The sequence below is a fragment of the Chryseobacterium caseinilyticum genome (genome assembly GCF_014837145.1).
GTDB lineage: Bacteria > Bacteroidota > Bacteroidia > Flavobacteriales > Weeksellaceae > Chryseobacterium > Chryseobacterium caseinilyticum.
In genome coordinates, this window is record NZ_JACYFS010000001.1 from 519,045 (window position 1) to 634,387 (window position 115,343).

The 115,343-nt window shown below is 35.7% G+C and carries 116 protein-coding genes, 1 tRNA gene and 1 pseudogene (1 of these 118 only partly in view); 50 read left to right on the top strand and 68 right to left on the bottom strand.

The features are described from left to right. Nucleotides 1-50 precede the first annotated feature (50 nt). The gene (locus tag IC610_RS02450) at nt 51-881 is read left to right on the top strand and encodes a GLPGLI family protein (RefSeq protein WP_191735077.1); all 831 of its coding nucleotides are present in this window, start codon (nt 51-53) and stop codon (nt 879-881) included. A gap of 428 nt (nt 882-1,309) precedes the next feature. Then, a complete protein-coding gene (locus IC610_RS02455; protein ID WP_191735078.1) occupies nt 1,310-2,182 on the top strand; it encodes an aldo/keto reductase in 873 nt (290 codons plus the stop codon). 64 nt (nt 2,183-2,246) lie between these two features. Here the strand turns inward: IC610_RS02455 and IC610_RS02460 are convergent, their stop codons facing one another. Then, nucleotides 2,247-3,410 carry a thioredoxin family protein gene (locus IC610_RS02460; protein WP_191735079.1) on the bottom strand — a complete coding sequence of 388 codons (1,164 nt, stop codon included), beginning with the start codon at nt 3,408-3,410 and terminating at the stop codon, nt 2,247-2,249. A gap of 104 nt (nt 3,411-3,514) precedes the next feature. Between IC610_RS02460 and IC610_RS02465 the strand changes: the two genes are divergently transcribed. The 8 genes from IC610_RS02465 to IC610_RS02500 all read left to right on the top strand — a co-directional run bounded on the left by IC610_RS02465 (nt 3,515) and on the right by IC610_RS02500 (nt 9,584). Then, nucleotides 3,515-4,003 (top strand): DNA-deoxyinosine glycosylase, encoded by a 489-nt coding sequence (locus IC610_RS02465; RefSeq protein WP_191735080.1) that lies wholly within the window; start codon nt 3,515-3,517, stop codon nt 4,001-4,003. Then, on the top strand, nt 4,000-4,362 hold the full coding sequence (locus tag IC610_RS02470) for a hypothetical protein (RefSeq protein ID WP_191735081.1): 363 nt from the start codon (nt 4,000-4,002) through the stop codon (nt 4,360-4,362). Before IC610_RS02465 ends, IC610_RS02470 begins: the two co-directional genes overlap by 4 nt. 44 nt (nt 4,363-4,406) lie before the next feature. Continuing rightward, the gene (locus IC610_RS02475; RefSeq protein ID WP_191735082.1) at nt 4,407-4,655 is read left to right on the top strand and encodes a hypothetical protein; all 249 of its coding nucleotides are present in this window, start codon (nt 4,407-4,409) and stop codon (nt 4,653-4,655) included. A gap of 196 nt (nt 4,656-4,851) precedes the next feature. Beyond that, complete coding sequence (gene queA / locus IC610_RS02480) at nt 4,852-5,901, top strand: tRNA preQ1(34) S-adenosylmethionine ribosyltransferase-isomerase QueA (RefSeq protein ID WP_056079084.1); 1,050 nt, start codon at nt 4,852-4,854, stop codon at nt 5,899-5,901. A 30-nt stretch (nt 5,902-5,931) separates the two neighbouring features. Beyond that, nucleotides 5,932-6,279 (top strand): four helix bundle protein, encoded by a 348-nt coding sequence (locus IC610_RS02485; protein WP_191735083.1) that lies wholly within the window; start codon nt 5,932-5,934, stop codon nt 6,277-6,279. 85 nt (nt 6,280-6,364) lie between these two features. After that, complete coding sequence (gene rlmN, locus IC610_RS02490; RefSeq protein ID WP_191735084.1) at nt 6,365-7,399, top strand: 23S rRNA (adenine(2503)-C(2))-methyltransferase RlmN; 1,035 nt, start codon at nt 6,365-6,367, stop codon at nt 7,397-7,399. Between the two features lie 228 nt (nt 7,400-7,627). After that, nucleotides 7,628-8,506: a hypothetical protein gene (locus IC610_RS02495; protein WP_191735085.1), complete on the top strand. Its 879-nt coding sequence runs from the start codon at nt 7,628-7,630 to the stop codon at nt 8,504-8,506. Nucleotides 8,507-8,606: 100 nt separating this feature from the next. Continuing rightward, nucleotides 8,607-9,584 (top strand): polyprenyl synthetase family protein, encoded by a 978-nt coding sequence (locus IC610_RS02500; RefSeq protein ID WP_191735086.1) that lies wholly within the window; start codon nt 8,607-8,609, stop codon nt 9,582-9,584. On the opposite strand, the gene IC610_RS02505 is transcribed toward IC610_RS02500, so the two are convergent. Beyond that, nucleotides 9,544-11,310 carry a helix-turn-helix domain-containing protein gene (locus tag IC610_RS02505; RefSeq protein WP_191735087.1) on the bottom strand — a complete coding sequence of 589 codons (1,767 nt, stop codon included), beginning with the start codon at nt 11,308-11,310 and terminating at the stop codon, nt 9,544-9,546. The two genes, IC610_RS02500 and IC610_RS02505, sit on opposite strands and share 41 nt — an antisense overlap. 272 nt (nt 11,311-11,582) lie before the next feature. Here IC610_RS02505 and IC610_RS02510 point away from each other — a divergent pair, with 272 nt between their 5' ends. Together IC610_RS02510 and IC610_RS02515 are read left to right on the top strand one after the other, a co-directional pair. Next, entirely contained in the window at nt 11,583-11,777 is a 195-nt protein-coding gene (locus IC610_RS02510; RefSeq protein ID WP_191735088.1) for a hypothetical protein, read from the top strand. A gap of 257 nt (nt 11,778-12,034) precedes the next feature. Further along, nucleotides 12,035-14,467 carry an alpha-ketoacid dehydrogenase subunit alpha/beta gene (locus tag IC610_RS02515; RefSeq protein WP_191735089.1) on the top strand — a complete coding sequence of 811 codons (2,433 nt, stop codon included), beginning with the start codon at nt 12,035-12,037 and terminating at the stop codon, nt 14,465-14,467. Between the two features lie 48 nt (nt 14,468-14,515). On the opposite strand, the gene IC610_RS02520 is transcribed toward IC610_RS02515, so the two are convergent. Genes IC610_RS02520 through IC610_RS02535 form a run of 4 tightly spaced genes read right to left on the bottom strand, consistent with a single transcriptional unit; the run spans nt 14,516 to nt 17,522 of the window. Further along, the gene (locus IC610_RS02520; protein WP_191735090.1) at nt 14,516-14,860 is read right to left on the bottom strand and encodes a DUF4377 domain-containing protein; all 345 of its coding nucleotides are present in this window, start codon (nt 14,858-14,860) and stop codon (nt 14,516-14,518) included. 8 nt (nt 14,861-14,868) lie between these two features. Continuing rightward, nucleotides 14,869-15,231, bottom strand: a complete 363-nt coding sequence (locus tag IC610_RS02525) for a DUF962 domain-containing protein (protein ID WP_191735091.1) — start codon at nt 15,229-15,231, stop codon at nt 14,869-14,871. A gap of 4 nt (nt 15,232-15,235) precedes the next feature. Beyond that, nucleotides 15,236-15,841 carry a hypothetical protein gene (locus IC610_RS02530; protein ID WP_191735092.1) on the bottom strand — a complete coding sequence of 202 codons (606 nt, stop codon included), beginning with the start codon at nt 15,839-15,841 and terminating at the stop codon, nt 15,236-15,238. Between the two features lie 4 nt (nt 15,842-15,845). Beyond that, nucleotides 15,846-17,522, bottom strand: a complete 1,677-nt coding sequence (locus IC610_RS02535) for an APC family permease (RefSeq protein WP_191735093.1) — start codon at nt 17,520-17,522, stop codon at nt 15,846-15,848. Between the two features lie 252 nt (nt 17,523-17,774). Between IC610_RS02535 and IC610_RS02540 the strand changes: the two genes are divergently transcribed. The 3 genes from IC610_RS02540 (at nt 17,775) to IC610_RS02550 (ending at nt 22,745) form a co-directional block, all read left to right on the top strand. After that, the gene (locus IC610_RS02540) at nt 17,775-20,738 is read left to right on the top strand and encodes a tetratricopeptide repeat protein (protein ID WP_191735094.1); all 2,964 of its coding nucleotides are present in this window, start codon (nt 17,775-17,777) and stop codon (nt 20,736-20,738) included. Between the two features lie 78 nt (nt 20,739-20,816). Next, nucleotides 20,817-22,598: a TonB-dependent receptor gene (locus IC610_RS02545; RefSeq protein ID WP_191735095.1), complete on the top strand. Its 1,782-nt coding sequence runs from the start codon at nt 20,817-20,819 to the stop codon at nt 22,596-22,598. Between the two features lie 73 nt (nt 22,599-22,671). Then, nucleotides 22,672-22,745 (top strand) — tRNA-Arg (locus IC610_RS02550). Between the two features lie 119 nt (nt 22,746-22,864). On the opposite strand, the gene IC610_RS02555 is transcribed toward IC610_RS02550, so the two are convergent. The 8 genes from IC610_RS02555 to IC610_RS02590 all read right to left on the bottom strand — a co-directional run bounded on the left by IC610_RS02555 (nt 22,865) and on the right by IC610_RS02590 (nt 29,347). Further along, nucleotides 22,865-23,065 (bottom strand): hypervirulence associated TUDOR domain-containing protein, encoded by a 201-nt coding sequence (locus IC610_RS02555; protein ID WP_056079123.1) that lies wholly within the window; start codon nt 23,063-23,065, stop codon nt 22,865-22,867. Between the two features lie 127 nt (nt 23,066-23,192). Next, on the bottom strand, nt 23,193-24,167 hold the full coding sequence (locus tag IC610_RS02560; protein WP_191735096.1) for a hypothetical protein: 975 nt from the start codon (nt 24,165-24,167) through the stop codon (nt 23,193-23,195). Nucleotides 24,168-24,336: 169 nt separating this feature from the next. After that, nucleotides 24,337-25,149 carry a helix-turn-helix domain-containing protein gene (locus tag IC610_RS02565; protein ID WP_191735097.1) on the bottom strand — a complete coding sequence of 271 codons (813 nt, stop codon included), beginning with the start codon at nt 25,147-25,149 and terminating at the stop codon, nt 24,337-24,339. Next, the gene (locus tag IC610_RS02570; protein WP_191735098.1) at nt 25,150-26,121 is read right to left on the bottom strand and encodes an aldo/keto reductase; all 972 of its coding nucleotides are present in this window, start codon (nt 26,119-26,121) and stop codon (nt 25,150-25,152) included. 420 nt (nt 26,122-26,541) lie between these two features. Further along, nucleotides 26,542-26,784, bottom strand: a complete 243-nt coding sequence (locus tag IC610_RS02575; RefSeq protein WP_191735099.1) for a hypothetical protein — start codon at nt 26,782-26,784, stop codon at nt 26,542-26,544. Beyond that, nucleotides 26,747-26,926: a hypothetical protein gene (locus IC610_RS02580; protein WP_191735100.1), complete on the bottom strand. Its 180-nt coding sequence runs from the start codon at nt 26,924-26,926 to the stop codon at nt 26,747-26,749. The genes IC610_RS02575 and IC610_RS02580 overlap by 38 nt, the downstream gene beginning before the upstream one ends. Nucleotides 26,927-27,495: 569 nt before the next feature. Beyond that, nucleotides 27,496-27,960, bottom strand: coding sequence for a hypothetical protein (locus IC610_RS02585; protein WP_191735101.1), 465 nt, complete (start codon nt 27,958-27,960; stop codon nt 27,496-27,498). 76 nt (nt 27,961-28,036) lie between these two features. Next, entirely contained in the window at nt 28,037-29,347 is a 1,311-nt protein-coding gene (locus IC610_RS02590) for a hypothetical protein (RefSeq protein WP_191735102.1), read from the bottom strand. A gap of 348 nt (nt 29,348-29,695) precedes the next feature. Here IC610_RS02590 and IC610_RS02595 point away from each other — a divergent pair, with 348 nt between their 5' ends. Continuing rightward, nucleotides 29,696-30,001: a hypothetical protein gene (locus tag IC610_RS02595; protein WP_191735103.1), complete on the top strand. Its 306-nt coding sequence runs from the start codon at nt 29,696-29,698 to the stop codon at nt 29,999-30,001. A 29-nt stretch (nt 30,002-30,030) separates the two neighbouring features. Here the strand turns inward: IC610_RS02595 and IC610_RS02600 are convergent, their stop codons facing one another. Beyond that, a complete protein-coding gene (locus IC610_RS02600; RefSeq protein WP_194698879.1) occupies nt 30,031-30,759 on the bottom strand; it encodes a hypothetical protein in 729 nt (242 codons plus the stop codon). 426 nt (nt 30,760-31,185) lie between these two features. Here IC610_RS02600 and IC610_RS02605 point away from each other — a divergent pair, with 426 nt between their 5' ends. The 6 genes from IC610_RS02605 to IC610_RS02630 all read left to right on the top strand — a co-directional run bounded on the left by IC610_RS02605 (nt 31,186) and on the right by IC610_RS02630 (nt 38,230). Then, entirely contained in the window at nt 31,186-31,362 is a 177-nt protein-coding gene (locus tag IC610_RS02605) for a histone H1 (RefSeq protein ID WP_034684091.1), read from the top strand. 307 nt (nt 31,363-31,669) lie between these two features. Continuing rightward, the gene (locus IC610_RS02610) at nt 31,670-33,178 is read left to right on the top strand and encodes an alpha/beta hydrolase (protein WP_191735104.1); all 1,509 of its coding nucleotides are present in this window, start codon (nt 31,670-31,672) and stop codon (nt 33,176-33,178) included. 3 nt (nt 33,179-33,181) lie between these two features. Continuing rightward, nucleotides 33,182-34,210, top strand: coding sequence for a caspase family protein (locus tag IC610_RS02615; protein WP_191735105.1), 1,029 nt, complete (start codon nt 33,182-33,184; stop codon nt 34,208-34,210). Further along, complete coding sequence (locus tag IC610_RS02620; RefSeq protein ID WP_191735106.1) at nt 34,200-35,657, top strand: hypothetical protein; 1,458 nt, start codon at nt 34,200-34,202, stop codon at nt 35,655-35,657. Before IC610_RS02615 ends, IC610_RS02620 begins: the two co-directional genes overlap by 11 nt. A gap of 209 nt (nt 35,658-35,866) precedes the next feature. Further along, nucleotides 35,867-37,012: a hypothetical protein gene (locus IC610_RS02625; RefSeq protein WP_191735107.1), complete on the top strand. Its 1,146-nt coding sequence runs from the start codon at nt 35,867-35,869 to the stop codon at nt 37,010-37,012. Nucleotides 37,013-37,087: 75 nt separating this feature from the next. Further along, nucleotides 37,088-38,230 (top strand): hypothetical protein, encoded by a 1,143-nt coding sequence (locus IC610_RS02630; protein WP_191735108.1) that lies wholly within the window; start codon nt 37,088-37,090, stop codon nt 38,228-38,230. A 190-nt stretch (nt 38,231-38,420) separates the two neighbouring features. Here the strand turns inward: IC610_RS02630 and IC610_RS02635 are convergent, their stop codons facing one another. From IC610_RS02635 to IC610_RS02645, 3 genes are all read right to left on the bottom strand, one after another. After that, entirely contained in the window at nt 38,421-39,482 is a 1,062-nt protein-coding gene (locus IC610_RS02635; protein ID WP_191735109.1) for a 3-oxoacyl-ACP synthase III family protein, read from the bottom strand. A 438-nt stretch (nt 39,483-39,920) separates the two neighbouring features. After that, nucleotides 39,921-40,475 (bottom strand): RDD family protein, encoded by a 555-nt coding sequence (locus IC610_RS02640; RefSeq protein WP_191735110.1) that lies wholly within the window; start codon nt 40,473-40,475, stop codon nt 39,921-39,923. Between the two features lie 8 nt (nt 40,476-40,483). After that, nucleotides 40,484-42,607: a Tex family protein gene (locus IC610_RS02645; protein ID WP_191735111.1), complete on the bottom strand. Its 2,124-nt coding sequence runs from the start codon at nt 42,605-42,607 to the stop codon at nt 40,484-40,486. Between the two features lie 234 nt (nt 42,608-42,841). On the opposite strand from IC610_RS02645, the gene IC610_RS02650 reads away from it, so the two are divergent. After that, nucleotides 42,842-43,519, top strand: a complete 678-nt coding sequence (locus IC610_RS02650; protein WP_056079175.1) for a YceI family protein — start codon at nt 42,842-42,844, stop codon at nt 43,517-43,519. A gap of 75 nt (nt 43,520-43,594) precedes the next feature. Here IC610_RS02650 and IC610_RS02655 read toward each other — a convergent pair whose 3' ends face one another. Next, on the bottom strand, nt 43,595-44,041 hold the full coding sequence (locus IC610_RS02655; RefSeq protein WP_056079178.1) for a phosphohydrolase: 447 nt from the start codon (nt 44,039-44,041) through the stop codon (nt 43,595-43,597). Nucleotides 44,042-44,172: 131 nt separating this feature from the next. Beyond that, nucleotides 44,173-44,472, bottom strand: coding sequence for a hypothetical protein (locus IC610_RS02660; RefSeq protein WP_191735112.1), 300 nt, complete (start codon nt 44,470-44,472; stop codon nt 44,173-44,175). A gap of 97 nt (nt 44,473-44,569) precedes the next feature. Here IC610_RS02660 and IC610_RS02665 point away from each other — a divergent pair, with 97 nt between their 5' ends. The 7 genes from IC610_RS02665 (at nt 44,570) to IC610_RS02695 (ending at nt 51,195) form a co-directional block, all read left to right on the top strand. Continuing rightward, complete coding sequence (locus IC610_RS02665) at nt 44,570-44,929, top strand: helix-turn-helix domain-containing protein (RefSeq protein WP_191735113.1); 360 nt, start codon at nt 44,570-44,572, stop codon at nt 44,927-44,929. 70 nt (nt 44,930-44,999) lie between these two features. Beyond that, a complete protein-coding gene (locus IC610_RS02670; RefSeq protein ID WP_191735114.1) occupies nt 45,000-45,755 on the top strand; it encodes an SDR family oxidoreductase in 756 nt (251 codons plus the stop codon). Between the two features lie 333 nt (nt 45,756-46,088). Then, on the top strand, nt 46,089-46,850 hold the full coding sequence (locus tag IC610_RS02675; protein WP_191735115.1) for a DUF3575 domain-containing protein: 762 nt from the start codon (nt 46,089-46,091) through the stop codon (nt 46,848-46,850). Between the two features lie 306 nt (nt 46,851-47,156). Then, the gene (locus tag IC610_RS02680; RefSeq protein ID WP_191735116.1) at nt 47,157-47,654 is read left to right on the top strand and encodes a DUF1772 domain-containing protein; all 498 of its coding nucleotides are present in this window, start codon (nt 47,157-47,159) and stop codon (nt 47,652-47,654) included. Nucleotides 47,655-47,759: 105 nt separating this feature from the next. After that, the gene (locus tag IC610_RS02685) at nt 47,760-49,373 is read left to right on the top strand and encodes a Na+/H+ antiporter (protein WP_191735117.1); all 1,614 of its coding nucleotides are present in this window, start codon (nt 47,760-47,762) and stop codon (nt 49,371-49,373) included. Nucleotides 49,374-49,700: 327 nt separating this feature from the next. Further along, nucleotides 49,701-50,702 carry a bestrophin family protein gene (locus IC610_RS02690; RefSeq protein ID WP_191735118.1) on the top strand — a complete coding sequence of 334 codons (1,002 nt, stop codon included), beginning with the start codon at nt 49,701-49,703 and terminating at the stop codon, nt 50,700-50,702. 94 nt (nt 50,703-50,796) lie between these two features. Next, complete coding sequence (locus IC610_RS02695; RefSeq protein WP_191735119.1) at nt 50,797-51,195, top strand: DUF805 domain-containing protein; 399 nt, start codon at nt 50,797-50,799, stop codon at nt 51,193-51,195. 221 nt (nt 51,196-51,416) lie between these two features. Here IC610_RS02695 and IC610_RS02700 read toward each other — a convergent pair whose 3' ends face one another. The 10 genes and pseudogenes from IC610_RS02700 to IC610_RS02745 all read right to left on the bottom strand — a co-directional run bounded on the left by IC610_RS02700 (nt 51,417) and on the right by IC610_RS02745 (nt 61,705). Then, a complete protein-coding gene (locus IC610_RS02700; protein ID WP_191735120.1) occupies nt 51,417-53,207 on the bottom strand; it encodes an acyl-CoA dehydrogenase family protein in 1,791 nt (596 codons plus the stop codon). 27 nt (nt 53,208-53,234) lie between these two features. Next, nucleotides 53,235-53,780 carry a hypothetical protein gene (locus IC610_RS02705; protein ID WP_191735121.1) on the bottom strand — a complete coding sequence of 182 codons (546 nt, stop codon included), beginning with the start codon at nt 53,778-53,780 and terminating at the stop codon, nt 53,235-53,237. Between the two features lie 2 nt (nt 53,781-53,782). Further along, nucleotides 53,783-54,961 (bottom strand): thiolase family protein, encoded by a 1,179-nt coding sequence (locus IC610_RS02710; protein WP_191735122.1) that lies wholly within the window; start codon nt 54,959-54,961, stop codon nt 53,783-53,785. Between the two features lie 48 nt (nt 54,962-55,009). After that, nucleotides 55,010-55,363: pseudogene (locus IC610_RS02715) on the bottom strand (four helix bundle protein). A 43-nt stretch (nt 55,364-55,406) separates the two neighbouring features. Next, nucleotides 55,407-57,800 (bottom strand): 3-hydroxyacyl-CoA dehydrogenase/enoyl-CoA hydratase family protein, encoded by a 2,394-nt coding sequence (locus IC610_RS02720; RefSeq protein WP_191735123.1) that lies wholly within the window; start codon nt 57,798-57,800, stop codon nt 55,407-55,409. A 345-nt stretch (nt 57,801-58,145) separates the two neighbouring features. After that, nucleotides 58,146-58,598 (bottom strand): MarR family winged helix-turn-helix transcriptional regulator, encoded by a 453-nt coding sequence (locus tag IC610_RS02725; protein WP_056079213.1) that lies wholly within the window; start codon nt 58,596-58,598, stop codon nt 58,146-58,148. A gap of 166 nt (nt 58,599-58,764) precedes the next feature. After that, nucleotides 58,765-59,688 carry an ABC transporter ATP-binding protein gene (locus tag IC610_RS02730; RefSeq protein ID WP_191735124.1) on the bottom strand — a complete coding sequence of 308 codons (924 nt, stop codon included), beginning with the start codon at nt 59,686-59,688 and terminating at the stop codon, nt 58,765-58,767. A gap of 2 nt (nt 59,689-59,690) precedes the next feature. Continuing rightward, nucleotides 59,691-59,978, bottom strand: coding sequence for a hypothetical protein (locus tag IC610_RS02735; RefSeq protein ID WP_056079219.1), 288 nt, complete (start codon nt 59,976-59,978; stop codon nt 59,691-59,693). A gap of 178 nt (nt 59,979-60,156) precedes the next feature. Then, entirely contained in the window at nt 60,157-61,128 is a 972-nt protein-coding gene (locus IC610_RS02740; protein ID WP_191735125.1) for a FecCD family ABC transporter permease, read from the bottom strand. A 22-nt stretch (nt 61,129-61,150) separates the two neighbouring features. Further along, nucleotides 61,151-61,705 carry a TlpA family protein disulfide reductase gene (locus IC610_RS02745; RefSeq protein ID WP_191735126.1) on the bottom strand — a complete coding sequence of 185 codons (555 nt, stop codon included), beginning with the start codon at nt 61,703-61,705 and terminating at the stop codon, nt 61,151-61,153. 29 nt (nt 61,706-61,734) lie between these two features. Here IC610_RS02745 and IC610_RS02750 point away from each other — a divergent pair, with 29 nt between their 5' ends. Both IC610_RS02750 and IC610_RS02755 read left to right on the top strand, forming a co-directional pair. After that, on the top strand, nt 61,735-62,859 hold the full coding sequence (locus tag IC610_RS02750) for a 2Fe-2S iron-sulfur cluster-binding protein (protein ID WP_191735127.1): 1,125 nt from the start codon (nt 61,735-61,737) through the stop codon (nt 62,857-62,859). Further along, the gene (locus IC610_RS02755; RefSeq protein WP_191735128.1) at nt 62,856-63,473 is read left to right on the top strand and encodes a SanA/YdcF family protein; all 618 of its coding nucleotides are present in this window, start codon (nt 62,856-62,858) and stop codon (nt 63,471-63,473) included. The genes IC610_RS02750 and IC610_RS02755 overlap by 4 nt, the downstream gene beginning before the upstream one ends. A gap of 2 nt (nt 63,474-63,475) precedes the next feature. Here IC610_RS02755 and tamL read toward each other — a convergent pair whose 3' ends face one another. Beyond that, the gene (gene tamL, locus IC610_RS02760; protein WP_191735129.1) at nt 63,476-66,073 is read right to left on the bottom strand and encodes a translocation and assembly module lipoprotein TamL; all 2,598 of its coding nucleotides are present in this window, start codon (nt 66,071-66,073) and stop codon (nt 63,476-63,478) included. Between tamL and IC610_RS02765 the strand changes: the two genes are divergently transcribed. Next, nucleotides 66,059-66,790, top strand: coding sequence for a TrmH family RNA methyltransferase (locus tag IC610_RS02765; RefSeq protein WP_191735130.1), 732 nt, complete (start codon nt 66,059-66,061; stop codon nt 66,788-66,790). The two genes, tamL and IC610_RS02765, sit on opposite strands and share 15 nt — an antisense overlap. Before the next feature lie 151 nt (nt 66,791-66,941). On the opposite strand, the gene IC610_RS02770 is transcribed toward IC610_RS02765, so the two are convergent. From IC610_RS02770 to porQ, 5 genes are all read right to left on the bottom strand, one after another. Further along, nucleotides 66,942-67,439 carry a phosphoribosyl-ATP pyrophosphatase gene (locus tag IC610_RS02770; protein ID WP_191735131.1) on the bottom strand — a complete coding sequence of 166 codons (498 nt, stop codon included), beginning with the start codon at nt 67,437-67,439 and terminating at the stop codon, nt 66,942-66,944. Nucleotides 67,440-67,443: 4 nt separating this feature from the next. Beyond that, nucleotides 67,444-67,752, bottom strand: coding sequence for a phage holin family protein (locus IC610_RS02775; RefSeq protein WP_191735132.1), 309 nt, complete (start codon nt 67,750-67,752; stop codon nt 67,444-67,446). 75 nt (nt 67,753-67,827) lie between these two features. Then, complete coding sequence (locus tag IC610_RS02780) at nt 67,828-68,172, bottom strand: YtxH domain-containing protein (RefSeq protein WP_056079244.1); 345 nt, start codon at nt 68,170-68,172, stop codon at nt 67,828-67,830. Between the two features lie 93 nt (nt 68,173-68,265). After that, nucleotides 68,266-68,940 carry a (d)CMP kinase gene (gene cmk, locus IC610_RS02785; protein WP_191735133.1) on the bottom strand — a complete coding sequence of 225 codons (675 nt, stop codon included), beginning with the start codon at nt 68,938-68,940 and terminating at the stop codon, nt 68,266-68,268. A gap of 83 nt (nt 68,941-69,023) precedes the next feature. Next, complete coding sequence (gene porQ / locus IC610_RS02790; protein WP_191735134.1) at nt 69,024-70,016, bottom strand: type IX secretion system protein PorQ; 993 nt, start codon at nt 70,014-70,016, stop codon at nt 69,024-69,026. Nucleotides 70,017-70,325: 309 nt separating this feature from the next. On the opposite strand from porQ, the gene pyrH reads away from it, so the two are divergent. Both pyrH and frr read left to right on the top strand, forming a co-directional pair. Beyond that, entirely contained in the window at nt 70,326-71,033 is a 708-nt protein-coding gene (pyrH, locus tag IC610_RS02795; RefSeq protein ID WP_056079254.1) for a UMP kinase, read from the top strand. Between the two features lie 117 nt (nt 71,034-71,150). Beyond that, nucleotides 71,151-71,705 (top strand): ribosome recycling factor, encoded by a 555-nt coding sequence (frr, locus tag IC610_RS02800; protein WP_191735135.1) that lies wholly within the window; start codon nt 71,151-71,153, stop codon nt 71,703-71,705. A gap of 61 nt (nt 71,706-71,766) precedes the next feature. On the opposite strand, the gene IC610_RS02805 is transcribed toward frr, so the two are convergent. Beyond that, nucleotides 71,767-72,411, bottom strand: a complete 645-nt coding sequence (locus IC610_RS02805; protein ID WP_191735136.1) for a hypothetical protein — start codon at nt 72,409-72,411, stop codon at nt 71,767-71,769. A gap of 115 nt (nt 72,412-72,526) precedes the next feature. On the opposite strand from IC610_RS02805, the gene IC610_RS02810 reads away from it, so the two are divergent. Then, nucleotides 72,527-74,029 (top strand): carbon-nitrogen hydrolase family protein, encoded by a 1,503-nt coding sequence (locus tag IC610_RS02810; RefSeq protein WP_191735137.1) that lies wholly within the window; start codon nt 72,527-72,529, stop codon nt 74,027-74,029. A 147-nt stretch (nt 74,030-74,176) separates the two neighbouring features. Next, nucleotides 74,177-74,848: a hypothetical protein gene (locus IC610_RS02815; protein WP_191735138.1), complete on the top strand. Its 672-nt coding sequence runs from the start codon at nt 74,177-74,179 to the stop codon at nt 74,846-74,848. A gap of 6 nt (nt 74,849-74,854) precedes the next feature. On the opposite strand, the gene IC610_RS02820 is transcribed toward IC610_RS02815, so the two are convergent. Both IC610_RS02820 and IC610_RS02825 read right to left on the bottom strand, forming a co-directional pair. Further along, entirely contained in the window at nt 74,855-75,499 is a 645-nt protein-coding gene (locus IC610_RS02820) for a hypothetical protein (protein WP_191735139.1), read from the bottom strand. Between the two features lie 5 nt (nt 75,500-75,504). Next, the gene (locus IC610_RS02825) at nt 75,505-75,945 is read right to left on the bottom strand and encodes a hypothetical protein (RefSeq protein ID WP_191735140.1); all 441 of its coding nucleotides are present in this window, start codon (nt 75,943-75,945) and stop codon (nt 75,505-75,507) included. A 138-nt stretch (nt 75,946-76,083) separates the two neighbouring features. Here IC610_RS02825 and IC610_RS02830 point away from each other — a divergent pair, with 138 nt between their 5' ends. Together IC610_RS02830 and IC610_RS02835 are read left to right on the top strand one after the other, a co-directional pair. Next, nucleotides 76,084-77,691, top strand: a complete 1,608-nt coding sequence (locus IC610_RS02830) for an ABC1 kinase family protein (RefSeq protein WP_228462843.1) — start codon at nt 76,084-76,086, stop codon at nt 77,689-77,691. A 225-nt stretch (nt 77,692-77,916) separates the two neighbouring features. Next, nucleotides 77,917-79,269: a DEAD/DEAH box helicase gene (locus IC610_RS02835; RefSeq protein ID WP_191735142.1), complete on the top strand. Its 1,353-nt coding sequence runs from the start codon at nt 77,917-77,919 to the stop codon at nt 79,267-79,269. A 37-nt stretch (nt 79,270-79,306) separates the two neighbouring features. On the opposite strand, the gene IC610_RS02840 is transcribed toward IC610_RS02835, so the two are convergent. The 5 genes from IC610_RS02840 to IC610_RS02860 form a co-directional block, all read right to left on the bottom strand. Further along, nucleotides 79,307-79,750 carry a lipocalin family protein gene (locus IC610_RS02840; RefSeq protein WP_191735143.1) on the bottom strand — a complete coding sequence of 148 codons (444 nt, stop codon included), beginning with the start codon at nt 79,748-79,750 and terminating at the stop codon, nt 79,307-79,309. 87 nt (nt 79,751-79,837) lie between these two features. Continuing rightward, on the bottom strand, nt 79,838-80,308 hold the full coding sequence (locus IC610_RS02845) for a hypothetical protein (protein ID WP_228462844.1): 471 nt from the start codon (nt 80,306-80,308) through the stop codon (nt 79,838-79,840). Between the two features lies 1 nt (nt 80,309). Next, nucleotides 80,310-80,966: a GDSL-type esterase/lipase family protein gene (locus IC610_RS02850; RefSeq protein WP_191735144.1), complete on the bottom strand. Its 657-nt coding sequence runs from the start codon at nt 80,964-80,966 to the stop codon at nt 80,310-80,312. 62 nt (nt 80,967-81,028) lie between these two features. Continuing rightward, nucleotides 81,029-81,490 carry a lipocalin family protein gene (locus IC610_RS02855; RefSeq protein WP_191735145.1) on the bottom strand — a complete coding sequence of 154 codons (462 nt, stop codon included), beginning with the start codon at nt 81,488-81,490 and terminating at the stop codon, nt 81,029-81,031. A gap of 122 nt (nt 81,491-81,612) precedes the next feature. Further along, the gene (locus tag IC610_RS02860) at nt 81,613-82,212 is read right to left on the bottom strand and encodes a hypothetical protein (RefSeq protein ID WP_191735146.1); all 600 of its coding nucleotides are present in this window, start codon (nt 82,210-82,212) and stop codon (nt 81,613-81,615) included. A gap of 144 nt (nt 82,213-82,356) precedes the next feature. On the opposite strand from IC610_RS02860, the gene IC610_RS02865 reads away from it, so the two are divergent. Then, complete coding sequence (locus IC610_RS02865) at nt 82,357-84,891, top strand: phosphoenolpyruvate carboxylase (protein ID WP_191735147.1); 2,535 nt, start codon at nt 82,357-82,359, stop codon at nt 84,889-84,891. Between the two features lie 81 nt (nt 84,892-84,972). On the opposite strand, the gene IC610_RS02870 is transcribed toward IC610_RS02865, so the two are convergent. Together IC610_RS02870 and IC610_RS02875 are read right to left on the bottom strand one after the other, a co-directional pair. Continuing rightward, complete coding sequence (locus IC610_RS02870; protein ID WP_191735148.1) at nt 84,973-85,317, bottom strand: hypothetical protein; 345 nt, start codon at nt 85,315-85,317, stop codon at nt 84,973-84,975. Between the two features lie 32 nt (nt 85,318-85,349). Beyond that, on the bottom strand, nt 85,350-85,856 hold the full coding sequence (locus tag IC610_RS02875) for a pyridoxamine 5'-phosphate oxidase family protein (protein WP_191735149.1): 507 nt from the start codon (nt 85,854-85,856) through the stop codon (nt 85,350-85,352). A gap of 227 nt (nt 85,857-86,083) precedes the next feature. Between IC610_RS02875 and IC610_RS02880 the strand changes: the two genes are divergently transcribed. Together IC610_RS02880 and IC610_RS02885 are read left to right on the top strand one after the other, a co-directional pair. Beyond that, the gene (locus tag IC610_RS02880) at nt 86,084-86,293 is read left to right on the top strand and encodes a hypothetical protein (protein WP_056079308.1); all 210 of its coding nucleotides are present in this window, start codon (nt 86,084-86,086) and stop codon (nt 86,291-86,293) included. 147 nt (nt 86,294-86,440) lie between these two features. After that, nucleotides 86,441-87,037 carry a Crp/Fnr family transcriptional regulator gene (locus tag IC610_RS02885; protein WP_191735150.1) on the top strand — a complete coding sequence of 199 codons (597 nt, stop codon included), beginning with the start codon at nt 86,441-86,443 and terminating at the stop codon, nt 87,035-87,037. Nucleotide 87,038: 1 nt separating this feature from the next. Here the strand turns inward: IC610_RS02885 and IC610_RS02890 are convergent, their stop codons facing one another. Further along, entirely contained in the window at nt 87,039-87,632 is a 594-nt protein-coding gene (locus IC610_RS02890) for a Crp/Fnr family transcriptional regulator (protein WP_191735151.1), read from the bottom strand. Nucleotides 87,633-87,923: 291 nt separating this feature from the next. Between IC610_RS02890 and IC610_RS02895 the strand changes: the two genes are divergently transcribed. Beyond that, nucleotides 87,924-88,262: a helix-turn-helix transcriptional regulator gene (locus IC610_RS02895; protein WP_191735152.1), complete on the top strand. Its 339-nt coding sequence runs from the start codon at nt 87,924-87,926 to the stop codon at nt 88,260-88,262. 3 nt (nt 88,263-88,265) lie between these two features. On the opposite strand, the gene pdeM is transcribed toward IC610_RS02895, so the two are convergent. From pdeM to IC610_RS02990, 19 genes are all read right to left on the bottom strand, one after another. Then, entirely contained in the window at nt 88,266-88,910 is a 645-nt protein-coding gene (pdeM, locus tag IC610_RS02900; RefSeq protein ID WP_191735153.1) for a ligase-associated DNA damage response endonuclease PdeM, read from the bottom strand. A gap of 108 nt (nt 88,911-89,018) precedes the next feature. Then, the gene (locus IC610_RS02905; RefSeq protein WP_191735154.1) at nt 89,019-90,371 is read right to left on the bottom strand and encodes a T9SS type A sorting domain-containing protein; all 1,353 of its coding nucleotides are present in this window, start codon (nt 90,369-90,371) and stop codon (nt 89,019-89,021) included. Nucleotides 90,372-90,707: 336 nt separating this feature from the next. Next, complete coding sequence (locus IC610_RS02910) at nt 90,708-92,144, bottom strand: tetratricopeptide repeat protein (protein ID WP_191735155.1); 1,437 nt, start codon at nt 92,142-92,144, stop codon at nt 90,708-90,710. A 120-nt stretch (nt 92,145-92,264) separates the two neighbouring features. Beyond that, nucleotides 92,265-94,664, bottom strand: a complete 2,400-nt coding sequence (locus tag IC610_RS02915; RefSeq protein ID WP_191736187.1) for a ligase-associated DNA damage response DEXH box helicase — start codon at nt 94,662-94,664, stop codon at nt 92,265-92,267. Nucleotides 94,665-94,731: 67 nt separating this feature from the next. Then, nucleotides 94,732-95,661 (bottom strand): HNH endonuclease, encoded by a 930-nt coding sequence (locus tag IC610_RS02920; RefSeq protein ID WP_191735156.1) that lies wholly within the window; start codon nt 95,659-95,661, stop codon nt 94,732-94,734. Beyond that, nucleotides 95,661-97,055 carry a hypothetical protein gene (locus IC610_RS02925; protein ID WP_228462845.1) on the bottom strand — a complete coding sequence of 465 codons (1,395 nt, stop codon included), beginning with the start codon at nt 97,053-97,055 and terminating at the stop codon, nt 95,661-95,663. The genes IC610_RS02920 and IC610_RS02925 overlap by 1 nt, the downstream gene beginning before the upstream one ends. A 704-nt stretch (nt 97,056-97,759) precedes the next feature. After that, entirely contained in the window at nt 97,760-99,340 is a 1,581-nt protein-coding gene (locus IC610_RS02930) for an ATP-dependent DNA ligase (protein WP_191735157.1), read from the bottom strand. A gap of 327 nt (nt 99,341-99,667) precedes the next feature. Beyond that, the gene (locus IC610_RS02935; RefSeq protein ID WP_034979735.1) at nt 99,668-100,690 is read right to left on the bottom strand and encodes a ligase-associated DNA damage response exonuclease; all 1,023 of its coding nucleotides are present in this window, start codon (nt 100,688-100,690) and stop codon (nt 99,668-99,670) included. A gap of 47 nt (nt 100,691-100,737) precedes the next feature. After that, nucleotides 100,738-101,097 carry a rhodanese-like domain-containing protein gene (locus IC610_RS02940; protein WP_191735158.1) on the bottom strand — a complete coding sequence of 120 codons (360 nt, stop codon included), beginning with the start codon at nt 101,095-101,097 and terminating at the stop codon, nt 100,738-100,740. Further along, entirely contained in the window at nt 101,094-101,396 is a 303-nt protein-coding gene (locus IC610_RS02945; RefSeq protein WP_191735159.1) for a DUF3817 domain-containing protein, read from the bottom strand. Before IC610_RS02945 ends, IC610_RS02940 begins: the two co-directional genes overlap by 4 nt. Nucleotides 101,397-101,398: 2 nt before the next feature. Then, complete coding sequence (locus IC610_RS02950; RefSeq protein WP_191735160.1) at nt 101,399-101,857, bottom strand: hypothetical protein; 459 nt, start codon at nt 101,855-101,857, stop codon at nt 101,399-101,401. Between the two features lie 68 nt (nt 101,858-101,925). Continuing rightward, entirely contained in the window at nt 101,926-102,516 is a 591-nt protein-coding gene (locus IC610_RS02955; protein WP_191735161.1) for a TetR/AcrR family transcriptional regulator, read from the bottom strand. Nucleotides 102,517-102,602: 86 nt separating this feature from the next. Continuing rightward, nucleotides 102,603-103,679: an SDR family oxidoreductase gene (locus IC610_RS02960; protein ID WP_191735162.1), complete on the bottom strand. Its 1,077-nt coding sequence runs from the start codon at nt 103,677-103,679 to the stop codon at nt 102,603-102,605. Between the two features lie 138 nt (nt 103,680-103,817). Beyond that, nucleotides 103,818-104,402, bottom strand: coding sequence for a Crp/Fnr family transcriptional regulator (locus IC610_RS02965; protein ID WP_191735163.1), 585 nt, complete (start codon nt 104,400-104,402; stop codon nt 103,818-103,820). A 21-nt stretch (nt 104,403-104,423) separates the two neighbouring features. Beyond that, nucleotides 104,424-104,894: a PPC domain-containing DNA-binding protein gene (locus IC610_RS02970; RefSeq protein WP_191735164.1), complete on the bottom strand. Its 471-nt coding sequence runs from the start codon at nt 104,892-104,894 to the stop codon at nt 104,424-104,426. A 4-nt stretch (nt 104,895-104,898) separates the two neighbouring features. After that, complete coding sequence (locus IC610_RS02975; RefSeq protein WP_191735165.1) at nt 104,899-105,294, bottom strand: MauE/DoxX family redox-associated membrane protein; 396 nt, start codon at nt 105,292-105,294, stop codon at nt 104,899-104,901. Between the two features lie 76 nt (nt 105,295-105,370). Further along, nucleotides 105,371-106,231 carry an NAD(P)-dependent oxidoreductase gene (locus tag IC610_RS02980; RefSeq protein ID WP_191735166.1) on the bottom strand — a complete coding sequence of 287 codons (861 nt, stop codon included), beginning with the start codon at nt 106,229-106,231 and terminating at the stop codon, nt 105,371-105,373. 15 nt (nt 106,232-106,246) lie between these two features. Next, a complete protein-coding gene (locus tag IC610_RS02985; protein WP_191735167.1) occupies nt 106,247-106,537 on the bottom strand; it encodes a DUF3861 domain-containing protein in 291 nt (96 codons plus the stop codon). Between the two features lie 2 nt (nt 106,538-106,539). Further along, a complete protein-coding gene (locus tag IC610_RS02990; protein ID WP_191735168.1) occupies nt 106,540-107,661 on the bottom strand; it encodes an aldo/keto reductase in 1,122 nt (373 codons plus the stop codon). A gap of 325 nt (nt 107,662-107,986) precedes the next feature. Here IC610_RS02990 and IC610_RS02995 point away from each other — a divergent pair, with 325 nt between their 5' ends. Further along, nucleotides 107,987-108,613: a chloramphenicol acetyltransferase gene (locus IC610_RS02995; RefSeq protein WP_191735169.1), complete on the top strand. Its 627-nt coding sequence runs from the start codon at nt 107,987-107,989 to the stop codon at nt 108,611-108,613. 156 nt (nt 108,614-108,769) lie between these two features. Here IC610_RS02995 and IC610_RS03000 read toward each other — a convergent pair whose 3' ends face one another. Continuing rightward, nucleotides 108,770-109,483 (bottom strand): hypothetical protein, encoded by a 714-nt coding sequence (locus tag IC610_RS03000; protein WP_191735170.1) that lies wholly within the window; start codon nt 109,481-109,483, stop codon nt 108,770-108,772. 168 nt (nt 109,484-109,651) lie between these two features. Here IC610_RS03000 and IC610_RS03005 point away from each other — a divergent pair, with 168 nt between their 5' ends. The 3 genes from IC610_RS03005 to IC610_RS03015 all read left to right on the top strand — a co-directional run bounded on the left by IC610_RS03005 (nt 109,652) and on the right by IC610_RS03015 (nt 111,847). Next, a complete protein-coding gene (locus IC610_RS03005; protein ID WP_191735171.1) occupies nt 109,652-110,488 on the top strand; it encodes an SDR family NAD(P)-dependent oxidoreductase in 837 nt (278 codons plus the stop codon). A 67-nt stretch (nt 110,489-110,555) separates the two neighbouring features. Further along, complete coding sequence (locus IC610_RS03010; protein ID WP_191735172.1) at nt 110,556-111,476, top strand: helix-turn-helix domain-containing protein; 921 nt, start codon at nt 110,556-110,558, stop codon at nt 111,474-111,476. Nucleotides 111,477-111,487: 11 nt separating this feature from the next. Continuing rightward, nucleotides 111,488-111,847 (top strand): bleomycin resistance protein, encoded by a 360-nt coding sequence (locus tag IC610_RS03015; protein ID WP_191735173.1) that lies wholly within the window; start codon nt 111,488-111,490, stop codon nt 111,845-111,847. 106 nt (nt 111,848-111,953) lie between these two features. Here IC610_RS03015 and IC610_RS03020 read toward each other — a convergent pair whose 3' ends face one another. Then, nucleotides 111,954-113,549, bottom strand: coding sequence for a S8/S53 family peptidase (locus IC610_RS03020; protein WP_191735174.1), 1,596 nt, complete (start codon nt 113,547-113,549; stop codon nt 111,954-111,956). 170 nt (nt 113,550-113,719) lie between these two features. Between IC610_RS03020 and IC610_RS03025 the strand changes: the two genes are divergently transcribed. The 3 genes in view from IC610_RS03025 to galE are tightly spaced (at most 38 nt apart) and all read left to right on the top strand, a layout consistent with a single transcriptional unit that may run on beyond the window. Then, nucleotides 113,720-114,844 carry a DegT/DnrJ/EryC1/StrS family aminotransferase gene (locus IC610_RS03025; protein ID WP_191735175.1) on the top strand — a complete coding sequence of 375 codons (1,125 nt, stop codon included), beginning with the start codon at nt 113,720-113,722 and terminating at the stop codon, nt 114,842-114,844. 1 nt (nt 114,845) lies between these two features. Beyond that, complete coding sequence (locus IC610_RS03030; RefSeq protein ID WP_191735176.1) at nt 114,846-115,286, top strand: hypothetical protein; 441 nt, start codon at nt 114,846-114,848, stop codon at nt 115,284-115,286. A gap of 38 nt (nt 115,287-115,324) precedes the next feature. Further along, nucleotides 115,325-115,343 carry the start of a UDP-glucose 4-epimerase GalE gene (gene galE / locus IC610_RS03035; RefSeq protein ID WP_191735177.1) on the top strand. Its footprint extends 1,004 nt past the window's final position, so the window shows 19 of its 1,023 coding nt (coding positions 1-19); it begins with the start codon at nt 115,325-115,327; the stop codon falls past the right edge of the window.

Below are 115,343 nucleotides of genomic sequence, written 5' to 3' on the forward strand. Positions count from 1 at the left end.
TTAAAATTCATTTATTTGAGACTTAATCAATGCTTAAACTGAGATTTTTTATGAAGTATTTCTTAGCCATTTTTCTTTTAGCTTTCACTTTGCATTCAGCACAGACCAAGAGGTTTTTTTATGATTTAAAATACAAATCAGATTCTACTCAGGAAGATTACCGAAAAAAAATAATGGTTTTAGATATCAATCCCAACGAAACCAAATACTATGACTATTCATTTTTAGAAAAAGATTCTCTCAATAAAGCAACCAATCAGACGAATACATCATGGACAGATCAAATACCTGTAATTCGTAAGAAAAATTCCGGTCAGAATATTAATTTTCAGCGGGTAGAATTTCAGATATATTCGTTTCCAACAACAGACAAAGTCAATTGGAAACTTTCACAAGAAACCAAAAAATACGCAGAATACACTATTCAAAAAGCCACTACCAATTTTGGAGGCAGAGAATGGACGGCTTGGTTCACAAAAGAAATTCCTCTTTCAGAAGGACCGTACAAATTTACCGGGTTGCCAGGTTTAGTTGTTTTGCTTAAAGACAGCAATGATCAGTTTGACTTTTCATTAGTTAAAAGCATCAATTTGCCGGAAACTTACGATACTTCAAATATTCTCGAAGTAAGATACGGAAACAGTCCTTTATCGATTACAGAAAAGAAATTTACAGCAAAAAAAATAGAATACTTTAATGATCCTTTTCATGAAATGCGGGAGAAATTAAGAGATGGAACTACAAAAAGTTTTGACAATAACGGCGTGAGATATACCAGCTCCACTGATTTGATACCTAAAATAAAAGAAGAGCAGGAATATATTTTGAGACACAATAATCCAATCGAACTTAATAAAGCAATAAAATATTCTGTTAAATAATTGAAGTTCGCGTTTTTTGAATTGACTTTAAAATTTATAGAAATACATTGCAATCAAGGTTAAATTAAGAACAATCAAAAAACAAAATATAGCCTTGAAGATTTTGTTATCTCCTTTCAAAAGATTGAAAAGTATAATGGAGCAAAACAAAATAAAAGTTACAGAATTTTTTGTGTCATTGACATTAAATTTGTGATAAGAGAAAAGATTGATGTTATAAAGAAGATTGTTGGTTAATTCAGAAAAAAACAATCTCAAAATGATAATAAAAATTATTGTAAAAAAATGGATTAGCTTGTAGTATTTCATTTGTGTTGTACGATCAATGTTTTCACAAAAATAGAAATTTGAAATCTACTTTTAAAAGAATTTTAACATCCAAAACGAGAATTTTACCCGACCTTTGTTTTAATCAAAACAAAAAAAATATGCAGAAAAATTATGCAGGGCAGCCTGTAATTACTTTAAACAACGGCGTCGCCATTCCGGCTCTAGGCTTTGGCGTTTGGCAGATGGAAAATCTCCAGCAATGTGAAGATGCCGTCATTAAAGCCATTGAAGTCGGATACAGAATGATTGATACAGCCTCAATTTATCAGAACGAAACAGCGGTGGGAACGGCAATTCAAAAATGCGGTGTGAGCAGAGATGAACTTTTCATCACCTCAAAACTCTGGGTACAGTCTCATGGTTATGAAGAAACAAAAGCGGCATTCCAGAGAACTTTAGACAGATTACAACTCGATTATCTCGATATGTATCTTATTCATTGGCCTTTCGGAGATTTTTTAGGAGCATGGAAAGCTTTGGAAGAACTTTACAAAGAAGGAAAAATAAAAGCCATCGGTGTCTGCAATTTTACAATTGAAAAATTGGAAGAGTTAGAAGCAAATGCAACGGTTTTGCCAGTCATTAATCAAATTGAGTTGCATCCTTTATTTCAGCAGAAAGAACTTCAGGTGTACAACAGAGAAAACAACATTGTAACTCAGCCATGGAGCCCGCTCGGAAACGGAAATGCAGGTCTTTTGGAAAATGAAAGTTTGAAGATAATTGCTGAAAGATATAATAAAACTGTTGCTCAGGTTATTTTAAGATGGCATCTCCAGGAAGGTTTCTGCGTTATTCCAAAATCAGTGACGCCTTCAAGAATCGATGAAAATTTTAATGTCTTTAGTTTTGAACTTACAGAAGACGAGATGAATATTGTCAGAAGTTTAGACACAGGAAAGAGACTTTTCTTTGACCCAAAAGATCCTGAGTGGGAACAGAAAATGCTCAATTCTAAAGCAGATATTTAAAGAGAAAAACAAAGTCCGGCCAAATTGAGCCGGACTTCTATTAACCAATAAAACCAGGATGGCTTTATAAACTTTTCAGTAATTTTTCTGTTTCAGCAACATCTTCTCCCTCAGCTTTTCCTAAATCAACAGATTTTTGCGCCCAGATTTTAGCATTTTTCTTATCACCTACTTTATTGTAGAGATTAGCCAAAGTGTCTGTGTTGGCATAGCTTTCTTCCTTCTTTACAGATTCCTGAGCCCATTTTACAGCTGTCTGAAGACCTGGTTTAGAATCTACATTTTCAAAGAAATTCCATGCGATTTCGTTGAGTTCTCCAGACGAAAGAGTTTGGTAATCTTTATAAACTTCCAAAGCAAGCTTTTCATAAGTTTTAAAATCTTTTGCTCTTGCCGCTCTGCCCATTTTTGCTCTTTGCAAAGTTTTCTCAGCTTCTTCTTTAGATAAGAATTTTTGAGCTTCAGTTAAAAAATACTGGTCATCCCACGTTTTTTTCTCCGCATTATAAGATTTTTTGAATAGAGCAGATACTTTTACATTTTTATCAAACGCATTGTAATTGGCTTCAGGAAAAACTTTAATAATATCAGCTTTTCTTTCTTTGAACATTGTGTACATCGGGCTGTCAGGATTTTGTGCAGCCATCAAAAGCATCTGTACATCTTCCTGTGTAAGCGTTTTCACCTGTGGAAAGTATTTTTCTAAAACTCTTGTTGCAAACTGAGGATCATTATAAATGGTTAATCCCGCAAGATTCTTTAACAATTCAGGACTTGTGTCACCTTTTTCAAATTTTTGCTTTAAAGTGCTCAGTCTTTTGTTAGGATCGTTTGCGTCTTTTGCGATTACAATAAAGTCTTTGGCTTCCGGAGTATACCCTAAAGAACGGTGAACCTCTTCTCCGTCACCGTTGATAAAAAGATAGGTTGGATAAGATTTTACGCCATATTTTTTGGCAATTTCCAGACCTTCACCTTTTTCCATGTCAATTTTTGCATTCACGAAACTGGCATTGAAATATTCACCAACTTCCTGCTGAGGGAAAATGTTTTTGGCCATCAGTTTACATGGTCCACACCACGTAGTATAAGCGTCTAAAAAGACAAGTTTGTTTTCTTTTTTCGCTTTTTCCAAAAGATTTTTGAATGGGGTTTCTTCAAATTTAATTCCCTGTGCAAAAGCAACAGCGCTAAGGACAATTGAAGAAAGGATAGCAAGTTTTTTCATTTAAACTAAATATTATTTAATACAAATTTAATTATATTTCTATTTGATTATGAATAATCTTTTTAGTTTAACATTCTTTAGGTTTTCAAACATTATATTTGAATATGCAAAACAGAATCTCATCATTTCCGCCCATTGTCGATCAGGAATCTAAAATTTTGATTTTGGGCACAGTTCCCGGAGTGAAATCTCTCGAAAAGCAGGAATATTACGGCCATCCACAAAACAAATTCTGGAAAATTATCTTTAATCTATTTCGTGAAGAATTTACTGAAAATTATGTGGAAAAAATTGCAGTTCTTAAGAAAAACAAAATTGCTTTATGGGATGTCATCGACACCTGCGAACGAAAAGGCAGCCTTGATTCTGAAATCAGAAATGAGGAAGCTAATGACATTAAAGATCTGCTGGAAAAACATCCAAATATTGGTGTAATATTTTGCAATGGCGGAAAGTCTTTTAAGAACTTAAAGAAAATTCTAGATAAAAATTCTGAAATTCCTATATATTTATTGCCGTCAACCAGTCCGCTTTACACGGTTTCTTTTGAAAGAAAACTTGAGGATTGGAAGATTTTAACGACGTACTTATGAAAATATTTTTATCTGCATTTTTCTGTTCTATTTCATTGTTTCTGTTTTCTCAAAAAACCTATCATTTTGATTATTATCTAGGATATTCTTCAGAGATAAAATGTAGTAAAGACAGATCTTCTTATGAGTTTTACAGTCTTGTAAATTCTAAAGACCAGAGTTACAAAGCCAATATTATTAAAGGAAGGAAAACGAGATCCGGAGTGATGATTGCAGATTATCCCAATGATATTCTGTATTATTTTGATCTCAAAAATGAAAATTTTCCGATAAAAAATGAAGATTTTATTTACGTAAAATTAGAGAAACTGAAAAATGTAAAAAAGCAATTCGAAGATGAGTTTAAAACAGATTCATAATCGCCGTTCCTTTGAAGAATGACGGAATTATTTTCAATTATGAAATGAAAGAATCTAAAAAAGCTGATTCTAAGAATTACAGTACGAAAGCTCTGGTTAAGTTTAACAAATATAAGGATGATCTCGCATTTGTAGGTTTAGAAAACCTGCTTGACTTTTATGGTGTAAAAATGAAAATTTCGCTCCCGGAAAATATGATCGTAACTTCAGCAACCAGTGAATTTGATGGTGCTACAAAAAGCTTGGAGTTAAAGGTGATTGAACCGGTAGAAATCGTTTTGACCGTAGAATAAAAATTCATTAAGTAATTTTAACAACCCAAATTTTCAAATTTCTTTCTCTAACGAATTACTCTCATAATAAAATAAATAATTATCGTGATTTTTTATTTCCTCCCAAACACTTGACAAAGGAGTATTGAATGTTGTATATTTGCACCTCGCAAATTACTTACTGTAATTGATAATTTTTAAACCGTAATTTAAAAAAATGAAAACATCAGATTTTAATTTTGATCTTCCTGAAGAACTTTTAGCAGAACACCCGTCGGAGCACAGAGACGAAGCCAGACTGATGGTTTTAGACAGAAAAACTCAGACAATAGAGCATAAACTTTTTAAAGATGTTGTAGATTATTTTGACGAGAAAGATCTCTTCATCTTCAATAATACTAAAGTTTTCCCTGCACGTCTTTACGGAAACAAAGAAAAAACCGGAGCTAAAATTGAGGTTTTCTTATTGAGAGAACTTGATAAAGAAACCCGTGTTTGGGACGTTTTGGTAGATCCTGCAAGAAAAATCAGAATCGGAAATAAATTATTCTTCACTGAAGACGAATCTTTGGTTGCAGAGGTGATTGACAATACTACTTCAAGAGGTAGAACTTTAAGATTTTTGTACGACGGACCTTACGAAGAATTCAGAGCTAAATTGAAAGAATTAGGAGAAACTCCACTTCCAAAATACATCAAAAGAGAGGTTGAGCCTGAAGATGCTGAAAGATATCAGACAATTTATGCTAAAGTAGAGGGAGCTGTAGCGGCGCCTACTGCAGGTCTGCACTTTTCAAGACATTTGATGAAGAGATTGGAAATTAAAGGGATCGACTTTGCTGAAGTTACGCTTCACGTGGGTTTGGGAACTTTCAATCCAATTGAAGTTGAAGATTTATCTAAACATAAGATGGAATCTGAAGAGATTTTCATCGACGAAAAAAATGCCGAAATCATCAACAAAGCTGTGGAAGAAAACAGAAGAGTTTGTGCTGTAGGAACTACAACGATGAGAACTCTGGAAACTTCAGTTTCTTCAAACAAAAAAATCTCCGCTTTCCACGGTTGGACAAATAAATTTATTTTCCCGCCACACGATTTCGGAGTGGCAAACTGCATGATTACCAATTTCCACACGCCAAAATCAACATTAATGATGATGATTGCAGCATTTGCAGGAAAAGATTTTGTAATGCACGCCTACGAAGAAGCTGTAAAAGAAAAATATAAATTTTACTCTTACGGAGATGCAATGTTGATTTTATAAGTAAAAAGAGCCAGGTTAAAGGTTAAAAGTATGAAAACCAATGATTTGCTTGAAAGGACTTTTATTTTTGGAGTAGGTTGTCTTAAATTCCTGAGAAAACTGCCTAATGATCCTGAAAGTAAGTTGATAAGATTTCAATTAGGAAAATCCGCTACTTCCCTGGGGGCAAATTACGAAGAATCTCAGGCAGGTTCATCTAAAGCAGACTTTAAAAATAAAGTGAAGATTGCTTTGAGAGAAGCACGTGAAAGTAATTATTGGCTTCGTATCTTAGAAAGTTTAGATGAATACGATTCTGAAGAATTCAAGCATTTACTTCAGGAAAGCAAAGAACTGAAAAACATTCTTGCAGCGATAGTTAACAACACAAAACTTTAAATCTGGCTCTAACTTTTTACCATGCTCTTAAACTCACTCAGCAACAACTTGGCTCTTATAACTTTTTACCTGGCTCTTTAATAAAATGAAAGACATCCGTACTTTATCTCTCGATCAACTCAAAGACTATTTCGGCACTATTGGCGAAAAGCCATTCCGTGCCAAGCAGGTCTACGACTGGATCTGGAGTAAAAATCTTCATTCATTTGAAGAGATGACCAATCTTTCAAAGGATTTGAGAGAAAATCTGATCCGTGATTTTGTGATGAATCCTGCAGCGGTAGATCAGTTTCAAAAATCTAGTGACGGAACCATTAAAAACGGAGTCAAACTGCACGACGGGTTGATGGTGGAATCAGTATTAATTCCTACAGAAACCAGAACTACAGCATGTGTATCTTCACAGGTAGGCTGTTCCCTGAATTGTGAATTTTGCGCTACGGCAAAGCTCAAGAGAATGAGAAATCTTGAGGTGGCAGAGATTGTAGACCAGGTAGCACTTATTGACAGACAGAGTAGGGAATATCACAACCGACCGTTGACGAATATTGTTTTTATGGGAATGGGCGAGCCGATGATGAACTACAAAAATGTGGTTGAAGCAATCAAAAAAATTACCCAGCCGGAAGGTCTGGGAATGTCGCCAAGAAGAATTACCGTTTCTACATCGGGGATTCCAAAGATGATTAAAATGTTGGCAGATGACGAACTGAGAGTGAAACTTGCTTTATCACTTCATTCAGCAGTTGAGTCGACCAGAAATGAAATCATGCCTTTTTCAGATAAATTTCCACTGACGGATATTATGGAAGCTTTGCAGTACTGGTATAAAAAAACAGGTTCTGTCATCACCTTCGAATATTGTGTCTGGAAAGGAATTAATGATAAAGATGAAGACATTAAAGCTTTAATTAAATATTGCCGACAGGTTCCTTCAAAGGTTAATTTAATTCAGTACAACCCAATTGGTGAAGGAAAATTTGATCACAGAAGTATTGCCGCTGAAGAAAAATATGTGCGTGAACTTGAAAAAGCGGGCGTAACTGTTATGGTAAGAAAAAGTCGTGGTGGCGATATTGATGCGGCCTGCGGACAGTTGGCAAACAAAACTGCGGAATAATTTACTATCTATCATAGTCTGTATGACAATTCTTGTCTGAACTTACAAATTATCAATCTGATTTTTTTAGGAGAACTACGAAGTGGCTCAATCTCAGTAGCCATGGGTGAAACCCGTGGTAAAATATAGATGACAGACAACAACCGAGAAATGTTTGAACAATAATACACGTAGTTTGAAATCAACATCGTGCCTTTCGATTGACATTAAAAATCTTACTTTTGTGTTATGAATAAAGTTTTTCTAATCATTTCAATCATTTTTTCGATTTTAAATTCTGCACAACAGTCCGAAATTTTCAAACTTAAAAATTACAGGGTTTCTGTTTTAAATGATTCTATTCAGGAAACTTCCGGACTCAGTTTTTTCGATGGAAAACTGTACACTTTCAACGACAGCGGAAATCCTGCAGAACTTTATCAGATCGATAAACAGTCAGGGAAAATTCTTAATGTTTTAAAAGTCAATACTCAAAATAAAGATTGGGAAGCATTGGCCAACGATGGAAGAAACTTCTACATAGGCGATTTTGGAAATAACGCAGGCACAAGGCAAGATTTAAAAATTTTTAAAATTCCTTTTGAAAATAATCAGCTTCAGAATGATTCATTAAAAACTATTTCATTTTTCTATGCGGAACAGAAAGATTTTACGCCAAAAAACATCTCCACAGACTTTGATTTGGAATCAATGATTTATCTTAATGGAAAACTGCATATTTTCACGAAAGAATGGGCCTCAAAATCAACAACGCATTATACTTTAGATCCAAATAATCCTGTAAGACAGGCTGCCGGAAAAGTAGAATCTTTCAAAACAGGCTTCATGATTTCTGATGCATATTATTTCGATAAAAAGCTCTACGCTGTGGGCTACACCAAAAAGACAGAAGTCTTTCTGATGGTTTTTAATGAAACCGAATCCGGAATTTTCTTCAAGGCAAATCCACAGAAATTGTATTTGGGAAGTGCTTTAACAGTTGGACAAATTGAGGGGATTGCGGTTGATGAAAAAGGGATTTATATTTCAGGGGAAAAATTTCATTCACCACTAGGGACTACAAAACCTTATTTCTATTTTATACCAAAAGAAAAACTGAAATTCTGAGGCAGTTAGAATTCATATAAAATTTAATTTTCCGTTAAAATTGGACTAAAAATTTTATCTTTGTGATAATTAAATATCAACTACCCATCATTCAAAGATAGTGGCGAATACCGTAGAAGAAATCAAGCGACCCATCAACGAAGAAATGAAACTTTTTGAACAGAAGTTTTATGAATCGATGCAGACGAAAGTATCTTTATTAGATAAAGTCACCCGTTTTATTGTTACCACAAAAGGGAAACAGATGCGCCCGATGTTCGTATTTCTCTGTGCAAAACTTGTGGGTGAAGTCAATGAAAAAACCTACCGTGGAGCGTCGATGATTGAGCTGATTCACACCGCAACTTTGGTGCATGATGATGTGGTGGATGAGAGTTTTAAACGCCGGAATTTCTTCTCAATCAATGCTTTGTGGAAAAATAAAATTGCCGTTCTCGTTGGCGATTTTCTTTTGTCTAAAGCGGTTTTACTTTCTACGGATCATAAAGATTACGATTTACTGGCAGTAATCTCCCGGACAATCAGAGAAATGTCTGAAGGGGAACTTCTTCAGCTTGAAAAAGCCAGAAAATTGGATATCACAGAGGATGTTTATTATGAAATTATACGTCAGAAAACAGCGACATTGATTGCTGCCTGCTGTGAAATTGGTGCACTATCAAACGGTGCTGATGAAAAATTAGCCAAAAAAATGATGGAGTTTGGAACTTACACCGGTATGGCTTTCCAGATCAAAGACGATCTTTTCGATTATCTGAGTTCCAATGTTATTGGTAAACCGGTTGGAATTGATATCAAGGAGCAAAAGATGACGTTACCACTGATTCATACGCTGAAAACTGCAAGTGAGGCTGATAAGAAGTATTATTTCAATACCATCAAAAGATACAACAACGATCAGAAAAGGGTGAAAGAACTCATCAATTTTGTTAAATCTTCAGGTGGTCTGGAATATGCGGTCACTGTTATGAAAGATTTTCAGCAGAAAGCAAAAGATATATTACAGGAATTTCCGGACTCTGAACCCAAAACTTCTCTTAATCTGATGTTGGATTATGTGATTGAGAGGAATTTCTAGATTTTTCCTTCATCATCTTGATAAAATAAGATGGTTTAATCTCAAATTTCCTGTAAAAATTGTCTGAAAAACTTTCAGAATTTGAAAAACCACAGATGTTTGCAAGTTCTTTTACATCATATTGCAGATAAGTGGCATCAGTTCGCAAAAGATCAATAATATAATTTAAACGGAGATTATTTATATATACATTAAAATTTGAACCTTTGTACGTATTGATAATTTTCGAAAGATAAGTAGAGTTTGTTCCCAATTCTTCAACAAGAGATTTCTGCGTAAGCTGGCTGTCCAGATATCTTTCTTCGTCCTCAAAAGCATCCAGTTGAGTCAATATACTTTTTATGACAAGTGGATTAAGACCCTGTATTTTTGAATAGTATTCGTCTTGATTTTCAGGACTATCCAAATTGAGCTCTTTGACATCTTTGTCTGAAATTGATGCCGGCTTTAAAGCTTCAGGCTGAGTGTTTTCCTGCACTTCTCTTGGATTATGATGCTTTTTATGCTCTACCTCAGAATTAATAATAATATTTTCAAATCTCTGCTTGTAAAGTTTTTTAATTTTATAGTATCTGATACTGAAGAAAAGGATAATGCCTGAACTGATGATGAGGATAATAATAAAAATATTGCTTCTTAAAATCAGGAGATTTTCAACCTTTGTCTTTTCTGAGATTAATTTTTTAGTATCATATTCCTTATTAATTTTAGGATACAGATATTTAAAGTTTTTCTCGTAAGATTTATCCAGAATCATCAGTTTATCAATGTATTCCAGCTGTTTATCTCTATTTTTAATTGAATCATTATACTTTATGAGAATTTCGTAGGCTGATCTGAATTGTGGATCCAGTTTATTGGAAGTGTTGTATTGATTATCAATCACCTCCATGAATTTTACAGCTATGCTTCTTTTGCCGATCTTCCAGTTGTTCAGGCCTAAGTAATAAATTTCAGTAATGTGTGGATACTGGTCATTATACATTTCAAGTGCCTGTGTGAGTTTGACAATCGATGTTTTATAATCTCTCTGGTAATAAGCATCGGTACCTTGAGATGAAATGAAATAGGGGATGTATTGTTTTAAATCATTGCTTTTCAAGTATTTAATACTTTCGTCGATCAGTTTTTTATTCTCAGAAGATTTGCCCATTTTTGTGTTGTTATCAATATAACTGAGCATCGAATAGATATAATAGGTTTGGTAATCCTGACCTAATTTTGAGTCTGTTGCATGGTTTTTAAAAAAATCGATGCAGATTAGTAGCTCTTTTGCCGCATCTTCATATAAACCTAAATAGATTTTATTCTGAGCAATAAGGTAGATACTCTTGTAAACAACATATTGATCGTTCACAGTACTGGCGTATTTGTTAGAAATTAAAACATCATCCAAAGATTTCTGATAAAATGCTTCCTGAATATAGATCGCACCCCGATTGAAATAGGCTGTTGCGAGCAATCTTTCATCCTTTGAATTTTTTGCAGTATTTAAAGCCAGATTGGCATAATCTAAATTTTGAGGGTAGACAGAAAAATTGCTCGCGTATCTGTAAGCATAAACAAGAGCTTCATTATTGCCGGCATCTTTTGCAGTTTTTATATAATGTTGTATTAGAGTCCATGCTTTTTTCTGATCGTTATGAAAACTATCAATTTTTGTCTCGATTTCCTGATAATCCAGCTTTTTTTTAGAATTCTCCTGCGCATTTATATTAAAAGACAACAGGGTAATTATAAATACAGATAGAAATGATCTTTTAATCAAGTGGTTACATAGAAAATTATAAAATTTGGGTAACACGTTGGGCTTTTTATAAATTTAAAAGTCTACAATATTAACATAATTAATTTGAATAAAAAATCGAAAATTTAAAAATTGCCGGACATTTTTTACGTATTTCCTATCCTAAAATTTGATTTAAAATTGTTTTCCGCTGTATGTTTGCAACAGAAAATTAAGCGAACTAAAAATTAACCTTTATAAATTAAACTCATATGAAAAAGTTAGTATTATTTTTTTCAGCAGCATTGTTAACTACAGTAATTTCTTGTCGTCAGGACGATGATAATTTCAGCACTGAAGATTACCAAAATCTTGAGCTTATAAATAAAGCTTCACAAAAAATTGCGGATTCTGCTAATTCTACAACTGTAGTTGAAGGAGATCCGATTGCACCACCTAAAAAGTAAACCAAACCACATTCACATATTTAACAATTTTTTTTTTTTTTTTTTCATCATTTGTGTTTTTAGATTCCTTGCGTGTTTCACGCGAGGAACTTTTTTTTGTAGGTAATCCTTTTTAAAATGATTCATTATTAAACAAAGATTTAGCAATCTTTAAAATTTATCAAATTTTTAAAATAATTCTAAAAAAATATGAATTCTGTAAAATTGTTTTATCGCAAACAGTAAAAATTATTTATATTTGTAAAAATCATATTGTAATGCAGACAACTTATATAGAAACGCAGCAGATTTCTTTTCAGGATTTTAAAAATCAGATACTTAGCGATTACAAATTAGGAAGAATTTCCCGCGAGATGTCTTATCTTGGCAGGAGAGAGGTACTTACCGGAAAAGCAAAATTTGGTATTTTCGGGGATGGTAAGGAACTTCCACAGCTTGCAATGGCTAAAGTTTTTAAAAATGGTGATTTCCGCTCCGGTTATTATAGAGATCAAACTTTTGCATTGGCAGCAGATGCACTTACTGTTGAAAGTTTCTTCGCTCAGTTGTATGCAGATACAAGTGTAGAGCGTGAGCCTGCGTCTGCAGGTAGACAGATGAACGGTCACTACGCTACAAGAAGTTTGAATGAAGATGGAAGCTGGAAAGATTTAACAGCACAAAAAAATATTTCTTCTGATATTTCTCCTACTGCAGGGCAAATGCCAAGATTATTAGGTCTTGCACAAGCCTCCAAAATATATAAATCAGTAAAATTTGAGGGTTCTGAAAAATTTTCTCAGGATGGTAATGAAGTTGCGTTTGGGACGATTGGTGATGCTTCTACTGCGGAAGGTCATTTTTGGGAAACTTTAAACGCTGCATGTGCATTACAGGTTCCAATGATTGTTTCAATCTGGGATGATGGCTACGGGATCTCGGTTCCTACAATGAAGCAAAGAGCTAAAGCAGATATTGCTGAGATGTTAAGCGGATTCCAGAGAAAAGAAGGTGAATTTCAGGGTTGTGAAATTATTCAGGTGAAAGCCTGGGATTACGCTTCGCTGTTGGATGCCTATGCAAGAGCTGAGCATTTTGCAAGAACAGAATCTGTTCCCGTGGTGGTTCATGTCATCGAAGTGACGCAGCCTCAGGGGCACTCAACTTCAGGATCTCACGAAAGATATAAAAATGAAGAAAGACTTGCATGGGAAGCTGATTTTGATGGTTTGGTAAAATTCAGAGAATGGATTTTAAACTACTCAATCGAAATTGAAGGTAAGGAAGAAGTTCTGGCAACTGCAGAAGAGCTGGACGCGATCGATGAAGAAGCAAAGAAACATGTAAAAAGCGGACAGAAAACTGCATGGGAAAACTATCAGAAGACAATTACTGACCTTACAAAATCAGTTTTACCTTTGGTTGAAAATTTAAAGGGACAAAATTCTGAAATTGAAAATCACATCAATAATTTCAATAAATTGGTTTCAAAAGCTAAAAAGGATGTTTTCCACTTAGTGAGAAAATCTTTACTGGCAACAAGAGGAAGCAGTTCGTCAGAAAGAAATCAGCTGATGCAGAAGTACAATGAGATTTTTGAGGTTGAAAAAGACAATTATTCTTCTCACTTATATTCACAGTCTGAATGGAAGGCTGAAAATGTAAAAGAAATAAAACCTGTTTATTCAGATTCTTCTGAAGATGTGGATGGCAGAGTCGTAATCAGAAATAATTTCGATAAAATTTTCGATAAATATCCTGAAACTTTGGTCTTTGGTGAAGATGCCGGAAACATCGGTGACGTGAACCAGGGTCTTGAAGGAATGCAGGAAAAGTATGGCGAACTTCGTGTTGCCGATACAGGAATTCGTGAAGCTACGATTCTCGGACAGGGAATTGGGATGGCAATGAGAGGTTTAAGACCTATTGCTGAAATACAGTATTTAGATTACATCTTATACTGTCTGCAGGGAATGAGCGATGATCTTGCAACGGTTCAGTACAGAACGAAAGGTGGCCAAAAAGCGCCTGTAATCATCAGAACAAGAGGTCACAGACTTGAAGGTGTCTGGCATTCAGGTTCTCCAATGGCAGGGATCTTAAATCTTTCCAAAGGTATTTTGGTTTTGGTTCCACGAAACTTAACGAAGGCTGCAGGATTCTATAATACGATGCTTCAGAGCGACGAGCCGGCTGTCATTGTTGAATGCCTGAACGGATACAGATTAAAAGAAAAACAACCCGACAACATCGGTGAATTCACTGTTCCTGTCGGGAAAATTGAAGTGACTAAAGAAGGAAAGGATGTAACTTTGGTAACGTACGGTTCAACCTGGAGAATTGTTACCGAAGCAGCAAATGAATTGGAGAAATTGGGAATTTCGGCTGAAGTGATTGACGTACAGTCGTTAATTCCATTCGATTTGTCTCATGAAATCGCTGAATCGGTGAAGAAAACCAACAGGTTGGTGGTTATCGACGAAGATGTGGAGGGTGGAACTTCAGCGTTTATTCTTCAGCAGATTTTAGAAAAGCAAAAAGCATTCAGATATTTGGATTCTGATCCGTTAACAATTGCTGCCAACGATCACAGACCTGCTTATGCGAGTGACGGAGATTATTTCTCGAAGCCATCTGCCGATGATATGGTTGAAAGAATTTATGCTATGTTTAATGAAACAAATCCTGAGAAATATCCAGCAATATTTTAATTGGAATATTAAATAAATTTGAAACCGCTTTTTTAAAAAGCGGTTTTTTTATTTCTTAACTTTCGAAACCTGTTTTACCAATATATATTTTATTGAAGATCCATCCATCGGTGGATTAGCGATTTTCTCAGTTTTCACTTTCAGCTCATATTCAAATCCTGGTTCATAGGTAAATCCTTCGATATTCGAATAGAAATTTCCCCAACTGTCAGACGAATTTTCTTTTACCTGAAGACATTTCATTGGCATTACACCGGTACAGTCTTTAGTTTCTGAGCCTACAAACAGTGTTTTTTCTGCTGAGTTTGCCGTCTGAGAATTCGCAGTACAGTTTAAAAGAATAAACGCTGAAAATGAGATGAAAAACAGCCTGATAAATGATTTTGTTTTCATATTGAAAATTATTTTAAATTTAGATTTTCCGAAACGTCTTCCTTGTCAACTTCCACTTTAGGTTTCGAGAATTTCTGTTTTCCGGTCAAAAGATCAAAAAATAGTTTAAAATCCGAAACGAGTGACCAAAAAGGATATTTGAAGGTCGCAGGAGCGTTTCTTTCAATCACAGCATGACTGAACCATGCAAAGCCGTAGCCAAAAAGCGGAACATACCATAGAAACCTTTCCTTACCTGAATAAATAACGTAACCAATGACAAAAAATACCAGCAGGGTGCCGGTGAAATGTAAAATTCGTGTTCCTGTTTTGCTGTGTTCAGTGAGATAAAACTGATAGAATTCACTGAATGTTTTTATTCTTTCAGACATAACTTTAATATTTTAAAGTTCCGATCATGTAGGTTTTTGAAGCGTTCAAAGCTTTTGAGCTATCGGTTTTTTCTTTTACTACTCCTTTATTCTGAATGTAATTGGAGTGGATAAAATAAGTGTCCCTGTTCTCCCGTGTGATAAATCCTGTATGAAAATCTAGTCCGACAATGTATACTGTATTTTGCGGTTTGGATAAAATGTAGTTCTCTAAATCTTCTCTTTTACTGAAATATTTAATTTCGGTACAAAGTTTTATAATCATCACAGAAGAAGGCTGTTGTGCTAAGTAAACGCGTTCAATTTTAATACCAAAATCACTTAAAATGTTGGTTACAAAGTATCCGCAGGAAATAGTTACCGATTGAGGATTACGTGTTGTACCTCCAAAAGACCATGGTGTGCCTTGCCAGTATTCCGGCATGTCATAATTGATGTATCTGAAAAAATACTTTCTCTTTTCAGCCTCAGTTTTTGATTTAATCTGATTTAAAAATTCCTTGTACGAAACTCTTTCTACACTATTTTCAACATAAGAAGAACCAATTTTTTCGGTCTTTTCAACGCATCCAAAGGTCATCAGGACGAGTATAAAAAGTATTTTCTTCAAAGCTTTAAGCCTGTTTCAGTTTGCTGTTTCTGTAGCCGTAAAAGAAATAGATTACAAGTCCGATCGCAAACCAAAGTCCGAACCAGAACCAGTTGTCGTGACTCATTCCCGTTAGAAGATAAAGACACGAACTTAAACCAATCAATGGAATTAAAGAGAAATTTTTAATAAAGGTAAAAACACAGAGAATCAGATTAATGATGATAAAGAAGAATATCGAAGCTCTGAATTCTCCTTCTTTAGGATCGTTCCAATCCATTAAATTTTCAAAAAAAGCAGGCTGAAAATAGTAAAATCCAACTACGGTTCCAATAAAAATAACAGGAAAAATAATCTTTCCGTTGATGTACGGAAGGTGAAATCTGCCTTTAATTTTCTGCTTTGCAGGCAACATCAAAACTCCGGCGCATACCAATACGAAAGCGAAAATGGTTCCAATACTTGTGAAATCAAGAATGAAACTTTTATCAGTAAAAAGAATAGGAATACCTACTACAACGCCTGTTACGATGGTTGCAAAAGATGGTGTTTTGTATTTCGGGTGAACATCCTGAAATTTTTTAGGCATCAGTCCGTCACGGCTCATTGCGTACCAGATTCTTGGCTGCCCCATCTGGAATACCAAAAGTACTGTTGTAATCGCAATAATGGCAATGAAAGAAACGGTAAGTTCCATCCACGCGACATTGGCATTGGTTCTCTCGAAAATAAAAGAAAGCGGATCTCCAACGCCGTCAAACTTTCTGTAATCTACCATTCCGGTCAAAACTAAAGTCAGAGCGATATAAATTACGGTACATAGTGCCAGGGAAATGATCATTCCCTTAGGTAAAGTTTTCTGCGGATCTTTAGTTTCTTCTGAAAGTACACTCAGCGCATCAAACCCAATGTAGGCAAAAAACACACCCGAGACAGCACTCATTACTCCTGCAAACCCGTTTGGCATAAAGGAAGTTACCTGTGTTTCAGGATTCAGAGGAGTCCAGTTTCCGGTATTGATAAATTTAAATCCGACCAAAATTACAAGTACAATTACGGCAAGTTTTAAAATAACCAAAACATTATTGAAATTCTTACTTTCTTTAACTCCGACAAAGCACAGCCATGTGATTAAGCCATTGATAACCAAAGCCGGAATGTCAAGAATTATTTTTAAACCTCCGATTACCGGAGCATTTTTCCAGGCATTTAAAAGTTCGTTATTGGTAGACTGTGGCGTGCTGAAGAAGGCTTTTTTGGCCTCAGTGTAACTGCAGCTGAAATACTCAGGAATATGTACATCAAGTCTTCCGAGGAAACTTGTGAAATAATCTGACCATGAGAATGCAACGTAAATATTACCAAAAGAATATTCCATAATCAGAGCCCAACCAATGATCCACGCAATCAATTCGCCGAAACTTGCGTATGCATAAGTATATGCTGATCCAGCTGTAGGAATCCGGCTCGCAAACTCAGCGTAGCAAAGAGCAGTAAAACCGCATGCAAAACCACAGATGAGATACAGTAAAATCACTCCTGGACCTCCGCGGAAAATGGCCTCACCGAGGCTGCTGAAGCTTCCCGCGCCGATGATGGCGGCAATTCCAAAAAAAACAATGTCCCAAACCCCTAAAACACGGAGCAATGAAGTGGAAGTATCGGTTTCTGAATAGATCTTTCTTCTGAAAAGTTGATTCATTAATAGTTTATTTGAATTGAAAAAAACAAATGTAATTAAATCTTTCAGAATATTACGTTTTTCTTAACATTTCTTAAGGGAAAGTTAATTAACTTTAAAAAATAATCCACATACTAACAATATGTTAAAAGCCTTGTTTAAACAATATCTTTTTGATATTTTCGTTGGTAAATTGTGGATAAATATTATCATTAATTTTAAAGACTTAAACACTTAATATTCAACACAGATCATTCAAAAATTTTGTAATTAATGAGATCAAAAAAAATACTTTTAGCCGCTGCTGTCATCTATTTCGGGATTTCCGACGCACAGCAGTCACAATATTTCAGCCAAAAAGAAAACTACAGATTCGGTCTTGCCGAAAATCTGTATCAAACCAAAATATACAACGCTTCCCAGTACGAATACGCAAGACAGTACTTTTACAATCAGAATCTTTCAAGATCCAAAAAGGAAGCTGCTCAGTTTTTTGATAACGTCATCGGTGTGATTCTTCAGAAAAATCATGCGGAAGAAGGTTTGACAGCTTTTATCAAAGAATATCCTAAATCTGCTTATTTCGCACAGGCGAATCTTCCGCTGGCTGATTATTATTTAGCCAAAAAAGATTTCAAAAAAGCGCTTGAGACTTTAAAAAAAGTTAATCAGTATCAACTGACAAAAGAGGAGAACACACAGTACATCATGAAACTGGGTTATGCCAAGTTTATGCTCGGTGATGCCAAAGGTGCTATCGATGCACTGGAAGAAGCGTATAAAACTTCGGACGGAACGCAAAAAGGCGATATCGCCTACATGCTTGGACATTTAAATTATGCCGGCAGAAATAATGACAAAGCTTTTCAGTATTTTGATTCCATTAAAAATGAAGAGAAGTATTCGAAACTCGTGAGACCTTACTATGTGCAGATGTATTTTAATGAAAAGGATTACGATAAGGCAATTACAGAAGGAAACGCACTTTTAAACGAAGATATTTCTGAATCTTACAAAGCGGAAGTTCACAAAATCATCGGGGAAAGTTATTTCATGAAAAATGACTACACTTCTGCTTACCCTCATCTGAAAGATTATCTCGCTGTACAGCTCAATCCTTCAGAAAATGATCTGTACGAAATGGGATTTGTAGCCGCGAAACTGAAAAAGCATGACGAGGCTGTTTCTTACTACAATCAACTGGTCAATTCCAATTCGGCTTTGGCTCAGAATGCTTATTATCAGTTAGGAAATGCTTATCTGGAAGTTGGCAAAAAACAGGAAGCACTTTCGGCATTCAGATCTTCTTATCAGATGAATTATGATAAAGGTGTGAAAAAGCTTGCTCAGGAGCAATATGCAAAATTGAGTTACGACATCGGAAATCCTTTTGAAAATGCTTCTCAGGTTATTCAGAATTACATGACTGAGAACAAAGCGGAAGCAGACAACACCGAAATGAAATCACTTTTGGTGAAATCTTATCTGTATTCGGGGAACTACCGTGAAACTTTAAATGCGATTGACAGACTTCAGAATTCCACACCGGAAATCGATAAAATTGATCAGGAAGTTTCTTATCTTTTGGGAACGGAAGAATTTAACAAAGGTAATTTTGATGAAGCTGAACGTTTTCTTTTGAGAAGTTTAGAATTTAATATCAATAGAGAATTCAACAGCCGTGCGCTGTACTGGCTCGGACAAACGTATTATCAGAAAGGAAATTATCCTTCAGCAATCGTGCGTTACGAAAAGCTTTTAACCGAAACTTTCCCTGAAAAACAGCAGTTACCTTATGATTTGGGTTATGCTTATTTTAAATCGAAAAAGTTTGATCAGGCTCAAAAATACTTTAAACAGTACTTAAATAATCCTAAAACGGAATATAAAAGCGATGCCCAGCTTCGTTTAGCGGATATCGATTATGCCAACAACGATCTGGATGCAGCGATTGCCGTGTACGACCAAAATCAGGATGCGACAGATTATACTCTGTTTCAGAAGGCGATGGCTTTAGGATTTAAAGGCGATAACAATGCTAAAATTACCAACCTTAAATCTTTAATTTCGAAATATCCGGATTCAGAATATACAGACGATGCTCAGTACGAAATTGGTGTTGCCTACGCAAGTCAGGATGATTTTTCAAACTCTTCAGATTTCTTTTCGAAAGTAATTAAATCTTCTTCAGACCGTGATTTGGTGGCGAACGCTTCTATTTACAAAGCTCAGAATTTGATTGACCAGAACCAGAACGATAAGGCACTTTCGGAACTGACTTCTCTGGGTCAGCAATATAAAAATACGCAGTACGCAGATAAAATTGTGCAGGCTGCCAAACCGATTTTCACGAAAAACGGAGATGTTTCAGGGTATGAAACTTTTGCCAGAAATCTTGGAGTAAATGTCGATGCTTCCGAAATCGACGAAATTAATCTTTCTACCGGCAAGCAGTTCTTTGCTAAAAAGGATTACAAAAATGCCATTTCTTATTACGAGAAATATTTAACTCAAAATCCAAGCGGAGAAGGTCTTTATCAGGCGAAATACGAGTTGGGAGAAAGTTATTATCAGACCAAAAATTCCACTAAAGCTTTACTGGTTCTTCAGGAAGTAGGAAATGTAGCCAACGACTATCAGGATGATGCGCAGACAAGACTGGCGCAGATTTACATCGCTCAGGGAAATTCTTCTGAAGCGAAAAAATATCTTGAAAGTCTTGTGAATTCTTCAGATATCAACATCAGAAACTACGCAAATGTGGAAATGATGAAAATTTATGCCGAAGAAAAGAATTTCTCTCAGGCCGAAAAATTAGCTGACGCAGTAATTTCAAATAATAAAAACTCAGCTGCAGTTATTGAAACGGCGAAAGTCATCAAGGCAAGAAGTCTGATGAATGCAGGTAAAGATAAAGACGCGCAGTCAGCGTTTGCTGCTCTTGAAAAATCTTCCAATACTGAAGTTGCTGCAGAATCTCTGTATGCAAAAGCTTTTTATCAGAATAAGGCGAAGTCATTTAAAACTTCCAATGAAACCATTTTCAAGCTGGCCAACAATTATGCATCAGAAGAATATTGGGGTGCAAAAGCATTGGTTTTAATGGCTAAAAATTATGTGGGATTAAAAGATAATTATCAGGCGAGTTATACCTGCGACCAGATTATCTCGAACTATGCAGACTTCCCGGAAATTGTAGCGGAAGCAAAAGAGGTTAAAAAAACGATTAAAAAGTAAGATGTACGATGTACAGAGTAAAATGTACAAAGCAGAAAACATAATACATCACATTATACATTAATACAATTTTTAAAAATGAACAAGCAAATTCAAATACTATCTATATTATTTCTGGGAATTTCGTCAGTTGCCTTCTCACAGATCAAAGAGGAAAAACTGATACTTAATAAAAAAAGAGAACCGGAAGTAAAAAAAATTGAGAAGAAAAAAACTTCTGTGGAAACGGTGAAAAACTATCCGCCTGAAGAAAAATCTGCCAATCCGGTAAAATATACCATCACTGATGTTCCTGTGGTAAGCGATTTTAAGACATCAACTATTCAGGGGGAAGACGTAGCTCCGAAATTTGATGAAACGGCTCAGGACAACTACATCCAGTTTGGAATGGGGAATTACGGTAAAATCTTAGGTGATGCCCACATTTCCAAAGTTCTCGAAAACAAACTTGAAGTTGGTGCAGATGCGCACTGGCTTTCTACACAGGGGCTGAAAAAAGATTACGCCTGGGATTCCAAACAGAGTGCTGCAACGATCGGTGCTTTCATGAATTCATACGGTGAAAAAGGGAAATTTAATCTGAATGCAGAATATGGTTTGGATCATTTCAACTATTATGGAATCTATGCGCTACAGCCTGATGCGGGTGTTAATTTAGACCAAAAGGTCAATCAATTTAAAGTAAACGGTTACTACGATTTTTATTCTAATGAAATTCTGAATGATGTAAGAGTAAAATCTTCATTTCTGACCGACCATTTTGATGCAAAGGAAAATCAGGTTTCTGCTTTGGCAAATCTTTCCAAACACGCTGTAGAACTTGGGGATTCCGGCTTTACTCTCAACGCTGATTTAGGTTTAGGTTTGGATGCCGTGAAAACAGAATTCACCATCAGAGATGCCAATAAATCCAATTTTGTAAACGCTCATTTAACTCCGAAAGTGAGTTTCAGAAAAGGTGATTCCTATTTAACCGTTGGTTCATCATTCGCTTTTTTAAATTCTAAAAATGATAATTTAATTTTAGCAGAACAGTTAAAGTCTAATAAAACTTACTGGTTTCCACAAGCTGAATTCCAATACGCTGCTGCCAATGAATTTAAATTTTACGGTGGAGTAGACGGTGGTTTAAAACTGAATACTTACAGCGAACTGTTGCAGGACAATCCGTTTTTGGTTTCTGACCAATATCTGAGACCAACCGAAACGAAATACCACTTTTACGCAGGTTTAAGAGGAGATATCGACGAGACTTTCAAGTATGATGTCTCTGCAGGTTTCGGAAAAATGAATAACATTATGTTTTTCAGAGCCAACTCACTTTTTGATAATGCATTTACGCTCAACCGTTCTGCCTACAACTTTGCAAATACTTTCTCAACTGTTTACGATGACGGAAATGTGAGTGATATCAAAGGTAGTTTACAGTATTTCCCGCTTGAAAATCTTGTACTTGACGGTGAATTGCGATTCCAGAAGTATGATTTGAACAATTATAAAAATATTTATAACGTTCCTTTGCTTACTGCATCTTTCGGAGCAAAATACACGATGCTGGAGAAAAAACTTCTTTTGGGCTTCAAAGGAATCTTCGCAAGTGACAGAACCACAAATTCTTACACGCTGACACCGGTTCCTGATCCGTTGGTGACAGGTTCTACTGTATATCAGTCTGCAGAAGATACTGATGATAAAGTTGGTGGTTATGCAGATTTAAACTTATCCGCAGAGTACAGATTTCACAAAAATTTTAGTATTTTCGCAGTCGGAAACAATCTTCTCCGTGCCAAATACCAAACTTTTCAAGGCTACAAAGTCTTAGGAGCACAGGTTTTGGGAGGCGTGAAGATTACATTCTAAAATATAAGCAATGAGTAATCGGTAATGAGCAATTTGCATTACTTATCACCAATTACTCATTACTCATAAAAATGGCTTCGTAGTTCAACTGGATAGAATATCGGATTTCGGCTCCGAGGGTTGGGGGTTCGAACCCCTCCGAAGTCACAGTAAGCAAACTCTTTATATATAGGAGTTTGCTTATTTTTTTGTTTTAGAGTATTATAAAACCAAGTAACAAATCCGGTAACAGTTTTCAGGTAAAATTTATATTTATCAAAGAATTTCTAAATCTTCTTTAAAGCCGATGCTTTATGCACAGCAGATTTACCCGTTTTTTCGCTCATCACTTCATATTGAGGTTCATCTTCCGACGCTCTTCGCTGGCGTTCCATAAAAACAAAGTCTTTTGTGTGAATCTTCGTTACAACTCCATGGGTTTCGCCATTCTGAAACTTCCATTTTACGTGGTCTCCTTTTTTAAGCATTGTATTTTGATTTAAGATTGCTGGTGTATGAATTTGAAAACTTCGATAGAAATTTTACAACTCAAAGTAATCTTCAAATATTATGCTGTCATTTGATTTGAAAAAATAATGGATTTTCAAAAATGTATCATGGTGTTAAAACTTCTATGGTTTCTTCTTTTGCAATAGCAATTTGTTTTGAGATTTTATTAAAAGCTATTTTGGGAAAATTATTAGTTTTGAAAATAATTGAAGAACGCTGCGATCCCGAATTAATCTTAGGAAATTCTCCGACAACTTTTCCCGTATTTAAGTCAATAAGTTTTGGGTAATTGTATAAATCCCAGCAAAAGTCTTCATTGACAGCAAATACATTTCGGCATTCCACATCAGGTTTTACTGTCTTTTCGATTTCATTTGTCTTAAAATTCCAAATGGCAAGATGATCAGGAAACATCCCGTCATTATCATCATCAAAAGGTTCTTCTTCGGAAGTGCAAAATAAAATTCTGTCATTATCGATGAACGATGCCGAGCAAATCTCAACAGATAGATTTGAAATGCTCTTTTCTGAATCTAATATTGCTGGATTATTAAAGCATTCTGCAACATCATACAGTTTAATCACATCTATAGGATGCCAAACCCAGCCTTTGCTTAAGAGAAATCGGTTATCAGAACTCACTTCAAGTCTCGAATGGAAAATGTCCCGCGGATTTCTTTCCACTTTATCCGTCACAATCTCTCCCGTTTCTACATCTTCAAAATCCAGCTGGCAGTACGAATTCGGACAGTGTATCAGGTAGGTCTTTTCTTTGTAAAAAATGAATGCAGCAGGGTATTCGTATACTTCTGACTGGTAATAACTGCGGTTGATTTCCCGTAATATTTCTCCGTTTTTCAAAAGAAGTCCTTTGGTTCCTAATTTTTTGTAGATAAAAACATAATTACCGCATTGGGAAGTAATGGAAGAGTCGCATTCAAACCCGAAATGATATTTTTGAATTTGCTTTTTAGTTCCATCCAGAGCGTAACACATTCCTGCAGAATTCCAGTCTACAACTTCGTTTTTGAACCAATCTATAGTCCTGAGATAATCTGTTTTTAAAGTGTGTTGTTGCATGGAGAAGTTTTAGTTATTCGTTGATATAAAAAATCCTGTAAATTTCGTTGGTAAATATATTAATTGTTACAAATATAAAAACCAGTATTATTAAATCAATATAGAATTTTGTCCGAAACAAAAAAACCGCTGATAAAAAATCAACGGTTTTAAACTATTTTAAAAAAACTTATTCTGCCACCACTGATGGCGAATTTCCAAATTTCTTCTTGTAGGAATCTGAAAAATGGGAAAGACTTTCAAAACCTAAATCAAGATAAATCGCAGAAGGCTTTTTGTTTTTATGTTCAATCAGATGGCGGGCTTCAGTCAGTCTTTTATCCTTCAGCCATTGTCTTGGCGGCATTCCGAAAACTTTCTGAAAATCTCTTTTGAAACTTGCCAGACTTCTTCCTGTTAACTGTGCAAATTTTTCAGTCGGAACATTGAAATGAAAATTGCTGACCATAAATTTTTCAAGATCAATCTTGTGGGGTTCAGAAAAATCGAAAAGAAAATTCCTTAGGTCGGGCACAGCGAGAAGCAACAATTTGATGCCTTCCTTTACCTTTAAAATTCCCAGTTCATCAGTCATCGATGCCCCCGAACTTCGGGCATACGGAATAATAGACTGGAAATAACCTTTCAGAAATTCATTTGAAGGAATCAGAATATTGGGAAGACCGATATACTTTCTGTCAGATTCAAGCTTTTCTTCTAAAGCTATCGTACTTAAAAGGTCATCCTGAAGCGAGATGACAATTGTTTCATAATTTCCTCCCAATAAAGGCGTCTTGGTAAGTGTTCCCAGTTGATTTCTGTGGATCAGCAAAACTTCGCCTGCTGCAATTGAAACTGTTTGCTCAGAGGTTTCCAAAACCAACTGCCCGGAAACCTGCAGGACTACGGTATGATGATTCCAAAAACACACTTTTTCTTTCCGCTCCGCAGAGAGGTAAGAGTAAAATATGACGCCGGGAAGAATTTCTGCTGGACTTTCCATTTATCGCTGTAAATAAGTGCCACCCTGTATAGCACCTATTGCAAATGTAGTGTTTAAAGTATTCATTTCCTCAGGGGTAAATACAATTTCCATTGCTGCTATATTTTCAGGTAATCTCGATCTTCGGCTCATACTTACCAATGGCATAATGTAGTCGCCCTGTTCTTTCACCCAGGCAATGGCGAGTTGAGTAGGAGTGAAGCCTTTGTCGTTTGCCAGTTGTTTCAGAACTTCCACTTTTTCAAGGTTTTTAATTAAATTATCTTTCTGAAAACGTGAAAAATGATTTCTGTGGTCATTCTCTGCAAGCGGAGCTGTCAAATCTCCTGTCAGAAGGCCTTCTGCGGTATTGGCAAACGCCACAACGCTGATTCCCAGTTCTTCTGCGGCAGGTAGTAAATCATTTTCAATCTGACGGTCTGCAAGAGAGTAGCCCAGTTCCAAAGCACTGATAGGATAAACGCTGTTGGCAGTTCTGAGCTGTTCAGCTGTAATCTCCGAAATACCAATGTGACGTACTTTTCCTTCTGTTACAAGGTCTGCAACAGTTCCGATAATATCCTCTACCGGAACACTGCCATCCATCCGGCTCGGCTGATAAAGATCAATGGTTTCGATTCCTAAACGGGTAAGGGAATAGTTGATGAAATTTTTGATGGCAACAGGTCGGAGATCCATACCAATCCACTGACCATTATGAAAAATCGCACCGAATTTCACACTGATAAAAGCATCATCACGTCTGTCTTTTACCGCTTTTCCAATCAACATTTCGTTGTGACCGGCACCGTAAAAATCTCCTGTGTTCAAAAAATTAATACCACTGTCGAGAGCCTGATGAATGGTTGCGATACTTTCTGCTTCGTCAGGCGTTGAGCCACCCCATATGGATGACATTCTCATACAACCTAAACCAAGATTAGAAACCAGAGGACCGTCTTTGCCCAAAGTTATTTTTTTAATTGCTGACATTTTATTTTGTTTAAAATTACAGTACAAAGGTCATCTATAAAACAAACTTTTCACTTTCGTGTACGGCTCAAATTACTTTCGTGTATGGCTCAGCTTAAAAATATTCGATAGAAAAACTGTTTTAGGAGTGGTGTGGTTCTTATTTATGAAGTGTGTAATTAGTAATAACTTAGTTTTAACGGTTGTTTGTCATTGACTACGTCGAATATTCGATTTCCGTAAGAATCCAAACTACTTATTTTCAGTGTGTTGAGATTCGTCCGAAATGACAAAATTAGTGCTTATTTTAGCATTATGATTATTAACGGATATTCATATTCTACTGAAATTGTTTTCTGTTTTAAATTTAAATCACAACTATTAAGATAACCTCAAACAAAAACCTCCCAAAAAATTGAGAGGTCTTGTACTACCTGAAGTTTATAAGGGCGTTGGAGGAGGATCCTGAGGCAAACCGTCCGGTGTGTTGTAGATAATATAGTCATTGTATTTGGCTTCATCCGTTTCATAGAAAACATCCTGCCCAATGCCTGCATATTTTGTCACTAATCTGTAGAGACGGTTCAGTGCTTCGATACGGTCTTCTGTAGCGAGATCTCTGTCGGATACACTTTTTGCCTGAGCATCAATGGCAATTTTCCACGGCGTTGCGTGCTTCCTCAAATTCCGTCTTCTTTGCGGCATTGTAGCCACGGTCTGTGAATTCTGCCAGATCTCTGTCTATCAGAGCGATGAGTTCATCTGCTTTTTGCTTCAATACAGAATCTGCAATAACAAAATCTCTTTGTACCTGATCTTTTTTCATAATGATTTTTTTGTTTGTGTTATAAAATGATATTTAAAAATTGCTTGAAATTAGAATTGTTTCATGAACTATATCTTTTTAAATGTGCTTGTAAAGTGCTGAAATGTAATAAATTGTACTTGATTGCCTCAACTAAGTGCTTGATTGCTTCAACTAAGTGCTTGATCGCCTTAACTAAATGGCTGAAGCTGTCAACTAAACGGTTGAATGCTATGACAAAGTGGTTGGGAACCTAAACTAAACAGTTAAAGACCTGTTCTAAACACTTATCTGCTGTAACTAAGCTCTTTTTCTGCTTTACGAACTGAAGATTGGATTTAAATAAGAAATTGTAGCGCCGGCAAAGAATCTTGCGCAGGCGGAAGGATAATTTATTGTATTCATCATTTTGTATTTTGTGTTGTTGAAACAAATATAAAATTTATCCTGAAAAAATAAAACAGGGAGTGAAATATTTTTTTTTTTTTTTGATGGAATGAGAAACCCTCGCTGTGGGCGAGGGTTATTGTTTATGAATTTTTTGAATTATTTTTTCACTTTTATATTACCTCAAAAGTAGTAAGAGGGTTCTAAGGCGTTAGCCAAATTACGCTGCCCGGAGTGATCTTAAAATTTCCTGACTCAGATTTTGTTTTAATTGTATTTTTTGTTAATGCGTCAGCATCTACCCAACCATCATTATTCACTTTTTGCCATTCGGCGCCCCATGAATTATGTAATTTAAAAACATCCTTACAATTAGTATTTTTATCTGATTCACATACCTTTTTATAGCCGGAAATAACTAATGAATGTCCTTCGTTACATTTATCACCCGTATTTCCGGAAATACATAAGTAAGGAAAAAGCACAGGACGCCCTTGCTTGAGGCCTTTAATAACTTGCTCTTTAACATTTGCAGGATTTATATTGGGTTGATCAAGCGGAAACGCTACCGCACTAAATCCAGAAGGAAAATTTTCCATCGAACAACCATCAAAAAATAAAGAGTATAAAAATTTGTCATAAGAATCTTTACTTAGAGCTTTCTTCAAATTAATTAAATTTACATTAAGACCTGCGTTTTTGTTAATTTCGGCAATACATTCTGGACAGTCTGCAATATTTGCTTCAGTCTGACTTTTTTTTAGATAAATAAATATCTTTTAAATATTGAAAAAATTTATCTCTTTTTTCATGTCCGCCTTTAACTGATGCGGAGAAATTATTAACTAAACTGTCAAAAGGTTTACAAGATTCCAATATTAAGCGATTCCCACTCTTCGAAAGATCCTCAATAATGCTGTACATACTTCTCATTTTTTCTTGATTTGGCATAAAAGTACCGGACTGGTCGATGCTTTGATTAGTGTAAGCCAACATTCCAAAATAGGAAATTGCACTATCTGCAGGAGGATTCTTACAATCAGGAATGTCACTCTTCCATTTTTGGCAGGTGTAATGTTGCAATAGCGCAGCTAAACTAAAAGCTCTGCATTCTCCAAGTCCATTTTGCGTTTTATAGGCCGGCATATTTTCAATTTCTATTTTCGTGCCTGCAATTTCTTCATAGATAATTGTAGGTTTTACGGTGGCGTGGGTTAGATCATCGCCTTTGCAATAGATGGGTACAAAAGGGTTGGTGTAATCAAAAGGTAATGCTTTTTCGTTCACGGGTTTTTGTCGGTTCGTGGTGGTGAGTATTTTAGCAGGGTTTGCTTTTTCATAAGCTTCTTTTTCTCTGGTTAAAATGCTTTGTTCCCAATCGTTTTTTAAACTTAAAAACTGGTAAAAACCGTCTTTGTGTATTTCGAAATCGTAACCGAATTGGTGGGCGAGGGCGCCTTGCTGTACTTCTTTTAATTGCTGTTCGTACAATGCGGTCATCTCATCGGGGTAAATGTGCATCACCCGGTGGTTGATCCATTGCCCATTTTCCAGATGCAAGCGCATTAAGTGAAATGTTTCTACATTGTAATGGTATAGAGTAGGACTTCCCAAATATTCTTTGCCCCAAAAAGCAAAGTAGCCCTGGTTTTCGTGGATAAAGACTTTGGTTTCTTCGCACAAACCGTTTTCGCAAAGTTTTACAATGAAACCGTTGTGCTTTTTGTCCTGATACAGTTCGGGGATGAAAATGAGATGTTCTTTTTTGTCGGTTTGCAAAAGGGCAGGCGTACAAATGCCATTGGTGTTTTCGGAAATAAAGAATTTTCTGTGGAGATTAACTATAACATTAGACTTATTGATGCTCAGTTCTGTTTCAAAAAACTTTGTTCCTGATTCGGAAATTTTAAATCTTTTGAGATTGGGTTTTGCTGAAAATTTATTTGAAATATCAGGATTAAATTTAAAACTTTTGTCGGAAGCCCAGATCGAATTGGGAAGCAAAAAAGTTCCGGTGGCCATCATGCTGTTTTTAATAAATTCTTTTCTGTTCATGGTTTTTAGTGTTTAATTATTTAAAAAAAAATTACGATTGCCCGTTTTTGATCATAATCCAAAATCAGCAGTCATTTTTGTCATTCCGAAGGAATATCAACATACTGAAGTAAAAAAGTTTAGATTCCTACGGAATGACACACAACCTTTCAAAAACTATGTTGTTACTGATTACAAACATTTATTAAAAAAATTAATCTTAACAGAGTAAATTTATTAAAAATTTGAATGTGAAAATATATTTGTATTGGTTCCGGCAAAACAGTAAATATAATCCGGATTTTCCTGAATGCTAAATTCATTCCCGTAACAATTTGTTAACACTAAATAAAAATGTTGCCTCTATAAATGATGTACTTTTACCTCATGGGAAAGAAGAAAAAAAAGGTAACGAAAGAGCAGCTGGACGAACTGAAAGGTTTAAGAAAACAGCTTTCGCCGCAGTTATCTCTTGACAATAAAATCAATACTTTGATTCAGGTAAGTCAGGTTTTGAGAACAATCAGCGATACGAGCACCTTTTCCAGCAATATTTCGACAGAGTTCACAGGACTTGAAGTTTTTGGGGAACGTTACAATAATTTCCCAAGAATCACTTCGGTAATTGATGAGGCCATCAGCTTTTATGATGAGCAGTTGAGCCTGACGAACTAGGCCATGGTAATGAAAGTTTTAGATTTAAACTAAAACTGCAATTCATCAAAATCTTTTATTTCTGATAATTTTTTAAGCTGGTGAACTTTTACGGTTTCCCAGGTGTCTTTGAATTTTACATCTTCATCGTCTTTAAAATTATCTCTGTTGATATTTTCACGTGTAAGTTTCTTTTTCGTCAGAAAATTAATGCTGGTTTCCTCTAGTGGCATCGGTCCCTGATTATAACTTGCATCGTAGCCGATCAGTTCAAATTCTCCGTTTTTGTTTCTAAAAGTATAATTCCAATATCCATATCTTCCATGGGCATAATTGATTTTTAGATTTCCCTTTTCGACAGAAAGCCAAAGTTCCGGAGCGTAATAAACACCGCCTTCCTCATTTTCAGATAAAAAACAATCGTAGTTTTTTGTTGCCAATTCGTACCCATCACCTCTGTTGAACAAAATAATAATGCCACGGCGGTTTCTGTCTAATTTGCCACGGGTTTCGTGGTCAAAAAATTTACGCTGATCAGTTCCTTTTATCAGAAGAACAACGTCCTGAAGGCCGTCTTTATTAAGATCACCTTTTATATCTTCCATTCCTTCTTCCTTATAGAGAGCATATCCGGCAGGTATAAAGTCTACAACGTTTTTTTTCTGTTGATCTGTTAAGGGTTTTGATGTTGTATTTAAAGTATCAGCAGAAGATTCTTTCTGATCTGAAGTCTGACTCTTTTTTTCTTCTGTTTTTGAATTGCACGCCGTAAGGAGCAAAATCGTGAGAAGTAGTGAAATGTTTTTTTTTCATATTTAGGTTTTAATCTGTGTTAAAGTTGGTTGCAGCGTCTGCCGGTAAGGATTTACATTGGATTTCTATTGTTTTTTTTAAATTAAAAATACTGTGATGATTAAAATTAATCCAAATATTCCAAAGAAAGAAATTACAGATAATTATTTTGTCTTTGCTTTGTGATATTTTGATTAAAGAGAAGAAATTTTTCTGCTGATATGAAGATAAAAACTAAATATGATTTCTAATTTTACCTACTTTTTTCAGAGAATTTTTGACTTTTAAAATCTCAAAAACAGCAAAAACCAACCTCAATGCCCATAAAATGTACATTTTTGTGTTAAATTTTGGTAATGATGTTATGCTTATATTGTCTGAAACCATATATTTGCAACCTAAATTTATTAGACATGAAAGAACTTATTGAAAAAATTAACGCAGAATTTGAAGCGTTTACAACAGAAGCAAACCAACAAGCTGAGAAAGGTAACAAAGCAGCAGGAACAAGAGCCCGTAAATCAGCTTTGGAATTGAGCAAACTTTTCAAAGACTTCAGAAAAGTTTCTGTAGAAGAATCTAAAAAATAATCAGAATTTTTTGACCGGTTTTCTTAACCGGTTTTTTTTTGCCTTTTTATAAGATTACAAAGACAATGAATGAGTGAATTAATGCATTATTTTCATTAAAGTGTAGATTCTGGAAATGTTTACAAGCTTCAAAGGCATCTTTAAGTTTACGGCTTTTTGAGCTAAAGAGACAGTTAGCGTATTAAAAACTTAGTGTACTCTGTGTTCAAATCCAAATTTCATCACTGTTTCTAATGATTTTTAAAATTTGTTTAAAATCTAAGCTTAAAAATTTTTATCTTAGAGTATATAAAAACAAAACTAAATCATGGGAATTCAAGACACTGCGCTAAGCCGCAACAACTACGTAAATGTGGGAAAAGACGGAACTTTTCTTGCAGGAAATGATCCTTTATTCAACAGCACTCCACAGGAGATTGACCAGCTTTTCAAAGAGCTGAAAGATAAAAATCAGACAAAAATTGTTTTCTACTTCCATGGAGGTCTCGTTCCTGCCAATGACGGTATGGATACCGCCAAACGCATTGTGAGGTATGTTAATAAAGATACCGACGCACATCCAATTTGCTTTATCTGGGAGACAGGTCTGTCTAAAACGGTAGCTCACAATCTTGATATTGCAGGGAAGTCTGAGTTTTTCAAAAAATTAATGGTGAAAGTCATTAAAGTGGCCGGAAAAAAACTTGGAATTGAAGCGGTTGACAATATAGGAAACTCCAAAGGTGTGGAAACCATGAAGGAATCTGAGATTAATTCTGAATTAAACAAAGAAGAGCCTTTTGGAAATTATCAGGTTAATGTTCAGTCTAAATCTGCTTCTATAATCGATGCCGAAACCGTCAGCTCTGATGCAGAACTGAAAGCCAGAATTCTGCCTGAGATAGAAGCTGAACTGGAAGAGGAAATTGAAAGTGATGATGAATTCAAAAATATTGCTGCCAAAGAAAAATCTGAGGAAGAATCTAAATTGATGAATCCTGAGTATGTGGGAGCAGAAGTAGCAGAAGGAAAAGGTATTATCAGTGCAACGAAATTAATTACGGCATCCGTCAAAATTACATACAATGTCATCAAAAGACACATCCAGAAAACCGATCACGATTTTTACCCAACGGTCATTGAAGAAATTCTGCGTGAAATTTACGTTTCCAACATCGGAAACTGGCTGTGGGGAAGCATGAAAAAGAAAGCTGCCGCGATGTGGAAACCTTCAGATTTTACCGGAGCTTATCAGAACTGGCATGTTGGATCTTATGTGATAAAAAAGTTGGAAGAATACCACAGAGAAACCGGAAAGCCTTTAACCATAGATCTCGTAGGGCATTCAGCAGGATCGATTGTGATTTGTGAACTGTTTAAAAAACTTAAAGCTGACAAAAGCGATCTGAAATTCAGAAATATTATGTTTTTTGCTCCGGCTTGCAGATGCGATCTTTTTGATGAAGCTGTTCTCAGTTCGCCTGAACGTTTTTCATCATTCAGAATCTTTACAATGAAAGATGAGCTCGAAAAGCAGGATCAATTGGTCAAACATCTTTACCCAAGATCATTGCTGTATCTTATTTCAGGAATATTGGAGGAAGAAAGAGATGCCCATATTTTAGGCCTGCAGCGACACATCACGGGAAACAAACCGTACATTGGTGATATGTTTACCAGAATTAAAACTTTTTTGGCTGATGAAGGAAAGATTGTCTACTCGAAATCTGATGATACTGCTTTGGGTGGTTTCAAAACCGGTTCACTTTCCCACGGCGGTTTCGATGATGACAAAGAAACGACTTTGGACAGCATGGTCCACATTATCAACCAATAATTTATGCCTGAAAATAATAACGATTTTGCCGTTGTAATCGGTGTGAGTCACTACAAAGGGCTTACGAAACTGCAGGGTCCTGACGATGATGCACAAAAGTTTTACAATTGGCTGACTAATGAATCTGAAGGAGGTTTGCCATCAGAAAACTGTCATTTAATTTTATCCAAAGAAGATCCTTTAACGCCCATTCAGGATGGAATTGATACTGCCTTTGCCGAAATCTTAGAAGGTTTCAGATCCGGAGGAAAAGAGGGCAGGAGACTTTACTTTTATTTTTCCGGTCACGGCTTGGGAATCGACTGGAACGAAACGGCTCTGGTTTTACCGCCATGGACGGATATACTGCGAAACTATGCGCTTTCGTCTTCAGGATATTTAAAAACACTTATTCAGTGCGGCTATTTTAAAGAAGTATTTTTCTTTTTAGACTGTTGCAGAAACAGAATGGTAGGCGTGAATGGTGCTCAGCCACTTTTTGCCAACATCAAACCCGCTGCAGGAACTGCGGAATGTGTTTCTTATGTTTTTTCTGCAACTGAATTTGACAATAAAGCTTTCGAAGCTGTTATCCAGCCCGGAAACGGAAGTCTCCTGGATAACAACAGAACTCAGGGTCTCTTTACCACTTCTCTGATGAACGGATTGAAAGGTGCTGCCGCAGAGAACGGAAAAGTGACAACATCCTCACTGACCAATTATCTCAAACTTCATTTACCGGAGCTCGCAAGATCGGTGCAGAAAATTCAGATTCCGAGGTTTCATTCGGAGAGTGGCGGAAATGAAGTGACCATTATTGATGGTTTTAAACCTCAGGAAATTGCTTTGAAGATTTCTTTTAAAGGAAATAACAGAACTGTGATTTTAGAGGATTCAGATTTAAATATTATTAAAGAAGACAAGACTGAAAACGGCAGCTGGACAGTTGCTGTGAAGAAAAGTTCGTATGCCATTTATAATAAAGGCGAAGCTGATCTTGCCCGCTCGATAAGAATAGACGGAACTCAAAACGAAGTGCATTATGAATTCTAAGGAAACGCCCATATACCAGTTCAGCTTCACGGCAGAGGGTCCGCTGAGTGAGTTTGTATTTCTCGAGCTCTTCGATGGCGACGGGAAACTTGTTGCAGGAAACTACAGCAATATCTCAGAACAGCTTGCAAGAGGTCTTTACCAGCTGAATATTTATTCCAACGAAAAGCTGGAGACTGAAACCATCCGTTTGGACAAAGACTATTCCGGAAATTATACCAACCAGGGTTCATACTCATCTATTTCAGGATATTTCCTCGCGAGTTCACACGAATATTACACAGAAACCTCGAAATACTGGAGCGACCATTTTACTTCGGATGAAAAAAAATATGAAGAGGGATCATCGGTTTTTATTTTTTTCAGATATCCGGACAGAGATATTCGTGATCAGCAGAAAAATGTAGCAGACTCGATGGGATGGAGGTTTTCAATTTTAGATAAAGAAAGAAATCTTCTTTTCAGGCTGAATGAAAATAATATAAAGGAAGATAAAGATTTTGGCTGGCTGGCTTTTCATGCACCGCTTGCCTCGGGAATTTATTATCTGGTTTACAATGGCCCTATGAAAAGAGAAATTCCGCTGTATGTTTTTGAAGACTGGCAGACGCAGTTTTTTTTGACTTTCAAAAGAACACCTATATTTCCTACAGCAAGAATTTTATTCAGAAAACCCAATTCGGCTTTCGGGACTTTTGAAAAAGACAATATGGAAGTAGACAAACTGCTGAGAAATATGCAGAATGCCATTTACCATGTTCCTGAACAGCTTTTAAACAGGATGGCTTCAGATGACTGGCAGAATCCGATGCTTGCGATTGTGGTTTGCTATGTTTATCTGATGAGCTCTGATGTAGAATCTAATAATTCAATTAAAAAAGTACTGGAAAATCTAAAACGCAGAATTTCAAATGCTTCCGACTGTCCGGATATCAAGGCGATTGAACTTCTTGCAGCCGTCCGTTTTGAAAAGAAAATCCCTGAAATGATTCTTGATGAACCCTGTATGCTGAAAGTAGGTTTTAAAACATTCCTCGAGCAGGCAGCACGAAATCCTGATAAAATTCAGATTACTGAACTCAGTGAAATCATAACAAGTCTGCACGGCGACATGGTATGGAGCTCTTACAAACCTGTTGAGAAGAAGAAAGTACAAAGAGCAGTCGGAAATGAAATTGGTTTGGAAATGAGTTTCACTGAACCTGTGGAAGAGCCTAGAGATTGGCTGAGCCAGACGATGATAAATCAGCTTTCGTCAGAAAATTCAGGTCAGAATTCCGTGGCCGATCTGGCAATTCAGTTTCAGGTGAGCCCGAATATGGTGAAAGGATGTCTTCAGAATTTAGATTCCTATCTATCAAACACCGGAGCTGGTGCTTTTGAAAGTTTTAATGCAGATCAGGCAATTTTAAAATCAAACATTCAGAAATTGATAAACACACAATAATTGGAAATTATCTTAAATAATTGATTAAAGCCGGACTTCTGTCTGGCTTTTTTGTTCAGTTCAGAAAGATTTAAAACTCAACTCAACAGATATCTGGCAAAAAAAAAAATCTTCATCTTTATTAAATAATTAATCATCTTATGTGGAATTGTAACCTTTTTGAATTTATATTTGTCTAAACGTAATAACTGCTGATAAAAATCTAATTTATGAGATATATTTCTTTGTTTGTGCTGCTTTCCGCAATGTTTCAGGCTCAAAAATTACAGGTTGTAGATGCTGAAAATGGCAAACCCCTTTCCAATGCGAGAATCATAGCAAATAATCAGATTCTGTACACTAACGACGACGGTTTTGCCCCTCTTGAAAGTACTGCCACCAATTTTGAAGTTTCCGCAGCAGGTTATACCGGTGAGAAGTTGCCTTCATTCAGAAATCTGGTAAGACTCAAACCTTCTGTAAGAGAGATTGATGAGGTAAAAATTGTAAGCGTGGATATCAGAAAACTGTTGGAGGATGTTTTTGATCATTACCATAAACGATACTTTGATAAACCGTCTCTGTATGATGTTGTTATGAAAAGTAAATATTTTGATAATAATAAACTTCATTTTATGGCGATTACCGAAGCTAAACTTTGGAGCAGATCTAATCAGTACGACTACAGGCAAGGTTACAAGAAAAACTATGATCACATCTTGCAGTTGCAGGTAAATAACGTGAAATACTTGAAGAAAAGCAGTTCTGACAGTATTTTCAGGGCAGAGACTGACGAATTCAGACATGAGAAAATAGGAAGTTACTTCTTCAATTATGAGCTTCAACGCACCTTGACTAACATCAGATCAAGGCATTCTAAATCGTCAGGGAAACTGCTGTCTGAAAAAGATGGCGAACAGGACATCAGCTTTACAGTAAAAACTGAGAGAGGAACTCATATTAAAGGAAAAATCAAGTATCATACGGCAGACAAAGTAATTACTTTCTTTGAGGCAGATTATTCAATGGATGATTTACCGGTTAAAAAAATGATATCTACAGACGGCAGAGAATTCGGTTATAAATACGGAAACGCCATAATCACATACGATTTTTACAAAAAAGACGGTGTTTATGTTCCTGCGCTGATGAGACGTGAAAGTGATAATTATGTGATGACCTACAACAACGAATCTCATGTGAAAAGAGGGTTGCAGGAAATTATCTACAACACATTTTCAAAATCTGATAAAGACGGAATTGAACCAAGGGCTGATTTCAACAAAAGCATCTGGGAAAATGTTCCAACTAAAGATGATAAAGAATCAACCATTTTGCTTTCTAAAGAAGAGCAGACGTTCGTAAATAATCTTTAATATTAAAAAACTCAAAGTTTTTAGAGTTAAATAATATTTGCGGTTATATTTGCTCTGATCAAACAAAATTATTTTATGAAATTTATTTTTCTTCTTCTTTTTTGCCCGTGTGCTTTGTTTTTCGGACAGACGGTTAAAGTTTTAGACGCTGAAAATGGAAAACCCATTTCCAGTGCAAGAATCATCATGAAAGATCAGATCGTATATACCAATGATGATGGATTGGCATCTTTAAATCCTGAAGAAAAAGATTACGAAATTTCTGCTTTCGGTTATAAAAAAGAAAAATTTAAAAATTTCAGCAGCATTATCAGACTGAAAAGGCATTATAATGAAATCAAAGAAGTAAAGATAATTCCGGTAGATTTTAAAAGCATATTTAAAGATGTTCTGAAAAATTATGAAAAACGCTATTACAGCAAGCCTTCACTTTACGATGTAGTTATCAAACAGAAAAATTTTGACAATAATAAACTTCATCTGATGGTGGTTTCTGAAGCTAAACTTTGGTCTAAAAATAATGCTCACGACCTTTCTGAGCGCATGTACATCAATTCTGAACTTCAAATGCAGCTCAACAAAATAAAGTATCTGAAAAAAAATGTGTCTGACAGTATTTTTCTGGGCAATACCAATGACTTTATGCATCCCTTCACCAACGATATTTTTCTGAATTCTGAACTGAGCCGTGTTCTCACACATCTGGATAAAAAGAAAGCAAAATTTTCAGCAAAGATCTTGAATGACGAGGATGGCGAAAGAACGATTAGTTTTAAAATAAAGTCTTTTGCAGGAAATATTATTGAAGGAAAATTCCGATATGATGCAGCGAAAAAAGTGATTACTTATTACCAGTCTGTTTATCTGATGGAGAATCTGCCATTAAAGCAGAAAATTTCCAAAGACCGGGTTATCTTCATGCAGAAATATGGTCTGGCGGTGATAACTTATGATTTTTACAGCAGAAATGGAGTGTACATACCTTCATTTGCGAGGTATGAGATTGATGATTATAAAATGTATCATCAAAGCCGCGAGCACACGAAGAGAGCCATTCGCGAAATTGTTTTCAGCCGTTTTGAAGAATCTGATAAAAAAGGACTGAATCCCAAAGTAGACTTCCGGAAAAATATCTGGGAAAATGTTGAGGTTAAATCAGACAGTCAAAGCAATGTTTTGCTGTCAGAGGAAGAGCAGGATTTTATAAATAAAAATTAGCTTAACACATACATTCCGCAGTAGATTCCGATCTTTCAACACACCGTGTAAAAAAAATTTGTGTAGAATTAAGATAAAACTTTATTAAAAATAATAAGATAAAATAAAAACTGTGAAAATCAGTTTTGAAGATTTAAAAAAAATAATTTAAATCAATCTGTTACCTGAATTTTCACAGTTTCTTATATTTTTAAAACTGATAAACAATCGCATTGATATTCATTCCTGCTCCAACAGAAGCGAAAAGAACAACGTTGCCTTTTTCAATTTTGTGAGATTCCAGTTCATCCTGCATAATCATGGTAAGCAACGAAGGAATTGTGGCTACACTGCTGTTTCCAAGCTTGCTGATGACCATCGGCATAATATCCGGTGGAGTAGGAACGCCGTACAGTTCGTAGAAACGGTTGACGATGGCTTCATCCATTTTTTCGTTGGCTTGATGAATGATGATTTTGTTGAGCTGATCTATGGTAAAACCACTGTCATCCAGACATTTTTTCATTGCTACGGGAACGTTCAGAAGGGCAAATTCGTAGATTTTTCTGCCATCCATCTTGATGTATTTCGTATCCTGACAGCTGTCATTGTTATACGATTTTCCAAAATAAAGAAAATCTTTTTCATTTAAAGTGTAGGATGCAGACAGGTGAGATTTAATTCCGGAATCATCGCTGTCATTGGCTTCAATGATCACTGCACCTGCGCCGTCAGCGTAGATCATGCTGTCTCTGTCGTGAATGTCAACCACTCTGGATAGAGTTTCTGCACCGATAACGAGACATCTTTTTGCAATACCTGATTTCACAAAAGCATTTGCCTGAATCACTCCTTCAATCCAACCCGGGCAGCCAAACAGAACATCGTAGGCAACACAGAAATTATTTTCGATCTTGAGTAAATGCTTTACTCTTGAAGCCAGACTGGGAACCATATCCGACTGAATTGTGTTGTGACGCACGTCGCCAAAATTGTGGGCAAATATGATGTAATCTAAAGTTTCAGGATCTATCCCGGAATTTTCAATAGCTTTCTGCGCTGCGATCAAACCTAAATCTGAGGTTACCTGATCACTCGTGGCGTATCTTCTTTCTTCAATACCTGTAATTTTTTTCAGCTTACTGGTAATGATGGCGTTGTCTTCTTTTAAGGTGATACCATGCTCGTTCAAAAAAACATGTTTGTCAAAAAATAAATTGGTTATGGTTTCTGAAGGGATGTAGTTGCCCACCCCAATAATTTTCCCGGTCATTCTAAATTCAGATTTCTAATTGTATAAAATATATAGCGCTGATTCTTATTTTTTCAAAAACGAAACCCCTTGCTGTTTACAAGAGGTAAAATAAGTAGATCAGTTCTAATTTAATTGCTCGATTAATAATGTATCAGACATGATTATAATGGTTGATATATTTTCATTAAAATCCCCTTTGACGGGGAAAATAGAAATATAAAGTATAATGATAATAAATAAATATGTGTTTTTTGTGTTTTTTATAATTCGTATTTCTAAGGATAAAGGTAAACGAATAAAACTGAAATACACTATAAATCATCAATTATTTTCAATGTATTAACAAATCTTTAAATTGCTTACAAAGCTATTTATTGCATATAGATTTTATTGCTGAATATTTAAATAAACTTCCGGTTTTATCTGAATTTGATTTTATTTATTTTATGTCTGCGTTCACAGCAAACTTTGTTTCAGAAGCATTTTAATTTCTTTCACTTGGTATTCTTTCACGATATAGGTTTTACACAAAATATTATTCATGTGCATTGTGAAGTTGGTCTCTCTGTGTTTTATTCCAAGTATTTCGTTCAAAGGTGGAATATAATCTGCAAAAAGCATATAAAATACCACTAAACATAGTGTGTTTCTTAAGAACGATTTAAATATTGCCGGATTATTTGCGGAATCATCTATCACCTTTATTTTAAATACCTTTTTTCCTAATGTCGTTCCAAAAACAGTTTCAGTAACACTTCCAAATAGGATTACTGACGGAATAAGAAGTAACGCTGACAGAATCGGAGATAAACCAAATATAAAATAGAATGTAAGAAAAAACGGAATCGAATCAATCAGTTTTGCGAAAATTCTCTCACGCTCGTTGCCATCATAGTTGGTTTTAACAGGTAAATTATATTCAAAAACATCATAAATACGGTTTCCAGCCAGATCAAAATTTTGAGTAGGCCTGTGAATCAGTTTCTTTTCCTTTAACTCTGAAACATTCATTTTGATTTTTATAAAATCATGCTCAGCTGAATTCTTTTTCTCGCTTCATCTACCTCTGTTACGCGTACCTGAACGTGCTGATGTAATTTCACCACCTCATTTACATCAGATACAAAGCCGTCTTTCAGTTGGGAAATATGCACAAGTCCGCTTTCTTTAATTCCGAGATCCACAAAACAACCGAAGGCCGTGATGTTATTGACGATGCCCGGAAGAATCATTCCGGTTTTCAGGTCTGTCATTTTTTTGACGTTAGGATCAAACTCAAAAACTTTTGCTGACTTCCGTGGATCTAAACCTGGTTTTTCAAGTTCCTTCAGAATGTCTTTAATTCCTAAAATTCCGATGTTTTCGGTAATGTACTGTTCAGGCTGAATTAAACTGATTTTTTCTTTATTGGCGATGAGGTCATTGGTTTTTAAGCCCAAATCTTTCGCCATTTTTTCTACAATTCCATATGCTTCCGGATGTACTGCGGAATTGTCTAAAGGATTTTCGGCATTGGCAATCCGGATAAATGCCGCCGCCTGCTGGTAAGCTTTTTCACCTAATCGTGGAACTTTTTTCAGTTGTTTTCTGTTTTCAAAAGCTCCGTTTTCAGCACGGAAATTTACAATATTCTCAGCCATTTTTTCGCCGATGCCTGAGACATAGCTCAACAGAGATTTACTTGCAGTATTCAAATTGATTCCGACAGAATTCACACATTTCATCACAGTAGAATCCAGTACATTTTTCAGTTGAGTTTGATCCACATCGTGCTGATACTGTCCTACACCGATAGATTTCGCATCGATTTTCACTAATTCTGCCAATGGATCAGAAAGACGTCGGCCGATAGATACAGCACCGCGAACGGTCACATCATAATTTGGAAATTCATCACGCGCAATCTTGCTTGCAGAATAAACCGATGCTCCTGCTTCTGAAACCACGAAAACCTGCAAAGGTTTGTCAAATCCTATTTTTTTAATGAAAAATTCAGTCTCCCGGCTCGCTGTTCCGTTTCCAATGGAAATTGCCTGAATGTTATAGGCATTCACCATAGAACGGATTTTCTTCATCGCCATGCCACTTTCATTTTGTGGAGCGTGAGGATAAATAGTTTCATTGTGAATTAAATCTCCTTTTTCGTCTAAACAAACCACTTTGCAACCACTTTTGTAACCCGGATCGATGGCTAAAATCCTTTTTTCTCCCAAAGGCGGAGCAAGCAGAAGCTGACTCAGGTTTTCAGAGAATATTTCAATTGCTTTTTTATCTGCTTTCTCTTTAGCTTCCTGCAAAGTTTCGTTTGAAATTGCGGGCTCCAAAAGTCTCTTGTAGGAATCTTTAATTGCCAAAACAATCTGTTCTGAGCTTTCATTTTTAGATTTAATTACAGCATTTTCGATGAAATCTAAAGCTTCTTCTTTATCAATTTCGATGTTTGTTTTTACAAAACCTTCTGCTTCAGCTCTCAGCATGGCAAGAAGTCTGTGAGATGGAGTTCTGTTTAAGCTTTCTTCCCACTCAAAGTATTGAGAAAATTTTTGAGCGCCTTCTTCATCTTTTTTAGCTTTTACCACTTTTGAAGTAATCACAGCTTTGCGTTGGAACAGTCGGCGGAGATTTTTACGCACATACATATTTTCATTGATCCATTCTGCCATGATGTCTCTTGCTCCCTGCAAGGCCTCTTCCTCAGAGGAGACCTGATCGTTCAGATATTTTGAAGCCAGAAACAGAATATCCTGAGCTTTCTGGCTCATAATAATTTTCGCCAAAGGTTCAAGACCTTTTTCTTTTGCTGCGTCAGCCTTTGTCTTTCTGCGTTTTTTGAAAGGTAAATATAGGTCTTCGAGCTCCTGAAGATCAAAGCTTTCATCAATTCTCTGCTTTAATTCATGAGATAAAGAATCCTGCTCTTCAATTGATTTTAAAATACTTTCCTTACGTTTTACAATATCTTCAAACTGTCTATTCAGCTTAGAAATCTGCTCAATCTGTGTTTCATCCAAATTTCCTGTAGCATCTTTTCTGTACCGTGAAATAAAAGGTACGGTGCAGTCTTCTGACAATAATTTTAACGTAGCATTTATGCTTTTATCGGATAAATTGAGTTGTTTCTGAATAAAATTTACAGTGTTCATGAAAGATTTTTGAAGTGGCTAAAATACTGAAATTTCAGATGAAGAAAGTAGATTCATTTAACATTGACTGTGAAAAATTTAAATTAAAAAGTGCCGAAAGATTTTCTTGATGTATGTTAATGATTTTTACGCTGCGCAACCTTTATCTTTGCTCCGTTAATAAATCAAAGATTGGTAAATAAAACAATAATCATTATATTTATCACTTCTAAAACATTTAAATAATTACTTAATATGAAAAAACTAAGCGTAATCGCATTGGTAGCTGTAGGTTTGATCTCAGCATCTTGTAACAAAGACAAAACTGCAGACACTGCGAAAACAGGAACAGAACAAAACGTTGCAGAGGGCAAAGGTGAAGCTTTAAAAGCTGATGTCGCTGCTTCTAAAGTAAACTGGAAAGCTTTTCATAAAGGAGGTTTTGCACCAAGATGGGGTACACTTGCTATTCAGTCTGGTGAGTTGAACGTGGATGGCGGACAGCTTACTGCAGGTAACTTCGTAATCGATATGGCTTCTTTGAAAGTAGATCCTGCATCAGTTACTGAAAAAGACAAAAAATCTACAGATCTTGAAGGTCACCTTAAAAATCCTGATTTCTTCGACGTTACAAAATTCCCAACTGCTGATTTCAAAATCACAGGTGTAACTGACCTGGCAACTGCACCTGCAAACGCAGTAGCAGGAGCTAATAAGACTGTAAGCGGAAACCTTACTTTACTGGGCAAAACGGTGAACGTTTCTTTCCCTGCGAAAGTAGATGTTGCTGAAGGTTCAGCAGCTGTACAGGCAAATTTTACAGTGAACAGAGCAGACTGGGGAATCAAATTCGGTACAGACGAAACAGATCCTGCAGAATGGGCGATCAGCAAAGACATCGAAATTTCTGTTGATGTAAAAGCTGCTAAATAGTTTTCTTATTTAGATAAAACAGTAAAGGCTCACTTCCATGAAGTGAGCCTTTGTTTATTAATTTTCTGTGTAAGTCTAATATTTCTCAGAAAGATACCTGTATGCCTTCAGATACTTATTAAAACGGTGAATATCTTTTTGCGTTAATTCTCTGTTGACCCTTCTCAAATCCATATTATCACGAAGATCATTCAGTTTTACGGCAACAGCAAGGGGAGAGCGTTCGGTACGTTTTACAAAATCGTCATAGTTTTCATCAGGATCATATTTGGTGAGACAGTTTATTGCAAAAAGAATGTATTCCGGGAAACCTTCCTCTCTGAGATATTCAAAACTGAATTCTTCCGGATGATCTTCCACCACGTCGTGGAGCACGCCAACAATTTTTTCATCCATTGTTTTTCCGTATTCCATTACGCGCATTACGTGGGCAATGTAGGGAGCGTGGTATTTATCTTTTTGCCCTCTGTGAGCTTTATCGGCAATTTTAATGGCGCGGTGCAGTAATTCTTCTTTGGTCATGTTTTTATGCAAGTAGACTGCAAAAATAAAAAATGAAATACAATTTCAGGGATTCGTTGAGATGAAAAAAACATTAAAATTAAATTATACGGCATTTATTTCATCTTCAAATGGTTCAGATAAATGTGTAACTATTTTTTTGGAAGCGCTTTCGGATCTTCAATTTTTACAATCAGATCTTTTGATTTACCCGCATTGAGGATTTCTATCATTTCAGCATCAGTTTTTTTCTTTACAAGACTTAAATACAACGAATCAGAAGGTTTTTTTACCAAAATTAAATCCTTTTTCACCAATATGGAATCATGAGGCTTTGTAAAATATAGTTTGTCAAGTGAAATTGAATCACTTTTTATATTTAAAGGTGTTTTTGTGCTCTGGCTAAAGAATAAAGCTGAACTGAACGTAGTTAAAAGAACAAGTAATTTCATTTGTAATGCAGATTTTCTGTTGGATAAATTTTGAATGAGAAGGTTAAATAAAATTGTAATGCAATTTATTAATATTTTTGCAGGTAAAACATAAACGATGATAAAAAGAGGTAGAGGGCAGGAAATATCACAGAAATATTTTAATTTTCTGGACGATCATATTGAAAAAGTAATTACCGGAGAGGTTCAGGATTTTTTCGAACTTAATCAGATTGCTTCACGGCTTGCCATTTCGCACCAACATTTAAGTGACACGATTAAGGCGGAATTGGGTCATCATCCCTGCCATTTTTATGATTTGAAAATCATTGAAAAAGCCAAAGAAATGCTTCTGAAGGAAAAAATATCTGTTTCGGAAGTTGCCCGCAGATTTACCTATGATCCATCTAACTTTTCAAAATTCTTCAAAAACTGGACAGGCGAAACTCCCGGGAGTTTTAGAAAGAAAAACATTTAATTTCCCGAAAAGTTCACCATGTTTTAAGATTTAGACCTTGCGAAATTTGTAACATCAAAATTTACAGATTATGTCAAGAAATGATTTAAACGGAAAAACAGTATTAATAGCGGGTGGAGCAAAAAACTTAGGCGGACTTCTGAGCCGTAATTTTGCCCAAAAAGGAGCGAAAGTAGCCATTCATTACAACAGCGACAGCACTAAAACAGACGCCGAAAAAACTTTAGAAGATATTTCAGCTGCGGGAGGAGAAGCCTTTATTTTTCAGGCTGATTTAACCAAAGTAGAAAATATTGCAAAACTTTTTGAAGCCACAAAAGAAAGATTCGGTGGCATTGATATCGCCATCAACACAGTAGGAATGGTCTTGAAAAAACCTTTCTTAGAAACTACCGAGTCAGATTACGACACGATGTTTGACATCAATTCAAAAGTGGCTTACTTCTTTATCCAGGAAGCGGGTAAACATCTGAATGATAACGGAAAAATCAATACGATTGTAACTTCATTGTTGGCTGCCTACACAGGTTTGTATTCCACTTATGCAGGAGCGAAAGCGCCGGTTGAGCACTTCACAAGAATGGCTTCGAAAGAATTTGGAGAACGGGGAATTTCAGTTTCCGCGGTTGCGCCTGGACCTATGGATACACCGTTTTTTTACGGACAGGAAGCTCCGGAAGCAGTCGCTTATCACAAATCGGCTTCAGCTTTGGGCGGATTAACCGACATCAAAGACATTGCACCACTGGTAGAATTTCTGGTAACCGACGGATGGTGGATTACAGGACAAACCATCTTCGCCAACGGTGGCTATACCACAAGATAAGTGATTTAGTTCAAATTAAATTTATCACAACAGCACGAATGAGTATAAACATTCGTGCTTTTTTGTTTTATGAAAATTTCAGATTACTGTTTTTTAACAGCAACGATATCCTCTGAGTGTCTTTTGTAGTAAGGGTTTTTAGTTGTAGCCAAAAGTCACGGAGCAGCCGGTGTTTGGAATGGCATCCTTTCTTGCAGCGACTAATTCACATCAATTCGGGTGGTAAATCTGTAAAGTATATTTTTAAATTTAATTAAGAAATTTCACCCTTTTGTGTAATTGAATGTTATGCCTTATTTAAATGACATTTGAATATTAAAAAAACTAATAACCATGAAAACTTTAATTACAATTCCGGCAATGCTCCTTGCCCTTTTTACAAATGCACAGGAGCTAAATACAATTGAAACCGATACCGCAGTTATGCAAAGGAGAAATATTATTAAAACCAATCTTACTGCGTATGCTTTTAAAAACATCAATGTTACTTACGAAAGATCCATTAACAGATGGTTCTCGGTAAGTGCAGGTTATTCGGTGATGCCCGACGGAAAAATTCCTTTCATTAAATCTTTTACCGATGCTGATGATGAATTGAGAGACGTTAAAGCCGGAAGTACTCATTTTACAATAGAAACCCGGTTCTATCTCGGAAAAGGCTACGGAAAAGGATTTTATGCTGCTCCGTATTACAGAAATTCAACTTTTAAAGCCAGTAACTTTACCTACTATCAGGAATATGAAGACGGTGGAGGCAATACTACCGAAATACCTCTGAACATCTCCGGAAAAGCAACTGGTAACAGTGTCGGATTGCTTCTTGGTGTTCAGTTTTTCTTAAACAAAAAAGGAAGTTTTGTTCTGGACTGGTGGATTGTGGGAGCGCATTACGGAAAAGGAAAAGGCGACTTTACCGGAAAATCTTCTCAGACATTAACTCCGGATCAGCAATCTCAATTAAAAGCCGAACTCGAGGATTTAGGAATTCCACTGGTTGAATATTCTGTACAGACCAATACCAACGGTGCTGCCATAAAACTGGACGGACCGTGGGCAGGACTGCGAAGCGGACTTTCTCTGGGTTATAGATTTTAAAATTAAATTAATCAGGGAATTATATTATTACTGAAAGATAACTGGGGAAAAACCATGATGAAAAATTAATAAAAGATTAGATAGTATTCAATTTTAAATGCCAAAACAAGGGATTATTTCCGGTAGTTTTGGCATTTTTTTCATTAAGTAAAATCAAGTTGGCAAAGATTAAAACTCTACAGTAAAGCACAATTGAAGAATTGAAGATCTTCACACAAGATAATTTTCACTTTCAAACCAAAGGCGATTAGAATATTGTTGGTCACAGATTTTTCATTAAATTTAAACAAACTAAAAGCCCTGAAAATGAAAAAGTTAATTTTATTCACATCCGTGGCGTTGGCGAGCGGAGTTCTGTTCGCAAATGTGTACAATTCAATGGTCAATGCTGTGGCTACGGACAGTGACATTCCCAATTCTGTGATGGCTGCGAGAGAATTTTTTAAGACCGTAAATCCGGGGAATTTCTTCAGAATATTTTCTCCGGCAACGCAAATTTTTACGTTAATGTCATTGATTTTATTCTGGAGAACCGCAAAATCTGCAAGGGTTTTTCTTGGAATTGCTTTGCTCTGTTATATTTCGGGAGATATTTTCGCTTTCACCTATTTTCATCCGAGAAGTGATTTGATGTTTCTGTCTGAACCTGTTCCGGATGATGAAACTCTCAGAAGATTATCTTCAGAATGGAGTACCATGAACTGGTTCCGGTCGTTTGTGCTTTTCGTGGGCGTTGTATGCCTGTTTTTAGCTGTAGACAGAATTTATTCTTTTAAACAGAAAACTCATCAGACAGAATTGTAAACTTTTAATTATTTTTGCGTTTCAATTACAACTAAACCCTTTCAGCATTCGTAGTGTTGAGAGGGTTGGTTTTTACACAAAATGAATTAAAACTTTCAAAAAACTATGCACCACAATTTACTCCTCATTCTTTTTCTTCTTTTTGCTGTGATGATGCTCGTTTTACTGGCAAAAAAGATAAAAATTGCTTATCCCATTTTTTTAGTAATTGCCGGTTTGGGAATTAGTTTCATTCCTGGAATTCCGGTTTTAAAACTTGATCCCGACATTATTTTCCTACTTTTTTTACCGCCTCTTTTATATGAAGCTGCATGGTACACGTCCTGGAAAGACTTCTGGAAATGGAAACGACCTATCAGCCTTTTAGCATTTGGCTTAGTGTTTTTTACATCGCTTATCGTGGCTTACATTTCATCATCGATGATCCCGGGATTTACTTTGGCTCTGGGATTTTTATTAGGCGGAATCGTCTCGCCACCCGACGCAGTTGCCGCTGCAACGGTAATGAAAGGTCTTAAAATTCCGAAAAGATTACTGACGATTCTGGAAGGTGAAAGTCTGGTGAATGATGCTGCGTCCCTGATTGTTTTCAGATTTGCTTTGGCGGCGGTTCTTACGGGAACTTTTTCAATGCAGGAAGCTACCGGACAGTTTTTTCTGGTTGCAGGAATGGGTGTGATTGTAGGAATTATTGGCGGAAATATTATGTATGCAATTCATCGTTTTCTACCCACCACTCCGGCTATTGATGCGGCTTTGACGGTGATGACTCCTTATATTTTGTTTCTTGCGGCAGAACAGTTTCATTTTTCAGGTGTGATGGCAGTTGTGACGGGTGGTTTGTTTATTTCCTGGCGTTCTCACGAGATTTTCAAAACGGGAAGTACAAGACTGAATATGCTCGGCGTCTGGACAACGATGATTTTTGTGATGAATGCTTTGGTCTTTATTTTAATTGGTCTGGAACTTCCTGAAATCGTACAGGGTTTAGGTACACATCTGGTTTTTCAGGGTTTAAAGTATGGAATTCTCATCAGCTTAATTGTTATTGTTTTGAGATTTTTGTGGGTGTATCCCATTGCACATATTCCGAGATTTTTATTTAAAAGCATCAGAGAAAACGAACCCAGTCCAGGGTGGAAAGGTCCGCTGATAACAAGTTATGCAGGAATGCGCGGCGTTGTTTCTTTGGCAACGGCATTATCAATTCCGATCTATCTGGATGAAAACGGAACTCTGTTCCCGGAGCGGAATATGATTATTTTTATCACTTTTGTGGTGATATTTATTACTCTGGTTTTTCAGGGACTTACGCTTCCGCTGATTATTAAATGGATCAACATTGGCGAAATCGACAGTACAATTCCTGAAGACCAACAGCGAAAAAGAATTCAGATTCGTCTGGATGTATTGGGTCTGAATTATATCAGCGAAAAATATCCGCAGGAAATTTCTGAAAATGAACTGATAGAATTCTACAAAAACAGTCTTCAGAATGAAATATCAAACAACCAGAAAAGTTTTGATTCCGTAGAATGCCGGGATACAAAAAAAGAGGAAGTGGAGGAGTACCATCACTTGCTTTTAGAAATTCATGCACTGCAGAGAAAGGAACTTTTTAAAATGAGAAAATACAAGGAGTTTGAAGATTCTGAAATCAGGAAAGCCGAATTGCAACTGGATCTGAATGATCTGAAAGTGACAGGAACTGAACATTAGATATAAATGATAATTGATTAATGATGATTGATTTATAATCTTAGATTTAACAAATTCTTTTTTAAATATCAATTATCAATTATCAATTATTAATCAATTATCAATCAATTATCAATCAATTATCAATTATCAAGATGTAAAAGGCTTCTACAAGCTCAGCCTGACACTGCCTGAAATTAGATTTGTAGTATTAAAAATGTGACGCTGAAATCGTTAAAGTGTTTAAATCAAAAGAAAATAAGTTTAATTTAAACATAAAATATAATCAATCATCAATCATCAATCATCAATCATCAATCATCAATCATCATTTATCAATTATAAAACATGAACGCAGGAAGAAAATTTACACCGAAAGAATTTATTCTCTGGACGCGCAGAACCATTTACAAAGTTTTTGTTGTGGCATTTATTCCAACATTATTTTACTATTTGGGAGCAGAATATCTGTCGCTTCCGTGGCAGCCTGTCGCAATTTTAGGAACGGCGGTAGCTTTTATTGTCGGATTCAAAAACAATGCAAGCTACGGCAGACTTTGGGAAGCAAGACAGATTTATGGTGCGATTATTAATGACAGCAGGGCTTTTGGGTACACTTTGAGAGATGCTTTACAGGGGAATGATACGGAAATAAAAACCATTTTTTACCGTCATTTTGCATGGCTTACGGCATTGAGGTTTCAGCTCAGAGAGCCCAGAACATGGGAAAATATGACTCAAAAATCGAATATAGAATATCTGTCATTTTACGATATTCCGGAAAGAGTGACGACCATTGAGAATGATTTGAAACCATTATTGTCAGATGACGAATACGGTTATGTACTAAGAAAGAAAAACCGTGCGACCCAGATTTCAGCATTACAGTCGCAAGAAATAGCGAAACTTTATAAAGACGGAAAACTGAATGATTTCCAATGGACTTTCCTGCAACAGTCACTGTCGAAGTTCACAGACCATCAGGGAAAAGCGGAGAGGATTAAAAATTTCCCATATCCGCGAAATTTCAGCTCGATTACGACCTATCTTCTTTTTCTGTTTGTAATTTCAGTTCCATTTGGCTTACTCAACGAATTTGCAAAATTGGGCGAGGGAACCATACTGGAATGTTATTCTGTGTGGCTTAATGTTCCTTTTTCAATGATCCTGATGTGGGTTTTTGTTACTTTGGATACGGTAGGCGAGAGCTCGATGAATCCTTTTGAGGGCAGTGCCAATGATGTTCCGATCACCCAAATCAGCCGCACAATTGAGATTGATATGCGCGATATGCTGGATGAAGAAAATCTGCCGCCTGCGATTACACCGAAGAATAATATTGTGCTTTAAAATTATTTCATTTAGGAGAGAAATTTATTTAATATTTTGTACATGATTTGAAAAAAATAATTATTTTTGAAGAGAACAATAAAAAAAATAAACGATGAAATGGTATTTAAAAGTATTGAAACAGTACGCTGATTTTAACGGTCGGGCAAGAAGAACAGAATATTGGATGTACTTGCTATTCAATATGATTTTCGCTGCAGTAGCTGCAGTTCTGGATAATATTTTGGGACTGAAATTTTCGCCTGAAATTCCTTACGGCTATATCTATTTGCTTTATGGCTTGGCAGTTTTTCTTCCTGGATTAGGAGTCGCCGTAAGAAGACTGCATGACGTTGGCAAAAGTGGATGGTTTATGCTAATTGCTTTGATTCCTATTATTGGAGGTATTTGGCTGATTGTCTTAATGGCAACAGATGGAACTCCGGGTAGAAATGAGTATGGTGTAAACCCAAAAGAAAACTTCAACGAGATCAACGAGATCGGACAAAAATAAATTTAATTTAATGAAAAGATCCCGAATTAGTTTTGGGATCTTTCTTAAAGTATTAAGAAAACGCTTCAGATTTGAAGCGTTTTTGTTTTTTGTATTATAGACCAGAAATATCGCTGATTTTTATATACCCTTATTTCAGGACTACATAAATCCAATAAAAAACGCTCCGGAGATCCGAAGCGTTTTTAAAGTCTTTCCTCAAAGGGATTTGGGAAGACGATTTAATAATGTCCTTTCCCAATGTAATACGCAGCAACCTTCTCAGTCAACGCCACCACATTCGGGTTATTGGTATATTTTGTAAACCTTCTCAAACCGGAAAGCATCATTCTCTGTTCGTCGCCTTCTGCGAAAGAAATAATACCTTCCTTGGCAGCAACGATGATTTTTTCTACAGCTTTATAAAGATTCAGCTGAGCCATCGCAACTTCTACAGAATCGGAAGCGAAATGTTTTTCAGCTCTTAGAATTGTAGATTCTGCCATGTAGATTTGATTTAAAATTTCTGAAGCATTCAACAGTAAATGTTGCTGTTTCTCAATATCCATCATATATTTTTGAAGTGCAGCTCCGGAAACCATTAAGAAAACTTTCTTCAAATTGGCAATGATCGCTTTTTCTTCACTCATCAACTCAGAATAATCAGGAACTTCGAAAGATGGAATTCCCATCAATTCTTTAGAAATGGCCATCGCTGGAGAAAGTAGGTCTAATTCGCCTTTCATTGCTCTTTTGATCAACATTCCAACTGCCAGAAGTCTGTTGATTTCGTTGGTTCCTTCGTAGATTCTGCCTATTCTCGCGTCTCTCCATGCAGCTTCCATTGGAGTGTCTTCTGAGAAGCCCATTCCTCCATAGATCTGAATCCCTTCATCAGCAGTGTTTTGGGTTAAATCTGAAACATAAACTTTAAGAATAGATGCTTCAACTGCGAATTCCTCAACACCTTTCAGTTCAGCTTGTTGATGATCCATTCCGCCTGCAACTAATTCTGCAATTTTATCTTCAACATTTTTTGCCAAACGGTATGAACCTGCTTCGCTCACAAAAACTCCTGTCGCCATTTCAGCAATTTTCTTTCTGATGGCTCCGAAAGTTGAGATAGAAACGCCAAACTGTTTTCTTTCGTTTGAATATTGAATAGAGTGATTTAAAATTCTTCTCTGTCCGTCAAGGTTGGCGGCAGCGAGTTTAATTCTCCCTACATTTAATGCATTCAGAGCGATTTTAAAGCCGTTGTTTCTCTCACCCAACATATTTTCTACAGGAACTTTCATATCATTGAAAAAAACCTGACGCGTAGATGACGAACGGATTCCCAGTTTATGCTCTTCCTCACCAAAAGACAAACTTTCAGGGTTTTCAAGCTCAGAACGGTTGATGACGAAACCTGTAATATTTTTGTCGTCATCGATCTTGGCGAATAAAGTGAAAGTATCTGCAAAACCGGCATTTGAAATCCACATTTTCTGTCCGTTGATGATGTAATGTTTTCCGTCTTCAGACAGTTTCGCTCTTGTTTTTCCCGAATTGGCATCAGAACCTGCATCCGGCTCAGTCAGACAGTAAGCTCCGAATTTTGTTCCGGTCGCTAAATCCGGAAGATATTTCTTTTTTAATTCTTCACTTCCGTAAAGTAGGGTAGGAAGTGTTCCGATTCCTGTGTGAGCTCCATAAGCTGTAGCCAACGATCCATTTCCTCCCGAAACATAGTCACAAGCCAGCATCGTGCTTACGAATCCCATTCCCATACCGCCATATTCTTCAGGAACTGTAATTCCTAAAAGACCCATTTCACCAAGTTTACGCATTGTTTCTTCCGTCAAAGCATAATCTTTTTTCTCAAAACGCTCATGATGAGGAATCACTTCTCTGTCGATAAACTCTTTCGCAGAATCACGGAGCATTTTTTGCTCCTCTGAAAGTTCTTCGAGACTAAAAATCTCGTTTGCAGGAATTTCTTTAATTAGGAATTCTCCTCCTTTTAATGTTTTATTAAGTGTATCACTCATTATTTTTGTTTTTTAAATTTTGTTAGATTATTCTAAAATTTCAAACATATCTGGATGTTCTAAAGAATATTTAAGTTTAACTTTTTGCTTTACTTTATATTTTCCATCTGGATTACTGAGTTCAAAATCGTAATCGTTATCATTAATTTTATAATTTAAATATGCAACAGGCCTTTTACCATATCTTTGCGGAATGCTGTCTGTTTTAGATATAAGTCCTTCAATATTTTTTGTTTCTGAAGAATTTAAAAACTTATTTTTCCTGTTTTTCGATAATTCTAGTGAAATAAAAATTGTACTAAAAATTAAAATTACAAGAGTAATAGTTAACAAAGAACTTAAAACAATATATCTAATTTTTTTCCAGGGATTAAAAAAGAAACTTCCAGGATTTTCACCAGCTATTCTTTCATATGTAGATAATGTTAATCCTACATAGCTAAATAATAACAAAAGAAAGAATCCAACAGAGATGATGTAACTACTTTTATAATCATAATTATAACCAAAGAAATAAATTATCAACACTATTGAAAAGATAATAAATGTGGAAATCTTTTTACCTGTTGACATTACTAAAGAAGTTCAAAAATACTCGCCGCTCCTTGTCCCGTTCCAACGCACATAGAAACCATTCCATATTTATTTCCACGTTTTCTCATTTCGTCGAGAAGCTGGACGGTCAATTTTGTTCCGGTACAGCCAAGCGGATGCCCGAGAGCAATTGCGCCACCATTTACATTCAAAATATCTGGATTTAAGTTCAGTTCTTTTTTAATCGCAACCGATTGAGAAGCAAAAGCTTCATTCAATTCAATCAATTCAATATCTTTCAACTGCAAACCTGCCTGTTTTAAAGCCTTTGGAATCGCATAAATAGGTCCCATACCCATAATTCTTGGCTCAAGTCCGGCCGCAGCGTAAGCAACTAATCTTGCTTCAGGCTCCAATCCTAATTCTTTTACCATTTCTTCAGACATCACGATCACGAAAGCTGCTCCGTCACTCATTTGAGAAGAGTTTCCGGCAGTTACGCTTCCTCCGTTGGCGAAGACTGGTTTTAATTTAGCCAAACCTTCCAAAGAAGTGTCTAATCTCGGACCTTCATCCACCGCAAAATCGAATTTTTTGGTCTGCATTTTCTGATTTTCATCCAAAAAATTATATTCTACAGGGATGGATGCTATTTGATTTGCAAAACGACCTTCCTGATTTGCTTTCAGAGCTTTTTGATGCGATTCAAAAGCAAATTGATCCTGCTCTTCACGGGTAATATTGAATTGTTTTGCAACTTCTTCAGCCGTATAACCCATTCCCCAATAATAATCAGGGTTTGACTTAGCAATTTCCGTTTCCGGAACGGGTTTGTAACCACCCATCGGAATGTATGACATTGATTCTGTGCCTCCTGCGATGATACAATCAGCCATTCCTGCCTGAATTTTCGCCGAAGCAATCGCAATCGCTTCACTACCAGATGCACAATATCTGTTCACAGTCACTCCCGGAACTTTGTCGGTGTTTAATCCCATCAAAGAAATTAAACGCGCCACATTTAAACCCTGTTCAGCTTCCGGCATTGCGTTTCCAACGATTAAATCATCGATTCTGTCTTTATCTAATTGCGGAACGGCTGCCATGAGTTTCTCGATAACTGTTGCTGCCATTACGTCGGGACGCGTGAATCGGAGCGAACCTTTTGGCGCTTTTCCGACCGCTGTACGAAATCCCTTGATTATATATGCTTGTCTCATAATTGTAATATGTATTTATGTATAAAGTACAATGTATTTTTAAAAGTTTTAACTTGAATAAACTTGTTTCAGTTTAATAATCATATTTTGTATATGCTGAATTTCAGTAAGAACAATTTCGAATTTTTCCTGTGGAAAAAATTCACATTCATTTGCAATAATTATCTGTGTTTCGAACTCAAAAGAAGAACCTAAAGCAATATTTAAAAAATGTGAAAACTGAGCATTTGTATCTCTTCCAGCTCCTTCAGCAATATTAGATCGAATCTAATACAATGATCTTCTGGATTGAGATGTAAGGCCAAATAATTCATCTTTAGGAAATTCTTTTGAAAAGAAATAATATGTTTTACAAAGTTGAATAGATTTTTTCCAAACTTCTAATTGTCTGAAATTGTGCATAGCAAATACTTTTACGTTAATACTTTTTACTTTGTACAAAAAATTAATTTCTCAACGGCTTTCCTTTCTGCAACATAAACTGAATTCTCTCCAAAGTTTTTCTCTCTCCACAAAGCTGTAAGAAAGTTTCTCTCTCAAGATTCAATAAATACTGTTCGGTCACAACTGTTGGTTCGGAAAGATTTCCACCTACTAAAACGTTGGCTAATTTATCTGCGATTTTCTTATCGTGTTCAGAGATGAAATTACCGGTTAACATCTGATCAGTCCCAACATAGAATATTCCTAAAGCATCTTTTCCAAGAACTTTTACGGTTTGTTCGATCGGTTGTGTGTATCCGTGCTCTGCCAAACTTTTCGCCATCATTTTTGCGGTCATAATCTGCGTCCTCTTGTCAACAACTACGATGTCTTTTCCTTTTTCAAGAATTCCCATATCGTAAGCTTCGTAAGCTGAAGTAGCGACTTTTCCCATTGCAATGTTCATGAAAGCTTCACGGAGACGGTTGTTTTTCACGTCATCGCTGTGGAATTCTCTGGAAGTTCTCAAAGCAAATTCTTTCGTTCCGCCACCGCCAGGAATTACACCAACTCCGGTTTCAACCAATCCGATGTAAGTTTCTGCGGCTGCAACAACGCGGTCTGCGTGCATCGTCATTTCGCATCCACCGCCTAAAGTCATTCCGTGAGGAGCAACTACGACAGGAATTGAAGAATAACGAACTCTCATCATTGATTTCTGGAAATACGCAATTGCCATATTCAGATCATCCCAATCCTGCTCGATGGCCATCATTAAAATCATGGCTAAATTGGCTCCAACAGAGAAATTCGTTCCCTGGTTTCCGATCACCAATCCGTCGTATTCTTTTTCAGCTAAATCGATGGCCCGGTTTAAGCCGTCCAAAACTTCACCGCCCAAAGAATTCATTTTAGAACGGATTTCAAAATTGATAATTCCGTCGCCCAAATCTTCAATGGAAGAACCTGAGTTACTCCATAGTGTCTTGTTTTTTCTGATATTATCTAAAATGATAAATGATTCCTGACCCGGAATATTATTGTAGTTTCCCGAGTTTTTATCGAAGAAAATGCTTTGTCCGTCTTCATTAACTTTGTAGAATGATTCCACACTTTTCACCCAGTCCGAAACTTCGTAACCGGCTTCTTGTGCCAGTTCAATTCCTTTTTCAACGCCAACTGCATCCCAAATTTCAAAAGGACCGTTTTCCCAACCGAAACCAGCTCTCATTGCATCATCGATTTTGTAAACTTCATCAGAAATTTCCGGAACTTTGTGAGACACGTACGCGAACAAGGCACCTACAGACTTTCTGTAAAGCTCTCCGGCTTTGTCTTTTCCACCGATTAATACTTTAAATCTGTCTATCGGTTTGTCGATATTTTTCGTTAATTCTAAAGTTGGGAAAGAAGATTTGCCTTGAAGTTCGTATTCCAAAGTATCCAGATTTAATCCGTGAATTTCAGATTTTCCATCGGCACCTTTCACTTTTTTATAGAAACCTTGCTCAGTTTTTGAACCCAACCATTTGTTATCTACCATTTTCTGAATATAGTCAGGAAGGGAAAAAACATTGTTGAAGTCATTTGCTTCAGCCCCGCTTTGACGGACACCATTCGCAACCATTACCAAAGTATCCAAACCGACAACATCAGCAGTTCTGAAGGTTGCAGATTTCGGGCGGCCGATAACCGGACCGGTTAATTTATCAACATCAGAAACATTTAAACCTAATTTCTGAACATTGTGCAACAAATCCATCATTGAAAAAACTCCGATTCGGTTGGCGATAAATGCCGGAGTGTCTTTTGCTAAAACCGTCGTTTTTCCTAAGAATTTTGCTCCGTAATTCATGTAGAATTCAGCAATTTCCGGATCGGTTTCTTTGGTTGGAATTACTTCTAACAATGGTAAATATCTTACCGGATTGAAAAAGTGAGTTCCTGCAAAATATTTTTTGAAATCATCGCTTCGTCCTTCCACCAACATATTGATTGGAATTCCCGAAGTATTGGATGAAACCAAAGTTCCCGGTTTTCTGAACTGTTCGATTTTTTCGTAAACCGATTTTTTGATGTCAAGTTTTTCAACGACAACCTCAATAATCCAGTCGGTGTCTTTAATTTTCTGTAAATCATCATCAAAATTTCCGACTTTAATTCTCTCCGCAAATTTCGGAGAATAGAGGAGTGCCGGACTTGCTTTTTTCAGTTTTTCAAAGTTTTCGGAAGCAATTCTGTTTCGAACAGTTTTGTCTTCTTTCGTCAAACCTTTTTTCTGTTCGGCTTCATTTAATTCAAACGGAACAATGTCAAGCAGTGAAACCTGCACGCCAATGTTGGCAAAGTGCGCAGCAATACCGCTTCCCATAATTCCGGAACCTAAAACCGTTACGTGTTTGATTCGTCTTTTCATATGTAGATTTTATTATTTTGATTAATTAATGAGTTAATTTATAGCCTGATTCTTTTTACTTTTTCCCTTCCTCTTTCTCATAGCGAATCTGTCGCAGCCCGACCTGAGTGGTGCTATTTTTGCAATTTTAAGGCCTGTAAAAGCAATGGGAAATTTGCAAAAAAGCGGGAACGGAGGGCATAAACGAGAATAAGCAAATGCTTTGTCTAAGTTTACGAACGAAGTTCAAAACGGCCCAAAAAATAATTTTAAAAATCGCTGTTCAGCGCAGTCAAAGTCGCCATAAAAAACAACTAGCTCCTACAATCTCAATGGCTATGTGAATAATAGTCTGAATCTTTAAAACTATTTCTTATTATTCAGGTCATTAGATATTTTCATAATCTCGGTCATGACTTCTTTAAAAACTTCCAGTTTTTCAGGATCTATTTTTTCCATGACTCTCTTGTTGAAGTTGACTACGACTTCTTTAGATAAATTTCTTGAGTTCAGTCCTTTATCTGTGAGTTTTATTATCACTTCGCGCTTATCCTGTGTGGTTTTTTCTTTGTAGATGTAACCGTTGTCTTCCAAAAGTTTAATAATTCGCGTCAGAGAAGTGGGCTCGATGGCCATTTTAGGACCAAGATTGGTGCTTCTGGTTCCTTCCTTGGGATCGATCTTCAAAAGTGTAAGTGCCTGTACAGCAGTGGAATCGTACTCCTGAGCAAGATCTGAATACATTTTCTGTACTGAAATCCATGTTTGCTTCAGAATGAGATCGATATTTTCGGTTTTTTCTTTGTTGTTCTGATCCATACTTTTTATGTGTTATGGTGTAATTCAAATTTAATAAATATTATGCATGCATAACACTTTATAAAGTTAAAATTTGTTAATATACTGGTAGATAGAACGTTAATTTGTATGAAAAGCATAATACTATGCATGCATAGTATGTAAGATCCATAATGATATTGGTCTGTTAATGAATGTTTTGAACGATTTTTAAGATTTCTGCAAAAGATTCACATTTGAGTGTAGAATTTGAGTGTGAGACAATCCAAAAGTTGTCGTGAAATGTAAATTTGATCTGAGAAAGATCTTTCTGGAAATTTTTCTGCAGTAGTGAGAACAGCATTTCCTTCTGAATTTCGGGAGAATTAATTAGTGGCGCAACAAAATTTTTGTTAATGTTGAAAAGTGAGGCATTGGTTAGTTCTTCGTGCTGAAGAAGAACATCTTCCACAATCCCGGAGTACAGGTTCTGATCTTTTATATACCAGATTTTATCTGCAAATTCCTTTGCCAGGCGCCAGTCGTGAGAGGAGAACAGAATTAATTTATTTTGTTTTTTAGCGAGTTTTCTCAGCGTTTTGAGAATGATAATTTTATTTTTTTCGTCTAAATGTGTGGTGGGTTCATCTAAAATAATTATTGGAGAATTCTGCGTCAGAGCTCTGCCAATAAATGCTTTCTGAAGATTTCCGTCTGACAGATTTTTGAGAGGCGTGTTTTTATACTGCGTTAAATCGAGTTCATGGAGAATATCTGAAACCTCTTTTCTGTCATTTTGATTCAATTCAAAATAATACGGATAGTGTATGTATTTACCCAGCGAGATCAAGTCTTCAACAGTATAATTTTGTGGAATTACTGCTTTAGAAAAAACAATGGCAATATTTTCAGCAATTTCTTTTACAGATAAATCTTTTACGTTTTTATTGTCAATTAAAATTTCTCCACCCAACAAAGGATTCTGATGGAGAATGGATTTTATTAACGTCGTTTTTCCTACACCATTATTTCCGATCAGCAGACAGACATCGCCCAGTTTCAAAGATGCGTTGGCATTTGAAATAAGGGTTTTGTCGTAGCCGATACTGGCTTGGTTAATTTGTAGGTGCATGGTTAAACAGAAATAAAAATAACAAATAAAATAAGAGGGACAAGACTAAAAGTAAAGTATAAAAATTTATGTTCTTCAATATCTACTAAACTTAAAATCCCTAAAATTAATGATCCAAAAAATGCTGCAGGTATTCCAATCATAAACCACCAATTATGACCGAAGGAGTAAATCCAATGCTTGTCTGTGCTCATTCTGAACAGCTTTGAATATTCCAGAAATGCCACGCTAAATGCGAACAAAATTATATTAGCAATAATTAATTTCTTATATATTATTCTGGTATTCATCTGCTTATTATTTTGTCATAATGAAAATCCCTCCGTTAAATTGGTTTAGGGTTGTACGGAAAGACAAAGTGTACGTGTTTTTCAGATATTAAATTAAAAAATATTCAAACATATGCGTCATTTGTAAAATCTGCAGGAAATTTAAAAAATTCATTATTGATCCATTCACAACTCACTTTCAAACTTTATTCTGCCTCAAAAGCATCATCAAAATGACAGGAATTCCAAAAACGGAACTGATCACATTTAGTGGAATCTGCGTTTTTTCGGCAGCAATTGAGAATATCAGCATGATGAGCATTCCCAAAAACATATTCAGAAACCATTGTTGCCATAGTTTCGCGGGATTGTAAATTAACCGGCAGAAGTGTGGAACAATGATTCCAATAAATAAAATAGGTCCTAAAAAAGCTGTTACAGAAGCCGACAGCAGGGAAGACGTAGCAATGATTAGCAGCTTCAGATGATTTAGATTTACACCGAAACTCTGCGCATATGAAGTTCCGAGGGAATTTCCGATTAATGGTTTTATCGTTTTAAAACAGAAAAATAATCCAGCTCCAACTAAAATTGACAATACAGTTATTTGATTTCGGGAAACCATGTTATTGGCACCAAATGACCATAAAATGTAGTTTTTTAAACTTTGATTTTCGGCGTAAAACTGAAGCAGTGAAACAATCGCTCCGGCAAAAGCAGAAACCAGAAATCCAAAAATAATCAAATATGATTTATCCTGGAATTTATTGGACATTGACAACAAAATAAGCATCAGAAGTAAACTTCCAATAATTGCAGAGATGCTCAAAAAACTGTTCTGCAAAAATTCAGGGAGCAAAATATTGTCTGAAAAAAAAATATAGAACGCAACAGATAAACTCGCAACGGAAGTAATACCTAATATGTCCGGTCCGGCAAGAGGATTCTGAAAATACTCCTGCATCAGAAATCCCGAAGTTGGAATTGAAATTCCTGCCAGCAACATCGCCAAAACACGGTTTACACGAATTTCAGCAATCTGGTTGTTTGATGTATCACTTAAAAAATCATTAAAATTGAGATTTAAAAATCCTGTATTCAAATTAATTATAGAAATGAAAATGATTGCTACAATTAATATAAAACACAGGATTTTGAATTTTTTTGACATTTTTAATCTGACTCTCTGAAATTTATTTTAAAAGACTGGCCATTTTTTCGTTAAGCTGCTGCTCACTGATATTTCCTAAAGTTTCAACGGTTTTGTCTCCTTTTCTCATGAAAGTAAAAGGAATTGCACTTCCAGTCCATTCTTTAAAATTGGAAGAGAAAAAGTTTTGATTTAAAAGCTGACCATCCAATAAAACGGTGTGATTTTCAATGCCGTGTTCCTGAGTAAATGCCGGAACTTTTGAATTCCAAACTTCCTTCTGATCGAGACTTACAAAAGTGATTTTTACAGGCTGACCTTTGAATTCTTCAATTTTCTTTTTAAAATGTGGAATTTCCTGCACACATGGCCCGCACCAGGTTGCAAAAAAGTTGGTAACGTAAAGCGTGTCATTTTTCTTCCCCAGAAAATCTGCAGTTTTTGCAGGACTGACCTCCGGTAAAGGCTTTGCTGCAGGTTTTTCAACGACCTGAGAAATGGAGTCTTCAGTTTCAGAATTATTTTCGGTATTTGTGGTCTCCTTTTTACAGGCAGATAAAGCGACCAAAACAAATGCTGACAAAATGATTGTCTTCATATTTTTTTATTTATTTTTGGAATGAACTTATGAAACAGCAAATTTACAAAGGCAAACTCACGGAATTTCACCCGTTAAAAATAGCTAAAAAGCAAGACCTGACCAAAAATACTTTCTCTCTGGAATTTGAGATTCCTACTGATCTGGCCGGTCTTTTTTCATTTGATGCCGGTCAGTATGTTACGGTACTGACGGAGAAAGACGGTGCAGAATATATTAATGATTATTCAATAACTGCAGCTCCTTTTGAAAATAAAATTAGTCTGGGACTTAAAATTAATTCAGATAAAAGTTCCGCTTCACTGATTCACAATCAATACAATGAAGGTGATTTGATGTACGTCAGCAAACCTGCAGGAAGGTTTACTCTTGTTTCAAAGCCGAGCGAGTTCAGAACGATTGTAGGCTTTGCGGCAGGAATTGGTATTACTCCGATTCTGAGCCATTTCAAAAATATTCTTTATCAGGAACCGAGAACGCGTCTTTTTCTTTTTTACGGAAATAAAAATTTTGAAAATCTTGCTTACCGTGAAGAACTGGATCAGCTTGCCCGTTTTTATGGTGACAGACTTCAGATCTATTATTTTTTCTCGCAGGAAAACACTTCTAATTCTTTTTTTTCGGGAAGAATTGATGAGAAAAAATTAAATTTAATTATAAATCAGATTTTGCATTTAGATGATACTGATGAAGAATCTACGATTTGGGATGCAGTGGACGAAGTTTTGATTTGTGGAAAAGGTAAAATGATAAAAAGTCTTGCCAATGCCTGCTACCATCATGGAATTCCGAAAAACAATATTCATTTTGAACTTTTTGAAGAATTTAATGAAGATATTTATCCGGTCGAAAAAGAATTTCCTTTGATAGAAAATATTGAAGTTGAATACACAATGCTTGGGAAAAATTTTCAGACTGAACTTCCCGATAACAGAGAAAAAATTCTTCAACAGCTTTTAATTCAGAAATTTCCGGTGCCATACTCCTGCAAGTCAGGAATTTGTGGAAGCTGTGAGTGTTTTCTGGAAGAAGGAGAAGTGGAACTTTTGGAGAATGAATATTTAACGGAGAAAGAAGAAGCTCAGGGAAAAATCTTAGCCTGCATGTCAATTGCCAAAACTAAAAAAATAAAGCTTAATTTTGATTTCAATTGAGAATCATTAAAAACATATTCAAATTTATTTTACTCTCATCAGAAGTCATCATTCTTCTGATGGCTTTATGCAATGCGTGGGTTTTTGGGTTGACCAACGGCAGAACGTACACCAAGATTTCAAAAATTCCGCCCCGTGAAGTGGCTTTGGTTTTGGGAACGTCGCCAAGAATGAGATCAGGAATTTCAAATCCGTATTTTACCAAAAGAATGGATGCTGCGGCTCTGCTGTATCATCATGGGAAAATAAAAACCATCATCGTAAGCGGCGAAAAAAGTCAGGGTTACGATGAGCCTGCAGCGATGAAAAATTATCTGATTTATCAGGAAGGAGTTCCTGAGCACATCATCGTTGAAGATCCGAAAGGTTTTAACACTTATAAAAGTATTCTCCGCTGCAAAAACACGTACGAAAAGAAAAACGTCATCATCGTTTCGCAGGGATTTCACAATTTGCGGGCACTTTTTTTTGCCAGAAACAATTCGATGAATGCTTTAGGTTTTGATGCTCAGGATGTATCAAAACCTGAAAGTTTCTACAGAAATCAATCCAGAGAAAGCCTCGCAAGAGTGGCTGCTGTTGCTTATTTTATACTGGGAATTTCGCCTGATTAAATTTAAAACGGATATCCGAATGCGATGTTCATCGTCGGTTTCAGAGGCTGGAAGTATTTTAATCTCCATCGTTCTGCATCCGGTTTATTGGGGTCGTACATTTTATAGGCAAGGTCTAATCTCAAAGTGATGTAAGCAATATTCACTCTCAATCCCAATCCACTTCCTACACCCATCTGGCGGATGAATTTGTTGAATTTAAACTGATCATCAAAACCGCTGTCTTCAAGATTCCAAATGTTACCGATGTCTGTAAATATCGCTCCTTCGTACATATCATTAAAAGGCAGACGGTATTCAATATTCGTTGTCAGTTTTACATTTCCCATCAGATAAGTACGTACACGCTCGTCAATTTGTGAATCTCCCGGACCTAAACCACCGAAGGCAACCCAGGCTCTGATATCGTTAGAACCTCCGTTGAAATAAGAACGTATAAACGGCATAGATGAAGAGTTTCCGTATGGAATACCGACACCTACAAACTGTCTGAGAGCTAAGGTCTGATTTCCATTGACTTTAAAATATTTTCTTACATCGAAATCAAATTTCACAAATTGCGCATAAGGAATTCCGAAGATCGTTTTCTGTGGACTTGTTACAACGCCGCCTTCATCTCTTTTCTGATTAAAAATACTCGGAATATTTCCTGCCAATTCTACTTTTCCGTTAAAATAGAAAGCATTTGGATAGTCTTTTTTACCAATTTCATTATAAACAAAGTTGTATATCATCGATGAGATAATAACATCCTGCGTCTGCCTGTCTTTGTTCACCAAAGTTCCTGAAAAAGACAGAAGTCGGTCTGCCTGTTCCTGATTGAGTGTATTTACATACCCTTCGTCCTGCAGAATCATCATAGAAACCTGATCTCTTGTAAGCTGACCTGCATAAAACTGCTGACCTAATTGAGGATTATAGACAAAATAATCATCAAAAGCGGCTCTTCTTATATTATCGTCACCCACGAAAAAATCGTAATAGCTGTCTTTATTTTTGGTTAAACTGAACTGCGTGTTAAAAAGTGAAAGTCTGTGAGAAACCTGATCGTTTACATTGGCAAAATAATTTAGACCAGTATTAAAATTGACTCTTCCCAAACCAATGTTATTCTGTACCGAAGCTCCCAAAACAATAGATGAAGTAGGAGTGTACCGCTTAGGAATCAATTTGTAATAAGAGAATGGTAAAAGCAGTCGTGGAAACTGGAGCGATGCCTGAGCTGAAATTTCGTAGGCACCAATTCTCTTACTGATATCTCTCGGGTTCACAATTCTTCCGAAAGTTCCTGAAAGACTTGTTGTAAGGTTTTCTGCACCGCCAAAAATGTTTCTAGTAGTGAGATCTACAGACGGAGAAATTCCTAAATTCAATAGTTGGGAATAATTGATATCCGTTCCCAGTTTCAGTTCAAATTTATCTAAAGGTTTCAGAATGTATAACACATCAATAATGCTGTCACTTATTTTTCCGCCGTCATCTTTTCTGTAATCAACTTCAGATTTCAAAACGCTGAAATTGTTCATTGCTAAAAAGTTACGTTTGGTCAGGTTAAGTTTTTTCTGATCATAAACAGATTTGTTATCTTCAATGACCGCGCGCCATAAAGCCTGATTTTTGTAACGGTTATCCATTTTATGGAAACGTATTCTTCTGAGGCTGTCCTGTGTTGTTCTTTTTTCGTAATAATCTGAAATATCATCCACTACTGCAACATCGATGTTACCAATGGTTGCCACTTTGTATGGAGTATTTACTGAGTCTTTATGAATTTCAAGGGTCAACGGAACTTCTTTTCTGCTCTTCAGGGAATCTGCTACAAAATAAACTTCATTATTTGCACTGTTGAATCTGTAATATCCGCGGCTCCGCATGATTTCGTTGATCCTCGTCACCTCTTTTTCAAGATTGGTCTGATCAAGAATATCACCTTTTTTGATTGTAGTTTTAGAAATGTTGTCTTTAAAGTGTGACTTAATTGCGAGATCCGGAATATTGTAATAATAATCTTTGATGATTGTAGGGCTGTTGTGCTTTATCGTATAATTCACACTTGCCTTTTTATTTGTAGAATCTTTCTTGTCCGAAGCAATGACTTCTCCATCCCAAAAACCTCTGTACGTCAGTCTTTTTTCGATTGATTCTGCACTTTTTTCGGTTCTTGTCTCGTCAAAAATTACGGGAGGGCTTCCCCAGTTGTGGTAAAGTCTGTCCATAAAGAGACTTTTTCCGACACTGCTCTGCATATTGTATTTTATGAACAGTGAATCTCTCAGCTTCTGATTTCTCATTTCGCTGGGATAGGTCATGTATTCATTTAAAACCGTATCGTATTTAGGATTGGCGGCATTGTAAAACCAAAGACTCAACGGAACAAATAAGAGCTGTTTTTTATTCGGTTTTTGCTGAACGTAATCTTTCAGTTCATCATCAAAAGGCTGTTTGCCGTCTTCAAATTCGAAAGTATTGCTGGTAAGAAGATACTCTCCATCTGGCACTTTTTTGGTCGTACTGCAGGCATAAAGTAGAATAATAAATGTTGCAAATGAAAGAATTTTATAATACTTTTGAGGAGATTTCTTATAATGCTTACAGCTCATACAATAAAAATTTTACAGTCTCTTGATAAAAAGAAGTTCAGGCAAAAATACAATTTGTTTTTGGTTGAAGGCAACAAAATCATTTCCGAACTTCCCCAATCTAACTATAAAATTAAAGAAATATTTTCCACCGATCCGGAAAGATTGGTTTTAAAAGATATTTCAGGCATACCAATTTCCGAAAGTGAACTGAAGAAAATAAGTTTCCTGCAAAATCCAAAAGATTCTGTTGCGGTATGTTTTCTGGATGATAAAAAAGATTTTGAGGAAAAAGATTTTCAGATTGTTTTGGATGGAATTCAGGATCCCGGAAATCTGGGAACGATAATCCGTTTGGCAGACTGGTTCGGAATTGAGCAGATTGTGTGTAGTGAAGATACTGTAGATTTTTATAATCCTAAAGTAATTCAGGCTACGATGGGCTCATTTACACGAGTGAATATTGTATATAAAAATCTTCCTGAATATTTATCGGAAACCAGGAATCAGAATATTGGAACGGATATGACAGGCGAGAATATTTACAGTTTTAAAAAGCCTGAAAGAATCAATTTAATTTTAGGAAATGAGGGCAACGGTATGCGTTCCGAAACTGAAAAATTTTTGACTGAAAGTATTTCTATCCCAAGATTTGGGAAATCACAGTCCACAGAAAGCCTTAACGTTTCAATGGCTGCGGGAATTATTTTAGGACAGCTTTTTAGGGTTGAAGGGTGATAGAGTTTGAGAATGGTAGCGTTGTTCTGTGAAGTTTGAGGGTCTTAGGGTTGTAGAGCAGTTGAGTTGCTCATTAGGAAGTTTTTTTATAGAATTAGAGAGCAGGAGGACTCTTGATAACTCAAACACTCCGACTCTCCAACACTAAAACTCATATAAGCTGTTCCATACTGGAAACACTTTTCGATTTCTGATATGCTTCGAGTTTATTTCTTAAAAATTTCAAAGCTACCGGGGCAAGATAAATCATCGCAACACCTATTGCTTTTTTCTTCCAGTTGCTGCTTTTCAGATTTTTCTTGGCATAATTGGCAACCAATGCAGTGGTACCCAGTTTTATCAGACCTTCCAGCGCGTCACCTTTAAATGCGGAGTTGGCCAAGCCAATCGCAGCATTTTTGCTGAAGATCATATTTTTAACCTCAGAAGTTACCTGCTTTGCAATAACATCTTTTCTGAGAACTGTTTTTTCTTCACCGTCTTCATCCGTTTTTTCTTTCAGATATTGGTCAGTAAAGCCGTTTGTAAAGGCACTTAAGCTCTCTTTAGCATTCTTAAAGGTAAGGAGTGCTTCAAGATCATCTACTTCTGCCTGCAGAAGTTTTTTCTTTCTCTTAAGTTCTTCAAGACTGTTAAAATTTACACTCATAATATTAATGATTTATAAATTGCACCACTTTATCAGCGATAATATTGACTATTTTTTTCTTCAGAACAGCGACAGCCATCATCAGGACAACGTAGAATGCTGCAACAATCAGAAAACCATAAGCGGTGTTATCCAGGGCTTTGCCGATTAAATAAGCCAATCCAAAATTGAATAAGATGATAAAAAAGGCAAACGCAATAAGAAATATGATAAGATAAGCGATGATTCCCGCTGAGATGGAGGTTTTTTCGGTAGCCTGTATCTTGATAAGATCTAGCCTTTTCGTTGCATATTCTTTTAGAGTTTCTACCATTATTTTTGTTTTTAAAGTTACAAAAAAAGGAACTTTAATTCAAAGTTCCTTCAACTATATTGTTGTGAAAATAAATTATTTCAAATCATTAAGACCGTTTTCCACATCCTTTACAACGTCTGAAGTTTTGGATACGATTTGGTCTTTGTACTTGTCATAACCGTCTTTTACGGTATGTGCTACATTATTTGCAGTATCTTTAAAAGTAGTCGAGATATTGTCGTACTGCTCTTTTACTTTGTCAGAAACTTCTCCGTATTTATTTTTAGCCTGATCTTTCAGATCGCTAGCTTTTGTTTTAATTTTTTTTCTTGTCTCTTTACCTTCCTCAGGAGCGTAAAGCATTCCTAAAACTACGCCAGCTGCGGCACCTGCTAATAATCCTGCTAAAATTCCTGCTGTATTTCCTTTTTTAGACATTTTTTGTTTTTTTTAATGGTTAATATATTCGGTTTAATGTTTTTTAAGTTTGCAATTAATATACCAATCGAACCAAATGAATGATAAAAACTGTTAAAAGTTCTTCACATGATTCAATATCATTTCTATCGTTTCTTTTTTGGACATATCAGTATTGTCAATGACGATGGCGTCTTCCGCCTGTCTGAGTGGTGCGACTTCTCTTTCACTGTCAATACGGTCTCTTTCTGCCAGATTGTCTGCCACCTGCTTCTCATCAGCAGTAATACCAAGACCTAAAAGTTCCTGATATCTTCTTTTTGTACGTTCTTCAATACTCGCTGTCAGGAAAAATTTAAAATCTGCGTCTGGCAAAACTACAGTTCCAATATCTCTGCCATCCATGATGACACCGCCTTTTTCAGCAAGTTTTCTCTGATATCCCAGAAGGAATTCCCTCACTTCAGCCTGTTTTGCGACATTGCTGACATTTTCAGATACTTCATTGCTTCTGATTTCTTTTGTAATATTGATTTCGTTCAGGAAAAGAACCAGTTCATTTCCGATATTTCTAAATTCAAGATGAATATGATCAAAGTTTTTAAATAGCTCCCCGATATCAACTGTTCCGTCTGCTCTGCAACAGTTCTGAAGTGCAAACCAAGTAACACCACGGTAAAGTGCGCCTGTATCTAAATGTACAAGCTCAAGACGCTGCGCAATAATCTTTGAAATAGAACTTTTCCCTGTAGAGGAAAATCCGTCGATGGCGATTACCGGTTTTTTCATAAAGGCAAATTTCAAGAAATTTTCTTACAAAATCAATATTGAGTAAGATAAAATCTCATATTTTATGGAGTTTTTGAACTTAATTACTCACCACGGCGGCTTGTAAGATCCACAGAAATACCCAGTTGATTTACATTGGAAGCGTTGTGATATCTGATGTGAGCATAATCTAAACGGAATCTAGAAAGTTTAATACCGAAACCTCCTGAAAGACCCGAAAAATTTCTCTGATCCACAACTGCAAGCTCGCTCCCTCTTCTGACGTTGTATCCTAAACGGATGTTGAAACTTTTTTCAGGAAAAAGTTCGGCTCCCAAAGAAAAGTGATCGGCAATCTTTCTTCCAATATTTACTTCCTGTCCGTTGGCGTTCAATTCAGAAGAAATGTCAAACTGCTGTAGATCGTGTGCTGTAATAGTTACTGCTAAAGGGAAATTAGGAATAATTCTCGTATATCCAAGATCAATTCTGAACGGCAGATCTTCTCTGGTTCCGTTGAATGATTTAAACTGATAACCGAAATTTCTGAAAACCAAAGACGCAGTTTCCTTGTTTTTCTTGTGATGATAAGTGATTCCGGCATTTCCTGCAAGAGCAGAAGAAGTGTAGGTATCAATTTTTGAAGTAATAAAGTTTAAACCTCCTCCAATCGTCCAGTTTTCTTCAAACTGATAGGCATATCCGGCACCCACGGCGACATCTGAAGCAGAAAATTCTCCCATTTCAAAACCACTTTCATCGGTTCTGGGGATATTTCCGTAACTCATATATCTTGCGTTGGCTGTAAGAAAATGACCGTTATCCATATCTTTTGCAAAAGCGATGGTTCCGTATTTTGAATCTGCGAGGTAAGCAGTTGCATTCAGAGCAAGCTGCATATCTGAATCCTTATTTAATAAGGAAGGATTGGCAATTGCAAACGACACATCCTGATCTCTTACAGAGATCGCATCGCCACCCAAAGCCGCCTGTCTGGCAGATACAGGTATGTTTAAGAAAGGATACACATTCGTTCCGTTTTGTGCAAACGAAACAAAACCTGCGAGCAAGAGAGGGAAAAATAAAACTTTCTTCAATTCATTATATAATTAATGCAAAAATAATCCTTTTTAGAACTTATCAAAATATTTGTTTAAGTATTTAACCGAATTATTGTTAAATAATCTGAAGTTTACCAATGATTCTCAGCTCGTAATCAAAAAAGGCATTTATTTTACTTACATCTGTAAGTTTTCGGAACAGATTTCTTTTTCATTCTGATTGAATTTAAACTTAAATTAAAACTTTTCAAGCTGCAAAATTTCTAAAAAATAATTAGTATTAATGTTTATATTTGCACAATTAATTTTAAAAAAATTAGTGCCTTAAAATTATTACTGAAAGACATGAAATATAAAAGAATCCTTCTGAAATTGAGTGGTGAAGCCCTGATGGGAGATAAGCAATATGGTATCGACACAGAAAGACTGCAGGAATACGCTGCAGAAATCAAAAAAGCTGTTGAGAAAGGTTGTGAAGTGGCAATTGTGATAGGAGGAGGAAATATTTTCCGTGGTGTGGCAGGAGCCGCAAAAGGTATGGACAGAGTACAGGGCGACTATATGGGAATGCTTGCAACCGTAATCAACGGTATGGCTTTGCAGGGTGCTTTGGAGGATGCAGGAATTAAAACAAGACTGCAGTCTGCAATCGAAATGGATAAAGTTGCCGAACCTTTCATCAAAAGAAGAGCAGTGAGACACCTTGAAAAAGGCAGAGTAGTTATCTTCGGAGCCGGAACCGGAAATCCTTATTTTACAACTGATACTGCAGCGACTTTGAGAGCCATCGAAATTGATGCTGAAGTGATTTTAAAAGGAACAAGAGTAGACGGAATCTACGACAGTGATCCGGAGAAAAACGAAAATGCTGTAAAGTACAACTCATTGTCTTTCGACGAAGTTTTTGAAAAAAATCTTAAAGTGATGGATATGACTGCTTTCACATTAAGCCACGAAAATAAGCTTCCAATCATCGTTTTCGATATGAATAAAGAAGGAAACCTTTTAAAAATAATTGAAGGAGAAACTGTAGGAACATTGGTGAATCTTTAGGAGTAGAGCCGGTAAAAAGTATAAAGAACCAGGTGAGAGGGAATGTAATTTAAAACACTTATTACCCATCACTTATTACTCATATAAATGTGTAACTTTTCAAATTTTAAATATATAATGGAAGAATTAGATCTTATATTAGAATCTGTAAAACAGGACATGGACGCAGCGGTAAAGCATTTGGATCATGCATTTCAGAGAATCAGAGCGGGGCGTGCTTCTACGTCTATGGTGCAGGATGTAATGGTAGAATATTACGGATCGCTTACACCAATCAATCAGGTGGCGAACGTTTCTGTGCCGGATGCAATGACGATTTCTATTCAGCCTTGGGACAGATCTGCTATCAATGCAATTGAAAAAGCGATCATCAATTCAAATTTAGGTTTTGCTCCTTCCAATAATGGTGAAAATATCATTCTGAATGTTCCGCCATTGACTGAAGAAAGAAGAAAAGAGCTTGCAAAACAGGCTAAAGGTGAAGCTGAAGATACCAAGATCGTTGTAAGAAATGCAAGACAAAACGGTATCAAAGAACTGAAAAAATTAGAAGGTGTTTCTGAAGATATCATTAAAGATTCTGAAGCAACTATTCAGGATTATACAGATAAATATGTGAAAATCTGTGACGATCATCTGAAGTCGAAAGAAGCTGAAATTATGAAAGTTTAATCTTCACTCATTTCACTACAATACAAAAGAGATTTCCGGTTTGGGAAATCTCTTTTTTGTTTTAAAGACAGGTTTTAAGGTCTGTTTTATCATTTTTATGTTTGATAAATGTTGCCAGTTCTGAAAGCATTTCCTCAGACTTACAGTCTTTAGACTTTTGATTTGGAAATTTCGAGGGATCCGGTTTTTCGTTATCAGCAGATTTTAGAATGTATTTTTTCTCAAGACAGTCAATCATTTTTCCATTAACGAAATACATTCTTGATTCTGTGATGTTGTCTTTTGTTTCTGGCTTTTCCAGTGTGCCTCCGTCAAAACTCCAGACCGATTCATCCCGGAAAATGAAAAATGGCTTTTCTTTATTCATATAAAATTTTTCTACCGCAGAATAATGACTGTACTCAGAATATTCATGTTTAATTATTTTTAATTCATTATTTTTAGAATAATAAATTACCCGCCCGTCTTTACCATCGCATTCGTAATCCAGAGAGGTGGAATCTAAAGCTTTATTCTGTAAATCATTTTCAAATTCCGCATAATACTTCTGCACATCTTCTTTAGATAAAATCGAAATACTGTCGTTTGTTACAGTGGGTTTTTCGGCTGGGACTGTATTTTCCTTTTCGGTTTTTAAATCTGTCTTTTCTTTTGAGCAACTTTCAAAAACAAGAAAGAAAGTAAGGATTATTGGGATAATTTTCATATTTTACATTTCAAAATCAAGTACAAAAACTGTGCAGGTTGGTTTAAATATTGTTTAAATAAAGCCGCAACGAAAGTTTTTAAACTTTAAAAGAATTAATTTTAAAAGAAAAATTATGCAGATAGACGCAAGAAATCTAAGTGTAGAAGATCATGAAGAGCTGGTAAAAACGATGAAAAGGGCTTATCCTACGATGTCAGACTACATTTGGCCAAAGAAAAGCATAGAAAAACTTACCAAAATATTTCCTCAGGGACAAATCTGCATCACCGTAGACGGAAAACTGGCAGCAGTCGCGCTTTCAATCATTGTGAATTATGACGACTTTGGTGATGACCATACTTACAAAGACATTACGGGAAACTATAGTTTCAGCACACATACCAATTCAGGAAATGTGCTTTACGGAATTGAAGTTTTTGTAGATCCAGAATACCGCGAACTGAGGTTAGGCCGGAGATTATATGATCTGAGAAAAGAACTTTGCGAACAGCTTAATCTGAGAGCAATTGTTCTGGGAGGAAGAATTCCGCATTACCACAAATACAGTGATGAGTTATCTGCGAGAGATTACATCAGAAAAGTGCGTGACAAGGAGATTTATGATCCTGTGCTTTCTTTTCAGTTGTCTAACAACTTTTTGCCTATTAAAGTTCTTAAAAAATACCTTCTCGAAGACGAATCTTCGAAAGAGAATGCCGTTCTCCTTCAGTGGAACAATATTTATTACAGCAAGCAACCCAACACCATGCAGGACAGCGTTATCCGTCTGGGATTGGTGCAGTGGCAGATGAGACAGTTTAAAGATATTCATGCATTTTATGAGCAGGTAGAATTTTTTGTGAATGTGATGGGCGACTACAAAGCCGATTTCGTTCTTTTTCCTGAACTTTTCAACACGCCTTTACTTGCACCTTTCAATCATCTTTCGGAAAGAGATAGTATGATTGAACTGGCAAAACTGACAGACGATATCAGAACCAAAATATCAGAACTGGCGATCAGTTACAACGTAAATATTATCTCGGGAAGCATGCCTTTTTATGATGACAATGATTTGTACAACATTTCTTATATGATGCACCGTGACGGGCGGATTGATGAGTACAGAAAAATTCACATCACTCCAAATGAGAAAAAATATTACGGAATGAAAGGAGGCAGCGAGATCAAAGTTTTCGACACCGATTGCGGGAAAGTAGGACTGGTGATTTGTTATGATGTAGAATTTCCTGAACTACCAAGAATTTTAGCCGATCAGGGCATGAAAATATTATTTGTACCTTATCTTACCGACACGCAGAATGCTTACATGAGAGTTCGCCACTGCGCCGCCGCAAGAGCTATTGAAAACGAATGCTATGTTGCCATCGCTGGTTGTGTAGGAAATCTTCCCGGTGTGAATAATATGGATATTCAGTTTGGGCAGGCTGCTGTTTTTACCCCTTCCGATTTTGCTTTCCCATCCAACGCTGTGAAAGGTGAAGCCACCCCGAACACAGAAATGACCTTGATTGTTGATGTGGATTTAAATTTACTAAAAGATCTTCACCACAACGGTTCAGTCCAGATTTTAAAAGACAGAAGAACTGATTTGTATGAAATAAATTATAAATAAAGATTATTTTTCAAAGTATAAAAGCAATTGCCCAAAGATGGTAATTGCTTTTTTTTTATAAATTTTTGTAGGATAAATTTTGAATTTGATAAAATATTATTTCACGTTTATTACGAATTATTTGTATTTTGCAGATAAAATACACAAATGACAGACCAGTTAAAATCAAAAAGCAACATTACGGATGAACTGAAATATGTTGCGAAACTTCTCAGCAAAGCCACTTTAAGTTTTCTTAAAATCAACCTTATCGGGCAAATCTCAATTCTTATTATCTGCATTTCAACAATTTTTATTGCCATGGGTCAGATGTATGGAAATGAGGGAGTCAATACTATGATTTCGCAAAGACCAATACCATTCGCAATGGTTTTACTGAATATGATTGCGAGTCCGTTTCTGTTATTTTCAATGGGAAATAAATATGTGATGACCCGAACGATCAACAGATTAATTTCAGATAGAGGAGAACAGTTGCTTTTCCCGATTATTGACAGAATTTTAAATAAAGTAAAAGCCAATCAGCCACAATTGTTTCAGAAAGGTGCTGATAAAACAAAGCTTCAGCTGAAAATTCTGCAGGAAATAAGAGATTCAAAAGAAAACAAATGGTTTAAGAAAATAATTGCTTTCGGATTTAAAAAAGTTGAACTCAGTGAAGTAGATTTCAGAGATGAGAACATAAGTTTTACCAAAATTATTAAAGATAGAATCATTGATAAACTGAAAGGTATTTCAGCACCAAGCCGGCTATTTTTCTACCTAATTTTGGGATGGCAGGCTTTGATCTTGGTGTTGACGGTTTTGTGGGTGATTTAATTAAGGTTATTTTTTAAATTGAATGTTGGTACATTTATTTTTTTCATACCAGTCAAGCCAGATTTTTTTATCATCTTTGTAGACTCCGCCGGGATAAATACCCCCATAGTTAAGCAGGCTTTCGCTTGTAACGTGAGTGTATTTTGAAATAAAATTTAAGGTTTCACGGAATTTTTTTCCCTGATTTGAATTTATCAGAGTATCAATGAATTTTATCGATTCAAAAAATTTCTCCTTGAACTCAGGATTTTCTTTACAACGAATAGTTTTCCCACAAATATCCGGACTGTCAAGAAGAATCAACCTGTAATCTCTATAATTAAAAATTGTATCTATCCCCTCGTGAAAATAGACTTCACCGTATGTTTTTGATAAGTAATTGAATTTTGCGTCGGTTTTAACTTTTAGTTGATATATCTGAGCAGTGTCAATTACTGATCTCATTTCCTCTGTACAAAACTTAGACTTTGTAAAAAAGGCTTTCATTGTATCATTTTTCAGAAAATATACATAATCATTTCCAGTTGAATCAATCCGGGATATTTTAGCGTAAACAACTAATGTTTCAGATATAAAATTGACATTTTTAACGACGTAAGATTTACATGATAAAAAGAGTAACGGTATTAAAAATAAAATAAATTTTTTCATGTTTACTATTTTGAAAGTTCAGGAGCAATATATTTTATTAGAGTAAACCGGGGATTAATTTGATTACCTGTAATATTTTCGCAGTCTTCAAAAAATTCAGAATTCATGCCTTCATCCCACACAACTATATTGTTTATAGTCATGCTTCCCAATGTAGTTCTATGGTGACCTGAATACATTTGTTTTTGAAGAAAAAGAGTATAGTTTTTATGTAATTTAATTTTTCGGTAATTCTTATTCGCAAAAGCTGTATCAACAACCTTTGTAAAAACGCCTTCAATGGAATCATTTTTGAAATGAAAAATGTGAATTCCATTTTTGGTTTCTATATCGAAAAATTTTGCTTTAGTCAGAACGTAATTGCCACGGAGAACATATTCTGTATTTTTTCTTGAAATACAATTTATCAAAAGGCTGAGAATTAAAAGGAATAATAATTTTTTCATCACAAATCAAAAATATAAATTCTTTCTTAGAATTCAGATTAAAACTTTCATCAGGAACATTTTTTGAATACCTTAGAACCAATTATTTTCAAGACCATGTTCGACAAGCAGCAGCGAAAATTAAAAAGATCAGCAAAAATGTTTTCTGTACTCAGTAAGTATGGGTTTAAAGACGTTTTGGCAAGAATGAATGGTGGAAAAAAGTCTGAAAATGCAGATTTTCACAGTGATGAAGTGATCTCGAAAGGAACTGTTTACGAAAGAATCAGAATGGTTCTGGAGGAACTCGGTCCTACTTTTATAAAGCTTGGGCAAACCTTTAGCAACCGGGAAGACCTTCTGCCGCCGGAACTGATTCAGGAACTTCAGAAGCTTCAGGACAGAGTCGAAGTGGTTGATTTGAATGTAAAAGAAATTCTCGAAAATGAAATCGGAATTACTGCAGACGAACATTTTGTATTTATCAATCCAAAACCTCTGGCAACCGCTTCCATAGCTCAGGTTTATGAGGCGCAGCTTCTTGATGGAGAAAAGGTTATCCTGAAAATTAAAAAGCCAAACGTTCAAACCTACATCGAAGATGATCTTCTCTTGCTGAAAGATATTATAAAACTTCTCTATTCTTACACAGATTTAGGTGAAAAACTTAATCTGAAACAGGCAATCTCGACCTTTGAAAAATCATTGTTGGAAGAGCTTTCCCTCGTCAACGAAAAAGAAAATATTCTGCAGTTTTCCAGAAATTTTAAAAACAATAAAGAAACGTATGTCCCGAAAGTTTATGATGAGTTCTCAAACAATACCGTGCTGTGTATGGAGTTTGTGGACGGGATCAAAGTAACCGATAAAATTGCTCTTCTTGAGCATAATATCGATCCTGTGACCGTGTCTGAAGTAGGTTTAAGACTTTTTGTTTCTCAGATTTTAGATTATGGATTTTTCCACGCAGATCCTCATGGCGGAAATATTCTGGTGAAAAAAGATGGTAAAATTGTTTTTATAGATTTTGGTGCTGTAGGGAAAATTCAGCCGAATGATAAAGAGGTTTTAGAAAATCTGATCATTGCATTTATCTCTAAAAATTCGCATAAGATCGTGCGCTATCTGAAAAAAATGTCGGTGAGCTACAGTATTCCCGATGAAAGAAGATTTGAAAATGACGTTCAGGAAATTCTGGATTTTGTTCACAGTTCGTCACTTAAAGACATCGACGCAAATGTGGTCATGAGCAAAATGAAAGATGTTCTGAAAGACAACAGACTTCACATGCCCGATTATTTTTACCTTTTGTTTAAAGGAATTGGTCTGATAGAAGGTGTCGGAAGAAGTATAAATCCCGATTTAGATGTTGTTAAAAGCCTGAAACCATACACAAAAAAGATTTTCGCCCGCAAACTTACTCCTGAAAATATTCTGAAAACAGGAATGGATAAAATGATGAATTTCACCGATAACATAGATGAAATTCCAAAAGAACTGCGCTCTGTACTTCAGAAGCTGGACGAAAATAAATTTACCGTTACAAGCGAAATAAAAAATATTGAAAAGACGAACCAGTTAATCAAATCAAGTGTTGTCAATTTAATATTAGCGATGATTTTAGGTGCGAATATCATCGCCACAGCGATTGTTTTTGTATCAGAATCCGGACCGAGGATTGGAGAAATGTCTTTGGTTGCTGTTTTGGGATTTTGTTTTTCTGTTTTGCTGGTGGTTATTCTTTTGTTGAGAATTTCCCGCAAGTAAAGTTTTCATCACCATCGGTTCCAAAGAATCTTGTAGACGGGGGTAGGTTAGTCTGGATTATCTTTAAAAATTGATACAAAAGTTCTCTCGCTGATTTTACAGATTTTGCAGAAGGCTTAGAATAAAATCTGCGTTAATTCGTGAAATCTGTGCAATAAAATTTCCAGCTTTTCTCATCCATCTTCCTCCTTCAAAATACAAATATTAATTCCCTATCTTTGCAAAATGGAAAAACTCACTTTTGCAGACTTTGACCTTCCGGTGAAGGTTCTTGATGTTTTAGCAGATTTAAATTTATTTGAGCCCACTCCAATTCAGGAAAAAAGTATCGGTCCGATCCTTTCAGGAAGGGATGTGATGGGAATTGCACAAACGGGAACGGGAAAGACTTTAGCGTATTTACTTCCGGTTCTAAAGACCTGGAAATACAATAAAAATGGAAATCCTACGGTTGTGGTTTTGGTTCCTACAAGAGAATTGGTGGTTCAGGTAACAGAAATCGTTGAAAAACTGACAGAAAATCTTACTGCAAGAGTAATTGGAATATACGGAGGTAAAAATATCAATACCCAAAAATTATTATTCAAGGATGGTTGTGATATTTTAGTTGGAACGCCTGGTAGAATCATGGATTTGGCGATTGATAATGCGATTTCTCTTAAAGAAGTTCAGAAATTAATCATTGATGAATTTGATGAAATGCTGAACCTCGGTTTCAGACCACAGCTGACGCATATTTTTGAAATGATGCGGGATAAGAGACAGAATATTCTTTTCTCAGCAACCATGACTGAGGCTGTTGACGAAATGCTGGATCAGTATTTTGCAGGTCCGATAGAAATTTCACTGGCAAAATCAGGAACTCCGCTGGAGAAAATCGAGCAGACTGCCTATAAAGTTGAAAACTTCAATACAAAGATCAATTTGCTGGAGCATTTGCTGAAAAACAATGAAGACATGTCAAAAGTCCTTATTTTCGCGAATAACAAGAAGCATTCAGATTTACTTTTTACCCAAATTAATGAGCTTTTTCCAGAGCAGTTTGATGTAATTCACTCCAATAAATCTCAGAATTACAGACTCAAGGCAATGAAACGTTTTGAGAATGAAGAAATCAGAGGTTTAATTACAACCGACGTGATGGCGAGAGGTCTGGATATTTCAGATATTACGCATGTGATCAACTTCGAAACTCCTGAAGTTCCGGAACAGTATATTCACAGGATTGGTAGAACGGGTAGAGCAGACAAAGACGGTAAAGCAATCTCTTTTGTGGCAAAAAAGGAAGAAGAAGCTGCATTGGACATCGAATTACTGATGGACAAAGAGTTGGCTTACATTGATTTTCCTGAGGAAGTGAAAATAAATCCAAAGAAAATTGCATCTGAAGAAGATCAGATCGTGATGAAAAATCCTGCTCACGTTAAACTTTTTGATGGAGGCGGTGCTTTCCATGAAAAGAAAGATAAAAACAAAAAAGAAAACTGGGGCGGACCTTCAAAAAGAAAAACTCCCAAGAAGTTCGGAGCCAACAGAGCACAGCAAAAAGCGATTTCGAAATCGAAACGTAAGAAATAAGACAAAAAAACACTTCCGATCGGAAGTGTTTTTTTCGCTATTTATTGATTACAATGATAATTTTATCATCTATGCCGTCACCGTCTTCATCGTCATAGTGACTTACGAACTGCAATTCGTTTTGCGTACGGCTTACAATTTCAATATTCTCACCATCGATAACTAATTTACTTGCATTGTGGTCATAAGAGTAAGAAACAGTTTCAATACCTGTGCTTACGCAGTTTCCGCTGATATTATTTTCAAAAATATTAGATACTACGGTATTGTTTGATTTGAAATCTAAAGTACTGGATTTGTAACATGGCGAGTAGTCTGTATTAGAAAGTGTAATTCCTGTACTTCCGGAAACTACAATTTCTCTTGAAGGATGCCATACGCCCACAAGCGAAAATTCATTGGTGAAATCGTCATCGTCATCAGTAGTACATGAATTGAAGATAAAGCCCGCAGCTACGGCAAATAGTAAGAGTTTTTTCATAATTCTATTTTGTTTCGTCTGCAAATAAAATAAATTTTTATCAAATAATAGTGAGTTTAATTATAAGATTAATGATTTTGCATTAAATCACTCATCATCATCTTCGTAAAGAAAATTCAGTTCGTCGTCGCGTTGAACGTAATCTCTGGCGATTCCTGGTGGATTAAAGAGCCCCCAGTCGTCTACTATAAAATGTTTTGGATTAAAACCTTCAACCCATTCAGCAAACAAAATTCTGAATTCCTCCACCAGCTCACGCACCACTTTGTAATATTTGGCATCTTCAAATCCAAACATTTCAAGACAGTTGCCACCTACCATGATATCTCTTGCTGCTTTTCTGATAATTGCTGCATTTTCCATTTTGATGTCATACAGTTTCACGGCTTCGGCACCTGAAATTTTTGCTTGAATAATCATGCTGTCGCCCAGAAGATTATGTTTTACTTCCTGCAGATAATCATTGTCTTCCGGAAATAAAGCTGTAATGGTTTTTAAAGCTTCATAAATTTCCTGAGATTTTTTAAAAAGCGGATTGTTTCTTGAAGGTCTGTCCATATTATTTCATATAAGGTGTCATTACAATGCTCCAGAGTCTGTAGCCTTCAGGTGTCATATGAAGCATGTCTTCCACAAAAAGTTCTTTGCGAACTGCCCCATGCGTATCAGCCATAATTCTTGTAATGTCAATAAACTCAGCATTTTTTTCTCTCCACATAAATTTTGCAATCTGCTTGTTGGCTTCCCTCATCTGAGGCCATAAATGCGTTCTGCTTGGTGAATATTTTATAGAGATAAAATCAACTTCGATATTCGGGAATTTTTTGCGGATTTTCTTGTAAAAAGCTTTAAATCTGTCAACGACAACATCAGCTTCAAGTTTTGCATTGTCAGCAAAATCATTTTCACCACAGTAAACAATAATTTGTTTGGGTTGATAAGGAGATAATAAATCTTCAGCGTAAAAATTTAAATCTGTCAGCCTTGATCCTCCAAAACCTCTGTTGATAATAGTTCTACCAAGAAAATACTCATTAACGTCTGTCCATTTTGTAAAAGATGAACTTCCTATTAGCAATATTGAATTCTTTGCGGGAGGATCTTCCTGATTTTGTTTTTTGAATTCCTGAATTTCCTGCCAGTACATTGGTTTTTCTTCCTGAGCAAAAAACAGGGCATACGTCATCAGTAAGAATACTGAAAAAATCTTATTCATTAAATTAAATTTTAGAAGTATAAAGGTATAAAAAAACTCCCGAAAGGCTCGGGAGTTACTATTTATCTTTTAAGTCTGATGTATGTGACGTCAATTTTCTGATCGCCATTGATATCAATATTTCCTGATTTTTGTTTCAGTCTCAGTTCAGAGCTACTCAAAATCACAACTTCATAAGGCTGCTTTCCGTTACCAGCAATATCCATCACCAAATCTTTGGTTTCTTCATTGTATGTAAAAGTACCTTCAGTAAATAAAAATGTACAGGAATTTAAGTTTGCGCCAGAATAAGTCCGAATCTTAATCTGATTGTTTGTATTAAAATTAATCGTACTTTTTGTACTGCATCCAGTTGGAATATCGGTAGAAAGTACAGTAGTGTTGTCTGCTCCTGATATAATTTCGGTTTTTTCTGTCTTCCAGTCACCTTTCAGCAAATCCAACTCGTAGCCGTAAACGTCATCATCTTTACAAGAATTAAGAGCTAATGCAGAAAAGGCAAATAAAAGTAGGTGTTTTTTCATTTTCACAATTTTAATAATATGCTAAAATATAAATAAATTTGAAATATAGGTAATGAAAATCGGGATTTTTGGCGCAATCGTTGTAAAAACTTCTTTTTGTTTTAATTTTTCAATGATACTTTCTATTCACAGGTCTTTTTTACGGTATAGATTCCATTACTCTGTTGCTTTATCTGTCCGTTTTTTCGTTTAATTGTAATTAAAAAAGATTCTTTAACGTCGGGACATTTTTTAGTTTTAAAAGTTTTCAGATAAAAATTCTGTTCATCTTTTTTGAAAGATCCGCCTTCAAAATGATTAATGTCTATTAAGAAACCGTGAGTATTGGCTATTAAAACGGCTTCTGCTATGTTATCTACTTCACCGATAAATTTTCGCAGATCTTTTTCGTCTGCAAAGTATTCAGGTCTATCATTTTTGCAGGCAATAATATAATGATAACAATTTTCACCACTGCATTTCTGAAAGAAGCCTTTTTCTGGCACCGGCTCAAGAATAGTCATCGGTTCTGGATACTGGCTTTCGTACAAAACCGCTTTTTCAGGATCTGAATGATTTGTAAATGCTTTCCAATATGATAAATTTTCTGATGATTTAATAAACGGATAGAGGTTTTCGGGAGTATCAAAAACATCAGGAATCTTTTGGTAATCTTGCGTTGAAACTATCTGACCGCAAAAAAGCTGTGCAATAAGTAAAGCTAAAAATCCTGATTTTTTCATGAAAGGTTTGGGGTTTTTGTTTGATATTAAATTTAATGATTAGATCATTAAATTTAGAATCCATTCGTATAATTTGGGTTAAATTTAATAATTTTTAAATGTTAAAGCTATTTATTTTAGCTATAAATCTATTACATTTGTTGTATGATACAAGACCAGCGCACAGAAAAATTCAGACAGATTGTTGAAAACAAGTTTCAGATTTACAACTCACTTTTTATGAGTTTGCCCTATGATAAAATGACCAACATCGGGATGCTTCTTCCTTTTTTATATGAGGAAAGCAAAAATGGTTACGAAGCCGGCAAAACTCCCGAAGAAATTGTGGAAGAATTTTTTAAAAGTCATACCGATCTTCAGACAGAAGATCAGAAACTGGAGCTTTTATTTAAAATTATACAATATATAGAAAGACAGGTCGTTTTGTTTGACAGTATTGAGGATGCTGCTTTCCCAAGTCTGCACGCGGAAAATGATAACGGAACAGTCACTCATTTATATGAAAAGGCGATCAATAATCATGAACTGGAAAAAGTGCGTGAAAAGCTGGAAGATTTTAGTGTGAAAGTTGTATTTACGGCACACCCAACACAGTTTTATCCAAATTCTGTTCAAAAAATCATTCATGATTTAAGGGCAGCAATTACATCAGATTCTGTAACCCAAATTGATACCTTGTTGCAGCAACTTGGGAAAACACCTTTTGTGAATAAAGAAAAACCGACGCCCATCGATGAAGCTTTAAGCATCATTACTTATCTGAGATTTGTTTATTATGAAACTGTGGGAGATCTTTTTACCAAGATAAAAAGAACGTTTTCTACTGAAGATTTTCAGCTGCATGAAGACCTCATTCAACTGGGATTTTGGCCAGGAGGTGATCGCGACGGAAACCCTTTTGTGACTGCTGAAGTGACCAAAAGGGTTGCTTCAGAATTGCGTTCTGCTATTCTAAAATCATACTATAATCATCTTAAATTTGTAAGAAGAAGATTGAGTTTCAGAGGAGTATCTGATATTTTGAGAGATCTGAGTGAAATGCTTTACGATGCCATTTTTAAAGATCACGAACTTACTTCCGGACAAATTCTTCAAAAGATTGACGAAGCTGAAGAAATTTTAATGAAGCACCATAACGGACTTTTCCATGATGTTCTTTTAGGGTTTAAAGACCGCGTTAAGATATTCGGTACTCACTTCGCCACTTTGGATGTTAGACAGGACAGCAGGGTTCATCAGCAGGTAATTGATACGGTTTACACAAAATTATTTGGCAGTGATGATGCAGATTTTAAAACAAGATATTCAAAACTGATTGAAGCATCAGAAAAAATCGACATCAATGATTTTGAAGATATTGTAAAAGATACTTTGGAAACTGTTTGCCAGATCACAGAAATTCAACAGCATAACGGTTTGCGAGGTATGAACCGCTACATTATTTCCAATTCTGACGATATTAAAGATGTGATGAATGTTTACGCATTTTTCAAACTTTGCGGTTATAGTGAAGAAGACATTAAAATGGATATCGTTCCTTTATTTGAAACAATGGAAGGTCTTGCCAACGCAGAATCGGTGATGACAGAACTTTATGCTCATCCTATCTATAAAAAACATGTAGAAAACCGTGGGAATCAGCAAACCATTATGCTCGGATTTTCAGATGGAACTAAAGATGGAGGTTATTTAAAAGCGAATTGGGAAATTTATAAAACGAAAGAAGTATTAACTTCAATTTCAGAAAAAAACGGAATCAAAGTGGTGTTTTTTGACGGCAGAGGAGGTCCTCCTGCGAGAGGCGGAGGTAAAACCCATGATTTCTACGCGTCACAGGGAAAAACAATTGCGAATAATAAAATTGAATTAACCATTCAGGGGCAGACGATTACCAGTATTTTTGGGAATAGAGAGCAGGCAACGTTTAATTTTGAACAACTTCTTACCGCCGGAGTGGAAAACGATGTGTTTAAAAGCAGTAAAAAAGATTTAACAGACGAAGAAAGGATTTTAATTTCAGAACTTTCTGAGATCAGCTTTAAAAAATATTCAGATTTAAAGGCTCATCAGATGTTTGTACCATATCTGCAGGAGATGAGTACACTTCAGTATTACGGAAAAACGAACATCGGAAGCCGTCCTTCGAAAAGAGGAAGCGGTGATGAACTGAAATTTGAAGATCTTCGTGCCATCCCATTTGTAGGATCCTGGTCTCAGCTGAAACAGAATGTTCCCGGATTTTTCGGTTTTGGGTATGCCATGAATCAGCTGAAAAAGGAGGGAAGGTTTGACGAAATTAAGCAATTGTATTCAGGTTCTGATTTCTTTAAAACTTTAGTCCTGAACTCGATGATGAGTATGAACAAGACTTATTTCCCTTTAACCTATTATATCAAAAACAACTCTAAATTTGGTGAATTCTGGACCATTCTTTTCGATGAATATCAACTTTCGAGAGATATTATGCTTGAACTTACAGGTTTTACCATTCTGCAGCAGGAAGATCCGCTTTCGAGAAAATCGGTAAAAATCCGTGAGAAAATTGTTTTGCCGCTTCTGAGCATTCAGCAATATGCGTTGATGAAAATTCAGAAAGGTGAGGGAAATAAAGAAGCCTATGAGAAGCTTGTTACAAGATCATTATTCGGGAATATCAATGCGAGCAGAAATTCAGCTTAGACTTATAAACAAAACTTTCATAAAAACAACCCAAAAATTGAAATTTTTTGGGCTGTTTTATTTTAAATTATTGTGATCTGATTATTCTCCATTTAATCCCAGCATAATTCTGTTGAGATATTCCTGTTCTTTTAAAACCTTTTCATAAGACTGTTTGGCGTAAACCGGCGAAATTCTGTAGTTTTCTGAAAATGTATCAAAACCCTGATTCTCGACAAATCCCGAGAAATTTGCAAGATATTCTGATATAAAATTATCAATTAACTTTTTTCTGATTTCGCAGACAGTACTGCTTTTCATTCTCTGTAAAGAATTGAGAACAAAAGATTTATCTGCCCCGAAACTGATAATTTGTGAAACTACAGATTTACTGCTTAAAACCGTTGCTTCCTGTACAACGGGCTTTGGATTATCTTCAAACATCATGATCTAAAGTTTTAAATTTAAACAGTATTGAATCAAATTGTGGCTTTCCCTTCAACTCCGTCGGAATTGTCGCTTTTCTTCCCGCTCACTGCTGCAGCTACAAAGCTCAGGAGACTTACCAGCTTGCCGGCCTTTGTGTCCCAGTAATAGGTATCTTTTGGCTCTACTCTGATGATGGAAACCGTAGGATCATCTTTCCCGTCAAACCAGGCATTGGCTATTGGAGACCATTTGTCCTCGATGGTAGAACGGTCTTTATAAACGAATGCTTCTCCGTAAATGGATAAATATTCAGAATTTGAATTATTCATGAAGTAAAGCATCACGCGGTTATCATCCTTGATCTCGAAATTTTTGTTGCTTGTGTCACTGCTGATGAACCACAGATTTCCAGAATCGTCGGTTTCCTGCAGACCCATTGGCCGGGAATTACCGGGAATCTTTCCCAGTTCTGTACAGAACATACAGATTTTAGCCGATTCGGATAGTTCTTTGATTTTTTTAATTGCGTCTTCACGCATGAGGTTTTCTGTAGACATAATATTAATATTTTAAGTGTGTGATTTAATTTAGCAATTCAAAAAGCCGACCACTTTTTGCAAATTATTTTGAAATTTACACAAAAAATATATTATTTATTCAATATCAGTATATTAATTAATAAAATTTCAAAATTTGCGTGCTTACATGATTATAATCATAATCTGTTTTTAACGATCTTTATATTTTAGCCTGCGAATTCACAATCACATTTAAATCAAATTTTATGAAAAAGTACTTTTTAGTAGCGGCAATCGCTGCATTTACCTTAAGCTGTAAAGAAAAAAAAGAGGTAGAAAACAACACGACAAACATGTCTGATTCTACTGCTACCGATCCAATGGCTGCTCCTGTAAACCCGATGCCTCAGGACACCGGAAACATGACTGCAGACTCAGCAAGCACCTCAAATATGAGGAAAGATTCTATGAAATAAAAGTTTGTTTCGTTATTTAATAATTGCAATTCTATTCTTTAAAAAGAGTAGAATTGTTTTTTATTTTAATACAAAATTTGTAAATTAGTTTAAATAATTATTCCTTTTATGGCTGATAATCTTCCAGTAGCTAAAACACTGAGCTGCATGAAAATAGAAGAAGATCTTCTTCTGTCTTATGGTGGTGAAATAAAATCTTACAAACAGAACGAATTTATCTTTAGAGAAGATGAAAAGCCAGCCTTCTATTATCAGATTATAGAGGGAAGCATAAAAGAGAATAATTATAACGAGTTGGGGAGCGAATTTATTCAGAACATTTTGGGTACAGACCAGAGTTTTGGTGATTCTTTTCTGTTTTTACACAAAAATTACAATATCAATGCTGTTGCATTAACTGACTGCCAGATTATTAAGCTTAAAAAAGATGATTTTTTTAGGTTAATTAAAGAGTACCCAGATCTATCTGTGGATACCAATAAATGTCTTTCTCAAAGGCTGTATTTCAAAACTGCAATGATTCAGAATTTGGCTTCATCACTTCCTGAAAAAAGAATTTTGGGTCTTTTGGATTATCTGAAAAGCTTTCATAAAGATGATGACAAGTTTTCGTTTCTGGTAAAACTTACACGCCAGCAAATTGCTGATCTGATAGGTCTTAGAGTAGAAACGGTGATCCGTACCGCCAAAAAACTTGAAAGAGAAAACTTCCTGAAAATTGATTCAAGGAAAATCTATTATTGATTCAGTAGAAAATCTTTCGATTCTGAATTTCTAAAACGCCATTTTTCTCCATAATCTTTATTGCTCTAATTACAGTTTCTACGCTGAGACCTGTAATGGAAGCTAATTGTTGCCTTGTAAGCTGTATCTGAAGGGAAAATTCTGACTGATCTTTTTCATTGTTTTTAAGATAATCAAGAAACGCCTTAATTTTTTTCTCCGGACTCTGGACGGCAATCGTCTGCATCATCACAAACTGATAATGCATGTATTCTGACAGATGGCTCATCAGGAAAGGATAGATGTTCTGATTTGTATTCAATAATTCCAGAAATGATACTTTTGGAAGTCTTAAAACAGTAACGTCATTTATTGCAATACTGTTGATGCTGTACTTTTTTTCTGTAAAAAGATAAGAAGTTCCGATGTTGCTGTTTTCTGCAACTATACCGTGAATAAATTCTTTTCCGTTTTCTATATAATTGTTTAGTTTTACTTTTCCTTCGGTGATGTGATAAAAATAATTGGCAACTTCATTTTCCGAGAAAATTCTGTCGTCATGGTCATAAGATTTGTATTCGGCTCCGAATGAAAGCAGGAGATCTTCAGAAATCATGTGTAATTAAGCGGTTTTGTCTACTGTGAACTTTAAAAATGTAAAGAAAAAAGTTTTTTTTTCATCCGTGAATTAATATAGTACCACACAGATACCACACAGTATGATTTCATTGTAAAATCTTTTCTTTTTACACCGAAACTACTGTGATTTCAATCATAAAAACTAAACGAATAACAATAATATATTTGAATAATTGTAAGAAAAACTTTAAAAAAAAGAAAAATTACAGGTAACTACATTTTAAAAGCTTTTATTTAAACCACGGAATTCGTGGTGCTATTTTTAAATATGAACGACAAAAATTTAAATATTTCTAAAAGTAAGAAAAATATTTTCACAGATAATAATGAAATCGTTGGCCTTGCCAAGAATAATTCTGCCAGATTGCTGAATACCTGCAGATCTGTATTTCCTACATTTTTTGATAACCTTAAACAGATTAATCCGGATTTGAAAAAATCTGAATTGATTTTCTGTGTTTACCTTAAACTTGATTTTAGCACTAAGGAAATTGCTCTTTACACTTTTGTTACTCCAAAAGCCATACAGAACAGGAAAAACAGAATCAGAAAAAAACTGAACATCGCTTCAGATGTAGATATTTATAAATGGTTTGACGAGTTGTAAGATTTAAATCTCATAAATTTCGGCATCCGTAAAAACATAGAATCTTCCATTTTTTGGGAGATTTTTTGTATCCAGACCTGTAAACTCGCTGAATGCCGGAAGCAAAAGCTGATTTTCTGTCACTACAAAACATGGAAGTTTAATTCTTTTTACTGCTGAATTAATCACATATCCCGGATGAATATGACCCGAAATCTGAAACTTTTCCTGCTTTCTGTCAAAATCATGAATGAAAAGAAAATCATCTGATTCATATTTTTCAGCTTTAAAGTCAAGACATAGTTTTTTGTCCAAAGCTTTTGAAATTCTGTCATGGTTTCCTTCAATCAAATAAAATTTTAAATTAGGAAATTGATCTTTCCAGCTGCAAAATTCTTCCACTTCAGAATTATTTCCTGCATGCAGAAGATCTCCTACAACAATAAATTTTTCAGGCTTAAAATATTCAATTAAAACGGATAAGCGCTGAAGATCGCTTTCAAAAACCTGATTGGCAAGGGCAATTCCGTTTTTTCGGAAATGTGCGGTTTTCCCGATGTGAAGGTCAGAGAGAACCAAAGCTTTTTCGTTTTCCCAAAACAGCGCACGCTGGTTGGTGAGTATAAAACTCTGATTTTTTATCTTAATTACTTTTGTAGAAACTTTCATTTGAAGCTGCAAATTTATTACTTTTATTTTTAGTTTAAACAAAAACAGAACCCTGAAAAAATCAGGATTCTATTCAAAAAATTAAGTATTTAAAATGCTTTTTTTCCTTTACTTCTTCAAAATTTTCTGTGTGTATTCAGATCCTTCGTTCAGCTTTAATTTCAGAACATAAGAGCCAGTCTTTAATCCTGAAAGATCTACTTTTTCAGAATCGAAATTAGGCTTAATAATTTGTCCTGCTGTGTTATAAACTTCTGCTGATAAGATTTTACCCTGACCTTTTACATAAATATAATCGGTTACAGGATTTGGATATATCTCAATATTTAATTTTTTTACATCTTTTACAGAAAGCAAGGCTGTATCAAATCGCTTTACTTTCACACCATTATCAACATAGGCTAGCACTACTTTATTATTAGTATCAACTGCAAGCTCATTAAACGTAGATGCACCATCAGAGATTACGGTACCTCCCAATTTATTCCAAGCCGTTGCACCAGGATTGAGAGCGTATACCTGATTCTTTGCATGATTGGGATTTGAGCTATCCCAAATACTTGCTGCTGTATAAACTGTTCCATTACTGGATAAGGCAATGGAGGTGTTATTAACTACTGAATCTGAAAAATTAGCTGCTCCAACCTGCACCCAATTTGTACCGTCAAACTTTTTCACATTGAGCTTTCGGCCATCACCAGTTGCCGAAACATAGGAAACGTATGGTATGTTGTTACTATCTAAAGCAAGATCAATGAAAGAATTATCTGATGAATATGCTGTGCTTACATTTACACCACCAACTAAAGTCCAGGTATCTGTGCTGTTGGCATTAACACTTATTTTATAAACTTTCAAACCACTCACTATCTGTGCTACATAAATGAAGTCATCAGTACCAACAACCATTTTTACATAAGTAGAACCACCTGCAAAACCGGTATTCCCTACTTGCTCCCATGCTCCGTTTTTATATCTTTTAACCGTGCCATTGCTTAGCGAGTGGTGAGCAAAAACATCACCTGACGAAGAAACAGCTAAAGCCTGATAATTGATCTGTGCAGTCGCAGCATTAGGAAGCATAGACCATGCTCCAGCACTGAATTTTCTGATTTCCATTCCACCAGCTCCGGCTTGATTACTGTAATATATGCTTCCAGAATTGTCCATTGCCATACATCCATAAAGTGCTGTCGTCGTTGTTACACCAGGTGAACCGCCTACATAAGACCACGACTGGCCGTCAAACTGCTGCACAGACCCTTTTGTTACGCTGGTATCATAATAAGATAAGTAGTAATTCCCGGCGCCCGTTGTCAGTAAATTTAACCAACTTGCTCCTGCTGCAGACACAGTGGCATTTGATCCTACATTATCCCATTGTCCCTGGGCGTTTGCTGTAATTCCTAAAAGGAAGACCGCAGTAGTAAGAATTCTTTTTTTCAATAAAATAGATTTCATAATCATAGTTTTAATAATTTAATTTTGTTAAATAAATAATCGAATTAATTCTAAATATTTAAATGAATAAAAGATGAATTTTCGATTGCTTTTCGTAGTTACAAATCTAAAACAGGAAAAAAATAAAACCGAATTTATAGAAGAGAGAATTAGTAATTTAGATACTCATCATGTACTTTTATCGCTTAAAAGCACACTTGTGGTAGAGAAAAACGGCTGTGATCTGAAATTAAATTGAAAAAGTTAAAAAGTATACAGAATGAGATTTTGCTAAAGTGGATTTTATTTTAATTAAATAATTATTAATAATCTTGTTTAAAATTATTAATTTAATAATTAAATCTGATCGATGTAATAGTAGATATCTACCTCTTGAGGGATCTCAAATTTTTTACGAAGCCTGTATTTTTTGTTTTGAACCGTGCGCGTTTCTATAAAGGTATATTTAGCAATTTCTTTTGTGCTTAATTTGAGTTTTAGCATAGCACAGAATTCCCTTTCAGAAGGTTGCAGTTCGGGATATTTTTTGGAAAGATTAGAAATGAAATCGGGGAAAGCAATTTCAAAATTGATGAGAAATGAAGGATCATTCTTTTCCAGAAGTTCAATGAGCTGTTGAATGATTTCGGTTGACGGTCCTGTTTTTTCCTGTTTTGTTTCACCAAGATGAATTGGTGCAGATTTTCTTTTTTTGGTAAAATAATAGATCCCAAATGCACTGAGAATCCCCATTCCTAAAGTAATGTAGAGGAAATACATCGGGCTTTTATTTTGCTGATCTTTCTCTTTGCTTAAAACTTTTTGTAAAGAATTGTATTTGCTGTTCATGATTTTAAGATCATAAGTCTCAGCTTTTGTATGGTAAAATTCAGCACTGTCTTTCTGATTTAATGCAGAATATATTCTCTGAAGTGGAAGATATATCTCATTTAAATTCAGATCAGTCCCGTTGGATTTATTAATTTTCAGAGCTTTATGAAAATAGTAGATTGCTGATTTAAAATCTTCTTTTTTTTCAAAATAATTTCCGAAAACGGTGTAGTTGGTGATTAAATTCCGGTTGTCAGCTTCTTGTTGTGGCCGTATAGCAAAAGATTTGTCGGCGAACATTTTGGCAGAATCGATATCAACCTGAAGATAAATGTTGGCAATATTTGAGTAATTCAGGTACTGAAAAGCGTTTCTTTTATCTTCATCTTCTATCTGATTTCCGTTTTCAATAACCTGTAAAATCTTTTTCGCGGCTTCTTTGGGCTGTTTTTTATCAAGATAAATGTTGGCGAAACTGCTCAGTACATTGGCTTTTGCAAAAAATACCTTTTCACTCTTCTGATCTGCTTTTTCCAGAAGTTCGTAGGCATTATTCAGATTTGTGATGGCGAGGTCAGGAAGATTGTTGATGGAATACGTCTCGGCGAGGTATACGTGAGCCATCGATTCGAAATAGTAATCCTGAAGATTGGCTGATACTTTCTTTAATTTTTCTGCCTCTACAATAAGGCTGTCTGTGAGGTTTTTACTGTAGAAATACCTGCATTTTCTGTCCAGGATTTTCATTTCAGCTTTTCCATCATTTAAAGTTTTCGAAAGTCTGAGAAGTTCCGGAAGCTGCTGGAAAGCCTGATCAATATTATTGCGGTAAAGTTTTGCGTTCTCATCCAGTCTGCGGTCGAGTTCCTTTGCAGCGTTTTTATTCTGTCCGAGCATAACTCCACTCAGTAGCAGAAAACAGCCTGAAAAAAATAGTATTTTAATGGCCTGAGAAAAATTCACAAAAACTTAATTTTAATTTGATTGAGTAAAAGTATAGAAAAAGAAAGAATTTATGAAATATTAGACAAAATATTGTCTGTTATACTAAAAATAATCTGCGAAAAACTGAATTAAATTAATTTACTTAATCTTTTTAGCCTGCTGAATCAGCTTTTGAATTCTTGAATCCAAATCTTCACTTGTTAAAGTCTGTCTCAAACTGTCAACCTTAATCGGAAAACTTAATGGTGTAAAGGCGTTGGCGACCTTCAGTACAAACTTCGATTTTTCAATCCTTTTAAAAGCTTCCACTAATCTTTGCTCCTGCAACTGCATATTAAAAACTTCCGTATAAGCCTGTCTCACGAGAAAATGATTGGGGTCGTAATCTTCGAGAACTTTAAAAATCAATCCGGCTGAACTTTGTAAAGCTTTATTCGAACGTTGCTGTCCGGGGAAATTCTGCACGACCATTCCCGAAATCACCGCAATATCTCTGAATTTACGGCTTGCCATTTCTGCTGAATTGATACTTGAAATTACATCAACCATCAGATTATCTCTGGTCAGAATTCTATCTAAATTATCTTCAGTCACAGGAATTTCTTTGTCGCTGAACAGTTCAAAACCGTAGTCATTCATCGCCATCGAAAAAGAAATCGGAGCCAGTTTGGAAATTCGGTAGGCAATCAAAGCCGCCATCACTTCGTGCACCAAACGCCCTTCGAATGGGTACATAAACAAATGATATCCTTCGCGGTTTTTAATTAATTCAATCAAAAATTCATCTTCCCTCGGTATATGTGACCGCTTTTCCTGATTAGCTAAAAGCGGATGTAAAAACTTCAGTTCTTTTTCAGAAGCTTTTGGATTTAATGCTCCCGACAATTTTTCTCTTAAAAAATGACCCAGATTTGAACTTAAAGGCAATCGTCCACCAAGATAGCTCGGAGCCTGCGCTTTTCCTTTGGAAGCCCGCACGAAAACCGTCATATCTTTTATCATCGCCACTTCCAAAACCCGGCCGGCCAGAATAAATTTCTCTTCTTTTTTCAGTCTTGAAATAAAATATTCCTCGACCATCCCGATGTAACCGCCGGAAATAAATTTAACTTTCAGCATCGCATCGCTGACAATCGCACCCATATTCATCCGGTGGAGCATTGCGATTTTTCTGGAAGTCACTTTATGCAGACCATCTTCCATCACGACCACTTTGTGATACTCTTCATAGCTTTTTAAAGCACTTCCACCAATCGTGAGGAAATCAATCATCGCTTTCCATTCCTCATCTCTGATTTCCTGAAAAGTATAGACTTTTTTAATTCTTTCGTAAACTTCGTGCGGTAAAAATCCATCGCCAACCGCCAAAGTCATCAGAAACTGAACCAGGACATCGAAACATAAAACCACCGGCTCACGTGGCTCGATAACCTTTTGTTTAACAGCTTCTTTCAAAGCTGCTACTTCAATCAGCTCCAGAGAGTGGGTGGGAACGCAGAAAATTTTTGAGGTCTCAAAAGGCGAGTGGCCGCTTCGTCCGGCACGTTGCAGAAATCTCGCAACGCCTTTCGCAGAACCAATTTGAATGACTGTATCAACAGGTTTAAAGTCAATTCCCAAATCCAAGGACGATGTGGAAACAACCGCTTTTAATTTTCCTGAACTTAAATTTTCTTCAATCCAAATTCTGAGATGCGCATCAATCGAACTGTGGTGAATGGCGATTTGTCCTGCAAAATCTGGGTAGGCATTCAGCAAAAGCTGATACCACATTTCACTCTGACTACGGGTATTCGTAAAAACAATGGTCGATTTGGATTCTAAAATAATAGGAACCACTTTATCCGCCAGTTTTTGTCCGAGATGCCCTGCCCAGGGCAATAGTTCAACTTCGTCCGGAAAAACCGAAATGATATCGATTTTCTTGAGTTCTTTCGCCGTAATTTTTGTTTTCTTAATATCATAAGGAATCAAAACATCCTGCGCTTCTTCGAGGTTTCCGATGGTTGCAGTAATTCCCCAGATTTTAAGTTTCGGAACATAATGAAAGAGCTGTGAAATCCCTAATTCAACCATCACGCCCCTTTTTGAACCGAGCAATTCGTGCCACTCATCCACCGCAACGCAATGCATATTGGTAAAGAATTGCTGATGATTTTTCTGTCCTAAAAGTAAATGGAGACTTTCAGGTGTGACCACCAGAATTTCAGGCATACTTTTTACCTGTTGCTGACGGACTTTCGGGTCGGTATCACCGTTTCTTACGCCAACTGTCCAATCTAAACCAATCTCGTCAATTGCTTCCTGCATTGCTTTTGCGATGTCCTTGGAAAGAGAACGCAATGGTGTAATCCAAATCATCTTCAGTCCTTTTTTGTACTTGTCAGGATTCGTTAGAAAATCTGAAACCAAAGCTAAAAATACCGAAAAAGTTTTCCCAAAACCCGTCGGAGCTACCACCATACCGCTGTAGCCACTGCCAAATTTCTTCCAGGTATCGACCTGAAATTTAAATGGCGCGTTGCCCTTTTCCATCATCCAATTCTGAATGATTTTAAAGCCGTTGGTATTTTCGAATTGGTTCAAGATTTTATTAGTATTTAAATTAATCTAAAAGATTTTTCTCTATGCGTAAAAGATTATCAATTATGTCTTTTTTGAATTTACTAAATGGTCTTTTATGAAAATCATTTTCATTTATTTCTATTCCAAAAATTGTTCTATAAATTTCATCTTTACTAATTTTCAAGTTTTCAAAAGTATCTTCCGAAAGTATTTTTATATAATTCTTTGAATACTTGTATCTTAGATTGACTAAATCTCTTAATTCTTTTTCAGAATGTGAATTATAAATCTCTTTTGTTTTATTGAATTGGAGAGTTTTATCTGTTTTAATATTCTTTTTAAAACTCCTAGTTTCAACATTTAATTTATCCAAAGTTTTATTATAAAAAAAGTCGAAACTAAATCCCTCATTATTTTCTTTAAAATAGGGATGGATATATTCATTTAACGCATTGTCCCAATTAATTTTTGGATTTCCTTTTATATGATTGCAAGAATGGCAACTTGGTACTAAATTATAAAATGACAATGATAATAAAGGAAATTGGGTTTTAGGAAACCAATGGTCAAGTTCCGCTCTAGAATGATTCTTTGTTATATTAATTGTATAATTTCTATTACAATAAACGCAAGTATCAACTCCTATTAAATCTAAAAACTCTTTTCCATATTTTTTTTGAAAACCTTCATAACCCGTCTGTAAAAAGAAATTTTTGATATATTTTTTTTCTAAATCATTTAGAATAAGTTTTTCATACTCCTCATTAATTTCTAATAACTTATCTGGTTTTCCTGAAATTAAATCTGGAGCGTTATTTTTAAGAAAATCCAAAAAATCTACATTCAAATTTATATTTGCTAATGGTTTACCTCTTTTTATATAGCCTTTATGTAATATTTCATCAAAAACATTTTGAATTTTTTCTGCATGAAATTCAAATGCTTTTTTGCTAAATTTTAAATAAATCATTATAGTTTTTCAATTTTATATCCTAATTCTTCTGCTAACTTTTTTAGTTCTTTTTCTTTTTGGTCTTCTTCGAATTCACTTGGGAAAAGTTCATAGAATTTTTCTTTCAATTTGTAATATATTACAGTTTCATCAATAAGATTAATTATTTTTTTATAATATTCTATGTGTTCAGCAATCACTTGGAAATTCTTAGTTTTTATTTTTTTTTCCATTTCAATCAACCATTCAATCGTTTCTTCAACTTTTTGCTTAGCGAAAGCACCCACTAATCCATCTTTCAAGAAAAAACTATCTTCTAAAAGTTCAGAAATATTACCCGCAAATGTGTTCTTAATTTGATAATCTTTTGGTTGTGATTTTTGGTTTTTATTAACCTCTAGAAACAATACGTTTTGTTTCGGGATATCAGACAAAATAAATGGTGAATGTGTGATAAAGGTAAAGTTTAAATTTTTTATATTATCTAGGTTTAGTTGGTTAACATTATCGATTAAATCCTTCACATAATTTATTTGCATTTCCGGATGATAGTAAAGTTCAATCTCATCAAGAACTATATTTAAATTTTCATATTTGTATTTTGCATTTGTATTAAAATGGACTGAATTTAAATTAAGCAAATGATATAATATTGAATTAAGACTATAAATTCGTTGCTTCTCTCCTGAACTTAAAGCTGAAAATGGGTAATCTCCATCTAAAATAAAATCACTAGTGAAGATTGCTGGAGGTAAAAAAAATATTGCTTGACAATTATTTTTATTTTTAAAAAATTCGATATTGTTTTTTACATTTTGATTTACTTCTTCAAAAAAATCTTTAAAATTATTATCAACAAAAGTTTGTTTTTCGTAATAATTTGTAAATAAGATATTTTGTTTTTGATTTCGTAAATTGTTAAAAAATAGAAAATTTAAAGCTTGCTTTAGTTTCAAAGTAATGTGACTATTATCCGAATTTAGTTGATTGTAAAAATGCTTTGAGTCATTTACCTTATATGTGATTTTGTCACCTTCTATGTATATATTATATTTTTTATAAAAATCATACTGTTCAGTAATTTTTATTAATTTTCTTAGAATATAATTAATTAGAACTTCATTTATACCATCATATGTTAAGTGTAAATCACCTCGATTATATTTGAAAAAGAATTTTAGTAAGTAATTTTTAAAATATAAATGAGGTTCATCATAATATTGAGAAAAATCTACATCTTCAATATAAAACCAATCGTCATTTTCGAATTGTCTCAACTCAATTGTAAAATTCAAAATTCTTTTATGAGTACCAATGGATAATAAACTTTCGTTAAGAACTAAATTTGTTATAAATCTTTGTTTTGCCAAATCAGTTTCTGTATTAATATCAAAATTTCCATCTGTTCTCATTGGATTTAAAACTATAGGAGTTTGATACCCATCGTTTTTGTGAAAAATAGATTCTATCCAATCTCCAACTTCTTTTGAATTTAAACCATAGAGAGAATAATTGATTACAATATTATATAAGAATGAATTTTTATCTAGTAATTCTTTTAAATGATTTTTTTCATCATCAATTAGAACAAACTTTTGATTAATTTTTTCAAAACATTTAATTTGAGTAGGTTTAGTAGAAAATATTATCTGATAAATTTTATTTTCTAAAAGAAAGTAAAGCTCTAAATTAATATTAGAAATTTTGAAAAATTTAGCGTTTTTTTTAATGACACCAGTTTCAATGGATAAGTTATAAAATGCTATATATATTAACTCTAATAAAGTACTTTTACCACTACCATTTTTTCCAACTACGGCTGAAATGTTGATTTTGTTTCCATAAAAATTTTCAGGAATTGATTCGTTGCATTTAATTTCTGTAATCGATTTATCTGAAACTTCTATCTCATTTTCGTAATTGTCAATTTTTGTTTCTTCATTAAAAAATTCGTAATCATTATAAAATTTATAAAATCTATTAACTTCTAAATTTTTACGAAATGCGCCTTTACAATTTTTTAATGGTCTAAATTGCTAAAATTTTAAAACTCATAATTATTAATTTTAACAAAAATATCTAAACAAAAAATAATAAACTAATAATAAAAGTAAATCTACTGTATCAATTTCTTAATCTCTTCAATATCATCAATATCGTTCACGGTTTTATCTTTCCGCCATCTTAAAATCCGTGGGAAACGCAGTGCCACACCGCTTTTGTGACGGTTGCTGAAACCAATTCCTTCGAAGGCAATCTCGAAAACCAATTCAGGCTTTACGGTACGCACGGGGCCGAATTTTTCAATCGCATTTTTATTGACAAACTTGCTGACTTCCATTATTTCCTTGTCGGTCAATCCGGAATATGCTTTTGCAATTGTAACCAATTTATCGCCACTTTTCACGGCAAAACTGTAATCGGTGTAGTACGCACTTCGTCGTCCGCTACCTTTTTGAGCGTAAATCAAAACTGCATCAATCGTTAACGGACTGATTTTCCATTTCCACCAGTCGCCTTTCTTCCGTCCGGAATGGTAGTGCGAATTTTTCTGTTTCAGCATCAAGCCTTCACTATTGATTTCCCTTGAATTTTCTCTGATTAAATCTAATTTGCTCCAGTCTTCAAAATCAATTGCCTGAGAAATTTTAATGTTTCCCGGTTCTTCATTTAATAATAATTCCTCTAGCATTGCTCTTCTCGCAGAAATAGGTTTTTCCCTTAAATCAGTTCCTTCCAGTTCCAAAATATCATATGCAAAAACTTCAATGGGAATTTCGGCGAGCATTTTTTTAGTTAAAGTTTTACGGTTCAGACGTTTCTGTAATTCATTAAAATTTAACACATTACCTTCCATTACCGCAAGTATTTCTCCATCTATCACAAAGTTACCTGTCATCGCTTTCACGGTCTCGGCAATTTCAGGAAACTGCTCGGTGACCAACTCTTCACCACGCGACCAGATAAAAACTTCACCGTTTCGTCTGATAATTTGTCCACGGATTCCGTCCCATTTATATTCGATGAGCCATTCTTCAGGTTTTCCCAAATCTTCCAGCTCTTTTTCAAGCGGATAAGCCAAACAGAAAGGGTAGGGTTTTGAGTTGTCAGGATTGATATTTTCAGCCGAAATCAATTCCTGAAATGATACTTCATCAAGTTGCCATTTCCCCATCAGACTGTGCATCAACGTGCTCGCTTCCTGTCCGGAAAACTTCGTAAGAGAATTAATTAAAGTCTTTGAGGAAACTCCAATTCTGAAACTTCCACCCAGTAATTTGTTGAAAATCAACCGTTCCGTGTAATCCAAACCATTCCAGGAATTAAGAACAAATTCTTTTTTCTCAGCTTCAGTTTTCGTTTTTAGTCCGATGATTTCATTCATCCATTCAGATAAAGTTTTCTCTATTTTTTCAGTGGGAGGAGGAAGAATCAACGATATCGTTTCACCCAAATCGCCGACTGAGGAATAACTTTCCTGAAAAAGCCAGAATGGCAGTTGAGTAATTTCCAACGCCCATTCTTTCATATAGTTGGTGTTGACATTTCGCTTAGGTCTTTTCCCCGTAAACAGGGCGATGAACCACAGTTTATCATCATCAGGTGCACGTTCAAGATAATCGATGATGGCATCGATTTTAGCGTTGGTTTTATTCGTACTTTCGAGGGCGTTGATGAGTTCTGCGAAATTTTTCATTGCTTATCTTTTGTTTAATTTGGGCAGCTTTGAACTTCGTTCGTAAATTTCGATAAAGTCTTTGCTTCATCTCATTTATGCCTTCCACTCCCGCTTTTTTGCTCGTCGTACCTCCTCACAAAAAGAGCTCCGTTCGAGTCGGGCTGCGAGCAATTCGACGTTTTAAACTAACTCTTGAGTGCCGCTCCTACGGAGCTCAAACTTCTCGCACTATTGCTTTAATCTACAAACATTTCGCTCCTACGGAGCTATTAAAACTATTCAACATTTTTCAATGTGATATCTGTTTTTGAAGTTTGCTATCAACCTTGTCAAGGTTATTTAGAATCAATCATCATCTTTTACAACTTCTTTTTCAGTTACCTCTTCATCATCGTCGCCATACAAAGTTTCCACAACATCAGATTTAATTCCCAATTCATTTAAATATTTAGAAAAAACTTCGGTTTGTCCGTGCGTCACGTGAACAATTTCTGCTTCAGTTGCTTTGATGGCCTGCAATAATCCTTTCCAGTCGGCGTGGTCACTCATCGGAAAACCGGCGTCCATACTACGCCACCTTCTGGCGCCGCGAACCTGCATCCAACCGGAGCAAATTGCGGTTGCTGCATCAGGAATTTTCTTAATGACATTGCTGTCCAACAAAGCCGGAGGAACAATCACAATGTCGCCTGCAACGTGTTTGATGCTTTCCCTGAAATCGGGAACTTCATAATCCGGAAGCACAATTCCGACTTCTTCAAAGGCTTTATTCAGTTTGCCAATCGAGTAGTGAACGTGGATTTTTCCCATTCCTTCTACGGCTTTCATAATTCTTTGCGCTTTACCCAAAGAATATCCGATGAACACAGAAGTCTTCTGATTTTCCTGATTTCTTAAAACCCAGTTCTGCAGTCTTTTATTTAAATCCGGAACTTCCAGCCAGTTGTAAATGGGAAGTCCGAATGTACTTTCCGTCACAAATTCGTTACATTTTACCAACTCAAAAGGTGTACTCAAACCATCATCCTGAACTTTGTAGTCACCCGAAATCACGCTTACATAACCTTTATATTCCAAACGAATCTGCGCCGAGCCAATGATGTGGCCAGCTGGATGCATCGAAAGTTTGACACCATTAATGTCTAAAACCTCGCCATACTGCAAGGTCTGACATTCAATATCTGGAGAAATTCTTTGATGTAAAATAGGTTTTGTGAAATGATGACACAGATATTTTTTCATTCCCCAACGGGCGTGGTCGGCGTGTCCATGCGTGATGACCGCATAATCTACAGGTCGCCACGGGTCAATATAAAATTTACCCTGCGGACAGTAAATACCTTTGTTTGTGAATGTGATGAGTTTCAAAAGTGTGATGATTAGTGTGTTTCTGAATATTCAAAAACCTAACCAAATTAATTTTGTTCAAGACTTTTCTGCAAATCACTCCACGCACCGCCATTGTATACTTTTTTAAATCCTTTTTCCTTTAAAATAGATTCCACTTTTACACTTCGCAAACCGTGAGAACAAACTGTGATATACGTTTTATTAGGGTCAAGTTCATGATATCTTTCACGGATTGTTCCTAAAGAAATATTCTGTGAACCGGAAATGTGTCCCATCTCAAATTCTTTTTCAGTGCGAACATCTAGGATGACGGCTCCGTTTTTAATCATTTTGTCTAAACCATCGTCCAAAGTCTGGTATTTGTAGACTCTGTAAACAATGTAAATCATTAAAATGATTCCGCAGAAAATCAGAAGGTTTTTCATAGTTTGCTCAGGATTTTTTTATCGATATAGAATGTTCCGAACGGAATGATGCAAGCCAAAAGAACTTTCCAGGTTGTTTCTTTAAACTTCCAGTTTTGTTCGACGCCAACACTTAACGTATTGAATAAAAAAAGCAGAAATAATGAACCGTGAATCGGTCCCATCATTTTGACGAAAGCGGGATTATCAAATCCATATTTTAAAGGGACGGCGATAAATACTAATGTTAATAACGAAATTCCTTCAAGAATGGCAATGATTCTCAGGCGTCCGATTTTTGTTTTAAATAAATCAATCATAATTATCTGAAATAAGGTCTGTTGGCAAGCGGTGAAAATGGCCACGGAATAGCGATGAAAATTATCACTAAAGCGATAACGAAGTAAATTAATATTGTCTTAAATTTCTCTCTGTCATCGGTCTTTCTTTTTGAAATGGAGGAACCAATGGTAATTAGAATAATGGAAATCAGCATCAGTGAAATGTGAATCAATCCGAAAAAAAATAAGTCAAAAGATTCTCGGGCTTCGGTGAAATTCTTCCAGAAATGTTTGATAATGGGACTTTGAGAATATAAGGTGATACCCAAAACCAGTTGAATATGTGCAATGGTCGCCGTCCAGTGTCTGACGGAATCGTCTGTTTTTGAAAAGATTTTATCAGAAAAGTAACCTTGATATGCTCTGAAAATAGAGTAGAATAAACTAAGTAAAACCAGCCAGCGAAATATGGAATGGAGAAATGTAAGCGTTTGATACATTATTTTAAATTTCAATGCAACAAAGATAAATCAAAAACATACTAATTAGTATGTTTTTAGAGAAAAAATTATTTCAGGCTTTCAAAATAATTCTTAAGGCCTTTTAAATAAATAAGATATACAGATTTTGAATTTTCAAGTTTACCCAAATTCCGTACGCCCCAATATCCCGATATTACAAAAACAGCAACCTCTTTCGCGTTTACGTCAGATTTTAAAACTTGTTCCTTCTTAGCTTTTTCAATGGCATCGATCATTGTTTTTTCCCAATTAATGGAGAGGTTATTTAAAGCTTTTGTAAAATCAATATTCCACGGCGCCATTTCCTGAGTGAAATTGGAGGCCGGACAGCCGTATTCCACTTTTAAATCTTCACTTTCAATCAGTAAATAATGAAGTAAATTATAAATCGTGTCCAGAGGATGTCCCTCAGTTTGAAAAGGCTGAATAAAATTATTTTTAAAATTGGGGATCATCAGTTCATTGAGAATCGCCAGACCCATCTCATCTTTGGTTTTAAAGTGATAATAAAAGGCACCTTTCGTAACCTGCGTTGTAGCGATAATTTCATCAACACTTGTTGTCTGATACCCTTTTTGGTAAATCAGTTCAAAAGCTTTCTGAAGAATATTTAAGCGGGTTTCCTGAGATTTTTTCATAAAATACCAACGGGTCTGTTTTCACAAAGGAACAAATTTTATCAAACAAAAAAAAGAGCTGTTATAAAACAACTCTTCTTCAAATTTTAAGGAATAATCTTTTCTTCTTTTAATTTTTTAAATAAGTCAAAGAAAGATTCTTCGGTATTCTGAAATTCTCTGAAGCCTGCCTTTCGGCTGTTGGTCATGTCGGTCATTACTTCGAGCGGCCTTCCTAAATCCAAATCGGTGTGCCATGCGGAAGATAATCTTTCGATATTCGCTTCTTTTAAATCATATTTCTCTACAATTTTGCTCCAGATTTCCTGATCGTTCTGCATCTCTTTTTCGAGAGGTCTCATTTCGTTTTCAAAACCTATTGCTTCAACGCCAAAATATGCTGCCAGTCTGTACCACAACCATTTCCAGCGGAAAATATCTCCATTGGTGATATTGAATGCTATGTTTTTAGCAAATTCTCTTGTAGATGCCCAAACCAGCTGTTTTGCTAAAATTCTTGCGTCGGTTACATCCGAAATTCCATTCCATTGTGCGGATGAACCGGGCCAGATAAATTTTCTGCCAGTCTCTTTGCAGATGCTTGCGTACACTGCCAAAGTCGTTCCCAGATTCATGGCATTTCCCACAGCATAACCAATTACCGTATGCGGTCTGTGAATGCTCCAGCTGAAACCATCTCTGTCTGCCGCTGTATAAACTTCATCTTCCTGAGCGTAATAAAAGTTGGGAAGGGGAAGTCGCGGTTGTTCTTCTCTCAAAGGCGTTTCCGGAAGTTTTCCTTCTTTTGCGTAGGCTTCAAACGGTCCGAGGTAATGTTTTAAACCTGTAACCAAAGCAACGTGCTGTATTGATTTTTTAGCAGATAGAACGTTTAAAAGATTTCTTACCAAAGCACTGTTGACACGGATGTTTTCTTCTTCGGTGTCATTCCGCATCCAGGTTGTAAAAAATACGTGAGTAGGAGTGATGTTTTCTAAGGCAGTTTCCAGACTACTGACGTTCAGAAGGTCTGCTTTTACAGAAATTAATCCACTTATATTGTTATTGGTATTTCTGGATATTCCGTAGGTTGTCCAGCCTTGTGAAATAAGTTCGTTGGCGAGGTTGCTTCCGGTAATTCCGGTGGCACCAACAACTAAGGCGATATTTTTATTGTTTTCCATTTTGTAAAATTTCTCCTACAAAGTTACCGTGATCATTGGCGAAACCACTTGATCTGGGTCATGAGTTTCACTCAATTCAAAATTTAAGATTTAAAATTCAAGGTTTAGAATTCTATGATTTAGGTTTTAGGTTCAAACTTACAGCTTTTTTAAAAGAAGTTTCTTGCGGATTCTGCTGACGGTTTCCGGAGCTAAACCTAAAAATGAGGCAATGAGATTGTGCGGAATTCTTTTTATGATTTCAGGATTTTTCTTTGAAAACTCCAAATATTTCTCTTCTGCGGTATAACTGTTTGATGCTATTAAACGATAATCCTTCGTCACCAAACTGTTCTGATATAAAATTCTGAAATAACGGTCCATCAAGGGAATTTCTAACGTCAGTTTTTCGTAATCTTCAAGACTGATCATCAGCAGTTCTGTTTCTTCTACGGCATCAATATTCAAGACGGCCCTTTCCTGACTGATAAAACTTTTAAAATCTGAAATCCACCAACCTTCAAAAGCAAACATATTAATGTTTTCTCCTCCTTTTTCATCTACAAAATAAGATTTAAGCAAACCTTTACTCACAAAAGAAAGATGAGTGCAAATGTCTCCTTCTTTCAAAAGAAACTGTTTTTTCTTTAGTTTTTTAACCGAAAAGAAAGACTGTAATTCAGTTTTTTCTTCGTCGGTTAAGTTTACTTTGTTTTGAATATGAGAAATGAGAGTATCAAACATGCAGAGAAATATACATCAAAATTAAGGTTTATCTTCCGACTTTTCAAAATCATATAGATTGATTCCGATATCCTCATTTTTAGTTTTAAAAACGGGAATTTCCATGGGATAGAAAAAGAATTCTCCGGCTCCGCGAATTTTTGCATCCTGTAAATGTCCTGCAATTGCCGAATAATCCTGCCTTCCCAAAGTAATATGTAAATGGAGGAGCGGCTTATTTTCAGCCACAGAAACGTTGCCCGAGATATTGGTCACTTCCATTTGTTCGTCAAACTTTTTGTCTACATACTCTTTCGTAGAAAAGTCAAAAAACCTGAGAGTTGCTTCACTTACTGCGCCAATTCCGGTGACCTGACCGGATTTGATGTTCTGATTTAATACAAAATCGTTCAGAGCCTGCACAATGCTCGACTGATCTTTAATACTGACGATATAATTGTTTTCAATTTTTTTGGCGGTCCATAATTCGCCTTCTAAAATTCTTTCTTTCATATTGTTATATTATGGGTTGATGTTCTTCTGAACTGTATTTTAAATAAAACCACAAAAGTGCAAATAGATACAGTGAGTGGAGTAGCTGTGCTTCAATGGCTGACCAGTTTTCAACGGAACTGCTTCCAAAAATCAAAATGCTCATTAAGGCAAGTGATGCATAAATGGTTAATTTAGGTTTAAAACCAATCAACAAAGCTATTCCGACAATCGCTTCTAAAAATGGTAGCAGATATCCGAAAGGTGTAATCAACACTTCAGGAATTGCAGATTTCTCCATAGATTTTACCATGCCTTCGGTAAAAGCCTGCAGTTTTGGAATTCGTACCAAGCCGTGACCCGCCAGCGAAATGGCGATTGGTAGTCTTAGGAAAAAGAATAAGATTTTGAAGTCTTTCATAGTTTTTGTTTTTGGTTGGATGCTGGATGTTAGTTGATGGCTGATAGAAATTTATCTTATCTTAAGTATGTAATATTTATTTCTGGCCTTGGTTCTTTTTTAAATAATTGATAATTCCAATCACATCGTCTTTCCCGAAGCCATCGTTTTGAGCGGACTGATAAGTTTCAATTAAAGTTTGAGACAGAGGAAAATCTGCACCGGCATCTTTTGCCAGCAGAATATCTTTTAACATTAAATCTAAAGAAAATGCAGGCTGATAATTGTCTTCAACCAAAAGAGGTGTTTTGACTTTGGTCGCACCGCTTCCGCTTGCACTTTCGTTAATGATTTCCAACATATCCTTTCTTTCAATTCCTAAATGATCTGAAAACAGAATTGTTTCTGCCAAACCCTGATAAAGCGTTGAAATAAAGTAATTTACCGACAGTTTTGCCGCCAGACCTTTTCCGTTTTTGCCTAAATGTTTGATCTGTTTCCCAAGCTTTTCTAAATAAGGTTTTGCTCTTTCCACATCATTCTCATCTCCACCGACCATGAAAATTAAAGTTCCTTCGGCAGCTGGTTTTGTACTTCCCGCAACTGGAGCATCAAGGAAAGAAGCCTCTTTTATTTTAACGGCATCTGCGAGTTTTGTACTCGCTTCAGGTGAGATGGTACTCATATCGACGAACAGTTTTTCTGAAATATTCAGTTCTAAAATCTGTCTGTAAACATCCTTTGCCGCTTCATCATTGGTCAGCATTGTGAAAATGATATCACTGTTTTCTACCAGTTCTTTTACATCATCAGCAACTTTTGAATCAGCTTTAAACTCTTCCGCTTTCTCCGCAGTTCTGTTGTAAACGGTCAATGGAAACCCCGCTTTTTCCAGATTTTTCGCCATTGGATGTCCCATATTTCCCAAGCCGATAAAGCCTATTTTTTCTGTGCTCATATTTTACTATCTAAATTAATAATTTTTAAGTTTTTTCATAAATTCTGAAATTGCCGGGCTTAAACCTTCAAACAGCGGGTGATTTTTATTTTTAATTAAAACTTCTGTAAATAATTTCAAACCTAGTGTAAATTCAAGAGACATCTTTTCATCCTCAAATAGATTTTTAGTTTTTATTAAATAGAAAATTTTAAAAAGATCATCATGGTTTTCAAACTCAAAAGAAAGATTCTTTCCGGCTATCGAGCCATCTTTTAATTCTAATTCTTTCAGATCAATATGGTATCTGTTATTTCTTTTTTCCATAATTAAGCTTTTGGTGTTGGAGCATTTTCTTCAATTAATTTTTCCTTTTTCAGTTCTGCCCAGAATCCGGCAGGAATTTTCGTTTTAAACGATGCCGCATTTTCTTCAGACTGTTTTACCGTGTGAGCCCCTGGAATTACTCCGGAAACCACATCCGGAGCTGCCGCAAACTGAAGCGCAGCCGTTCTCAGATCTACTTTATGATTATTGGCAACCCGTTGCAGTGCCACCAGTTTATCTTTCACCCCAGCCGGAAAATCGCCATTGTATAAATACCGGTCTTTACCTGACAGAAAACCTGCACACAAAGGAGCTCCCACAACAATTGAAATGTCTTTTTCAGCAGCCTTCGGGAATACTTTATTCAGATCGTCTTTGTGATGAATCAATGAATACTGACACGCCGAAAGGAAAATATCAGGATCGGAAACTTCGATGGCTTTTAAAATTGGTTCGATGGTGTTGACTCCAAAACCCCAACCCTTAATCAAACCTTCTTCACGCATTTTTATCAGCTCGGGCATCGCACCTTTGGCAGCAATATCAAAATATTTTACCCAGTCACCCTTCATATCTTTGTTATCCGGAGACAAATCGTGGATGAAAACGATGTCTAATGAGGCAACTCCCAATCTGTTCAGGCTGTCTTCTACACTTTTTCTGGCGCCGGCAGCTGTGTAATCGTACGCATAAGAAAAGTTGAGTTTTCCTTTCCATAAACCATCCAGTTTAAAATCGTCATGTGGTTTAAGTATTCTTCCCATCTTTGTGGAAAGCGTAAACTCATCGCGTTTTTTGTCTTTCAGAAACAATCCCATTCTGTGTTCGCTGAGTCCCAAACCGTACCACGGTGAAGTATCGAAGTAGCGGACTCCTGCATTCCAGGCCGCTTCAATGGATTGTAAACATTCAATGTTAGGATTGACATTAAAACCATTCCCTAAAGCGACACCGCCAAATCCTGATTTATATTTGGGTCTGAATCTTTTTCCCAGTCCTTTATTTTCAAATTGTTCCATAAAATTTTCTTTTAATAGTTGTGATGCAAACGCAGGTGCGGCAGATGACGCCATCAATCCTGCTCCGGCAAGCCCGCTGTTTTTCAAGAAAGTTCGTCTTTCCATTATATGATATTTTTGTGTGGTGTTTGCCGGTATTTACAGCATTTACCAGACCATCCCCAATATCACAGCTCCAGTTTTTCCAATTTTAACATAATTTTTTTCAACTTTCCATTTGTGAATCTGTTTTTGGATCTTTACGGTCTGCCATGGAGAAAATTTATAAACTCAATTGATGGCTGAAGTTCAGAAATGAGTTGTCATCAAGTTGACAAGGACATTTTTATTATACTCCATCAACTCAATATGATTTGTTACAGTTTCATTTTTCTGGAGTTTCATTTTCACAATCAATAAATCTTACGGAAATTTGCAAAAAAAGAATTTCATGAAGATCATCGATTTTGAAAACTGGAACAGAAAAGAACATTTTGAATTTTTCTCATCATTAAAAAGTCCGTACTTTGGCTTCACCATAGAGGTTGACTGCACTATAGCCTATGACAATGCAAAGAGAAACGGAGATTCTTTTTTCGCCTATTATCTTTACAAATCGATGGTTGCGATTAATAAAGTGGATGCTTTGAAACTCAGAATTGTGGATGACAAAATTGCTTTATACGAAACGGTTCATATCGGAAGTACGATTGGCAGGGCAGACGGCACTTTCGGTTTTTCCTACTTTGAATTTTCTGATGATTTTGAAACTTTTAATGAGCGTTTGCAGGAGCAGGTGACAACGGTTCAGAACACAAAAGGTTTGGGAATTAAAAATGACGTTTTGCCGCCTAATCACATCAGACACACGACAATTCCGTGGCATTCGTTTACTTCTATTCTTCATCCTACAGATTTTGATCCCAAAGAATGTATTCCCAAAATAGCTTTTGGAAAATTCAGTATTCGTGATGGAAAAAAGATGATGCCTGTTTCCATCGAAGCACACCATGGTTTGGCAGATGGGATTGATCTGGCGAGGTATTTTGAAGCTTTTCAGGAGGAACTGAACAGATAAACGCTGTTATACTGTTCTGCAATTTGATAACTGTTTAATTTTTTTAATGCACTATTTCGATCATTCAAATAGGTATGCCAAGGGTATCTCGAGTGTATCTCGATGGTACTCGAAAAATCTTCAAAATATTAATGAATTTTTAGCCTGTTTAATTTTTTAAGGTAAAATGTATTGTCCAAATTTAATCAGCCATAAATAAAATCCCAAAATACCTCCCACTAAGCCTGCCGAAATAAAAGTTAAAACCTGATTTTTAGGAAGCAGACTGAGAATGGTAAACAACACGATCAGACCAAGAATTCCGGTAATGCTGTGAATTGTCCAGATATTAAAATCTAAATACCTCGCAAGTCGCAACTCATCAGCTCTCATGGATTTTTCACCTGTAAAAATATAGCCAGCAGTCCACATAAAAGAGTTAGCAGTTTGTCTTAACCAGAACAGTGAGCAAAACACCAGAAGCCATCCTGTAACAGTTGTTTTATTCACAGAAAAAATTTTTTTTCTATATACTAACAGCAGTACAAATCCTATAGTTCCGGTAATCATGGTTTGAAGAGGTCCGCCGGCAAGGATTTTTATTCTGTCACTTCTGTATTCTTTTCTTTTGGCATCATAATTTTGTTTCCCGGGAAAACTCAGATTATTTTTAATTTCGAAAGAGTATTTTTCAAAAGTAGAATCAAGGTATTTTCTCCTGACATCATTTTCGGTGTGCATACTTTGATAATCTATTCTTGCATCATATCCCAAATATTCTGCAACAGCGTAATGTCCAAGTTCATGACTTAAAGTTCCTGCCACAGTCATGATGATAAACGTGAAGGCGAGAATTAAAAATAATTTAAAATCAAAATAAAGATATTTCATCGAATATGTTTTGCATACGAATATATAAAATTGAGATCATTTTATTCTTTTAAAATGAATATACCTTTAGCATTAATTTGGCTACAAAATCCGTTGAATCGGTTTAATTTTTCTTTGCCAATAATCTCAACTTTGTCATGTAAATAATTAACAACAAATACATTTATTATGAGCACAAAAAAAGTATGGTTCGTTACAGGAGCTTCAAAAGGATTAGGTTTGGCTTTGGTTCAGAAACTTTTAGCCGAAGGTTACAGCGTAGCCGCAACGTCAAGATCACTGAAAAGTTTTGAAAACAGTATTCAGTCCTCAGAAAGGTTTCTTCCTTTGGAAATGGATCTTTTGAATGAAAACAATGTGAAAAAAGCAATTACTGAAACGGTTGAGAAATTTGGAAGGGTAGACGTTATCGTCAACAACGCCGGATACGGACAGCTCGGAACTCTGGAAGAATTAACGGATGAAGAAAGCCGTAAAAATTTTGACACCAATGTTTTCGGTTCACTGAATGTGATCCGTCAGGCAATGCCTTTTCTGAGAAATCAAAAATCGGGATATATTATGAATGTCGCTTCAATAGGCGGAATTACAGGTGCTTTTCCTGGTTGGGGTGTTTATTGCGCGACGAAATTTGCAGTGGCAGGTTTTACAGAATCGCTTGCTTATGAAGTTGCCGAATTTGGGATCAATGCAACGGTGGTTTATCCTGGATATTTCAGAACTAATTTCCTTGATTCGGGGTCGATGACAACACCTGAAAATCCAATTTTGGAATATACGGCGGCCAGAACTGTAGAGGCAAAACACAAAGAGGAAATCAACGGAAATCAGCCCGGAGATCCTGAGAAAGCAGCATCTGCTTTTATAAAACTTGCTGAGATGCAGAAACCGCCTGTTCATTTTGTGATGGGAACGGACGCGGTAGGTTTGGCAAAAGAAAAAATGAAAATGCTGGATGCAGATATTGAATCCACTCTGGAACTGAGTAATTCTACCGACTTTTAAGCTTCAAATTAAACCAAAAGATGGGGCAGTCTGCGAAGATTTGCCCTATCTTTGATTTTATTTTATTATGAAAAATAAGAAAATACTTACTTTAAATACCATTGCAGAATTCCATGAGATTGGTGGCCTGCCGAAGCCTGAACACCCTCTGATCAGCGTTTTTGATTACACTGATGTTACTTATCAGACTGATGAAAAAAGCATTACCTGGCTGCAGCATTTTTACTGTATTGGTCTTAAACGAGATCTCTCAGGGAAATTCAGGTATGGTCAGCAGCAGTACGATTTTGATTCAGGAATTGCCTCTATGGTATCTCCGGGACAGATTGTTGAGATCAAAGTTCCTGCAAAAAATGAAGAGAAACCCACGGGAATCATTATGTGTCTGCACCCCGACTTTCTTTGGAATACTTCTTTAGCCAGAAAGATTAAAGACTATGAATTCTTCGGATATGCAGTAAATGAAGCACTTTTCGTTTCTGAAAAAGAGGAGGAAATTATTTTAAACATTTTCAAAAATATTCAGCGGGAATATCTCAGCAATATCGACGATTTTACGCAAAACATTATTGTTTCTCAGATCGAGGTGATGCTGAATTATTTCGAAAGATTTTATAAAAGACAGTTTATCACCCGCAAAAAAGGAAATCATCAGATCCTGGAACGCTTTGAAGATGTAATAGAAACCTATTTCAACAGCGGAAAACTATTGGAAAACGGGCTTCCAACCGCGCAGGAAATTGCAGAATCACTCCATATGTCACCGAACTATCTCGGAAGTCTTTTAAAATCTCTTACAGGACAAAGCACACAGCAACATATCCATCAGAAACTGATTGATAAGGCAAAGGAAAGGCTTTCTACAACACAACTGTCGGTGAGTGAGATTGCTTATGATATGGGATTTGAACATCCGCAGTCTTTCAGCAAACTGTTTAAAAGTAAAACCAGTCAGACACCTTTAGAATTCCGATCATCATTTAATTAAAATTAAAAATTATGCTTACACAGATTCACCCAAAACTTCCGATGCGAAATAAAGCAGAAACTAAAAAATATTATATTGATAAATTGGGTTTTGAACAGTTGAGATCTGATGATTTTCCTGATTATTTGATGCTGAGAAAAGATCATATTGAAATTCACTTCTTTCTATTTGCAGAAATTAATCCCAAAGAAAACTATGGAATGGTGTATATTAGAGTTTCAGATATTGATGTTTTATATCAGTCTTTGTTAGATGCCAGGGTAAAAATTCATCCTAACGGAAGTCTGCAGACAAAACCTTGGGGGCAAAAAGAATTTTCTCTTCTGGATCCGGATTTTAATTTGCTGACTTTTGGCGAAGGCGTTTCATAAATTCTCTGTGTCTACGTTTGAAAAAACACTTTCTTCACTAATAATGTAATTGTCATTTGTAAAAAATATCAGTTTCACGGATGTTTAAAAAGACAGCAATAATTTATTACTCCTTCAAAAACTTTTCATAAAAAATACCATCCTTCGTCTGAATTTTCAAATAGTAAGTCCCCTTCGCGAAATCAGAAACTTTAAATGATTTTTTATTCTTTTCCGTAGAAATAATTCTGCCTAGATTATCGTAAATCTGAACAGTCAAAATCTCTTTTTCAGAAACAATATTCACAATTTCTTTCGTAGGATTTGGGAAAATAGCAAGTTTGTTTTTCTTCACGAGTTCAGATGTATTTAAAACGGCATTAAAAAAACTTCCAAAATTTAAAATCCCATAACCCATCTGATCGGTGTGGCTTGGTGCAAGCGAAGCACTTGATCGCAAAGAATTTCTCATCGTATCTCTGTTCATTGTCGGGAAAGCCTGGATGAGACAAGCAACACCACCGGCAGCAATGGGTGCAGCAATCGAGGTTCCGGTAACTGTAGCAGTTGTACTTCCGTTTACTGTTACGGACGCTGTTCCTCTTGCAGAAGCATCGGGTTTAATGGCTCCTGCAGAATTGGGTCCATAGGAAGAAAACGGTGATGAAGCACCTGTTTCGTCAACACTTCCGATACTGAAAACTTTAGTATTATCAGCTGGTGTCGTCATGTAATGCCAAGGCTGTGTCCCTGAATTTCCTGCGGCAAAAAGCACAAAAATCCCTTTATTTACAGCAATTTCGGCACCTCTTGCAATAAAAGAAGTGCTGCCGTTCATCTGAGAATAAGTGTAGCTGTATTTCGGATCATCAAACAGGGCGTAACCTAAAGAGGTTGTAATTAAATCTACTCCCTGTCTGTCGGCTTCCTCGGCCGCTTCAATCCAGTACATTTCCTCTTCAGGAATTTCTACGGAAGCATTTTCACTTCGGTACAGATAAAAATTGGCGTCGGGAGCTGAACCAACAAACACATCCTGAACATAACCAGCAATAGCTCCTAAAACCAAAGTTCCGTGAGCATTGAGCGTTGGTTCGTAAATATTTGATGTCTTCGCAACAAAATCATAGCCTGCTTTTATTTGATTATTCGTCCAAAGTCTTGAAAAAGTAGTTCCATTATCAACGCTTGGAAAACCTGAATCGATAACTGCTACAGCAATGCCAGTTCCAGTATAACCTGCGAGGTGAAGCGGTTTTAAATTAATCTGATCAATCTGATCCAATCCGGAACCATAATTAAAAACGGTATTGATGTTTTGAAATTCCTGAAATTTATTCTGATTTTGAACCTTCAATGTCAGCGAAGAATTTTTAGCAAAACTTTCCACCGACTGCACGAAAGGTAAAGCTTTAATCTGATTTACCTGTGCCTGATTCACATTCACAGCAACACCGTTCAGCCATTTAGATTTATCAGTCACCGTGAGTCCGAGATTTTGGATGGCCTGCACATAAGTGTTTTCCAATGGTGCATCCTGATCATTCAATCCAACGCCCAAAGCTGTTCTTCTGTTAAGCGATTTCTGGGTAAGTTCAGACAAAGGATTTGCGTAGAAAGCGGCTTTATTCGGTTTGCCATTAAAATACACAAAAACAAGCTCGGTTTGTGCCGAAACTGAAACCGAAATTCCTAAAGCCAAAGCAAATAGATATTTTTTCACGTATTTATTTTTAGTAAAGATAAAACAAAATGAATAAAATTTTTGGCAGGATATTAAAATCCGTATTTTTACGAAAATATTTTTATTTAAAATCGCTAAAATTTAGATTTAATCACAGTTTTTATGATTCGGCGATTTTTTATGACCTTTAATACAATAAAAATTTACATATGAAAAAGATTCAGATGGTTGATCTGCAAAGCCAATATTATAAAATAAAAAACGAAGTAGACAACGCTGTACTTAATGTAATGGATTCTGCGGCTTTCATTAACGGTCCGGAAGTAAAATCTTTCCAGACCGAACTGGAATCTTATCTTGACGTAAAACACGTAATCCCTTGTGCCAACGGAACCGATGCCCTTCAGATTGCACTGATGGCTTTAGACCTGCAGGAAGGCGACGAAATCATCACCGCAGATTTCACTTTCGCTGCTACTGTCGAAGTTATTCATCTCTTAAAACTAAAATCAGTCTTGGTAGATGTGGATTATGATACATTTAATATTTCACCGGAAGCTGTAAGAAAGGCGATAACTCCAAAAACAAAGGCAATTATTCCGGTTCATATTTTCGGACAGGCTGCGAATATGGAGGAAATTCTGAAAATTGCTGAAGAAAATAATCTTTTTGTAATTGAAGATAACGCTCAGGCAATCGGTTCAGATTTTACATTTGCTGATGGAACTACAAAAAAAACAGGAACGATGTCAACAGTTGGAACAACATCCTTTTTTCCATCTAAAAACTTAGGTTGTTATGGCGATGGTGGTGCAATATTTACCAATAATGACGACCTTGCACACCGTTTGAGAGGTATTGTAAATCACGGAATGTATGAAAGATACTATCACGACGAGGTTGGCGTAAACTCAAGATTAGACAGTGTGCAGGCCGCTATCTTGAGAAAAAAACTTCCAAATCTTGATAATTATAATGATGCAAGAAGAAAAGCAGCAGATTATTATGACGAAGCTTTTGCAGGAAATGAAAATATTCTGACTCCGAAAAGGGCGGAACATTCTACGCACGTCTTTCATCAGTATACATTAAGAATAACAAACGGAAAGCGTAACGAATTACAGAAATTCTTAACAGAAAAAGAAGTTCCGGCCATGATTTATTATCCGGTAGCTTTAAGAAAGCAAAAAGCCTATTATCAGGAATCCAATGATGCGGATTTTGTGAATACAGACAAGCTTTTAGATCAGGTAATTTCTCTTCCGATGCATACAGAATTGGATGATGAGCAGTTGAAGTACATTACTGACGCTGTTTTGGAGTTTATGGGATAAAATGAAGAGGAGAGTTTTTAAATATAAAATTGTTTATTGGCTAATACTTTTAATAAACTTAATTTTATTAATCGGTTTCTCGCTAGGGTTGATTAATAGAATTGAGACGGAAACTTTTGATGAGTATACTGGTGTACTTTCATATTGTGCCCTCATTTTGCTTTTTATTTTATCACTCGCTTCTCTCATAATGTTTATTGTAAAAAATAAATACTCAATCATCACTTTTTCATCAGTAATATTTGTAATATTTTTGACCATAAGTTTCTTCGTTTTTTATTCAGTATTTATAATCAAAGATTTTGGAGAAAATACTTCAGATTTTTATGATTTACCTGTGGTCTACGGAATTATTGGGGCAATATTATTTATTACGAATTATTTTAAGTTTAAAGAAGATTTTAGTAAGCTCGAAATCGATGAAATAGGAAAATCAGAATAACATTACTCATTACCAATTAAACATTACACATCAATAGAATGGCAATATTAGTTACAG

What these genes read in the sequence shown, in the direction of transcription:
- IC610_RS02630 (WP_191735108.1), top strand. Translation starts at nt 37,088, where the DNA reads ATGAAATTTATTTTTCTTCTTCTTTTTTGCCCGTGTGCTTTGTTTTTC.
- IC610_RS02655 (WP_056079178.1), bottom strand. Translation starts at nt 44,041, where the DNA reads ATGACCAAAGAAGAATTACTGCACCGCGCCATTAAAATTGCCGATAAA.
- IC610_RS02745 (WP_191735126.1), bottom strand. Translation starts at nt 61,705, where the DNA reads ATGAAGACAATCATTTTGTCAGCATTTGTTTTGGTCGCTTTATCTGCC.
- IC610_RS02975 (WP_191735165.1), bottom strand. Translation starts at nt 105,294, where the DNA reads ATGAAAGACTTCAAAATCTTATTCTTTTTCCTAAGACTACCAATCGCC.
- IC610_RS02945 (WP_191735159.1), bottom strand. Translation starts at nt 101,396, where the DNA reads ATGATTGATTTATTTAAAACAAAAATCGGACGCCTGAGAATCATTGCC.
- IC610_RS02930 (WP_191735157.1), bottom strand. Translation starts at nt 99,340, where the DNA reads ATGAAAAATTTCGCAGAACTCATCAACGCCCTCGAAAGTACGAATAAA.
- IC610_RS02970 (WP_191735164.1), bottom strand. Translation starts at nt 104,894, where the DNA reads ATGAAAGAAAGAATTTTAGAAGGCGAATTATGGACCGCCAAAAAAATT.
- IC610_RS02750 (WP_191735127.1), top strand. Translation starts at nt 61,735, where the DNA reads ATGAAACAGCAAATTTACAAAGGCAAACTCACGGAATTTCACCCGTTA.
- IC610_RS02650 (WP_056079175.1), top strand. Translation starts at nt 42,842, where the DNA reads ATGAAAAAACTAAGCGTAATCGCATTGGTAGCTGTAGGTTTGATCTCA.
- cmk (WP_191735133.1), bottom strand. Translation starts at nt 68,940, where the DNA reads ATGAAAAAACCGGTAATCGCCATCGACGGATTTTCCTCTACAGGGAAA.
- queA (WP_056079084.1), top strand. Translation starts at nt 4,852, where the DNA reads ATGAAAACATCAGATTTTAATTTTGATCTTCCTGAAGAACTTTTAGCA.
- IC610_RS02545 (WP_191735095.1), top strand. Translation starts at nt 20,817, where the DNA reads ATGAACAAGCAAATTCAAATACTATCTATATTATTTCTGGGAATTTCG.
- IC610_RS02845 (WP_228462844.1), bottom strand. Translation starts at nt 80,308, where the DNA reads ATGGACAGACCTTCAAGAAACAATCCGCTTTTTAAAAAATCTCAGGAA.
- IC610_RS02450 (WP_191735077.1), top strand. Translation starts at nt 51, where the DNA reads ATGAAGTATTTCTTAGCCATTTTTCTTTTAGCTTTCACTTTGCATTCA.
- IC610_RS02565 (WP_191735097.1), bottom strand. Translation starts at nt 25,149, where the DNA reads ATGGAAAGTCCAGCAGAAATTCTTCCCGGCGTCATATTTTACTCTTAC.
- IC610_RS02605 (WP_034684091.1), top strand. Translation starts at nt 31,186, where the DNA reads ATGAAAGAACTTATTGAAAAAATTAACGCAGAATTTGAAGCGTTTACA.
- IC610_RS02535 (WP_191735093.1), bottom strand. Translation starts at nt 17,522, where the DNA reads ATGAATCAACTTTTCAGAAGAAAGATCTATTCAGAAACCGATACTTCC.
- IC610_RS02920 (WP_191735156.1), bottom strand. Translation starts at nt 95,661, where the DNA reads ATGATTTATTTAAAATTTAGCAAAAAAGCATTTGAATTTCATGCAGAA.
- IC610_RS02940 (WP_191735158.1), bottom strand. Translation starts at nt 101,097, where the DNA reads ATGAAAAACCTTCTGATTTTCTGCGGAATCATTTTAATGATTTACATT.
- IC610_RS02830 (WP_228462843.1), top strand. Translation starts at nt 76,084, where the DNA reads ATGTTTTCTGTACTCAGTAAGTATGGGTTTAAAGACGTTTTGGCAAGA.
- IC610_RS02465 (WP_191735080.1), top strand. Translation starts at nt 3,515, where the DNA reads ATGCAAAACAGAATCTCATCATTTCCGCCCATTGTCGATCAGGAATCT.
- rlmN (WP_191735084.1), top strand. Translation starts at nt 6,365, where the DNA reads ATGAAAGACATCCGTACTTTATCTCTCGATCAACTCAAAGACTATTTC.
- IC610_RS02685 (WP_191735117.1), top strand. Translation starts at nt 47,760, where the DNA reads ATGCACCACAATTTACTCCTCATTCTTTTTCTTCTTTTTGCTGTGATG.
- IC610_RS02660 (WP_191735112.1), bottom strand. Translation starts at nt 44,472, where the DNA reads ATGAAATTACTTGTTCTTTTAACTACGTTCAGTTCAGCTTTATTCTTT.
- IC610_RS02820 (WP_191735139.1), bottom strand. Translation starts at nt 75,499, where the DNA reads ATGAAAAAATTTATTTTATTTTTAATACCGTTACTCTTTTTATCATGT.
- IC610_RS02730 (WP_191735124.1), bottom strand. Translation starts at nt 59,688, where the DNA reads ATGCACCTACAAATTAACCAAGCCAGTATCGGCTACGACAAAACCCTT.
- IC610_RS02525 (WP_191735091.1), bottom strand. Translation starts at nt 15,231, where the DNA reads ATGTCTGAAAGAATAAAAACATTCAGTGAATTCTATCAGTTTTATCTC.
- IC610_RS02570 (WP_191735098.1), bottom strand. Translation starts at nt 26,121, where the DNA reads ATGTCAGCAATTAAAAAAATAACTTTGGGCAAAGACGGTCCTCTGGTT.
- IC610_RS02915 (WP_191736187.1), bottom strand. Translation starts at nt 94,664, where the DNA reads ATGATGGAAAAGGGCAACGCGCCATTTAAATTTCAGGTCGATACCTGG.
- IC610_RS02555 (WP_056079123.1), bottom strand. Translation starts at nt 23,065, where the DNA reads ATGCTTAAAAAAGGAGACCACGTAAAATGGAAGTTTCAGAATGGCGAA.
- IC610_RS02895 (WP_191735152.1), top strand. Translation starts at nt 87,924, where the DNA reads ATGAACGACAAAAATTTAAATATTTCTAAAAGTAAGAAAAATATTTTC.
- IC610_RS02740 (WP_191735125.1), bottom strand. Translation starts at nt 61,128, where the DNA reads ATGTCAAAAAAATTCAAAATCCTGTGTTTTATATTAATTGTAGCAATC.
- IC610_RS02860 (WP_191735146.1), bottom strand. Translation starts at nt 82,212, where the DNA reads ATGAAAAAATCAGGATTTTTAGCTTTACTTATTGCACAGCTTTTTTGC.
- IC610_RS02610 (WP_191735104.1), top strand. Translation starts at nt 31,670, where the DNA reads ATGGGAATTCAAGACACTGCGCTAAGCCGCAACAACTACGTAAATGTG.
- IC610_RS02475 (WP_191735082.1), top strand. Translation starts at nt 4,407, where the DNA reads ATGAAAGAATCTAAAAAAGCTGATTCTAAGAATTACAGTACGAAAGCT.
- IC610_RS02720 (WP_191735123.1), bottom strand. Translation starts at nt 57,800, where the DNA reads ATGAAAAGACGAATCAAACACGTAACGGTTTTAGGTTCCGGAATTATG.
- IC610_RS02460 (WP_191735079.1), bottom strand. Translation starts at nt 3,410, where the DNA reads ATGAAAAAACTTGCTATCCTTTCTTCAATTGTCCTTAGCGCTGTTGCT.
- IC610_RS02700 (WP_191735120.1), bottom strand. Translation starts at nt 53,207, where the DNA reads ATGAGTGATACACTTAATAAAACATTAAAAGGAGGAGAATTCCTAATT.
- IC610_RS03030 (WP_191735176.1), top strand. Translation starts at nt 114,846, where the DNA reads ATGAAGAGGAGAGTTTTTAAATATAAAATTGTTTATTGGCTAATACTT.
- IC610_RS02470 (WP_191735081.1), top strand. Translation starts at nt 4,000, where the DNA reads ATGAAAATATTTTTATCTGCATTTTTCTGTTCTATTTCATTGTTTCTG.
- IC610_RS02635 (WP_191735109.1), bottom strand. Translation starts at nt 39,482, where the DNA reads ATGACCGGGAAAATTATTGGGGTGGGCAACTACATCCCTTCAGAAACC.
- IC610_RS02580 (WP_191735100.1), bottom strand. Translation starts at nt 26,926, where the DNA reads ATGAAAAAAGATCAGGTACAAAGAGATTTTGTTATTGCAGATTCTGTA.
- IC610_RS02905 (WP_191735154.1), bottom strand. Translation starts at nt 90,371, where the DNA reads ATGAAATCTATTTTATTGAAAAAAAGAATTCTTACTACTGCGGTCTTC.
- IC610_RS02995 (WP_191735169.1), top strand. Translation starts at nt 107,987, where the DNA reads ATGAAGATCATCGATTTTGAAAACTGGAACAGAAAAGAACATTTTGAA.
- IC610_RS02520 (WP_191735090.1), bottom strand. Translation starts at nt 14,860, where the DNA reads ATGAAAACAAAATCATTTATCAGGCTGTTTTTCATCTCATTTTCAGCG.
- IC610_RS02950 (WP_191735160.1), bottom strand. Translation starts at nt 101,857, where the DNA reads ATGTATCAAACGCTTACATTTCTCCATTCCATATTTCGCTGGCTGGTT.
- IC610_RS02705 (WP_191735121.1), bottom strand. Translation starts at nt 53,780, where the DNA reads ATGTCAACAGGTAAAAAGATTTCCACATTTATTATCTTTTCAATAGTG.
- IC610_RS02560 (WP_191735096.1), bottom strand. Translation starts at nt 24,167, where the DNA reads ATGCAACAACACACTTTAAAAACAGATTATCTCAGGACTATAGATTGG.
- IC610_RS02825 (WP_191735140.1), bottom strand. Translation starts at nt 75,945, where the DNA reads ATGAAAAAATTATTATTCCTTTTAATTCTCAGCCTTTTGATAAATTGT.
- IC610_RS02840 (WP_191735143.1), bottom strand. Translation starts at nt 79,750, where the DNA reads ATGAAAAAACTCTTACTATTTGCCGTAGCTGCGGGCTTTATCTTCAAT.
- IC610_RS02815 (WP_191735138.1), top strand. Translation starts at nt 74,177, where the DNA reads ATGACAGACCAGTTAAAATCAAAAAGCAACATTACGGATGAACTGAAA.
- IC610_RS02955 (WP_191735161.1), bottom strand. Translation starts at nt 102,516, where the DNA reads ATGAAAAAATCTCAGGAAACCCGCTTAAATATTCTTCAGAAAGCTTTT.
- IC610_RS02965 (WP_191735163.1), bottom strand. Translation starts at nt 104,402, where the DNA reads ATGTTTGATACTCTCATTTCTCATATTCAAAACAAAGTAAACTTAACC.
- IC610_RS03010 (WP_191735172.1), top strand. Translation starts at nt 110,556, where the DNA reads ATGAAAAATAAGAAAATACTTACTTTAAATACCATTGCAGAATTCCAT.
- IC610_RS02515 (WP_191735089.1), top strand. Translation starts at nt 12,035, where the DNA reads ATGCAGACAACTTATATAGAAACGCAGCAGATTTCTTTTCAGGATTTT.
- frr (WP_191735135.1), top strand. Translation starts at nt 71,151, where the DNA reads ATGGAAGAATTAGATCTTATATTAGAATCTGTAAAACAGGACATGGAC.
- IC610_RS02885 (WP_191735150.1), top strand. Translation starts at nt 86,441, where the DNA reads ATGAAAATAGAAGAAGATCTTCTTCTGTCTTATGGTGGTGAAATAAAA.
- IC610_RS02455 (WP_191735078.1), top strand. Translation starts at nt 1,310, where the DNA reads ATGCAGAAAAATTATGCAGGGCAGCCTGTAATTACTTTAAACAACGGC.
- IC610_RS02665 (WP_191735113.1), top strand. Translation starts at nt 44,570, where the DNA reads ATGATAAAAAGAGGTAGAGGGCAGGAAATATCACAGAAATATTTTAAT.
- IC610_RS02625 (WP_191735107.1), top strand. Translation starts at nt 35,867, where the DNA reads ATGAGATATATTTCTTTGTTTGTGCTGCTTTCCGCAATGTTTCAGGCT.
- IC610_RS02880 (WP_056079308.1), top strand. Translation starts at nt 86,084, where the DNA reads ATGAAAAAGTACTTTTTAGTAGCGGCAATCGCTGCATTTACCTTAAGC.
- IC610_RS02985 (WP_191735167.1), bottom strand. Translation starts at nt 106,537, where the DNA reads ATGGAAAAAAGAAATAACAGATACCATATTGATCTGAAAGAATTAGAA.
- IC610_RS02870 (WP_191735148.1), bottom strand. Translation starts at nt 85,317, where the DNA reads ATGATGTTTGAAGATAATCCAAAGCCCGTTGTACAGGAAGCAACGGTT.
- IC610_RS02875 (WP_191735149.1), bottom strand. Translation starts at nt 85,856, where the DNA reads ATGTCTACAGAAAACCTCATGCGTGAAGACGCAATTAAAAAAATCAAA.
- IC610_RS02810 (WP_191735137.1), top strand. Translation starts at nt 72,527, where the DNA reads ATGCAGATAGACGCAAGAAATCTAAGTGTAGAAGATCATGAAGAGCTG.
- IC610_RS03005 (WP_191735171.1), top strand. Translation starts at nt 109,652, where the DNA reads ATGAGCACAAAAAAAGTATGGTTCGTTACAGGAGCTTCAAAAGGATTA.
- IC610_RS02690 (WP_191735118.1), top strand. Translation starts at nt 49,701, where the DNA reads ATGAACGCAGGAAGAAAATTTACACCGAAAGAATTTATTCTCTGGACG.
- IC610_RS02510 (WP_191735088.1), top strand. Translation starts at nt 11,583, where the DNA reads ATGAAAAAGTTAGTATTATTTTTTTCAGCAGCATTGTTAACTACAGTA.
- IC610_RS02495 (WP_191735085.1), top strand. Translation starts at nt 7,628, where the DNA reads ATGAATAAAGTTTTTCTAATCATTTCAATCATTTTTTCGATTTTAAAT.
- pyrH (WP_056079254.1), top strand. Translation starts at nt 70,326, where the DNA reads ATGAAATATAAAAGAATCCTTCTGAAATTGAGTGGTGAAGCCCTGATG.
- IC610_RS02925 (WP_228462845.1), bottom strand. Translation starts at nt 97,055, where the DNA reads ATGAGAACAGATGGAAATTTTGATATTAATACAGAAACTGATTTGGCA.
- IC610_RS02725 (WP_056079213.1), bottom strand. Translation starts at nt 58,598, where the DNA reads ATGGATCAGAACAACAAAGAAAAAACCGAAAATATCGATCTCATTCTG.
- IC610_RS03025 (WP_191735175.1), top strand. Translation starts at nt 113,720, where the DNA reads ATGAAAAAGATTCAGATGGTTGATCTGCAAAGCCAATATTATAAAATA.
- tamL (WP_191735129.1), bottom strand. Translation starts at nt 66,073, where the DNA reads ATGAGCTGTAAGCATTATAAGAAATCTCCTCAAAAGTATTATAAAATT.
- IC610_RS02735 (WP_056079219.1), bottom strand. Translation starts at nt 59,978, where the DNA reads ATGAATACCAGAATAATATATAAGAAATTAATTATTGCTAATATAATT.
- IC610_RS02670 (WP_191735114.1), top strand. Translation starts at nt 45,000, where the DNA reads ATGTCAAGAAATGATTTAAACGGAAAAACAGTATTAATAGCGGGTGGA.
- IC610_RS02770 (WP_191735131.1), bottom strand. Translation starts at nt 67,439, where the DNA reads ATGAGTGTAAATTTTAACAGTCTTGAAGAACTTAAGAGAAAGAAAAAA.
- IC610_RS02710 (WP_191735122.1), bottom strand. Translation starts at nt 54,961, where the DNA reads ATGAGACAAGCATATATAATCAAGGGATTTCGTACAGCGGTCGGAAAA.
- IC610_RS02990 (WP_191735168.1), bottom strand. Translation starts at nt 107,661, where the DNA reads ATGGAAAGACGAACTTTCTTGAAAAACAGCGGGCTTGCCGGAGCAGGA.
- IC610_RS02540 (WP_191735094.1), top strand. Translation starts at nt 17,775, where the DNA reads ATGAGATCAAAAAAAATACTTTTAGCCGCTGCTGTCATCTATTTCGGG.
- IC610_RS02855 (WP_191735145.1), bottom strand. Translation starts at nt 81,490, where the DNA reads ATGAAAAAACACCTACTTTTATTTGCCTTTTCTGCATTAGCTCTTAAT.
- IC610_RS02805 (WP_191735136.1), bottom strand. Translation starts at nt 72,411, where the DNA reads ATGAAAATTATCCCAATAATCCTTACTTTCTTTCTTGTTTTTGAAAGT.
- IC610_RS02485 (WP_191735083.1), top strand. Translation starts at nt 5,932, where the DNA reads ATGAAAACCAATGATTTGCTTGAAAGGACTTTTATTTTTGGAGTAGGT.
- IC610_RS02960 (WP_191735162.1), bottom strand. Translation starts at nt 103,679, where the DNA reads ATGGAAAACAATAAAAATATCGCCTTAGTTGTTGGTGCCACCGGAATT.
- IC610_RS03000 (WP_191735170.1), bottom strand. Translation starts at nt 109,483, where the DNA reads ATGAAATATCTTTATTTTGATTTTAAATTATTTTTAATTCTCGCCTTC.
- IC610_RS02615 (WP_191735105.1), top strand. Translation starts at nt 33,182, where the DNA reads ATGCCTGAAAATAATAACGATTTTGCCGTTGTAATCGGTGTGAGTCAC.
- IC610_RS02675 (WP_191735115.1), top strand. Translation starts at nt 46,089, where the DNA reads ATGAAAACTTTAATTACAATTCCGGCAATGCTCCTTGCCCTTTTTACA.
- IC610_RS02590 (WP_191735102.1), bottom strand. Translation starts at nt 29,347, where the DNA reads ATGAACAGAAAAGAATTTATTAAAAACAGCATGATGGCCACCGGAACT.
- pdeM (WP_191735153.1), bottom strand. Translation starts at nt 88,910, where the DNA reads ATGAAAGTTTCTACAAAAGTAATTAAGATAAAAAATCAGAGTTTTATA.
- IC610_RS02595 (WP_191735103.1), top strand. Translation starts at nt 29,696, where the DNA reads ATGATGTACTTTTACCTCATGGGAAAGAAGAAAAAAAAGGTAACGAAA.
- IC610_RS02695 (WP_191735119.1), top strand. Translation starts at nt 50,797, where the DNA reads ATGAAATGGTATTTAAAAGTATTGAAACAGTACGCTGATTTTAACGGT.
- IC610_RS02780 (WP_056079244.1), bottom strand. Translation starts at nt 68,172, where the DNA reads ATGTCTAAAAAAGGAAATACAGCAGGAATTTTAGCAGGATTATTAGCA.
- IC610_RS02645 (WP_191735111.1), bottom strand. Translation starts at nt 42,607, where the DNA reads ATGAACACTGTAAATTTTATTCAGAAACAACTCAATTTATCCGATAAA.
- IC610_RS02865 (WP_191735147.1), top strand. Translation starts at nt 82,357, where the DNA reads ATGATACAAGACCAGCGCACAGAAAAATTCAGACAGATTGTTGAAAAC.
- IC610_RS02980 (WP_191735166.1), bottom strand. Translation starts at nt 106,231, where the DNA reads ATGAGCACAGAAAAAATAGGCTTTATCGGCTTGGGAAATATGGGACAT.
- IC610_RS02835 (WP_191735142.1), top strand. Translation starts at nt 77,917, where the DNA reads ATGGAAAAACTCACTTTTGCAGACTTTGACCTTCCGGTGAAGGTTCTT.
- IC610_RS02680 (WP_191735116.1), top strand. Translation starts at nt 47,157, where the DNA reads ATGAAAAAGTTAATTTTATTCACATCCGTGGCGTTGGCGAGCGGAGTT.
- IC610_RS02620 (WP_191735106.1), top strand. Translation starts at nt 34,200, where the DNA reads ATGAATTCTAAGGAAACGCCCATATACCAGTTCAGCTTCACGGCAGAG.
- IC610_RS02640 (WP_191735110.1), bottom strand. Translation starts at nt 40,475, where the DNA reads ATGAATGTTTCAGAGTTAAAGGAAAAGAAACTGATTCACAGGCCTACT.
- IC610_RS02765 (WP_191735130.1), top strand. Translation starts at nt 66,059, where the DNA reads ATGCTTACAGCTCATACAATAAAAATTTTACAGTCTCTTGATAAAAAG.
- IC610_RS02850 (WP_191735144.1), bottom strand. Translation starts at nt 80,966, where the DNA reads ATGAATAAGATTTTTTCAGTATTCTTACTGATGACGTATGCCCTGTTT.
- IC610_RS02890 (WP_191735151.1), bottom strand. Translation starts at nt 87,632, where the DNA reads ATGATTTCTGAAGATCTCCTGCTTTCATTCGGAGCCGAATACAAATCT.
- IC610_RS03015 (WP_191735173.1), top strand. Translation starts at nt 111,488, where the DNA reads ATGCTTACACAGATTCACCCAAAACTTCCGATGCGAAATAAAGCAGAA.
- IC610_RS02775 (WP_191735132.1), bottom strand. Translation starts at nt 67,752, where the DNA reads ATGGTAGAAACTCTAAAAGAATATGCAACGAAAAGGCTAGATCTTATC.